The organism is Pseudomonas sp. SMSB3 (assembly GCF_052041965.1).
In the GTDB taxonomy this organism is placed as follows: Bacteria; Pseudomonadota; Gammaproteobacteria; order Pseudomonadales; family Pseudomonadaceae; genus Aquipseudomonas.
In genome coordinates, this window is the sequence record NZ_JBKGGV010000006.1 from 112,490 (window position 1) to 227,832 (window position 115,343).

91 protein-coding genes (2 of these 91 running past the window's edge) are annotated in these 115,343 nt (G+C 60.7%); 49 read left to right on the forward strand and 42 right to left on the reverse strand.

Annotation, left to right across the window (positions count from 1 at the left end; genetic code table 11):
- Positions 1-297: the start of a CheR family methyltransferase gene (locus tag ACLEJW_RS12295; protein WP_440777626.1), read on the reverse strand. It extends 3,474 nt beyond the left edge of the window; only the first 297 of its 3,771 coding nucleotides appear in the window; it begins with the start codon at positions 295-297; its stop codon lies off the left edge, out of view.
- Positions 298-581: 284 nt separating this feature from the next.
- Here ACLEJW_RS12295 and ACLEJW_RS12300 point away from each other — a divergent pair, with 284 nt between their 5' ends.
- Together ACLEJW_RS12300 and ACLEJW_RS12305 are read left to right on the forward strand one after the other, a co-directional pair.
- Positions 582-797, forward strand: a complete 216-nt coding sequence (locus ACLEJW_RS12300) for a general stress protein (RefSeq protein WP_145192820.1) — start codon at positions 582-584, stop codon at positions 795-797.
- Positions 798-956: 159 nt separating this feature from the next.
- Positions 957-1,226: a DUF6555 family protein gene (locus tag ACLEJW_RS12305; protein WP_313294719.1), complete on the forward strand. Its 270-nt coding sequence runs from the start codon at positions 957-959 to the stop codon at positions 1,224-1,226.
- 3 nt (positions 1,227-1,229) lie between these two features.
- On the opposite strand, the gene ACLEJW_RS12310 is transcribed toward ACLEJW_RS12305, so the two are convergent.
- From ACLEJW_RS12310 to ACLEJW_RS12320, 3 genes are all read right to left on the reverse strand, one after another.
- Positions 1,230-1,400 carry a hypothetical protein gene (locus ACLEJW_RS12310; protein WP_178108384.1) on the reverse strand — a complete coding sequence of 57 codons (171 nt, stop codon included), beginning with the start codon at positions 1,398-1,400 and terminating at the stop codon, positions 1,230-1,232.
- Positions 1,401-1,566: 166 nt separating this feature from the next.
- Entirely contained in the window at positions 1,567-1,926 is a 360-nt protein-coding gene (locus ACLEJW_RS12315; RefSeq protein WP_313294720.1) for an XRE family transcriptional regulator, read from the reverse strand.
- 246 nt (positions 1,927-2,172) lie between these two features.
- Positions 2,173-2,664, reverse strand: a complete 492-nt coding sequence (locus ACLEJW_RS12320) for a class I SAM-dependent methyltransferase (protein WP_440777698.1) — start codon at positions 2,662-2,664, stop codon at positions 2,173-2,175.
- A 361-nt stretch (positions 2,665-3,025) separates the two neighbouring features.
- Here ACLEJW_RS12320 and ACLEJW_RS12325 point away from each other — a divergent pair, with 361 nt between their 5' ends.
- Genes ACLEJW_RS12325 through ACLEJW_RS12335 form a run of 3 tightly spaced genes read left to right on the forward strand, consistent with a single transcriptional unit; the run spans position 3,026 to position 6,865 of the window.
- Positions 3,026-4,873, forward strand: coding sequence for a Mu transposase C-terminal domain-containing protein (locus ACLEJW_RS12325; protein WP_440777627.1), 1,848 nt, complete (start codon positions 3,026-3,028; stop codon positions 4,871-4,873).
- Between the two features lie 20 nt (positions 4,874-4,893).
- Entirely contained in the window at positions 4,894-5,787 is an 894-nt protein-coding gene (locus ACLEJW_RS12330) for a TniB family NTP-binding protein (protein WP_440777628.1), read from the forward strand.
- Complete coding sequence (locus tag ACLEJW_RS12335) at positions 5,732-6,865, forward strand: hypothetical protein (protein ID WP_440777629.1); 1,134 nt, start codon at positions 5,732-5,734, stop codon at positions 6,863-6,865. Before ACLEJW_RS12330 ends, ACLEJW_RS12335 begins: the two co-directional genes overlap by 56 nt.
- Positions 6,866-6,952: 87 nt before the next feature.
- Here the strand turns inward: ACLEJW_RS12335 and ACLEJW_RS12340 are convergent, their stop codons facing one another.
- A complete protein-coding gene (locus tag ACLEJW_RS12340) occupies positions 6,953-7,378 on the reverse strand; it encodes a hypothetical protein (protein ID WP_225777836.1) in 426 nt (141 codons plus the stop codon).
- Between the two features lie 90 nt (positions 7,379-7,468).
- Between ACLEJW_RS12340 and ACLEJW_RS12345 the strand changes: the two genes are divergently transcribed.
- On the forward strand, positions 7,469-7,738 hold the full coding sequence (locus tag ACLEJW_RS12345; RefSeq protein WP_225777835.1) for a helix-turn-helix domain-containing protein: 270 nt from the start codon (positions 7,469-7,471) through the stop codon (positions 7,736-7,738).
- A 144-nt stretch (positions 7,739-7,882) separates the two neighbouring features.
- On the opposite strand, the gene ACLEJW_RS12350 is transcribed toward ACLEJW_RS12345, so the two are convergent.
- The 8 genes from ACLEJW_RS12350 to prpR form a co-directional block, all read right to left on the reverse strand.
- Entirely contained in the window at positions 7,883-8,962 is a 1,080-nt protein-coding gene (locus tag ACLEJW_RS12350; protein ID WP_440777630.1) for an HNH endonuclease signature motif containing protein, read from the reverse strand.
- 96 nt (positions 8,963-9,058) lie between these two features.
- Positions 9,059-9,286: a hypothetical protein gene (locus ACLEJW_RS12355; protein ID WP_440777631.1), complete on the reverse strand. Its 228-nt coding sequence runs from the start codon at positions 9,284-9,286 to the stop codon at positions 9,059-9,061.
- Between the two features lie 117 nt (positions 9,287-9,403).
- Positions 9,404-10,534, reverse strand: coding sequence for a site-specific integrase (locus ACLEJW_RS12360; protein ID WP_440777699.1), 1,131 nt, complete (start codon positions 10,532-10,534; stop codon positions 9,404-9,406).
- Between the two features lie 265 nt (positions 10,535-10,799).
- Complete coding sequence (locus tag ACLEJW_RS12365; protein WP_440777632.1) at positions 10,800-11,300, reverse strand: Mov34/MPN/PAD-1 family protein; 501 nt, start codon at positions 11,298-11,300, stop codon at positions 10,800-10,802.
- Positions 11,297-13,090: a HesA/MoeB/ThiF family protein gene (locus ACLEJW_RS12370; RefSeq protein WP_440777633.1), complete on the reverse strand. Its 1,794-nt coding sequence runs from the start codon at positions 13,088-13,090 to the stop codon at positions 11,297-11,299. Before ACLEJW_RS12370 ends, ACLEJW_RS12365 begins: the two co-directional genes overlap by 4 nt.
- Complete coding sequence (locus tag ACLEJW_RS12375; protein ID WP_409287427.1) at positions 13,087-14,229, reverse strand: SMODS domain-containing nucleotidyltransferase; 1,143 nt, start codon at positions 14,227-14,229, stop codon at positions 13,087-13,089. Before ACLEJW_RS12375 ends, ACLEJW_RS12370 begins: the two co-directional genes overlap by 4 nt.
- A 1-nt stretch (position 14,230) precedes the next feature.
- Positions 14,231-15,730 carry an SAVED domain-containing protein gene (locus tag ACLEJW_RS12380; protein WP_440777634.1) on the reverse strand — a complete coding sequence of 500 codons (1,500 nt, stop codon included), beginning with the start codon at positions 15,728-15,730 and terminating at the stop codon, positions 14,231-14,233.
- A 549-nt stretch (positions 15,731-16,279) separates the two neighbouring features.
- Positions 16,280-18,232 (reverse strand): propionate catabolism operon regulatory protein PrpR, encoded by a 1,953-nt coding sequence (prpR, locus tag ACLEJW_RS12385; RefSeq protein ID WP_326431150.1) that lies wholly within the window; start codon positions 18,230-18,232, stop codon positions 16,280-16,282.
- A 202-nt stretch (positions 18,233-18,434) separates the two neighbouring features.
- Here prpR and ACLEJW_RS12390 point away from each other — a divergent pair, with 202 nt between their 5' ends.
- From ACLEJW_RS12390 to ACLEJW_RS12420, 7 genes are all read left to right on the forward strand, one after another.
- Positions 18,435-19,493 (forward strand): phosphotransferase family protein, encoded by a 1,059-nt coding sequence (locus ACLEJW_RS12390; protein WP_440777635.1) that lies wholly within the window; start codon positions 18,435-18,437, stop codon positions 19,491-19,493.
- Positions 19,490-19,846, forward strand: a complete 357-nt coding sequence (gene lvaB / locus ACLEJW_RS12395) for a 4-hydroxypentanoyl-CoA kinase subunit LvaB (RefSeq protein ID WP_010953701.1) — start codon at positions 19,490-19,492, stop codon at positions 19,844-19,846. Before ACLEJW_RS12390 ends, lvaB begins: the two co-directional genes overlap by 4 nt.
- 53 nt (positions 19,847-19,899) lie before the next feature.
- A complete protein-coding gene (locus ACLEJW_RS12400; RefSeq protein ID WP_213660793.1) occupies positions 19,900-21,072 on the forward strand; it encodes an acyl-CoA dehydrogenase family protein in 1,173 nt (390 codons plus the stop codon).
- Positions 21,072-21,839: an SDR family NAD(P)-dependent oxidoreductase gene (locus tag ACLEJW_RS12405; RefSeq protein ID WP_192440023.1), complete on the forward strand. Its 768-nt coding sequence runs from the start codon at positions 21,072-21,074 to the stop codon at positions 21,837-21,839. The genes ACLEJW_RS12400 and ACLEJW_RS12405 overlap by 1 nt, the downstream gene beginning before the upstream one ends.
- Before the next feature lie 83 nt (positions 21,840-21,922).
- Positions 21,923-23,575, forward strand: a complete 1,653-nt coding sequence (locus ACLEJW_RS12410) for an acyl-CoA synthetase (protein ID WP_440777636.1) — start codon at positions 21,923-21,925, stop codon at positions 23,573-23,575.
- Positions 23,576-23,631: 56 nt separating this feature from the next.
- Positions 23,632-23,955, forward strand: a complete 324-nt coding sequence (locus tag ACLEJW_RS12415; protein WP_213660794.1) for a DUF485 domain-containing protein — start codon at positions 23,632-23,634, stop codon at positions 23,953-23,955.
- The gene (locus ACLEJW_RS12420; protein ID WP_440777637.1) at positions 23,952-25,610 is read left to right on the forward strand and encodes a cation acetate symporter; all 1,659 of its coding nucleotides are present in this window, start codon (positions 23,952-23,954) and stop codon (positions 25,608-25,610) included. Before ACLEJW_RS12415 ends, ACLEJW_RS12420 begins: the two co-directional genes overlap by 4 nt.
- Positions 25,611-25,659: 49 nt before the next feature.
- On the opposite strand, the gene ACLEJW_RS12425 is transcribed toward ACLEJW_RS12420, so the two are convergent.
- The 10 genes from ACLEJW_RS12425 to ACLEJW_RS12470 all read right to left on the reverse strand — a co-directional run bounded on the left by ACLEJW_RS12425 (position 25,660) and on the right by ACLEJW_RS12470 (position 37,118).
- Positions 25,660-25,812, reverse strand: a complete 153-nt coding sequence (locus ACLEJW_RS12425) for a hypothetical protein (RefSeq protein WP_326431162.1) — start codon at positions 25,810-25,812, stop codon at positions 25,660-25,662.
- Between the two features lie 66 nt (positions 25,813-25,878).
- Entirely contained in the window at positions 25,879-26,787 is a 909-nt protein-coding gene (locus ACLEJW_RS12430) for an NAD(P)-dependent oxidoreductase (protein ID WP_326431164.1), read from the reverse strand.
- A 54-nt stretch (positions 26,788-26,841) separates the two neighbouring features.
- A complete protein-coding gene (locus ACLEJW_RS12435) occupies positions 26,842-28,221 on the reverse strand; it encodes an aspartate aminotransferase family protein (protein WP_196145913.1) in 1,380 nt (459 codons plus the stop codon).
- Positions 28,222-28,317: 96 nt separating this feature from the next.
- Positions 28,318-29,568 carry a diaminobutyrate--2-oxoglutarate transaminase gene (locus ACLEJW_RS12440; protein ID WP_440777638.1) on the reverse strand — a complete coding sequence of 417 codons (1,251 nt, stop codon included), beginning with the start codon at positions 29,566-29,568 and terminating at the stop codon, positions 28,318-28,320.
- A 45-nt stretch (positions 29,569-29,613) separates the two neighbouring features.
- Positions 29,614-31,038, reverse strand: a complete 1,425-nt coding sequence (locus tag ACLEJW_RS12445) for a gamma-aminobutyraldehyde dehydrogenase (protein ID WP_409292180.1) — start codon at positions 31,036-31,038, stop codon at positions 29,614-29,616.
- Positions 31,039-31,117: 79 nt separating this feature from the next.
- Positions 31,118-32,449 carry an APC family permease gene (locus ACLEJW_RS12450; RefSeq protein ID WP_440777639.1) on the reverse strand — a complete coding sequence of 444 codons (1,332 nt, stop codon included), beginning with the start codon at positions 32,447-32,449 and terminating at the stop codon, positions 31,118-31,120.
- Between the two features lie 12 nt (positions 32,450-32,461).
- Positions 32,462-33,619, reverse strand: coding sequence for an iron-containing alcohol dehydrogenase (locus ACLEJW_RS12455; protein ID WP_440777640.1), 1,158 nt, complete (start codon positions 33,617-33,619; stop codon positions 32,462-32,464).
- A 218-nt stretch (positions 33,620-33,837) separates the two neighbouring features.
- The gene (locus ACLEJW_RS12460; protein ID WP_054905271.1) at positions 33,838-34,713 is read right to left on the reverse strand and encodes an alpha/beta fold hydrolase; all 876 of its coding nucleotides are present in this window, start codon (positions 34,711-34,713) and stop codon (positions 33,838-33,840) included.
- Positions 34,710-36,236 (reverse strand): flavin-containing monooxygenase, encoded by a 1,527-nt coding sequence (locus tag ACLEJW_RS12465; protein ID WP_326431170.1) that lies wholly within the window; start codon positions 36,234-36,236, stop codon positions 34,710-34,712. Before ACLEJW_RS12465 ends, ACLEJW_RS12460 begins: the two co-directional genes overlap by 4 nt.
- A 303-nt stretch (positions 36,237-36,539) precedes the next feature.
- Positions 36,540-37,118 carry a TetR/AcrR family transcriptional regulator gene (locus tag ACLEJW_RS12470; protein ID WP_326431172.1) on the reverse strand — a complete coding sequence of 193 codons (579 nt, stop codon included), beginning with the start codon at positions 37,116-37,118 and terminating at the stop codon, positions 36,540-36,542.
- A gap of 388 nt (positions 37,119-37,506) precedes the next feature.
- On the opposite strand from ACLEJW_RS12470, the gene ACLEJW_RS12475 reads away from it, so the two are divergent.
- The 7 genes from ACLEJW_RS12475 to ACLEJW_RS12505 all read left to right on the forward strand — a co-directional run bounded on the left by ACLEJW_RS12475 (position 37,507) and on the right by ACLEJW_RS12505 (position 46,466).
- On the forward strand, positions 37,507-38,394 hold the full coding sequence (locus ACLEJW_RS12475; RefSeq protein ID WP_326431173.1) for a phytanoyl-CoA dioxygenase family protein: 888 nt from the start codon (positions 37,507-37,509) through the stop codon (positions 38,392-38,394).
- A 71-nt stretch (positions 38,395-38,465) separates the two neighbouring features.
- A complete protein-coding gene (locus tag ACLEJW_RS12480) occupies positions 38,466-38,681 on the forward strand; it encodes a hypothetical protein (protein WP_054905267.1) in 216 nt (71 codons plus the stop codon).
- A gap of 177 nt (positions 38,682-38,858) precedes the next feature.
- Positions 38,859-39,506, forward strand: a complete 648-nt coding sequence (locus ACLEJW_RS12485; RefSeq protein WP_143492640.1) for a hypothetical protein — start codon at positions 38,859-38,861, stop codon at positions 39,504-39,506.
- Positions 39,507-39,977: 471 nt separating this feature from the next.
- Positions 39,978-41,399: a DUF1329 domain-containing protein gene (locus ACLEJW_RS12490; RefSeq protein WP_192440026.1), complete on the forward strand. Its 1,422-nt coding sequence runs from the start codon at positions 39,978-39,980 to the stop codon at positions 41,397-41,399.
- A 24-nt stretch (positions 41,400-41,423) separates the two neighbouring features.
- Complete coding sequence (locus ACLEJW_RS12495; protein ID WP_416765767.1) at positions 41,424-43,070, forward strand: DUF1302 domain-containing protein; 1,647 nt, start codon at positions 41,424-41,426, stop codon at positions 43,068-43,070.
- An 8-nt stretch (positions 43,071-43,078) separates the two neighbouring features.
- On the forward strand, positions 43,079-45,493 hold the full coding sequence (locus ACLEJW_RS12500; protein ID WP_440777641.1) for an efflux RND transporter permease subunit: 2,415 nt from the start codon (positions 43,079-43,081) through the stop codon (positions 45,491-45,493).
- Between the two features lie 10 nt (positions 45,494-45,503).
- Positions 45,504-46,466 carry a WD40/YVTN/BNR-like repeat-containing protein gene (locus ACLEJW_RS12505; RefSeq protein WP_440777642.1) on the forward strand — a complete coding sequence of 321 codons (963 nt, stop codon included), beginning with the start codon at positions 45,504-45,506 and terminating at the stop codon, positions 46,464-46,466.
- A 116-nt stretch (positions 46,467-46,582) separates the two neighbouring features.
- On the opposite strand, the gene ACLEJW_RS12510 is transcribed toward ACLEJW_RS12505, so the two are convergent.
- Positions 46,583-47,452 (reverse strand): phytanoyl-CoA dioxygenase family protein, encoded by an 870-nt coding sequence (locus tag ACLEJW_RS12510; protein ID WP_326431180.1) that lies wholly within the window; start codon positions 47,450-47,452, stop codon positions 46,583-46,585.
- 292 nt (positions 47,453-47,744) lie between these two features.
- Between ACLEJW_RS12510 and ACLEJW_RS12515 the strand changes: the two genes are divergently transcribed.
- Positions 47,745-48,944 carry a PucR family transcriptional regulator gene (locus ACLEJW_RS12515; RefSeq protein WP_409292190.1) on the forward strand — a complete coding sequence of 400 codons (1,200 nt, stop codon included), beginning with the start codon at positions 47,745-47,747 and terminating at the stop codon, positions 48,942-48,944.
- A 46-nt stretch (positions 48,945-48,990) separates the two neighbouring features.
- Here ACLEJW_RS12515 and ACLEJW_RS12520 read toward each other — a convergent pair whose 3' ends face one another.
- Positions 48,991-49,569, reverse strand: coding sequence for a TetR/AcrR family transcriptional regulator (locus ACLEJW_RS12520; RefSeq protein ID WP_440777643.1), 579 nt, complete (start codon positions 49,567-49,569; stop codon positions 48,991-48,993).
- A 94-nt stretch (positions 49,570-49,663) separates the two neighbouring features.
- Between ACLEJW_RS12520 and ACLEJW_RS12525 the strand changes: the two genes are divergently transcribed.
- The 3 genes from ACLEJW_RS12525 to ACLEJW_RS12535 are packed head-to-tail and all read left to right on the forward strand — an operon-like array spanning position 49,664 to position 55,341.
- Positions 49,664-50,797: a MexC family multidrug efflux RND transporter periplasmic adaptor subunit gene (locus tag ACLEJW_RS12525; protein ID WP_440777644.1), complete on the forward strand. Its 1,134-nt coding sequence runs from the start codon at positions 49,664-49,666 to the stop codon at positions 50,795-50,797.
- 15 nt (positions 50,798-50,812) lie between these two features.
- Positions 50,813-53,938: a multidrug efflux RND transporter permease subunit gene (locus ACLEJW_RS12530; protein WP_440777645.1), complete on the forward strand. Its 3,126-nt coding sequence runs from the start codon at positions 50,813-50,815 to the stop codon at positions 53,936-53,938.
- Complete coding sequence (locus tag ACLEJW_RS12535; RefSeq protein WP_440777646.1) at positions 53,938-55,341, forward strand: efflux transporter outer membrane subunit; 1,404 nt, start codon at positions 53,938-53,940, stop codon at positions 55,339-55,341. The genes ACLEJW_RS12530 and ACLEJW_RS12535 overlap by 1 nt, the downstream gene beginning before the upstream one ends.
- A gap of 85 nt (positions 55,342-55,426) precedes the next feature.
- On the opposite strand, the gene ACLEJW_RS12540 is transcribed toward ACLEJW_RS12535, so the two are convergent.
- Entirely contained in the window at positions 55,427-55,984 is a 558-nt protein-coding gene (locus ACLEJW_RS12540) for a TetR/AcrR family transcriptional regulator (protein ID WP_326431187.1), read from the reverse strand.
- A 604-nt stretch (positions 55,985-56,588) separates the two neighbouring features.
- Here ACLEJW_RS12540 and ACLEJW_RS12545 point away from each other — a divergent pair.
- Together ACLEJW_RS12545 and ACLEJW_RS12550 are read left to right on the forward strand one after the other, a co-directional pair.
- Positions 56,589-57,557: a DNA-binding protein gene (locus tag ACLEJW_RS12545; RefSeq protein ID WP_440777647.1), complete on the forward strand. Its 969-nt coding sequence runs from the start codon at positions 56,589-56,591 to the stop codon at positions 57,555-57,557.
- Between the two features lie 93 nt (positions 57,558-57,650).
- Entirely contained in the window at positions 57,651-58,211 is a 561-nt protein-coding gene (locus tag ACLEJW_RS12550) for a hypothetical protein (RefSeq protein ID WP_440777648.1), read from the forward strand.
- Positions 58,212-58,296: 85 nt separating this feature from the next.
- Here ACLEJW_RS12550 and ACLEJW_RS12555 read toward each other — a convergent pair whose 3' ends face one another.
- The 4 genes from ACLEJW_RS12555 to ACLEJW_RS12570 all read right to left on the reverse strand — a co-directional run bounded on the left by ACLEJW_RS12555 (position 58,297) and on the right by ACLEJW_RS12570 (position 70,556).
- Positions 58,297-59,232: an HNH endonuclease gene (locus ACLEJW_RS12555; RefSeq protein WP_440777649.1), complete on the reverse strand. Its 936-nt coding sequence runs from the start codon at positions 59,230-59,232 to the stop codon at positions 58,297-58,299.
- Between the two features lie 2 nt (positions 59,233-59,234).
- On the reverse strand, positions 59,235-61,535 hold the full coding sequence (locus tag ACLEJW_RS12560; protein ID WP_440777650.1) for an AAA family ATPase: 2,301 nt from the start codon (positions 61,533-61,535) through the stop codon (positions 59,235-59,237).
- Positions 61,522-65,349, reverse strand: coding sequence for an NACHT domain-containing protein (locus ACLEJW_RS12565; RefSeq protein WP_440777651.1), 3,828 nt, complete (start codon positions 65,347-65,349; stop codon positions 61,522-61,524). Before ACLEJW_RS12565 ends, ACLEJW_RS12560 begins: the two co-directional genes overlap by 14 nt.
- 476 nt (positions 65,350-65,825) lie before the next feature.
- Complete coding sequence (locus ACLEJW_RS12570; RefSeq protein ID WP_440777652.1) at positions 65,826-70,556, reverse strand: hypothetical protein; 4,731 nt, start codon at positions 70,554-70,556, stop codon at positions 65,826-65,828.
- Positions 70,557-70,914: 358 nt separating this feature from the next.
- Here ACLEJW_RS12570 and ACLEJW_RS12575 point away from each other — a divergent pair, with 358 nt between their 5' ends.
- Positions 70,915-72,036 carry a hypothetical protein gene (locus ACLEJW_RS12575; protein WP_440777653.1) on the forward strand — a complete coding sequence of 374 codons (1,122 nt, stop codon included), beginning with the start codon at positions 70,915-70,917 and terminating at the stop codon, positions 72,034-72,036.
- A 452-nt stretch (positions 72,037-72,488) separates the two neighbouring features.
- Here ACLEJW_RS12575 and ACLEJW_RS12580 read toward each other — a convergent pair whose 3' ends face one another.
- On the reverse strand, positions 72,489-72,800 hold the full coding sequence (locus ACLEJW_RS12580; protein ID WP_440777654.1) for a hypothetical protein: 312 nt from the start codon (positions 72,798-72,800) through the stop codon (positions 72,489-72,491).
- Positions 72,801-74,849: 2,049 nt separating this feature from the next.
- Here ACLEJW_RS12580 and ACLEJW_RS12585 point away from each other — a divergent pair.
- Together ACLEJW_RS12585 and ACLEJW_RS12590 are read left to right on the forward strand one after the other, a co-directional pair.
- Complete coding sequence (locus ACLEJW_RS12585; protein ID WP_313457377.1) at positions 74,850-77,327, forward strand: TonB-dependent receptor plug domain-containing protein; 2,478 nt, start codon at positions 74,850-74,852, stop codon at positions 77,325-77,327.
- 214 nt (positions 77,328-77,541) lie between these two features.
- Positions 77,542-77,997 (forward strand): alpha-hydroxy-acid oxidizing protein, encoded by a 456-nt coding sequence (locus ACLEJW_RS12590; protein ID WP_313294804.1) that lies wholly within the window; start codon positions 77,542-77,544, stop codon positions 77,995-77,997.
- A 77-nt stretch (positions 77,998-78,074) separates the two neighbouring features.
- Here ACLEJW_RS12590 and ACLEJW_RS12595 read toward each other — a convergent pair whose 3' ends face one another.
- Together ACLEJW_RS12595 and ACLEJW_RS12600 are read right to left on the reverse strand one after the other, a co-directional pair.
- On the reverse strand, positions 78,075-79,031 hold the full coding sequence (locus tag ACLEJW_RS12595) for an aliphatic sulfonate ABC transporter substrate-binding protein (protein WP_313294768.1): 957 nt from the start codon (positions 79,029-79,031) through the stop codon (positions 78,075-78,077).
- Between the two features lie 15 nt (positions 79,032-79,046).
- Entirely contained in the window at positions 79,047-80,012 is a 966-nt protein-coding gene (locus ACLEJW_RS12600) for an ABC transporter substrate-binding protein (protein ID WP_145192637.1), read from the reverse strand.
- A 199-nt stretch (positions 80,013-80,211) separates the two neighbouring features.
- Here ACLEJW_RS12600 and ACLEJW_RS12605 point away from each other — a divergent pair, with 199 nt between their 5' ends.
- The 13 genes from ACLEJW_RS12605 (at position 80,212) to ACLEJW_RS12665 (ending at position 97,024) form a co-directional block, all read left to right on the forward strand.
- Positions 80,212-81,102: a LysR family transcriptional regulator gene (locus ACLEJW_RS12605; protein WP_145192641.1), complete on the forward strand. Its 891-nt coding sequence runs from the start codon at positions 80,212-80,214 to the stop codon at positions 81,100-81,102.
- Between the two features lie 170 nt (positions 81,103-81,272).
- Complete coding sequence (locus ACLEJW_RS12610; protein ID WP_313294769.1) at positions 81,273-82,406, forward strand: acyl-CoA dehydrogenase family protein; 1,134 nt, start codon at positions 81,273-81,275, stop codon at positions 82,404-82,406.
- A complete protein-coding gene (locus tag ACLEJW_RS12615; RefSeq protein WP_440777655.1) occupies positions 82,403-83,347 on the forward strand; it encodes a D-isomer specific 2-hydroxyacid dehydrogenase family protein in 945 nt (314 codons plus the stop codon). The genes ACLEJW_RS12610 and ACLEJW_RS12615 overlap by 4 nt, the downstream gene beginning before the upstream one ends.
- Positions 83,348-83,364: 17 nt before the next feature.
- Positions 83,365-84,159, forward strand: coding sequence for a class II aldolase/adducin family protein (locus ACLEJW_RS12620; protein ID WP_440777656.1), 795 nt, complete (start codon positions 83,365-83,367; stop codon positions 84,157-84,159).
- Between the two features lie 68 nt (positions 84,160-84,227).
- Positions 84,228-85,847: an ABC transporter substrate-binding protein gene (locus tag ACLEJW_RS12625; RefSeq protein ID WP_145192653.1), complete on the forward strand. Its 1,620-nt coding sequence runs from the start codon at positions 84,228-84,230 to the stop codon at positions 85,845-85,847.
- Positions 85,844-86,794, forward strand: coding sequence for an ABC transporter permease (locus ACLEJW_RS12630; protein ID WP_145192656.1), 951 nt, complete (start codon positions 85,844-85,846; stop codon positions 86,792-86,794). The genes ACLEJW_RS12625 and ACLEJW_RS12630 overlap by 4 nt, the downstream gene beginning before the upstream one ends.
- 1 nt (position 86,795) lies before the next feature.
- Positions 86,796-87,710 carry an ABC transporter permease gene (locus ACLEJW_RS12635; RefSeq protein ID WP_313643644.1) on the forward strand — a complete coding sequence of 305 codons (915 nt, stop codon included), beginning with the start codon at positions 86,796-86,798 and terminating at the stop codon, positions 87,708-87,710.
- Positions 87,707-89,326, forward strand: coding sequence for a dipeptide ABC transporter ATP-binding protein (locus tag ACLEJW_RS12640; protein ID WP_440777657.1), 1,620 nt, complete (start codon positions 87,707-87,709; stop codon positions 89,324-89,326). Before ACLEJW_RS12635 ends, ACLEJW_RS12640 begins: the two co-directional genes overlap by 4 nt.
- Before the next feature lie 72 nt (positions 89,327-89,398).
- Complete coding sequence (locus ACLEJW_RS12645) at positions 89,399-90,733, forward strand: LLM class flavin-dependent oxidoreductase (RefSeq protein ID WP_440777658.1); 1,335 nt, start codon at positions 89,399-89,401, stop codon at positions 90,731-90,733.
- A gap of 31 nt (positions 90,734-90,764) precedes the next feature.
- A complete protein-coding gene (locus ACLEJW_RS12650) occupies positions 90,765-91,865 on the forward strand; it encodes an LLM class flavin-dependent oxidoreductase (protein WP_313294776.1) in 1,101 nt (366 codons plus the stop codon).
- A gap of 634 nt (positions 91,866-92,499) precedes the next feature.
- Entirely contained in the window at positions 92,500-94,062 is a 1,563-nt protein-coding gene (locus tag ACLEJW_RS12655) for an NAD(P)/FAD-dependent oxidoreductase (protein ID WP_440777659.1), read from the forward strand.
- Positions 94,063-94,081: 19 nt separating this feature from the next.
- Positions 94,082-94,576, forward strand: a complete 495-nt coding sequence (locus ACLEJW_RS12660) for a RidA family protein (protein WP_440777660.1) — start codon at positions 94,082-94,084, stop codon at positions 94,574-94,576.
- A gap of 36 nt (positions 94,577-94,612) precedes the next feature.
- Positions 94,613-97,024 carry a TonB-dependent receptor plug domain-containing protein gene (locus tag ACLEJW_RS12665; protein ID WP_440777661.1) on the forward strand — a complete coding sequence of 804 codons (2,412 nt, stop codon included), beginning with the start codon at positions 94,613-94,615 and terminating at the stop codon, positions 97,022-97,024.
- A 32-nt stretch (positions 97,025-97,056) separates the two neighbouring features.
- Here ACLEJW_RS12665 and ACLEJW_RS12670 read toward each other — a convergent pair whose 3' ends face one another.
- Both ACLEJW_RS12670 and ACLEJW_RS12675 read right to left on the reverse strand, forming a co-directional pair.
- A complete protein-coding gene (locus ACLEJW_RS12670; RefSeq protein ID WP_145192671.1) occupies positions 97,057-98,376 on the reverse strand; it encodes an LLM class flavin-dependent oxidoreductase in 1,320 nt (439 codons plus the stop codon).
- Between the two features lie 11 nt (positions 98,377-98,387).
- A complete protein-coding gene (locus ACLEJW_RS12675; protein ID WP_145192673.1) occupies positions 98,388-99,341 on the reverse strand; it encodes an ABC transporter substrate-binding protein in 954 nt (317 codons plus the stop codon).
- 296 nt (positions 99,342-99,637) lie between these two features.
- Here ACLEJW_RS12675 and ACLEJW_RS12680 point away from each other — a divergent pair, with 296 nt between their 5' ends.
- Together ACLEJW_RS12680 and ACLEJW_RS12685 are read left to right on the forward strand one after the other, a co-directional pair.
- On the forward strand, positions 99,638-100,246 hold the full coding sequence (locus ACLEJW_RS12680; RefSeq protein WP_145192674.1) for a cysteine dioxygenase: 609 nt from the start codon (positions 99,638-99,640) through the stop codon (positions 100,244-100,246).
- Positions 100,243-101,826 (forward strand): rhodanese-related sulfurtransferase, encoded by a 1,584-nt coding sequence (locus ACLEJW_RS12685; protein ID WP_145192676.1) that lies wholly within the window; start codon positions 100,243-100,245, stop codon positions 101,824-101,826. The genes ACLEJW_RS12680 and ACLEJW_RS12685 overlap by 4 nt, the downstream gene beginning before the upstream one ends.
- A 302-nt stretch (positions 101,827-102,128) precedes the next feature.
- On the opposite strand, the gene ACLEJW_RS12690 is transcribed toward ACLEJW_RS12685, so the two are convergent.
- Entirely contained in the window at positions 102,129-103,079 is a 951-nt protein-coding gene (locus ACLEJW_RS12690) for a GlxA family transcriptional regulator (protein ID WP_313294784.1), read from the reverse strand.
- 103 nt (positions 103,080-103,182) lie between these two features.
- Here ACLEJW_RS12690 and ACLEJW_RS12695 point away from each other — a divergent pair, with 103 nt between their 5' ends.
- The 4 genes from ACLEJW_RS12695 (at position 103,183) to ACLEJW_RS12710 (ending at position 108,294) form a co-directional block, all read left to right on the forward strand.
- Positions 103,183-103,980, forward strand: coding sequence for an SDR family NAD(P)-dependent oxidoreductase (locus ACLEJW_RS12695; protein WP_145192680.1), 798 nt, complete (start codon positions 103,183-103,185; stop codon positions 103,978-103,980).
- 21 nt (positions 103,981-104,001) lie between these two features.
- Complete coding sequence (locus ACLEJW_RS12700) at positions 104,002-104,766, forward strand: SDR family oxidoreductase (protein ID WP_145192682.1); 765 nt, start codon at positions 104,002-104,004, stop codon at positions 104,764-104,766.
- Between the two features lie 178 nt (positions 104,767-104,944).
- Entirely contained in the window at positions 104,945-105,952 is a 1,008-nt protein-coding gene (locus tag ACLEJW_RS12705) for a zinc-binding alcohol dehydrogenase family protein (RefSeq protein ID WP_313294787.1), read from the forward strand.
- 254 nt (positions 105,953-106,206) lie between these two features.
- Entirely contained in the window at positions 106,207-108,294 is a 2,088-nt protein-coding gene (locus ACLEJW_RS12710; protein ID WP_313294788.1) for an acyltransferase family protein, read from the forward strand.
- Here ACLEJW_RS12710 and ACLEJW_RS12715 read toward each other — a convergent pair.
- The 3 genes from ACLEJW_RS12715 to ACLEJW_RS12725 form a co-directional block, all read right to left on the reverse strand.
- On the reverse strand, positions 108,291-108,782 hold the full coding sequence (locus ACLEJW_RS12715) for a DUF1543 domain-containing protein (protein WP_313294789.1): 492 nt from the start codon (positions 108,780-108,782) through the stop codon (positions 108,291-108,293). The two genes, ACLEJW_RS12710 and ACLEJW_RS12715, sit on opposite strands and share 4 nt — an antisense overlap.
- Before the next feature lie 96 nt (positions 108,783-108,878).
- Positions 108,879-109,700, reverse strand: coding sequence for an oxygen-insensitive NADPH nitroreductase (gene nfsA, locus ACLEJW_RS12720; RefSeq protein ID WP_145192690.1), 822 nt, complete (start codon positions 109,698-109,700; stop codon positions 108,879-108,881).
- Positions 109,701-109,787: 87 nt separating this feature from the next.
- Positions 109,788-110,762 carry a DNA-binding protein gene (locus ACLEJW_RS12725; protein ID WP_313294791.1) on the reverse strand — a complete coding sequence of 325 codons (975 nt, stop codon included), beginning with the start codon at positions 110,760-110,762 and terminating at the stop codon, positions 109,788-109,790.
- Between the two features lie 202 nt (positions 110,763-110,964).
- Here ACLEJW_RS12725 and ACLEJW_RS12730 point away from each other — a divergent pair, with 202 nt between their 5' ends.
- A complete protein-coding gene (locus ACLEJW_RS12730; RefSeq protein WP_440777662.1) occupies positions 110,965-111,906 on the forward strand; it encodes a tyrosine-type recombinase/integrase in 942 nt (313 codons plus the stop codon).
- Positions 111,907-111,908: 2 nt separating this feature from the next.
- Here the strand turns inward: ACLEJW_RS12730 and ACLEJW_RS12735 are convergent, their stop codons facing one another.
- The 3 genes from ACLEJW_RS12735 to ACLEJW_RS12745 all read right to left on the reverse strand — a co-directional run.
- Entirely contained in the window at positions 111,909-113,468 is a 1,560-nt protein-coding gene (locus ACLEJW_RS12735; protein WP_440777663.1) for a hypothetical protein, read from the reverse strand.
- A gap of 101 nt (positions 113,469-113,569) precedes the next feature.
- Positions 113,570-114,889, reverse strand: coding sequence for a serine hydrolase domain-containing protein (locus tag ACLEJW_RS12740; RefSeq protein WP_440777664.1), 1,320 nt, complete (start codon positions 114,887-114,889; stop codon positions 113,570-113,572).
- 18 nt (positions 114,890-114,907) lie between these two features.
- Positions 114,908-115,343, reverse strand: partial view of a DUF1302 domain-containing protein gene (locus ACLEJW_RS12745; protein WP_440777665.1) — the 3' portion only. Its footprint extends 1,418 nt past the window's final position; the window shows 436 of its 1,854 coding nt (coding positions 1,419-1,854); its start codon lies beyond the right edge, outside the window; it ends in the stop codon at positions 114,908-114,910.

The following is a 115,343-nucleotide window of genomic DNA, read 5'->3' on the forward strand; positions in this document are numbered from 1 at the left end:
GGCCGGGGATATCACGTACACGTGGTTGCGCTCAATCGGCACCGGCTCGGTCACCTGACGTACCGGCATCTGGGTCGATTCCTGAATGATACGATCGGCCACGCTTTGATGGTCTGGCGAGAGATGCAGCACCACGACGAAGGCCATGCCACAGTCGCTGGGCATCTGCTGGAAGAACGTGCGAATAGCTTCGAGGCCACCGGCAGAGGCGCCGATGCCCACCACCGGAAAGTCCAGGTGGCTCGGCGTCAACGCCGGGTCGTGTGGCGAAGCGGGCTGCTTGGAGGATGAAGTCATGGAAATGCCTTTTGCACACCTGATGAACGCCCCTCGAAGCATCGCCGGGCACTGGATCGCGCATTATAGGCCGGCCGCAGGCTCTGCTGCGAGGGCCAGCGCCAGGTGAACCAAAATTCCGTGCAGGCAACTCCCATGGCACAAGTATTTGCATGGCGGGTGTTTGGCGCCACCGGTCGGCGCCAGGCAAATGGATTGAGCATCCGCGTGCGCTGGTGGCTCGGAAACTATGCATGACAATGTTTCATGCGCCCCACCCATCTGCATCGCAATGGAGAAACGACATGGCTGGTGATCAACAACGGACCGGGCAACGTGGCGGCACCAAGGAAACCAATCCAGGCAATTTTGCCAATGACCGTGAACGGGCTTCACGCGCTGGTCATAAAGGTGGCCAGGCGTCGGGCGGCAATTTCGCCAATGACAGGCAACGGGCATCCGAAGCAGGCCGCAAAGGTGGTCAGAACAGCCATGGAGGAGGGCGCCAGCAACAGCAGTAGCGGTTTTTCCACGGCCCGCCAGTGTTCCTGGCGGGCCAGTTGGGTATCGTCAGCGCACATTCAGCCATTCATTCGAATTGTTCGACAATTTTATTGAATCTTTGCGCAGTCGCGTCACTCAATCTTCAAGTCATCCATGGAGAAGAGGAGGGCTGCGTGATGCCTAGTCCCCAGCTGTACATTATCGATTACCTGCTGCATGGCCAGCCGCGTAGTTTCATCATTCGCCTGGAGAAAATCGATAACGCAGAAGCCTGGCACTGGGCGAGTTGTGATGCAGGTATCGGCATCATCCCCAAGTTCGGCCGGGAGAAAATCAGAAAGGTGAGCAGGCCTATGGCTGAGCGCTACGGTATAACCGCGGTAAGTTGGCGATTATCCGGCAGCAAACCCAGCCAGACCGTCACTGATACAACGCTGACAAGCTGACACTCAAGCGCCGGATTCCGGGTCGCTGGCAGGCACCCCAGGGCGATTTTCATCATCATCCGCTACATTCGGGTCGGCGTCCGGGTCGTCGGCCCTGTCATTGCGTTGGTCCCGATCAAGCTCAGGCCAGTCATCCTGCACGCTGCCGCCACCCATTTGCAGTTGTCTATTCATCTCAGCGTCCTCAGCTTCGTGAAAAAAGGCCCACCCTGAGGTGGGCCAGGTACAGGAGTGTGAGTGGCCATGCCGTTGACCTCTCACTGTGTCTGAGTACCGGCACTGTGAGCATGATCCATTGCGAGCACTGCGACACCGACCAGCGGTATCAGGTGAAGGGCAGTTATCCATGAGGCGGGGGCAGCTGCTCGACCTGATCGATTTGACGCCGCTGGGCTAGCAGGGTCACTGGCTCAGATGCGCGTCCATCAGCCTCGAGACATTCTATTTCCCTCAGTAGCTCCTCGATGAGCCGTGCTGCAGTTTTACCTGTCTGCTCCTGGAGGGTGAGGGTCAGCAGCGTCAGGGGACTTAGATCCAGCCTCTGGCTGACCTGTTCAAGCTTGTCCAGCGTGATACTCGCGCGAGCGCCCTCGAGTTTGGAAAGGAACGTGCGACTGGTATCGCCGAAATCGCGCTGGGAAATATTGCGCACGCCGCGCAACGTGCGCAGGACCACGGCAAAAGGGGCTTTCAGCGACATAGTGGGCTCCTGGGGGAACGGAGGTGCTTGACGAGCGCAGGCCGCCTGGCAGAACCAGACAGAGACAAAAATGCTTTTGATACTGTTGATTCATACAGCTTATGCCGCAATTGCGGGCGTGAGAACATTTGTACTCTTTCGGAAGATGGCTTGGCGACGGACGGGGCAGATGCGGGTTAGAGGAAGCATTCTAATAACTCAACTAAATGAATATTTAGCATAGTTATTACTTAACTGCATATAAGGCTAGGGTAGGCGCCGCCCAAGCCAGACGGTATGACCGCCACAGTCCGCGTCTTCAACGACGTGTTCCAGCAGTTCGAATCCATGGTCATGCAGTTGAGCAGCGTATTCTCGGGGATCCAGGCTCGCGTGATACAACGTCTCGCCCTGGAATATGCCCAAGGCCTCGCCATATGAGGGGCCACTTGTGAACATCAGCAACGCATTCGGCGAAGCATGGCAGCGGAAAATCGGGAACATCTGGCGTTGATCATCGGGCTTGAGGTGGAAAAAGCTGTCCCAAGCCAGAATCGCGTCGAACTGGCGATTGAGCGCTAGCGTGCGCATGTCTGCGTGAATCCATTCCTGCGCAGGAAATTGCCCGCTGCACAATGCGATCATCTGCCTAGATGAATCCACACCCACGACAGACGCGCCGGTTTCGATCAGATAACGCGCGACCGGTTGGCCAGAGCCGCAGCCCAGATCAAGCACATTTGCCGACGGCGTGAGCAGCGAAGCAAAGCGCTAGATCCATTTGCTATCGATGAAGTGATTGGCGCGTAGTTTGTTCCAGATGGACGCGTGGCGATCATAGAGATCGACGATCTGGTCGGCGGATGGATGGTGGGACATGACCGGGGACGTCCTTGGTTGGATTGGCAGTGGAACGTATTGGTGAGCTCCAGAGCTTGAAATGTACCCTGTGTCGAGACTTTGGAAACACGCGAAAAATCTAACACACTGATTCCTCTGAATATTTTGTAAATTCGGAGCGTCTAGTCGCTCAGATTTTGCATTTTTCGCATGTTTAACTAACCTTGAGGTATTTTTCGCACATTCAGTTGCGTTTTGCATTTCCGCAGAGGCCGCATAAATGGATCGGTTCACTATCAGGCGTGGAGCTTTGGTTTTTGCAAGCGCCAGAAAATTAGAGATATTGGAGTCCGTATCGGCAAGCAAAATTAAGGCGCGGGATCTTGCTACAGGCGAGATTGTAACTATATCGCCAGGAAATATAGAATTTGAATTCGAGATTAAATACTCTGACTCCGAAGCGTTGCCGCCAAAGAAAAACACCCAAAAACCAACCATCGATTTGTTTAGCGAAGATGAACTGAAAGTTGCGGATTTTCGCTACACCACGCTTTTGCCACTATTATCACGCAAGCCCATTCCAAAAAATGAAATAGACGCCGCGGGCAAAACCTTGAATTTGAGCGTATCCCAAATCTACCGCCTGCTTGCTCTGATGGAACCAGATAAGGGTTTCGTTAGCTTGATACAGAAGAAAAAAGGGCGGTCTGTAGGGATGAAGCAGATTGATGGCGTTGTAGAAGATCTTATCAAGTCTGCAATAGATGATCACTACGAAGGCAGGGCAATTACGACAGAGGCAATATATGAAATAATCAGAAAACAGTGCATAACTCAGAATTTACCCGTGCCAAGCCTAGGAACTGTATCCAGCAGGATCAAAGAACGGCCTCGTCGGGAGCTGTTGACGAAGACTGTGGGAAAAAAAGCCGCTGATCAGGAGCTGTCGGTGCGGGGAGGAAAGATTCTCCCGACTGCTCCGTATGAATTGATACAGATTGATCATGCCCTTGTAGACTGCATTATCGTGGATGGGGAAACTCGCAGGCCATTGGGCCGCCCTTGGGCGACTTTGGCAATCGATGTATACACCCGCGCAGTCGCCGGGGTTCACTTGTCTTTGAGCCCTCCATCTTCAATGTCCGTGGCTTTGTGTATTTCGCATACTATTTTACCAAAAAATCAGTGGCTCAAAGCATATGGGTTAGATGAGTTCGAGTACCCTTTTTATGGCGTGCCCAAACGAATTCATGTAGATAACGCCAAAGAATTTAGATCAAGTAATCTCCAGAATAGTTGTCGCTGGTACCGCATAGACCTTACCTACAGGCCAAGAAGAGTTCCTCACAATGGGGCGCATATTGAGCGGTTGATTGGTACCTTCATGAAGAGGGTTCACTTGTTACCCGGCGCAACGATGTCTTCTGTGAAGGAGCGAGGAGATTATGATAGCGAAAAAACTGCTGCCCTTTCATTTGCGGAATTTCGCGAATGGTTTATCACGGAAATAGAAAAATATCACAAGAAAAAACACTCAGCCATTGGCTGTTCGCCATTGTTTCAGTGGGAGCGTTACTATAAGACTGACGATGGCGTACTGCATTACCCCCAGATCATCGAGGATAGGCGTAGGTTGCTTATTGACTTTATGCCCATTAAAAAAAGACGCATTAGTCGCTCCGGCATCAAACTCAACTGCGTCGAGTACTATTCTGCGGCACTTAAAAGATTCGACATAAACACCCGATGCCAAGTGAGGTATGACCCTGAGGCTATCGGCAAAATCTGGGTACTGCCGGAAGGGGAAAGTAATTATATAGAATTAACATATTCTGATGTCAGGTTTCCAAATGTAACACTGGCGGAATTTAAGCATGCGCGAAAACAGCTCGCTGCTGAGAGTGATCGGCGGGTAACTGCAGCTGAAACATTTGCATTGATAAAGAAAAATGATGATTTGGTCGAACGTGCAGTTTCACTTACTAAGCAAACCCGAAAAATGAATGAACGTAAAAAAATCCGCAGTGAAGACCCTGGGCACCCACTGAATCGGCAGACCAATATACAACCTAAGCCGGCTAATGTGGATTATGCCCGTAAACCCACAGCGTTCGACATTGAAGACTGAGACGCCTAGGAGTGTGCGCCATGAAAACTGGTGAATCATTAGATCACATAATGCCCGCCCGCCGCCAAGCAGTCAGCTGGAGCGATGATAAGCGGGTGGGTCTTATTTATGCTGACTGCTGGATTAACTATCCTGAGGTTAAAGCTATTAGAGGTACGGTACGCGCAGTTTACGGCATGCCAGCTAAAATTCAGGCGCAATGCGTGATGATATCCGGCGACCCAGGAATGGGTAAAACTAGTTTGTTCTCACGCATTGAGTCGGATTTGGAGACTCTTCGCAAACGCTCGGAGGAACCACGCGGATACATCTCTTTTACTGTGCCTCCGGATCCTACGTTATCTGGATTTGAAGAGTCGATCGAGAAAGCTCTAGGGATATCGATTGGTCGGATTCGAGGCGGGATTTTACCGACCTCTCTGACGAGGGCTGTCGAAATGAGAAGAATTAGGATGGTGTTGATCGATGAAGTCCATAATCTCCTCAATGCGAACAGGGTTGATCAACGAAAGAATCTTTCCTTTTTTCGGGCGCTTAGTAGTCCGCCTTTGTCACTGTGCATTACTGCTTTTGGAACGGAGGACGCTCATCACGCGATTAGCAGTGACAGCCAGTTGGCTCGGCGTTTTCAGCGATACCACTTACCACTGTGGAGTGAAAATGAAAATTTTCGCTCTTTTTTAGCAGCTTACGAGAGCTATTTGCCTCTGAAGAGACCGTCTGAGCTCTGGGGGGCAGGCAAAGTTAAATATCTTTTGAAAGAGACGGCCGGGAATACGGATGCCATTGTCAAGCGCATTACTCGGGGTGCAGTCTGGGCTATATTGGACGGGAAGGAGAGCATTGATTTAAAGTGTCTTGAAAAAGCTGAAGGAATTCCCCCTTATTTCGAGTCTTTCGATGATGAGGGTTAATCAGAGCTTCGCGGGGCTACTCAAGCCGCTTGTAGGCGAGTCCATCTCAGGCTGGATTGCAAGGGGGCAACACTCTAAAAATCCTTTTCTTTTTGATCGGGCCGCAGATGCAATTGAAAAGTTTGGGGCGGCGGATGCAGATGAAACCACCTCGGGATTATTGCGCAGAGAGTTAACGGAAATTTTCGATGTGAACTCTTCATTGTTCGACTATCTCTTCGCCGATTACGGCTCATGGTTAAAGCATCCGGCAAATTTGCGAGTGGACATGTGCGAGTTATGCTTGTTCGAGGATTTTTCAACTTATCGACGCCCGACGACTAGGAGTATATGGGCTTACAGTTGGTTTAATATTTGTCACGTACACGGCAATCTAATCCGTGATCTTGGCAGCACTATACCTTCCCAAGCTATTGCCAATGTGTTGAATCACTACATGGGAGCAATCCCCCGACCTTCATCGCTCAGCATGCAGAGTCCGCTGTCTATTCGTAAACTTAGAATGATTGCCTCGCGCACATTCAAAACCCTTAGCCTCATGGCCCTTTCTTTTCAGCAGTGGTACATTTCAGCGTTAAAGGCTGGCAAGGTTCACATACCTGGAGCAGCGTCTACAGTCGCCCTGATTGATTTTGAAATATTCATGTCTGATCTGATCGCGGTTATTGGAAAAAAACGCAGCTACCCTTATCACCAAAAATCTTATATTGCACGGCTACTGGATATAAAAGGTGAATGCTCGTTAAGTGTGCGACTATCGCCATCAGCGGGACCCGAGGCATGCTTGTGTTTTGAGGTCAGAGAGCACCCTCCTGAAGTCCGTATGGCGATGTTTGCACTCCTGGGTCTGTTCATCGGTGTGCCCCACTGCGTTCGAAGTTGGCAGCAAGGAGAAGACTTTCAGGTGCGAAGCGATAATCTTGATAGGCTCTGGTGGGGCATGCACAGTGAGCTTGGGCAGAATTTGGGGTACTTGGAATGGTTAGAGAACCGCTCGCGCAATTGGAATGCTGCCATCAAAGAAAGATATAGCCACTTACTTGTTGACTGGTGGCATAACAGGCGAGCGAGGACTTGATTCAGAAGGGACTGCAATTAGATCGTACCTTCCCGCCGTCGTCCGCTGAGTCGTCATTAAGCAACCAAAGGCGTGTGATCAGCGTGCTCATCCAGAGCGGCCAGCGACGTAGAGGATCGGCGTAGTCGACTTGTGATCGAGGCCTTTCACGCATTCCTCGTAGGAAGCACCATCGATCAGCGCCACTGTAACGGTTTGGCGCGCCCCATCAGGATTGGTTGCGATTGATTGGACAGGCACCATGGACCACTGACCTGCGCCATCGTTTCTGGGCAGAACGCTCATCACGCTCGTGATCGCAGCATCGCTGGGCAAGTCATGCATGAGCTGAAGAAAGTGATCTACACATGACACCAAAAATACTCGCTGGAAATCGAAACCCTCCTCGGTTTGCTTTAGGCAAACGTATAGCCAGGGAGTGACTAATTCTCGCTCGATGATCGCCCATTGCCTGGAGCCGTCCCTGTATTGCAAACCGCTGCGTAGCTCAGCGCCCGGATGAGTCACGAACATGCAGGCTACCTCGCACTGAAAATGAACACTATAGATTGTAGTCCTTTAGTGTTCAATGTCGCTTCATCGTTCCTTTTGCAGGAGTCGCAAATGGAACTGAATGATGCTGTCGGCCTGGCATTACGGAATGCACGCCTTCGCAAGGGCTTCACTCAGGAGGATTTTGGCAGCATCAGCAGTCGAACCTATATCAGTTCCCTGGAACGCGGGATGAAAGCGGTCACCGTCAACAAGCTCACGTCGATCGCCGACCTGATGGGCGTGCACCCACTGAGCATCTTGGCCGAAAGTTTTGTGCTGCAATCGGGGGGCAATTTGGACGAGCTGCTGGCCCGCGTCAAAGCCGAACTGTCTGCTTAGTGTTGACACAGAAATGCGTTGGGTGCAGGTCTGCTGGTGTTCGCTCGTCGCTTCACGTGCGCGCGCTCCTGGTTGATCTTGCGAGAACCTGTCCTGCAATTCATCGCGTGGATTCATTCGGCTCCGGCTCCAATTGCGCCGGCGCTATTCTTCCGATTCGTCGACGGTACCGAAGCCGAGTCCGGACCTCAGTAAGTTACCCTCGTACAGACGCGATTTGAGCTCGCCGTGAGCGCTGCGGATCGCCAGCACGGTGGCATAGATCTGATAGCGGGTGTCAGCTCGCTCAATACGGTTGACCTGCAATACGCTGCATAGGGTTTGGGCGCCGCACAACCACAACGCTCGCGCCGAGCCCGAGGTTCCTTCGTGGCGATTGAAGACGAAATGGATGTCCACTTTGTTCGCGCTGCGGTGCGCGCGTACCAGATCCTCGCGCGGATCGGGCGAGTTTATGTTGCTGAAGAAATGCCGCCCCTGGACATAGATGATGTCACCACTGGTGATCAAGGCGGGTAGGGTGCCGCGGTCGAGGTCATCGGAAATGTTCTGCGGCACGGTGTGCTCCAGCACGCAGGACAACATCTGGACCATGTACTGGTACAAGTGGTGAGCGGATCTGGCGTTATAGGGGGAGCGCCCACGTTCATCCAGTTCAACGACGCCGATGGCGGCACAGAGCCCGTGCTGGCGAGCTTCTGCAAAGCCGGGTAGGCGCTGCAGATCAACCCCGCTGGCCCTCGCCAGCTCGAACAGCCGCAGGTGGTTGAAGTACCACCAGTGGCATGCCTGCACCTGCGTCGATTGATGGATAGCGAGCCGGTCCATATGAGCAACTTGACGCTCCCACGCCAGCTTCGCGGCGAGTAATCGCTCTACCGACAGTGTCACCTCCAAGCCGCGCTGGTTGTGAGCTTCGCCATGATGCAGCGTACACAGCACGGCGAGATTGGCCGGCGCGTGATCGCGACTCTTGGCCCAGGGTTGGATGTGGTGAACCACCACTGGCCGGGTCGCCTCGCGACACACACAGCACAGCCAACGGCTGGCGAACAGCACTTGGAGCAAGGCCTCTGATGGGATCGGCGGCCGATTCCCCTTGTACAGGCGGGCAATGGTCGGCTGATCGATGCTGAGCGCCTCAAGCGCGGCCACATCGCATTGCTGCAGCTTGCTCAGTGTCCAGCCTGCCAGCCGTAGGGCTTGGGCGAGGCGGGTGTCCATGCCCCTGGCCAGCAGTGCCAGTTCGGTTGGGTTCTTGGTCACTCCGGTGCTCTCTGACGCCGACGATGCGGTGGCTTGTCAGTGCGGGCTGCCATGTCAATCCACCAGGATGCTTGGGCTGGCACGACCTCTGGCAATGTCGCTCTTCACGTACTCGTCATCGCTTTCCCGACGGGTAAGTATGCCGAATTCGTACAGCTGCTCAGTGCGACCATTGAGCTCACCCACTACCTCGCCACGGGCGCCCGCGGGAAGGAGTTTCAGCTGGCTTCGCAGCTTCTCGAGTTTCTCCAACTGCACGCGTTTAATGTCCGACTGCTCCATTGATGCCTCCGAGGCTGGTTGAAAGAAGTCTAGATTACGGCACAAACCGGCTGACTAGACGAAAGCGAGCCTGTCCGAATGCGCTTGCGGTTCGGCCAGGTAGAGCGGCCCACGCCCCTACGTCGCCTTTGCAGTCTCCTTTCCATTCGCGTCATCGGGTGGACCGGACTCATCAGAACTGCGTTCATCGAACTGCGCGGCCATGGGCAGCAACTGACTGGCACGGCTCCCCAGGAGTGAACCGGCTTGGAAGTAGCCCATCACGGTGCCGACGCTACGGTGCTCGGTCATCGCCATCACCTCACCCAGCGGTACCCCCTGACGACCAGCTTCGGTAACAAATCCCGAGCGCAGGCTGTGCGCGGCCCAATCGCCTTCAAGTCCTGCCAGCTGTGCACGACGCTTGACGATACGCGCCACCTGATCGCCGGATAAGCCTGCTGTGCCGACCCTACCGCCTTTGTACAAGCGGCGAAACAACGGGCCCTCGCAGCCCGGTGCTACAGCGAGCCAGGCGTTCAGCGCCTGAGCCGCCGGTCCCTGCAGCGGCTTTTCCCGACGCACGCCGCTACTATCTGTTTTGGTTGCCCCAAGTGCATATAGCCAGGTGTCGGCGTCCAGACGGCGAAGGTCTTCGATCTGCAAACCCACGATTTCCGAGCGGCGCCGGCCACCGCCGCTCCAGGCCAGCAATAGCAGGGCGCGATCGCGCGTACCACGCACGCCGTCAGTGCAGGTGGCAAGCATCGCCTGCAGCGGCTCCAACACCACTGCGGTTTTCTTCCGCACGGATACGCCTTGGCGCGACTGGGCCTTGCGTGCCTCTCGAAGAAGCGTCTTCACCGTAGGAGCCTCACTTGGGTTATCCCAGTTTCGCAGGCGATGCCATTTAGCCAAAACTGCCAAGCGGTGGCTAACTGTGCTGAACGAAAGTGGCCCCGGCTTGCCCTTGATCTTGGCTTCCACCAACGCGGCATCGACGGCCGGCGGCAGTAGGTGTGTCCAGTTACCAGCAGTATCGGGCCTGGCCAAGTGGTCGACGATGAATTGCACGGCGACCTCGGGTGGCAACGCGCCGTCGCCGAGCGAGCGGCGATAACGCAACCGTAGCCACGCGGACCAGTAGGTGAGGGCGCTCTGGTAGCTACGCACGGTATTAGCCGCAGTGCCTGCCGCGATGAATGCCTCAGCAGCGGCGCGGGTGCTGTCGGCCAACTCTGTAAGCACCAGCGGCTGGGAGGAGGGCATCTGTACCGGCTCTGTCAATTTCATCTCTCTCAACGCTGCAATAGGTTCGGATAACCTGTGGCTTATCAGGCCTAATATAACGAAGAGGTCGGCATGACGATATCCATGATCGTGAAGGGCCGTTATCGACCCAAAGAGGACAGCCGCGAATAACTTCCCTAATCCATGATCAGCCATCCTTGCATTCACGCTCATGCCTTGTGACGTGAGGGGTTTAGGTGCTGTCATTGACAGGGCGAGTAGGGATTGAGTGATGAGTGACCGTTCAAATATTAATTGATTGTCTTAATTTAACGCTTGGACCATTGGCGGGAAACACTGTAGCGCTCAGCTTTACTACTTCCGGAGGGGTCCCACCTAATATGACTAGAATGGGTTCACGACACGAATATTTCGAGTTTGTGGCGATAGACCGCATTGCTCGTATATCGGGGGTACTTGGCTCCGGTGAGCCACCAGGATGATAGTGCCACTCTCCAATATAGTGAGATCCTTCATTCCAACGCTCGGCAAGCAACTCCTTAAGCCCGATGATTCCACGTTGAAAGGTAACTGAACTACTGATCGAGTCCTTGGGATGCGACGTAATCTCCGAAATTAGGGCGATACTTCCGTCGCTACTGTATTTTCCGATTAGTATGCCACCTGTTTCATGTGTCCCTGCTCGTATGCAGTCACTCACCATTTGGCTTAAAACTTCGGCTTCAATGGTCACTGTGTATGAGTCACTAGAACTCACAAATGACAATGGAGCTGGGTAGTTCATTTCACTAGCTCGATTGTGCCGTCCGGCATCTGTTGGAAATACTCGTAGCGCCGTCCTGGATTCATAACTGCTCTACGGATGAATTTGCTACCAATTGCCCCCCATAGCTGAACATCATCAGCAGTCGCAGGGAAAACTGCATGCCAGCACCCAATGCCTTCAATCTGTGCGTCTAGTTCGTTCATAGTGGGGCTGGGAGAAGATGCAAATTGGGACTTGGCATCTATAGCTGGAAAGCTTGATTCGGAGGCTGAATACGCGAAAAGACCTTCAGCTCGCCATGTCATTGCTAGGCTCACAAATAGCTTTTCACTTTTCCAGTCAAACGAAGCCAAGGCATCCAGTACGTCATCGTCCCCCGTGCAGTCGACAACCATGTCATAGCCTCTGACTGCTTGTTTCACCTGTTCGGTGTTGGGTGGAAACACCGCATCAAAGGCCCGGACCTTTGCGTCGGGCATGCACTCGTTGAGGTGCATGGCAAGGGCCTTGGCCTTCTTGTGTCCGACAGCGTGCATGGAGAGCGAATGGCGACTTAGATTGCCCATCATCACCCAGTCAAAATCCAGAATGCCTAGTTCGCAAACGCCCATTCGAAGGAGGTTCTCCGCGACTGAGCTTCCCAAGGAACCTGCACCTATGAGCAGAACTCGACGTCTGCACATCTCATTCTCGGCAGCCCCCCTTGTTCGAAGCTGGTCTGTGGCCCAGTTGGCTGTTCGCTGCCACTCCAAGGCGTCTTTAGATGTAGCAATCTCAGCATCCCAGTAGCGGTAGTTGTGCTCGCAGGACCGGAAGCCCTTTCTTCGTGATTTCTTATTGGAAAGTGAGGGTGATTTAGTCGCGAACCAGTGCATTCGGGATGGTGCTAGCCCAACCTGCTCTGAGATAGGGAATCCGAGTAGCAGTATCGAGGGAGGGGCTTTGAGGGGATTTCGTCTAACAGCGCGCCCCATTTCAACGAGTAACTCTCCAAGGTTGATGTGGTTTGCGGCTAGCCATTCACTCAACTCCAGCCACGATGCTGGAACCTGCCACGGAGGCATGACTGGAATCTCAGGTAGGACAAGCCATACGGCATCGCAGCTTTTACCGTTGCCCAGCATGGAGGCCGGCCATTCCATGGACCTGATGACTTCGCCGTCGGACCGTTCGAATTTCGTGATGACCCGGGTGCTATTCGCCCCCCGCAATTGGCTTATGCTTGCATACCCCCATCTACCCTGATGTGGTATCCAGTGCAAAATGCCGCCGGAGGCTTCTCGAAATCCCAATAGCGGGAAAAGGGATTGCCCAGGTAGTGCCGGCAGTTCGAGTGGGTCTCCCGCAACGTTAAGAGAGCCGCTAGCAGCCGCGTCAAGCCACTTCAGCAAACGCTGTAGTAACCAGGGCAATCGTTCGGCTAGGTTGCGGGGCTCGTTCGACCAGCTAGTACGGTTGAAAACGGCGATAGGCTTTTCCAAACATGGTTTGCCAAGTTTCCAGGGACGCGGCGGGCATGTTTTGCCATTGTAGTCTTGATGAGGAAATGTAGACGTGATGCCGTGAACAGCATCCGGATAAATGTGAGCTGTCTCTCCATTGGCAGTTGGCATAACCACCATGTGCCAGCTTGATTCGTTTGGTACGAACTCGGTCGCTGGTACAGAGAGTCGCGCGCAAAATTGTAGCGACCATTCTCCTTCTGCGTGCAGCCGCCAGCTGCTGTCTGTATCGAGGCGTGCATCGCAGTTGATGGCATCGACGACAGACAGCAGGACCGGGGGGGTAATCGGTTGGAGGGAGGTCACGCGAACCGCTCAGTAGTGTTTGGCTGGGCAGACTGGGTCGGTGCGGTAAAGCCGCCGTTAGGCTTGTCACCACCCCTTGGGCCCGGTAACGGGAATTTGCTCCCCAACAAGTCTCTCCACAACTGACCGCTCTCTTGGGCATCTGTGCTGTTGAGTGCTTTCCTGGCTAGCTTGGCTGCCTCCCCTACTGCTGCGTAGAAGGCCTTGAAGTCCTCAATCGGCAAGCGCGCTAGGACGTTGTGCTCTGGTACTCCGTGGTCCGCAAGTGTTGGGACAATGTTGAGCTGGTTGTAGCTGGACCAGGTGCTCATGAAGCTCTCCAAGGTCTGAACCAAGCCCGTTGCCATTGAAGTGCTACCGTCGGCCAGAACATGCCCGATCATGTGTTCCAGGGGATAGCCTTTTGGGTATTTAGGAAGACGCTCTGCATTCTCTTGGCGCCACCACTTCATTGCCCGTACAAGGTTTACGTAGTGGCCGTTGCACGCACGATTTTTCGCAGCAGTCCATTGGATCTGCGCGAGTGGGTGAGTACGCCCCCAGTTGCCAGCATCCCGATCAGGAAGAAACAGTGGATGAGGCTTCCACTCCTCCTGAGGTGCATCCTGGAAAAGCATGGCGTTCCCAAGCAGGCCGCTAGGTGGTGTCCAACTGCGGTTCAGTCGCCAGCTGGCCTCTTCTTCGAGCGAGTTGGTGGTCAACACAGATTGAGACCGGTAGAGCTGTTCTAGGAGGCTACGACTTGAGCCGTCGCTTGGTAGAGCTGTGATTACTAGGTCTAGATCCACGTAGGAAAGCTCAATTCCAAATGAGCGGCCCTGTGGCCGCCATTTCCCTTTGTAGTACCGCTCCAGAAAAGGCTCGAACAGATCCATCGCCTCTTTCGGTGTCAGTCGGTTGTAGTCCAGATTCGTTACTACCACGACATCAACGTCGGGGCGTTTTTCTCCTAAGGGGCGGACCGCTGTTGATCTTCGAACGCTGCCTTGCAGGAAGGTAGCTACGACGATGTCTTTGAGTTTTTCATCCGCCTCGAGCCGGTTGCGCAAGGTTTTCGACCCGATTTTCCAATCTTCCTGCTGCCGGATCGTTGGTCGAATTCCGGCAAGGAACTCCGTGAATTGTGGTTTGAGTTCCATGTCATTGAACCTTGAAGGTGGGGTGGTAGCTACCGTCGATACGGCGGTTGAAATCAAACTCGTAGAAAACGCATGGGCCCATGGCTTCGACGTGTTGACCCACGAAGAAGTTAACCGCATTCGGCGCCGCGCTGAACACGTGAATCTTAGCGCCGAATGGAACACGGATCTTGGCTACTGCTCTGGCAACATCATCAGCCAGACGGGCGGCATGGGCTCCACCCGCTACTGCGTTTTGTCCGGGCCCCTCTGCCGGAGTGATGTGCAAAATCTTGCCTATCGTCGGCTGTTTGGCAACGTAATCCCGCACATCGTCCACAGCATCTCGAGATATGCTCAGCACGAGCGCAATGTCTGGGCCAGCATGAAGTTGTTCAGTCGTGATAGAGGCCGCGGGCTTGTCTTTGCCGTCATCTGCTCTCCAAACGGAGGTACCTGAGCGCCCCTTCTGAACGAGTTCTACCTCCATGCCGGATTTCAACCCGAGGCAGCGTCCTGCCAGAAATGCGATCGAGGTATGAACATCCAGAAAAAGCCGAATTCGACGTTCCGCTTGCTTTATTCGCGCGAGGAACGACTCAACAGCTGGTTGGATCGCAGATGCCCAATCCTCGCCTGGTCTGAGATGACGGCCATCAAAGTGCTGCAAGAGTGAAAGAGTGTTTTCCGGTAGCGCGTCTATTCTATCGTTTGGACCATCTGTGAATGAGCGAAGGGCTACGTTGAGGCGATTCTCAGGTGGCTCGGAGCGAACCCAACCTTCCTCTTTGCAAAGAGTTTCGAACTGCTCACGGGTAAACTGATACAGCCCTTTGCTCTTGAGAGACCTTGCAGCAGCGTCGAAGCGAAATTCCGAACTGTCATGGCAACTGATCAGGCCCACTACCCGGAAACGAAGGTTCACGTCATCGCGTAGCTGGGTCAGAGATCGCTGGGCGGTGGCAATATGTAGGCCTTCCAGTACTTTCATCAGTTCATCATCCGATGCGAGTTTAAGGTGTTCGCGCCACAACTTGCGAACCTTGCCCATTTTGCTGCCGTCCGTTTTTCCAACCGAGAGTTTGTCTAGCCGCAGGGAATAGTCCACGGCCGAGATGATTTCAGCCAGTGGATCGTTGTCTTTGACACTGTCGATCGTAACGAGGTGAAAAGCAGCGTTCGGAGGGGCGCTCTCTTTTGCCTGTTTCAATCTTTCCAAAAGAGACACCGTTTCGGCGCCTATGAAGGCAGGGTCGATGAGATCCGCGTAGCCGAATCGTCCCGCGCCGGTGACATGGAATTTGATCTGATGGTAATCCACCGAGATCCGCACGGGGCCAGTGCTCGCCCGCGGAGGGTCATAGCGAATAATTACATCATCGAACGCTTTTGGCCCATCAGCCTCGTAGGAGACCTCAATAACGTGCGACTGGTCTGGATCTCTTAATGCGGAGGCATGAATCCAGAAAAAACGAGCTTGATAGTCATGCCCGTGCCATCCGGCCGAAACAGCGTTTGCCATGCTCAACTCCTTTTGCAGCTTAATGGCGAAACGCTATCCTCTCTTCACGTTGGAATCAAGCTGGAACGATGGTTAGTCGACCGGTGACTAAGCCCGAACCGGCTTAGCCGGCGATCAAGTTATAGCGCCGCGTTTCGCGGAAGGTAACTCATGACCGATTTCTGCCCTTCGTCAAGGGCAGCTTCGGGTCGAAAGCGGTCAGTCGCGTCCAGACCGGCTGAACATGCACATCGCGAAAACGCACCTCCGGGCGCCATACTGTCCTACTCCGACTGCTCCGACTGCATCAGCATGGTCCTCAGGCGACTGAGCAAGAATGCCGGACGATACAGTACACCGCGCATAGTCGCCGGATCTGATATAGGGCGAAGCGCTCGCAGAATGAGTATCTCCAGTTAACTAAACAGGTTGAGCGCCCCCCACAACAAAGTCGCTAGCAACCCGGCGATGTACGTCGAGCCATTCAAGTTGGCGGATGATTAGACGGTGTCGGGCCTTGAGACTGTCCAACCAGACGTCATGGGTTGAACATGGGGTTGGGGCTTTCATTCAGTTGGCAGATCGCAAGCGCCGCCACAAGGTTGTGCGGCTGATGCCGAGACGGCGGGCGGCTTCGTCGAGGTTGCCGTGGCAGCTTTCCAACGTTTCCTTTACATAGCGTAGTTGCGCGACCTTGCCGATGGTGTGCAGGTCCGTTTCGCCTGACGACTTTTTCCGGGCGGGTGAAGGGGGAGGGCCTTCGCAAAGTTCAGGTAGCACGCGTGCCAGGTACTGCTCGTTCACGCGGTGTTCTTCAAGCAGTTCGCGTGCCGAGAGCATCGCGCGCTCGATCACATTCTCCAGTTCCCGGACATTGCCCGGCCAGGCATAGCGTTCAAGGTACGGCAGCAGTGCGGCGGGGATGTCTGCAGCTCCCGGTGGTTGCCCCTGAACGAGCAGGCGCTGGCTGATGCCCCGGCAGATCAGGGCAATGTCCTCAGGGCGCTCTCGCAGCGGGGTGGTCTGCAGACGCAGGATGTTGAGCCGGAAATACAGGTCGGTACGGAAATCGCCATCGTCCATGGCGCTGCGCAGGTCCTGGTGGGTGGCGGCAATGATGCGCACGTCGATGGCAATCGGTTCGGTGCTGCCCAGGCGTAGGACTTCGCGCTCTTGCAGCACGCGCAGCAGGCGTGTTTGCAGCGAAACCGGCATGTCGCCGATCTCGTCGAGGAACAGCGTGCCGCGGTGTGCCGCTTCGAACAGGCCTTGCTTGCCACCTTTGCGCGAGCCGCTGAAGGCGCCTTCCTCATAGCCGAACAATTCACTTTCCAGCAACGACTCGGGAAACGCCGCGCAGTTGATGGCGACAAAGGGGCCTTGCCGGCGCGGGCTTTCGTTATGGATTCCCTGGGCGAGCAGTTCCTTGCCGGTGCCGCTTTCACCGGTAATCAGGATGGTCGAATGGCTGGTGGCAAAACGCTTGGCCAACTGTAGCATCTCGCGGTTGGCCTTGCTGTTGCCGTTGAGCTGGTCGAGCCGGTAACGGGCAGTGAAAGCACCGGGGCGGCGGGTGGATCGGATGCGCTGGTCGGCACGTTGCACAACAGTGATGTCCTGGCAGGTCAGGACCAGGCCGGTACGTTCGCCGTTCTCCAGGATAGGCAGTAAATTGCTCACCACGACGTGCGAGCCGAGCCGCATCACGCGATTTTCTTCACCCGTGCCTTCCTGCAGCGCCTGCTGCATGTCCAGTTCCGGGCACAGCTGCTGCAGCGGCCGGCCCAACGCTGCGCTAACCGGCAGGTCCAGCAGCTGCGCAAGGGCCGGGTTGAGCGACTGCACCACGCCTTGGTTGTCGACCGCTGCAACGCCGTCGGGGATATGCCGCAGCACGGCATTCAGATGCCGCCGTTTGGCGATCTCGACGCGTTGAGTGTCGAGAATGCCCAGGGCTTCCTCCAGCGCTTTGCGCGCGGTTTCTTCGCTCAGCGACAGCACGCCATGCAGCCCTGCCTGCTCCGCCAGCTCCACTACCGTCGACGAGCCGATGATGCTGCGACAGCCTAGCTGGGCCGCCTGTTCGACGGCCTGGCGCGCCTCTTCCAGGGAGGTGTAGGCGGCCTGGTGAACCTGGACGGTGAAGAGCGCGGCCATGGCTTGCAGGTCGTGGTTGATGTGGTTGTAGCTGAGCACGGCCACCTGGGAGGAGCGTTCGCGGGCCTGCCCCAATGCCCGTAGCAGGTCGCCACTGCCCACGCGCATCGCCAATACCGGGCGTGTCAGGTGTTTGCGCAGGTAGGCGGCGGTCGCCCCGGCGCAGACGAACACATCGACCTTGCCTGCCTGCTCCAGTTCTCGGGCGGTTTGCAGTGCTTCAGCCACCGAGGTGTCGAGGACTTCGATACGGGTATCGGGGTAGTCCGTCGTGAGCCCGGCCACCACATGGGCGAGCCGGCTCCGTTGTTGGGGGCGCTGCAAGTGGCTGATCAGCACGACGACCTGGGAGGCAAGAGCATCCATCACGGGGCCTGTTCATATTTGAAATGTTTCGATAATGAATCAATAGCTTGCAAATATGCAACGAGCAGCCTGACTTTCGCTCATCGGTGAGTTGTCAGAACCCAGGCTGCATGCGGCCTGTGGCTGACGCTTGACGAGTTGGCCCAGGCCTTGCTCTTGGGCTTGTGCCAACCCAGAAACCAAAGGCAGGGCCTACAGACCCATGAGCAGTTCACCAACGATTTCCCAGGCCAGCGATACGTTCGCGGCCATGACTGACGATCATCGCCTGGCCGAGTTCATCCGCGAGCAGGCCTCGGCAACGCGGGTAGTCATCCAGGCGCGCAAGCGCCTGAGCGGTGGCGCCATCCAGGAAAACTGGCTGCTGGACCTGCTGATCGAAGGCGGCCCGTGGGCCGGTGCCCGGCGCTGGGTACTGCGCAGCGATGCGCTTTCAGCGCTACCCGCCAGCCTTGACCGTGAACAGGAGTTCGCCGTGCTGCAGGTGGTTCACCAGGCCGGCGTGAAAGTGCCACGACCGCTCTGGCTGTGCCGCGATGTACGCGTGCATGGGCGGGCGTTCTTCCTGATGGAGTATGTGCCGGGTATCGCTGCCGGTCGCGCGCTCAGCGCCGGCGCCGGCCCTCAGGGCCGGGTGCAACTGGCGGCGCAGCTTGGCGCCAACCTGGCGCGTCTGCATCAGGTCCGCCCGCCGTGCGCCACGCTGGGCTTCCTGTCCGTTCCGGACAGCTCGCCGGCCCTGGCGACCATCGATGCCTACCGCCGCTACCTCGACACCCTCGCCGATGCCTATCCGGTGCTGGAATGGGGCCTGCGCTGGTGCGAGCTGCATGCGCCGCGCAGCAGCACCCTGTGCCTGTTGCACCGTGACTACCGCACCGGCAACTACCTGACCAGCGAAGACGGGCTGGAGGCCGTGCTCGACTGGGAGTTCACCGGCTGGGGCGACCCTTGCGAGGACCTCGGCTGGTTCACCGCCCGCTGCTGGCGCTTCACCCGCCCAGACCTCGAAGCCGGTGGCATCGGCCAGCTGGAGGACTTCCTGCGGGGTTATCACGAGGTCTCCTCGCTGTGCATCGAGCGCAGTCAGCTCCACTACTGGCAAGTCATGGCCACCCTGCGCTGGGCGGTGATTGCCTTGCAGCAAGGGCAGCGCCATCTGTCCGGTGAAGAACCGTCGCTCGAGTTGGCACTGACAGCCCGGCTGTTGCCGGAGCTCGAACTCGAAATCCTGCACATGACCGGAGCCGAAGCGCCATGACCCAACCCAACGCCCACGAATTGCTCGAGATTGCCCGCGCGACGCTTCTGGAACAACTGCTGCCAGCGCTGCCTGGCGAGTTGCGTTACCCGGCCCTGATGATCGCGAACGCCATGGCCATTGCGGCCCGCGAAAACCGCTTGGGTGCTCAGGCCGAGGATCAGGAACAAGCGCGTCTGGCCGCCTTGGTCGATGACGCGCCGTCGACATTGCCCGACCTGCGCCGCCAACTGGCTCGCGCCATTCGCCAGGGCAGCCATGACGCCCCGCAAACCCGGCGCACCCTGGTCGAGACATTGCGCCAGATCACCGTTGCCCGATTGGCGATCAGCAACCCCAAGGCCTTGCCCTGAAACCGAATCGACCACCCCATTCCTCCGATAGACAAGAACACACAAGGACAGCCATGAACTTCACTCTCCCGGACGAACTGCTCGCCTTGCAGGCCACGACTCGAGACTTCATTGCCGAACAGGTCATCCCATTCGAGAACGACCCCCGCCAGGACAGCCACGGCCCCAGCGACGCACTGCGCCAGGACCTGGTGGCCCGCGCCCGCGCCGCTGGCTTGCTGACGCCTCACGCCAGCCGCGAAATGGGCGGTCTGGAACTGAGCCATGTGGCCAAGGCGATCGTCTTCGAAGAAGCCGGCTACTCGCCGCTGGGCCCGGTAGCGCTGAATATCCATGCGCCGGACGAAGGCAACATCCACCTGATGGACGTGGTCGCCACCGAGGCGCAGAAAGACCGCTGGTTGCGCCCGCTGGTCCAGGGCCATGCCCGTTCCTGCTTCGCCATGACGGAGCCCGCGCCCGGCTCCGGCTCGGACCCCTCAATGCTGCGCACCACCGCCACCCGCGATGGCGACGACTACCTGATCAATGGCCGCAAGTGGCTGATTACCGGGGCCGAAGGCGCCGACTTCGGCATCATCATGGCGCGCATGGAGGATGGCACGGCGACCATGTTCCTGACCGACATGAAGCGCGACGGCATCATCCATGAACGTCAGCTGGACTCGCTGGACAGCTGTTTTACCGGCGGTCACGGGCAGCTGCGTTTCGACAACCTGCGTATCCCGGCGAGCGATGTCCTCGGCGAGATCGGCAAGGGCTTCCGTTATGCCCAGGTGCGCCTGGCGCCCGCACGCTTGACTCATTGCATGCGCTGGCTCGGTGCCGCGCGCCGCGCCCACGACATCGCCTGCGACTATGCGCGCACCCGTGACGCCTTCGGCAAGCCGCTGGGCGAGCACCAGGGCGTGGGCTTCATGCTCGCCGACAACATGATGGACCTGCACGTGGTGCGACTGGCGGTCTGGCACTGCGCCTGGGTGCTCGACCAGGGCCGGCGCGCCAATGTCGATTCGAGCATGGCCAAGGTGATCAGCGCCGAGGCGCTGTGGCGGGTGGTCGATCGTTGCGTCCAGGTATTGGGTGGCCGCGGGGTGACCGGGGACACCGTGGTGGAGCGGATCTTCCGCGACATTCGCCCGTTCCGCATCTATGACGGTCCGAGCGAAGTGCACCGCATGAGCCTGGCGAAGAAGCTGCTCGACCAGCGCCTGGAGGTCCACTGATGCAGCCGAACCTTGTCCGACTGTTCGCCCTTGACGGGCGTCGCGCCCTGGTGACCGGGGCCTCCAGCGGCCTGGGCCGTCACTTCGCTATGACCCTGGCCGCTGCAGGCGCCGAGGTGGTGGTGACCTCCAGGCGCCAGGCGCCGCTGCGGGCGTTGGTGGAGGCCATCGAGGTGGCTGGAGGGCGGGCGCGGGCCTTTGCCCTCGATGTGACCAGCCGTGAGGACATCTGCCGGGTGCTCGATGCCGCCGGCCCACTGGATGTCCTGGTCAACAATGCGGGGGTGAGCGACAGCCAGCCTTTGCTGGCCTGCGATGATCAAACCTGGGACCACGTGCTCGACACCAACCTCAAGGGCGCCTGGGCCGTGGCCCAGGAAAGCGCCCGGCGCATGGTGGTGGCGGGGAAGGGGGGCAGCTTGATTAATGTCACCTCGATCCTCGCCTGCCGTGTGGCCGGTGCCGTCGGCCCTTACCTGGCGGCCAAGGCCGGCTTGGCCCACCTGACCCGCGCCATGGCGCTGGAGTTGGCGCGCCATGGCATCCGGGTGAATGCCCTAGCGCCCGGCTACGTGATGACTGATTTGAACGAGGCCTTCCTGGCCAGCGAGGCCGGTGACAAGTTGCGTTCGCGTATCCCCAGCCGACGCTTCAGCGTGCCGTCGGACCTGGACGGCGCCTTGCTGCTGCTCGCCAGCGATGCTGGGCGGGCGATGAGCGGCGCTGAGATCGTGGTCGATGGCGGCCATCTGTGCAGCAGCCTGTAACGCGCCCTGGCGCAATAACAACAAGAACAGGAGGTAGGTGTGTGCGTGCAAAATCTGAGCAATGTGTCAATGAGGTGCCTGCCATGATGGTTCCAACCCTCGAACATGAGCTTGCTCCCAACGAAGCCAACCATGTCCCGCTGTCCCCGCTGTCGTTCCTCAAGCGTGCCGCCCAGGTGTACCCGCAGCGCGATGCGGTGGTTTATGGCGCAAGGCGCTACAGCTACCGTCAATTGCATGAGCGCAGCCGCGCCCTGGCCAGTGCCTTGGAGCGGGTCGGTGTTCAGCCGGGCGAGCGGGTGGCGATATTGGCGCCGAATATCCCGGAAATGCTCGAGGCCCACTATGGCGTGCCCGGTGCCGGGGCGGTGCTGGTGTGCATCAACATCCGCCTGGAGGTGCGCAGCATTGCCTTCATTCTGCGTCACTGCGTGGCCAAGGTATTGATCTGCGATCGCGAGTTCGGTGCCGTGGCCAGTCAGGCGCTGGCCATGCTCGATGCGCCGCCTTTGCTGGTGGGCATCGACGATGATCAGGCCGAGCGCGCCGACCTGGCCCTCGACCTGGACTACGAAGCGTTCCTGGCCCAGGGCGACCCCGCGCGACCCTTGAGTGCGCCACAGAACGAATGGCAGTCGATCGCCATCAACTACACCTCCGGCACCACGGGGAACCCCAAGGGCGTGGTGCTGCATCACCGCGGAGCCTACCTAAACGCCTGCGCTGGGGCGCTGATCTTCCAGTTGGGGCCGCGCAGCGTCTACCTGTGGACCTTGCCGATGTTCCACTGCAACGGCTGGAGCCATACCTGGGCGGTGACGTTGTCCGGTGGCACCCACGTGTGTCTGCGCAAGGTCCAGCCTGATGCGATCAACGCCGCCATCGCCGAGCATGCCGTGACTCACCTGAGCGCCGCCCCGGTGGTGATGTCGATGCTGATCCACGCCGAGCATGCCAGTGCCCCTCCGGTGCCGGTATCGGTGATCACTGGCGGTGCTGCCCCGCCCAGTGCGGTCATCGCGGCGATGGAGGCGCGTGGCTTCAACATCACCCATGCCTATGGCATGACCGAAAGCTACGGCCCCAGCACATTGTGCCTGTGGCAGCCGGGGGTCGACGAGTTGCCACTTGAGGCCCGGGCGCAGTTCATGAGCCGCCAGGGTGTCGCCCACCCGATGCTCGAGGAGGCCACGGTGCTGGATACCGATACCGGCCGCCCGGTTCCAGCCGACGGCCTTACCCTTGGCGAGCTGGTGGTGCGCGGCAACACCGTGATGAAAGGCTACCTGCACAACCCAGAGGCCACCCGGGCCGCATTGGCCAACGGCTGGCTGCACACGGGCGACCTGGCCGTGCTGCACCCGGATGGCTACGTGGAAATCAAGGACCGGGCCAAGGACATCATCATTTCCGGCGGCGAGAACATCAGCTCGCTGGAGATCGAAGAAGTGCTCTACCAGCACCCCGATGTGGTCGAGGCCGCAGTGGTGGCGCGCCCGGATTCGCGCTGGGGCGAGACCCCTCATGCGTTCGTCACCCTGCGCCCAGATGCGCTGGCCACGGTCACCGAAGCGGACCTGATCCGCTGGTGCCGTGAGCGCCTGGCGCATTTCAAGGCGCCGCGACATGTGTCGCTCACGGAGCTGCCCAAGACCGCCACCGGCAAGATCCAGAAGTTCGTCCTGCGCGAGTGGGCCCGGCAACAGGAGGCGCAGACCGCCGACGCCGAGCCTTGATCGAGCGGCAACACCTGCACACCCCATAACAACAAGTACATTGATCGAGGTGTCCCATGTCCAGCCTGTTATACGCGCGTGTTCGCGCCAGTGCCCGGTTCCAGCAACTGGTGACGCGCAGAAACCGTTTTACCCTGAGCCTGTTCGTGCTGATCCTGACCACGTTCTATGGCTACATCGCGTTGGTATCGTTTTGGCCCGAGCTGATCGCCAGGCGCCTGGCCGAGGGGTCGAACATGACCTTCGGCGTCGCGGCCGGCGGTTTCCTGTTCGTGTTCTTCTGTGCGCTGTCGGCGTTCTATGTGTACCGGGCCAATGGCGAGTTCGACCGCTTGACGCAGGCGTTGGTTGCCGGGTTGGAAGAGGAGCAGGGCGCATGAAGACACTACTGCCTCTGGCTTTGTTGCTGCACTCCGGCCTGCTGTTGGCATCGCCTGCGCTCGACGCGGGTCAACGTCAGCCGCTGAACCTGCATGCCATCGGCATGTTCATGGTGTTCGTGCTCTTCACTTTGTGCATCACCTGGTGGGCAGCGCGGCGCACCCGCTCGACGGCGGACTTCTACAGCGCCGGTGGCGGCATCCTGGGCTGGCAGAACGGCCTGGCGTTGGCCGGTGACTACATGTCCGCCTCGACGTTGCTGGGGATCACCGCGCTCATCTACACCTCCGGCATGGACGGCTACATCTACCTCATCGCCTTCTTCGCGGGCTGGCCGGTGTTGCTGCTGTTGATGACCGAGCGGTTGCGCAACCTGGGCCGCTTCACTTTCGCCGACATCACCTCGTACCGCCTCGACCAAGGCAAGGTGCGCACCATGGCCGCCATCGGCTCGCTGACCGTGGTGTGCTTCTACCTGGTGGCGCAGATGGTCGGGGCCGGGCAGCTGATCAGGCTGCTGTTCGGCCTGGACTACCACATCGCCCTGGTGATCGTTGGCGCGCTGATGATGCTGTATGTCACCTTTGGCGGCATGGTGGCAACTACCTGGGTGCAGATCATCAAGGCGTTCCTGCTACTGGTAGGCGGTTCGCTGGTGCTGTTCCTGGCGCTGCGCGAGTTCGACTTCAGCTATGACGCGCTGGTCACCCAGGCCATGGACACCCATACCCTGGGCGAGCGCCTGCTGGAGCCCGGCAGCCTGCTGGCCGACCCATTGACCGCGCTGTCGCTGAGCCTGGGGCTGGTGTTCGGCACTGCCGGGCTGCCGCATATCCTGATGCGCTTCTTCACCGTGAGCGATGCCCGTGAGGCGCGCAAGTCGGTGCTCTATGCCACCGGATTCATCGGCTACTTTTTCAATGTCATTTTCCTGCTGGGCCTGGCGTCGATCGTGATCGTCAGCCAGCAGCCGCAGTTTTTCGAAGGCGGGCTGGTGGGTGGCAAGCTGCTGGGCGGGGGCAACATGGTGGTCATGCACCTGGCCAAGGCGGTAGGCGGCAACCTGCTGCTGGGCTTTTTGTCTGCCGTGACCTTCGCCACCATCCTGGCCGTGGTGTCAGGCCTGGCGCTTGCGGGTGCTTCCGCCATCGCCCATGATCTCTATGCGCGGGTGATCATGAAGGGCGCGGCTAGCGAGTCGCAGGAGCTGCGGGTGACCAAGCTGGCCACCCTCGGGCTTGGGTTGGTGGCGATAGCTCTGGGCATCGTGTTCGAAAACATCAACGTGGCCTTCATGGTCGCGCTGGCGTTCGGCATCGCAGCGTCGGCCAACTTCCCGGTGCTGTTCCTGTCGATGTTCTGGTCGGGGTTGACCACGCGCGGCGCGTTGGCCGGTGGCTACGTGGGGTTGATCAGCGCCATGGGCTTCGTGGTGCTTTCCAAGCTCGTGTGGGTGGATGTGTTGCACTTTGCCGAGCCGCTGTTCCCCTATACCCAGCCTGCGCTGTTCTCCATGCCGCTGGCGTTTGCGGTGGCGTATGGCGTTTCCCGGCTAGACCGGACTGCGCGAGCCAAGGCAGAAAGGGCGGCGTTCGCCGACCAGTTCGTAAGGGGCCAGACCGGCCTTGGCGCCAGCGGTGCGGTCGATCATTGATTACCTGCGGCCGCTGGCGGATGCGTGCCAGCGGCCAGGTGATACCTCGTTAATACCCCCTGAAAATCTCGCCGATGTTGGTGATCGGATGCCCCATGTGCTGCGCCGCCGCTCGGTTGACGAGAGAAGGCCTGGGGGCAAGCAGGGCACTCAGGAAAACGGCCAGCGTCAACACGGCCAGTAGAAAACCAAATCGGCGCATATGATCCTCCAGCGATTTTTATTGTTGTTGTCTTCAGGTTCGATCCGAAAGGCCAGTATCACGCGGTTAGTGCCCAGGCGCTTTGTCGTGGGCGAATGACTGGGTGATGACTGCAATGTCCTGGTCGCCATAGCCCATTGATGCCGCGCGCTGCGCGACTTGGCATACCGCGTCGAACACTGGCGTCCAGGCCCCCTGTGCATGCAGGGATTGGGCAATGTGCGCGAAGGCATCTACATGTACATCGAGCCTCGCCTGGTCGCCTGCGAAATCCTGCGCTTCGAGCCGGCGTGCCGCTTCCTCGAGTGCGTCGGCGACGAAAAAGCGTGACGTGTCGAGCAGGAGCCTGGCTGTCCTCGAAACCGACAGGCCAAACCGTTCGCTCGCACCCACGGCCTCGAAGAACGCAACCATCACGGCAAACGCATGGGCGTGGAGCACGCTCGCGAAGGCCAATGCTTCGCCCCAGGGAAGGAACACCGTATGGCCGGCGAGCCCTTCAAGCAGCGACCGGTGCTGCTCGAAGGCCTCACGATCGCCGGTATGAATACTGTGGCTTTCGCGATGGCCGACGTTGCGCGGGTAGGCCACGATCATCCCTTTGACGTAATGGCCGCCCGCCCGATTGACGAGGCCCTGAAGCGCCGGTCCCTCGTCCTGGGCGTTGGTGGTGTAATCGACGATCGTACGGTTGGCCAGTGCATGCATCACACCTGGCATCCCGAGCACCTCGTGGGTCGCGTGGTTGTCCAGGAGCACGAAGATCGTGGCCGGGCTTGCAACCAGCGCGGTTTCAACGCTGTCGCACAGGTGAGCGCCAGCGGCGACGAGCGACGCAGCCTTGCCGGGTGATCGATTCCAGATCGCCACGCGTTTGCCTTGCTTGAGCAACGCGTGTGCCATGAGCGTTCCCATCGCACCGAGCCCGACCACGGACACATCAAACTCGAAACTTTCATCATTTTGTTCGCGCACGTTCAAAGCCTCTTGATTGTTGTTTTATGTGAGGCCCCACGGGAGAGCCTTTGCTCACCGCAGGTTCTGCGATCGGGCCCAGTCTGTTGCGTCAGCCAACGTGCGCTCGAAGGCGCTGAAGATCGCTTCGATGTCGCCCTGCGTGGTAATCAACGGCGGGCAGAACGCGATCGTGTCGTAGAGGGCGCGAATGATCAGCCCATGCTTGTGGGCCTGTTTGAACACGTAGCCACCCAGTGCACCTGGCTGGGCGAACGGTTGGCCGGTGGCCTTGTTCGCAACCAGTTCGATCCCGCCCATCAGCCCGACGCCTCGGACGTTGCCGACCAGCGGGTGGTCTTCGAACGCGCGCAGGTGGCGCTGGAACATGGGGGCTAGGCGCTGGACATGGCCAACCAGGTCGCGCTCTTCGATGATGCGGATGTTTTCCAGCGCAACCGCGGTGGCGACGGGGTGACCCGTGCAGGTCAGGCCATGGGCGAATGCCCCCAGGCGCTGGCTCTGGCTCACCAGTACATCGTTGATGGCATCGGACACCACCACGGCCGCCAGCGGCTGGTAGGAAGAGGTGAGCTGCTTGGAGAGCACCATGATGTCGGGCTGGATGTCGTACAGCTGAGCCCCGAACATCGTGCCCAGCCTGCCAAAACCGGTGACGATCTCGTCGATCACCACAAGAATGTCGTAGCGCCTGCACACTGCCTGGATCGCCGCCCAGTAGCCAGTGGGAGGAGGGATCACGCCGCCCGCTGCGATCACCGGTTCGCCGACGAAGGCGGCAATGCTTTCCGGCCCTTCGGCGAGGATGTAGCGCTCCAGTTCGTTCGCCAGGCGGGCCGAAAAGGCTTCCTGCGTTTCCCCTGGCCGGGCGAACCGGTAGAAGTTCGGGCACGTCAGGTGGTGAACCGGGATGGCCGGCAGGTCGAAGTCGCGATGAATCGAGGGGATGCCGGTAAGGCTCCCGGCAGCGATGGTGGCACCGTGATAGGCCTGCTGGCGAGAGATGAATTTCTTCTTGTGCGGTTTGCCCAGCGCGTTGTTCACGTACCACAGCATCTTCACTACCGAGTCGTTGGCTTCGGAGCCTGAATTGGTGAAGAAAACATGGTTCAGGTCGCCCGGCGCCAGCTCGGCCAGCTTGGCGGCGAGCGCCGCCGCCGGGGCGTTGGTCTTGTGGCTGAAGCTGTGGTAGTAGGGCAGTTGCCTGAACTGCTCGACGGCGGCGTCGACTAGGCGCTTTTCACTGAAGCCCAAGGCAACGCTCCACAGGCCCGACATCGCCTCGATGTAGGCGTTGCCTTGCTCATCGAAGACCCGCACGCCGTCGCCGCCGGCGATCACGAGGGGGCCGATTTCCTGGTGCTGCGCCAGGTTGGTGTTGGGGTGTATGAATGAAGCCAAGTCATTCTGGATGGTTGAAGTGACGTTGCTCATTGGTGTGATTTCCTGCCACGGACGGGTTGTCGACTGCATGCGATGAGCCTGCATGCGGCGCTGTATCGATACAGGCCGCACCGCAGGCCCGTGCAGTTACTGGCTAAACGCTGCCGCGACCGATTCGCCGAAGGCTTTCAGGCCTTCTTCAAGCTGGTTGGTCGGGGTGTTCACCGGTGGCATCAGCTTGATGATTTCGCCGTTCGGGCCGCAGCGGTCGACCAGCACACCCGCCTGCAGCACACGCTGCTGGGCATCCTTGGCGAATGCGACGTTGCCGCGACCGAAGTCGATGCCGGCGATCATGCCGCGACAGCGCGCGGAGGCGACGCCAGGAATTTCAGCGAAACCGGCGACCGCGCGCTCCATGGCCGCGCAGTTGGTGGCCAGCAACTTCAGGAACCACTCATCGCGCCAATAGCCGAGCGCGATCTGGGCCGTCAAGAAGGCCAGTTGGTTGCCGCGGAAGGTGCCGATGTGATCGCCCGGTTGCCACACATCCAGCCCGGCGCGAATCAACACGATCGCCATCGGCAGGCCGAAGCCGCCGATCGATTTGGCGCAGGTGATCAGGTCTGGCACCACCCCGGAGCGCTCGAAGCCGAAGAAGTCGCCGGTGCGCCCGCAGCCGGCCTGGATTTCGTCGCAGATGAGCAACACGCCGTAATCGCTGGTCCACTTGCGCAAGCGTTGCAGCCATTCGTTGGAAGCCGGGTAGACGCCGGCCTGGATCTGCACGGACTCGACGATCACCGCCGCTGGCAGCTCCGAGCCGCTGCCCTGGTCGTTGGCCAGGCGCTCGAGGAAGCCAATGCTGTCGAATTCGCCGTAGGGGCTGTCTTCGTACGGCACGAACACCACGTCGGTGGAAAGCCCAGGGCCACGGCGAGTGCGGTTGCCGGTGACGGCCAGGGCGCCGGCGGTCATGCCGTGGTAAGCCCCATAGAACGAGACGACCTTGGTACGCCCCGTCGCCTTGCGCGCTAGTTTCAACGCCGCCTCGACGGCGTCGGCACCGGTCGGGCCGGTGAACTGCACCTTGTAGTCCCAGCCGCGCGGCTTGAACAGGTCGCGCTCGATCGCTTCGAGAAACTGGCGCTTGGTGGTGGTGTGCAGGTCGAGGGCGTGGGTCACGCCGTTGGACGACAGATACGCGATCAAGGCATCGCGCATGCGCGGGTCGTTGTGGCCATAGTTCAGGGCGCCGGCGCCAGCGAAGAAGTCCAAGTACTCGCGGCCGTCTTCGCCCCGGATCTTGCTGCCTTGGGCGGTATCGAACACCAGCGGCAAGTCACGGCAGTACATCCGCACGTTAGACTCGAGCCTTTCGAATGTCTCGATGTTCATGCAAACCTCTTGAAAAATGATCTGGGCTATCTGGGTCGTGGGCGGTCAGTGTTTGAACATCACGTGGCGAACCACGGTGTAGTCTTCCAACCCGTACATCGACAGGTCCTTGCCGTAGCCGGACAGCTTCACGCCACCATGGGGCATTTCGCTCACCAGCATGAAGTGGGTGTTGACCCAGGTGCAGCCGTATTGCAGGCGAGCGGCCAAGCGATGGGCGCGACCCACATCGGCGGTCCATACCGACGAGGCCAGGCCGTAGTCCGATTCATTGGCCCATGCCAGTGCCTGGGCTTCGTCTTCGAATGGCGAAACCGTCACCACCGGGCCGAAGATTTCACGGCACACCACCTCGTCCTCCTGCGTAGCGCCGGCCAGGACCGTCGGCTCGAAGAAGAAGCCGCCGCCCGCAGCGCGCTTGCCGCCGGTGACCACCTCAATGTGAGGCAGTTCCTTGGCACGGTTCACGAAGCCCTCGACACGCTCCAGGTGCTCTTGGGTGATCAGCGGGCCCATCTCGGTCGCCGGGTCATCCTGAAGCCCGCACTTGATGCTGGACACGGCTTCGCCGAGCTTGCGCACGAACTCCAGGTACACCGCCTTCTGCACATATAGGCGGCATGCGGCGGTGCAGTCCTGGCCGGCGTTGTAGAAGCCGAAGGCGCGGATGCCTTCGACGGCGGCGTCGATGTCGGCATCGTCGAAGATCAACACCGGTGCCTTGCCACCGAGCTCCATGTGCATGCGTTTGACGCTGTCGGCGGTGCCTTCGATGATGCGGCTGCCGGTGCGCACGGAGCCGGTCAGCGACACCATGCGTACCTGGGCGTGGCTGGTCAGCGGCTCACCCACCGAGGCGCCGCGACCGTGCACGATGTTGACCACACCGGCGGGGAAGATGTCGGCGAGCAACTCGCCCAGTTTCAAGGTGCTCATCGGCGTGTGTTCCGACGGCTTCAGCACGACGGTGTTGCCGCCGGCCAAGGCTGGGCCCAGTTTCCAGGCCGCCATCAGCAGGGGGTAGTTCCACGGCGCGATGGAGGCGACCACGCCCACCGGGTCGCGGCGGATCATCGAGGTGTGGCCCGGGATGTACTCGCCCGCCGCCGAGCCCTGCAGGCAGCGCACGGCACCGGCAAAGAAGCGGAACACGTCGGACACGGCTGGCAGTTCGTCCTGCAGCACGGCGGTGAACGGCTTGCCGCAGTTGTCCGCCTCCAGGCGGGCGAACACCGGCGCCTGGGCGTCGATGCGGTCAGCGAGCCTGAGCAGCAGTGCCGCGCGGTCCTTGGGCGGCGTTTGCGACCAGGCGTCGTAGGCTGCATCGGCGCTTTGCACCGCGGCATGGACTTGGGCGCGACTGGCTTCGGTGGTCTGTACCAGGACACTGCCAAGGGACGGGTTGTACACGTCGAGGTTTTCGCCTTCGCCGGCCACCAGGGCACCGTTGATCAGGAGTTTGGTTTGCATGTCGATTCTCGCCATTGAACGGCAAGGCCAGGGCCTTGCCTTGTGGTTGTCGTCAGGGCATTCGATAGGAAGCTGGCCGCTACGCCAGCGCGTCGGGCACCGGGTTGCGGAAGAAACTGGTCCGGCAGGCGAGGTAAACCGCGCCCAGGGCGAGCCAGATACAGCCCATGATCAGTGCGTCTTTATCCAGGCTGGCCAGCATCCAGCCGGCCGTGACCAGGCCGATGAGTGGGAAGAGCACGCCGCGCAGCAGGCCAGCGCTGTCCTTGACCTGTGCGTCGAAGGTGAGCCGCAACGCGCAGAGGTTGACGGCGGTGAAGGCGAGAAACGCGCCGAAGTTGACCAGCGACGTCGCGGTGGCGATCGTCAGGCCAAAGCCCGCGGTGCCGAAAATGCCGCAGAGCAGGATATTGAAGACCGGGGTCTTGTAGCGAGGGTGCAAGGCCCCGAACAGCTTGCGCGGCAGTTGGTTGTCCCGGCCGAGGGCGTACAGCAGCCGGCCCACGCTGGCCTGGAACGACATGCCCGCGGCGAAGTGGGCGATGATGATCCCCGCCAGGACCAGCGCGAAGAACAGGTCGCCGCCGATCATGCGGGCGATCTCGAAGGCGGCCCCGTCCACGAACTCGAAGGCGGGGGAGGGGTGCGCCAGGTACATGAAGTACGAGGAGCCGACGTAGACCGAGCCGCCGATCAAGGCGACCAGCAGGATGGCACGCGGCAGCGTGCGACCCGGGTCGCGGGTTTCCTCGCTGAGCGTGGACAGCGCGTCAAAGCCCAGGAACGAGTACGCGGCAATGGCGGCGCCGGCCATGCTGGTGGCGAAGGGCACATCTTGGTTGAAGAACGGCTTGGCCGAAAGCAGCCCACCAGGGCCATTGGCAGCCACGATGTAATGCACGCACAGGCCGATGAACACCACGATGATCGCCAGTTGCGCGCCCATCAACAGCAGGTTGAAGCGGTTGGCGACCTGGATGCCCAGCACATTCAGCAGCGAGGTAGAGACGATGAAACCGGTAATCCACACCCACTGCGGCACATCTGGAAAGGCCATGTTGAGATAGCTGGCGCCAAGCAGCCAGATCAGCATCGGAATGAAGAAGTAATCGAGCAGTGCGGCCCAGCCCACCATGAAGCCGAGGTTGGCGCTGAGCATCTTGCGGGTATAGGTGTAGGCCGAACCGGCTACCGGGAACACCCTGACCAGCCGGCCATAGCTCAACGCCGTGAACACCACGCCCGTCGCCGCGATAAGGTAGGCCATCGCCGTGGTGTTGCCACTGGCCTGCGAGATCACGCCATAGGTGCCGAAGACGATCAACGGGGCAAGGAACGCCAGGCCGAACAACAGGACCGAAAACGGGCCCAGGGTGCGCTTCAGCGAAGCGCTGGGGGTTGATTCGCTCATGACTGACAGCCCTCACGCTACGAAGTGGTAAGCAGTGGCGACGATTTCACGGTAGGTTTCCACGGTCATCTCCTTCGCATTGCTGCCATCGGAGAAGTTCTTCTTCGACTTTTCAGCGATGGCCAGGAAGTCTTCCTCGCGCACGCCTTTCACCTCGGCGAAGCGGGGGATGCCCAGGTCCTTGCTCATCTGGAACAGGTAGCCGACGGCGGCCTCGGCGGCCTCGACCGGCGAGAGGTTGGGTTCGATGCCCAGTGCGTAGGCGACCTGCGCATGGCGAATGATGTCGGCATCGCGGTTATGGCCGAACACGAAGGGCAGGAAGATCGCGTTGCCCACGCCGTGTGGCGTGTCGTACATGCCACCGATGGCTTCGGAAATGCAGTGCACGCTACCTACGTCCGCATTACCGAAGGCCATGCCGGCGATCAGGCTGGCCGCCAGCATCTGCTCGCGGGCGTGCAGGTTGCCGGGTTCCAGCACGGCGGGCTTCAGGTGTTGGCTGATCAGGCGGATGGCATGCAGCGCCAGGCCGTCGCTGATGGGGTTCGACACGCGGCAGGTGTAGGCTTCGATGGCGTGGGTCAGGGCATCCATGCCGGTTGCGGCGGCAATCGACGCGGGCAGCGTGTCGAGGATATGAGAGTCAAGCAAGGCCAGGACTGGCCCGAGTCGGTAATCATGCACGCTCATCTTGTAATGACGGGCGGTGTCGGTGATCACCGAGAAGCAGGTTACTTCGCTGCCGGTGCCAGCCGTGGTCGGAATGGCAACGATAGGCGGGATGGCATGGGTGAGCGTGAACGACCCTTCGTAGTCCTCGATCCGTCCCTCATGGCTGAGCAGCACGCTGATGGCCTTGGCTGCATCCATGGCACTGCCCCCGCCTACGGCTAACAAGCCATCGATACCTTTGCCGCGATATCGCTGCGCGATCTGATTGACGTCCTCGCTGCGCGGATTGGCCTTGATGTCCGACACTTCCTCGAAGGCGATGCCTGCCTTCTCCAGGCTGGCGTAGACGCTGTCCAGCAGGCCCGCCGCCTTGACCCCAGGATCGGTCACGATGAGCACGCGGGCCAGGCCAAGTGAGTGCAGGTGTTCACCGGTGCGCTCGCGCAGACCAGGTTCCATCACGATTTTGCTGGGGAGTAAAAACTTGAAGTCCATACGTACCTCTTGCTCAATTGTTGTCATTGTTGAAAGGGCAGTAGAGGAGCACCTGCGCCAGGCCGTGGATAACAGCTCAAGCGGGTGATGTGTGGCCTGGCATTTCGCGCAAGCCAGCATTTTGTTGTTCTTGGTTTTGCTTGAACCTGGTCGAAGGCCTCCTTCGGGGGGTAAAAAGAGGGGCGGCCAAGCTGCACGCCCCTGAAAGGGTGATCGTGCTACAGCATGTGTCCTGCCAGCAGGGACAGCAGCGTGCCGGACAGGCAAGGTGGGAAGTCGTGCCCCATCCCTGGCAGCAGCACCAGGCTGGAACCACGGATAGCTGCTGCCGTGGCGTACCCGCCGCTGGTTGCGACCATGAGATCTTCATCGCCATGGATGACCAGGGTGCGGCAATGAACCCGTTGCAGTTCCTGGGTGCGGTCGCCGGAATTGATGATCGCGCCGATCTGCCTGGCCGTGCCGATGTTGCTGGCCTCGCCACCGCCTCGCTCCCAGGCCAACAAGGCATAGTCACGGAAGGCGGGCTCATTCCATTCCAGGGTCGAGCCGATCAGGCGCATGATGTCCAGGTAGTCGCGAACGCTTTCCTGCTCGCTGCGCGGCGGGCGGCGCAGCAACTGCCTAATGGATTTCAACGCCGGCTGGCCGACGCGCAGCGATCCGGTGGTCGAGAAGATCGAGGTGAGCGTCCTGATACGCTCGGGGTAACGGGCAGCGAGGATCTGGGCGATCATGCCGCCCATCGACATGCCCACCACGTGCGCCGTTGCCAGGTTCAGGCCGTTCATGAGCCCGATCACGTCATTGGCCATGTCACCCAGGTCATAGCCGGGGGTGCGCTTGCGCAAGAACTGCTGCATGGCCGTGGGAGGCACTACGTCGGTGAAGAACGACCGGCCCGAGTCGCGGTTGTCCAGCGTGATGACGCGAAACCCCCGCTCGACCAGGCCGGCGATGATCGGTTGCGGCCAGTAGGTCAATTGCAGCCCCAGGCCGACGATGAGAATGACCGCAGGCGCCGTTTCGAGCCCGTGGCTGCGATAGCAAATAGGGCGCTTGCCAGGCAGTTCGCAGAAGCGGTCGGGGCTCATCCGCGGCTACCCTGTTGTTGCAGCTCGACGTTCGCGCACCGGGGCGTGCTGGGTACGGAGGAGAACGCTAGGCACTTGTCAGCCACAGCGCCGCGGCGCAGGAGTTTGGTATCGCGGAAGTAATCCATCGACATCACCCAGGGCTCGCTTGGCCCTTGGCGCGGAATGCTGTCCAAGGCGCGTTGCACATAACCGGCACCGAAATCCAGCAGAGGGCGGGTCTCGATCCCGTCTGGCGCCCGGGGTTCGCAAACGTTGTAGCCGTGGTTGTCCATGAAACCCAGCAAGCGACAGAAGTGATCGCACAGCAGGCACACTTTCAAGGTCCAGGAGGAGTTGGTGTAGCCCACCGCGAACGCGAAGTTGGGTACACCGGATAGCATGGTTCCTTTGTAGGCAAGAGTGTCGCTCAGCACCACTGGCTTATCGTCCTTGTACAGACTGATCCCCCCGAACATCTGCACATTCAGCCCCGTGGCGGTAATTACGATGTCAGCTTCCAACGCCTTGCCGGATTTCAGCAACAGACCGGATTCGGTGAACCGCTCGATATGGTCGGTGACGATGTCGGCCTTACCCGCGCTGATCGCCTTGAACAGATCGCCTTCAGGTACCGTGCACAAGCGCTGGTCCCAAGGGTTGTAGGGCGGATTGAAATGGACGTCGACCGGGTAGCCTTTCGGCAGCTCCTTGCGCGTCAGCCACAGCAGCAGTTTGCGGGAAAGCTTGGGGAAGCGCTGGCAGAAGGCCCAGAAGGCCAGGGTGATCCTGGCGTTCTTGTAGCGTGTCAGAGAGTAAGCGGTTTGCTCGGGCAGGATCTTGCGCAGAAACGCCGCAACCGCATCATTGGCTGGTTGGTTGATGATGTAGGAGGGCGTACGCTGCAGCATGGTGATGCTGGCGACTTTGTCCGCCATCGCCGGAATCAGGGTCACTGCCGTCGCGCCGCTGCCAATCACTACGACACGTTTGCCCGTGTAATCCAGGTTCTCTGGCCAGTGTTGCGGATGAACGATCTGCCCCTTGAACTGTTCGGCTCCCTCGAAGCGGGGGCTGAATCCTTGGTCGTACCTATAGTAGCCGCCCGCGCTGAACAGCCAGCGACATTCGATTGTGCGGGCCTGCCCCAGGTGACCGTCCTCCACCCGCACCGCCCACAAGCCCTTGTCCGTTTGCCAGTTCGCCGAGATGACTTTCTGCTTGTACTGGATCAAGGACTCCAGCTCATGCTCGTCGATCGCTTCACGCAGGTACTCGAGAATGTCTGCGGCGTCCGCCAATGATTTCGCCTTGGTCCAGGGCTTGAAGTCGAAGCCGAAGGTGTACAGGTCGGAGTCAGAGCGGATGCCGGGATAGCGGAACAGGTCCCAGGTGCCGCCCATTCGCTCACGAGACTCGAGAATCGTGAAGGTCTTGTGAGGCTGATGGCGTCGCAGATAGGCGGCCGCGCCGATGCCAGACACACCGGCTCCCATGATCAATATATCGAGTGGCTCAACCGGAAGAGCAGTGTGCGAGGACATAGGGCTTCCCATTATTGTGTTATAGGGGGTGATCTTTTGACTTGATCATTTGACCATGATGAGACGGCAGATTACCCGGGGCAAGGTGCAAAATGCACCGACAAGCAATTTTTTTGGGATGATTTGAACCTGGTGGGATTGGGGTAGGGGGTATTGCGCGTCGGGCGACTCCAGGTTTTGGCGTCGTTATGACAGGGCGGTATGTGGGTTTGGGTGGCAAGAGGCGACAGTCCGTTTGTCTGTCAGACCCTATGGATACCGGATTGCCGTGTCACACCGGACCACGGCAATCTGAATGACGTCTCAGTAGCTGGCCACCAGCAGCTTAACCGCCTGGCAAGCCGTTTCTGTCTCAGCCTCCAGGCGTTCGAGGTTGCCGTGGGCGGTCCAGGAGAGAAGCAAACCATCGAAAAGGTTGATGAGCAGCCGACTGACTGTGGTGCGTGCGGCCTGATCCAGCGCATCGCCGGTCGCCTTCTGGATGGCCTGTTGGGTGGCTTCGATGGAAACGGTATAGATCTTCGCTGCCATTTCCGGGTCATTGCGCAGGTTCCAGAAGAACAGCTCGAACTGGGTTATGGCCCGTTCGGGGTGTGCGATGAACCACTTGACCAACTGGCGCAGCATTTCCCCTACCGATTCGGCGGGGAGAGCGTTTGCCGGAGCCTGCAGCGATTGCTGCGGCATGTTGATCAAGGACTCGTAGACCGCATAGAACAAGTCTTCCTTGGTGTGAAAAACGTAATGCAGCGAGGCCAGCGGCGAATCTGCCGCTGCCGCAATGCGCCGCGTCGTGGCGTTGGCTATGCCGTGTTCTGCGATCACCCTGATGGTCGCTTCAATGAAATCCTGTCTGCGTTCTTCCGCGCCTATCCGAGCCATTCAGCGTTCTCCCCTTTTGGCCTTGCGCCAACCGCCGGGTCCGGCGTCGGCGGTGACGAATGCTATCGCAAAGTCCTGGCCCAATCCATGAGATGAGTCGATGCAACCCTTTCCGTCTGCGGTCTTGCCGTCGGTATGTGGCCATTGCCCAGAGGCAGATGCTGACTGCCGTACCTCACCGAGGCCGGGGCAGTGGTGAGGTGGTAAAAAAATCAGATCAAATGACTTGATCAAATGACTATATTCAATAATCATGGCAATGCCGAGCAGATCATTACGGGCTTCGGCAGCGGCATAAGAGGTTGCTGTGGTGGTTGCGCCGGTGGGACGAGGCGGTTGCCCGGGCTCGCTGGATAGAACAATGAAAAACCGGACAGGTAGAAGGCAGATGGATACACAAAAACTCTCGACGGTCAGCAGTGATGCGTCGGTGGAACAAGTGGTGGAAATCATTCGGCGTGACGGCGGGGTCATCATTGCTGATTTCGTCTCGCCAGAGACGCTCAAGTGCCTCACCGAAGAGCTGGACACCTACTTGAATGTCACGCCCTGCGGAGAAGACCCCTATTTCGCAGGCATGCAGACCCGTCGTATCGGTCGCATCATCGGGCGAAGCGATACGGCGGTGGAGGTGGCACTAAACCCGTTGTTCATCGGCGCGGCCAGGCAGATCCTGCAGACACCAACCCATGTCTGGGTGGGCAGCGACCGCATCGAGATGGCACCTGACATTCAACTCAGCATTACCCAGGCCATTCAGATCGGCCCGGGCCAAGGCCTTCAGCCCCTGCACCGCGACGATGCCACCTCGCTGTGGCGACATCCCCATTTCGGGCGCGAGGCCCGTCTGCAGATCATGCTGGCCATCTCGGACTTCACCGAAGAGAACGGTGCCACGCGCGTTATTCCGGGCAGTCATCAATGGGATGACGAGCGCGGGCCGACCCAGGAAGAAACCATCGCCGCCGAGATGAAAGCAGGCTCTGCGCTGTTGTGGCTGGGGTCGGTCTATCACGGCGGTGGCGCCAATACCACAGCGTTTCCTCGTACTGGTCTGACCATGGCCTACGACTTGGCCATCCTGCGCCTCGAAGAAAATCACTTCCTTTCCATTCCCATTGAACGGGTTCGCCAGCTCCCCGCAGAAATGCAACGCCTGCTGGGCTGGAGTGTGAGCTCCACGCTGCTGGGCTGGGTGGAAATTGATGGCCAGATGCGTGACCCACAAGAGCTCTTGGGCATGCCTGCTTTTTCCGAACCGGGAAAAGGCTTCTGAGATCCTGAGTTTACACAGCCTGCTGCGTATTGAATTTCTGCCCTTTTGGGCGCAACCAAGGAGATGACACCATGGCGTTCTCAATCGACTCGAAAGTTGGCGAGCTGCTGGATAACAGCACTACGAGCCAGATCCTTGAAAAGCACCTGCCCGGTATCGGTAAACACCCACAAATTGGCATGGCCCGTGGCTTTGCCTTAGTGACGGCGGCAAAATATTCTGGCGGGTTTATTTCTCAGGAAACGCTGAATAAAATCGACAGCGACCTGAGGTCTCTGGTCGACTAATCGCGGCCATGCTGACCTGCTCGTATAACTTAAGTTACCGGTGCAGGTCAAATAATTCAGCCCGTATTTCCCCGCTGATTGGGTTTGCAATAGTCGTCCGATTGGTTGCCGATTTCGACATGCAGTGTGATGTCGATCCTCAGATTGAGAGAGGCTGTTCTCGTGGAACTGATAGAAGTGAGTATCCTGGGCTCATGTATATTGCTAATCATCTGTGGCTTGTATTATGGGGCGGCATTCATCGGGCGAAGAAATTATCTGCTCGGCGGAGAGTTTTTGATTGTCGGGATATCCGCAACGAATTTCGCGATCTTCCTCGTTACGGGCTGGCTGGCAAATTATAACGTTGCCATATTCCTCGATGCTTTTTCCCGGGGCGTTGGTATTCCTGTTATTGCAACGCTTGGCTTGATGGCGGTAACGCACGATTACAAGCCGTCCCCGGTGAATGACATTGTGTTTTTCCTGGCGGGCTTTACGGTTGCAGCCATTTACTTCATGTCGAGTTCATTCAAGCAGTTCCTGCCTTATTTTTATATGGTGATGTGGCTGGCTTACACAGCGTACCTGGCCTATTTCATTTGGCGACTGGTTTGTGCCAGAGAGCTTCTGCATGCGCTGGCTACCACCTTGGGCGGAGTGGCGGGGCTAACGATAGCATTCCGGTATGACTTCTTTCCGATTCCGGGTGACGATTCAAAGGTGGTATTCATGACCTTTGCTTTCTTGACTTGGTCGTACTCGATTGTGCAATCGTTCTACGCCTATGGTGCACTTCAGCGTTCTAGAAGTGCCTCAGTTGAGGCGTTACTCAATGTTCGTTGAATTGAGGGCGCAGGTGCGTCGTTGTGCCGCCAATCCCTTGATTCGAAGTAACTCCATGTCGGGCCATAGGCCCGCTTCTTTACCGCCTCCAGGGGCGGTTTTTTTATGGGTAATTGATTCATTTCCATGGCTGGGTTTCCAATGGAAATATTTAAGGCTTGCTCAATGTAAACGGCAGCTTGCAATGGGTAAGTATAATTAGCAATGCATCATGGTTGGGCATGCGCTGGTAACACATGTTTCTTTACTTCCCATTAAGGTGCAGGCATCTGAGGAACATAGATCGCCACTATCGACTAAACACCTGATTTATCTAACTTAATCATTCCACGAAACTTCTGGCATGTGGATTGCTTTCTGATCACCCGACATGGTCATGTGACCATGTCAAATGATCAGCTTGCGATAGGTGCCCATTTCCGTGTGGATGGTCGGGTTGCCGGTCCAGGCCCTTTGTTCGAGGAGCCTCCAATGAAAGAAGTATCTACAGGGCAGAAAGACGACATGTCCGCCGGCTGTATTTTCAGGCAGCTGCTGGTTACCCTCGCGGTATCGACCGCGATGTGCTCGGTACAGGCCGCACCCCAGGGGGCCGGGGAGCTGGGTTCGAAGCTGACGCCATTGGGCGGTGAGGTGGCTGCTAGTTCAAGCGGGGATATTCCGGCCTGGACTGCTCCGGGGCCGCAAGGGGGGGGCTGGAGCTATGGCCAGGTGCGGGGGGACCACTGGAAGTTCAAGGATGACAAACCCCTCTACAGCATCGACTCGAATAGCGTGGCGCAGTATGCGAGCAAGCTGTCCCCCGGCCAGCTCGAACTGTTCAAGAAGATTCCGGGCTATCGCATGGAGGTCTACCCGACCCGCCGCACCTGTGGCGTACCGGACTTCGTGGCGGATAACACGCGGCAGAACATTGGCTTCGCCAAGCTCGACTCCACAGGGGTTGCCCTCGAGGACGCCCATGTGCCGGGCATCCCGTTCCCTCTGCCCAGTACAGGCGCAGAGGTGATGTGGAATATGAAGATGCGCTATCGCGGCCTTGGTGTCGAGATTCCCAAAAGCATTTCAGGCATTTCGCCGCGCAAGGGTGGGGAGTGGTTACGCCAGTCGTCAGACACCTTTTTCTTCACGCCCTGGGGAAAGAAAGGCAGTGCACTTTTTTCGTCCATTGGCCGCTTGGAAAACGCCACGTTCTCCAGTTACCGGGAGCCAGCGGCGCTGGCCGGCCAGGCTGGTGTGCAGACGACTGTAGCCGGCGAGCAGGCCACCACCTTCTACTATTTCCCCGGCCAGCGTCGGGTCAGGCGCATGCCATCGTATTCCTACGACGCTCCGCAGATCGGGCTGGACAACCAATACACCGTCGATGAGGCGAACGTGTTCTTCGGAGCCATGGACCGCTTCGATTGGAAACTGATCGGCAAGCAGGAGCTGCTGGTGCCGTACAACGCCTTTGGCGCCTATGACACCGCAGCCAAGGTGGAAAGCTTCGCCGGCGACGATTCCATCGCGCCACAGTCGCGCCGCTACGAATTGCATCGTGTCTGGGTCGTCGAGGCCAATGTTCGCCAGGGCATGCGCCACCAAGCACCCAAGCGCCTGTTCTACATCGACGAGGACAGCTGGAACCCGTTGCTGGCCGTTGACTATGACAAGCAAGGGCAGATCTGGAAGGTGCGTGAAGGGTTCTCGATCCCCGTCTACGAGACCGGCGCGTGCGATGTGCAGGCCCAGGTCCAGTACAACCTCGCCGATCATCGTTACCTGTTCGACATGACCTCGATCGGCGCGGGCAAGAACGATATTCGCTGGCTCACCGAAGACAGTGGCAACCCTCGCCTGAAACGCGACTTCTTCACCTCCGACAACCTGCGAGCCATCAGCGAGCGCTAAACCGACGCCAGATCGAGAGCCCACATGAAAAAAATAATTACGAAAGCGTCAGGCCTTGTCATCGTGTGCGCAACCCCACTGGCAATGGGGTTCACCTTTGAAACCGAAACCCTCAATGGCTCCTTCGACTCCACGATCACCGCAGGCATGGGCCTGCGTACCGAGTCGCGGGGCTGCAACCTGATCAACCAGGGGCCGACCGGGCACAACGTGCCCTCCGGCTGCCTGGCGCAGAGTTCCGGCGTGGCGGACCAGGGCGACCTGAACTACGACCGCGGCGACATGTTCACCAACTACCTCAAGGGTACCCATGAGCTGTTGCTGAAGATGCCCGAAGACTTCACCTTCATGGCGCGCGGGACCTGGATCCGCGACTTCGCTGCCACCGATACCACCGGCACGCTGTCGTTCAACACCCCAGAGAGCGTCGGCAGCAACGGGCTGAGTGACGACGCCCGCGACGACCTCGCCTTCAAGGCTCGCCTGCTGGACCTGTGGGTGAGCAAAGGCTTCGACATGGGCGGGCAGCGGGTCCGCGCGCGCCTGGGCAACCAGGTGATCAACTGGGGTGAAAGCCTGTTCGTGGCCGGTGGCATCAACAACACCAACGCCTACGACTACCAGGCCCTGGCACGTCCCGGCGTGCAGCTCAAGGAGGCCGTGCTGCCCGCGCCGATGCTCAGTGTCGCTTCGGGCCTTGGCTCGGGTGTCAACGTCGAGGCCTACTATCAGTTCCGCTGGAACAAGAGCGAGTTGCCGCCGGTGGGCAGCTACTGGTCCACCAACAACGCGCTGGGTGAGGGCAGGGGGGACTACGGGTTCTCCGAGAAGGACGCCCGCGACAGCGGCCAGTGGGGCCTTTCGCTGCGCTGGCAACCAGAGGACAGCGACATAAACTACGGCTTCTACGTGATGCGTTATCACGACAAGTTGCCGTCATTGCGCGTCGCCATTCTTGACCCGGACACCTTCGCCGCTGCCCCCACCTGGGAGTACCAGGAAGACCGGATGATGTATGGCATCAGTGCCAACATGCCGATCGGTGACTGGGCCGTCGGTACGGAGCTTTCGTACCGGCCCAAGGATTCAGTCATGCTCAACCCGGTCATCGACCTATGCTCCAGCAATGGCGGCAAATGCTGGAAGGACGAAAAGAAGTTCCAGTGGCACCTCACCGGCCTGTACAGCTTCACGCCTTCGAACTCCCCGACGCTGCTCGACTTCACCGGAGCCAGTACGGGCACCTTGCTGTCCGAGCTTGTGGTCATCAAATACCCAGGGCTGCATAACGAGGTCAATGGCGAGCCACTCGCTGCAGGGCTCAATACCTGGCAGCTGGACCCTGCGACAGCGCCCAAGCCTCGTGGCGACAAGACGTCCTCTGGCATCAACCTGGACTTCAGCCTGACCTATGACGGCACGTTGCTGCCGGGTTGGCAGGTCACGCCAGGTGTCTTCTACTCGCGCTCGCTGGGGGGCAGGACGCCGAACCTGAGTGCGACCTTCACCGAAGACGCGAGCAGCATGAACCTGTATCTGAACTTCGTGCGAAACCCGGCCAGTTGGCAGATCTCCCTCAACTACGCGAAGTTCATGGGCGGCGACACGCCCTACGACCAGCTTTATCGTGACCGCGACTATGTCGGCATCGCGATTTCCCGCACCTTGTGAGGCCCGCCGTGAACGGTTCTGTAAAGTTATCCGAAGCTCCGGCACCTGGCCTGCTGTCACGTGTCGAGGGTGTGTTCTTCGGGCATCGTCGTCTGGTGCTAGCGAGCCTGGCGGTGTTCACGCTGATCATGGGCTGGTTCGCCGTGCAACTGCGCATGGATGCAGGCTTCGAAAAGCAATTGCCGGTAGGCCACGAATACATCAAGACATTCGAGGCCTATCGCAACGACCTGCTGGGAGCGAACCGGCTGACCATCGTGGTCAAGGCCCGACAGGGCGATATCTGGAGCGCCCCGGGCCTGAAACGGCTGTATGACGTCACCCAGGCGGTGACCTTCCTCCCGGGGGTTTCCCGCAGCAGCGTGCGTTCGTTGTGGACGCCCAATGCCTTCGTCAACGAAATCACCGAAGAAGGTTTTCGCGCTGACCCACTGGTACCAGGAACGGTTTCGCCCGAGCACCTGGATGACCAGGTCATCGCGACGATCGCCAGCTCCACCGCCCAGGGTGGTTTCATCGGCACGCTGGTTTCCCGGGATCAGAGCAGTGCGATGATCACGGTGGAACTCAACGAATACGACACCAATGGCGCGCACCTTGACTATGTGGCGTTCAACCACAGGCTGGAGAAAGAGATCCGCCAGCAATTCGAGGATGGCGATTTCGAAATCCAGATCATCGGTTTTGCCAAGCAGATCGGTGATATTGCTGACGGGGCTTCAGCCGTGCTGGAGTTCTGTCTGCTGGCGTTGCTGCTGACGGCGGGGGCGGTGTACTGGTATTGCCACTCGCTGCGCTTCACGCTGCTGGCCCTGGTCTGTTCGCTGGCCTCGCTGGTGTGGCAGTTCGGTAGCCTGCGCCTGTTGGGGTACGGGCTCGACCCGTTGGCGGTGCTGGTGCCCTTCCTGGTATTCGCCATCGGGGTGTCCCATGGCGTGCAACAAATCAACTTCATCGTCCGCGAGATCGCCACCGGCAAGAGCGCCGAAGCGGCGGCGCGTTCGAGCTTCACGGGGTTGCTGATTCCCGGGACGCTGGCGCTGGTGACCGCGCTGGTTTCCTTCGTGACGCTGTTGTTGATCCCGATCCCTATGGTGCGGGAACTGGCGATCACGGCCTCGCTTGGCGTGGCCTACAAGATCATCACCAACCTGGTGATGTTGCCGTTGATGGCGTCGCTGCTGAGTGTCGATGACAAGTACGCAGCCGCCCAGGAAGTGTCCCGGCAGCGCCGCACCCGCTGGCTGCGTGGCCTGGCCCGGCTCGCCGAGCCACGCAGGGCACAATGGGTGCTTGGCTTTGCCTTGGTGGTATTCCTGGTGGCGATCTGGCAAAGCCATGACCGTGTCGTGGGCACGCTGCAGGCGGGCGCGCCGGAGTTGCGCGAGGACGCCCGCTTCAATCGCGATGCGGTTTCCATCGCCGGCAACTACGACATTGGCCTGGACTGGCTCAGCGTGGTGTTCGAAGTCAACAAGGAGCCCTCTGGCGAAGACAGCCAGGTGGCCTGCGAGGATGTTGCCCTGGGCCAGTACCAGGATCGCTTCGTGTGGGCTATGCAGGGGGTGCCCGGTGTCCTGTCGGTAACGTCGTTTTCCAGCAACATGCGCCAGTTCAATGAGGGCTACAACGAAGGCAACCCGAAGATGGCAGCGGTGCCCATCGACCCGATGAACTACGCCGCCCTGGCTACCGAGGTTGCGCGCACGCCCGGGCTGATGCGCACCGACTGCAGCATGACCGCAGTGCACCTGTACCTGGCCGATCACAAAGCCACCACGATCAACCGGGTAGTGGATGCCGCCAAGGCATTCCGCAGCGAATACCCCCTGCCAGGCATCTCGGTGCGCCTCGCTTCGGGCAACGCCGGGGTGCTGGCAGCCATCAACGAAGAAGTGGAAAAAAGCGAAACACCCATGCTGCTTTATGTCTATGCCGCCATCGCATTGCTGGTGTTCGTGGTGTATCGCGACTTGCGGGCAGTCCTGGTGTGTTGCCTGCCGCTGACCATCGGCACCTTCATTGGCTACTGGTTCATGAAGGAGCTGCAGATCGGACTGACCATCGCCACCTTGCCGGTGATGGTGCTGGCGGTGGGCATCGGCGTCGATTACGCCTTCTACATCTACAACCGTCTGCAACTGCACCTGGCTCATGGGCAGTCGATTACCAAGGCCGTGGAATACGCGCTGCTCGAAGTGGGTGTCGCCACTATTTTCACTGCCATCACCCTGGCTGTGGGCGTGGCCACCTGGGCCTTCTCGGAACTCAAGTTCCAGGCCGACATGGGCAAGCTGCTGGCCTTCATGTTCATCGTCAACATGGTCATGGCCATGACCGTGCTGCCGGCCTTCGCCGTGTGGCTGGAGCGGGTATTCCCACGTAAGCGCCCCGTGCGCATGATTGGCGCGCTGGTGCACTGAGGAGAGAAGCATGAAGTTCAGGGTTTCATTCACCGCAGCCTTGCTCGCAGCAGCAATGCCGCTGATGTCTCTTCAGGCCGCGCCGTTGCAGGCCGTACCGGCCGTACAGGCGAGCAATGCCACGCAGGCCACCATGCTGGCCGCCGGTTGGGCGGGGGCGCGCATGGTGGCCGTGGGCGACCACGGTGTCGTGCTGTTGTCCGACGATCAGGGCATGCAGTGGCGCCAGGCGAGGTCGGTACCGCTGTCCACGCCATTGACGGGCGTGTCTTTCGTGGATGCCAAACGCGGCTGGGCGGTTGGCCACTGGGGCGCGATCCTGGCCACCACCGATGGCGGGGAGTCCTGGCAGGCCCAGCGACTGGCCACCGAAGAAGACCGGCCACTGTTCGCGGTGCACTTCTTCAATGCCCGGCAGGGTGTTGCAGTAGGCCTCTGGTCGTTGGTGCTGACGACCGAAGATGGGGGCCAGACGTGGGCTGAGCAGCCGCTGCAGGCTCCGCCGGGGGCCAAGCGGGCCGACCTCAACCTGATGGGGTTGTTTGCCGACAGCCGCGGCAGGCTGTACGCCACGGCCGAGCATGGGCAGGTGCTGCATTCCGAAGACCAGGGGAAGAACTGGCGTTACCTGGATACCGGCTACGAAGGCACCCTGTGGTCTGGCGCAGTACTGGCCGATGGGCGTCTGCTGCTGGGTGGCCAGCGCGGCACCCTGTTGCAGGGTTCAGCGGACGGCAAGGGCTTTCGCCGAGTGCCAACGCAAAGCAAAGGCTCTGTCACGAGCGTAGCGGTAGCGGGCTCTCGTGTGTTGGCGGTCGGGCTGGATGGGCTGAGCGTGCAGAGCAGCGATGGCGGGCACAGTTTTCAGGAAACGCAGACCGCTGATGGCCTTTCACTGACGGCGGCGTTGTTCAACGCCGAGGGCGTACCTGTCTTGTTTTCACGCCGAGGGGTTATGCCCTGCCAGGAGTGAAGGGCCGGCCACTCGTTCAGAGGCCAGGCATCGCAAAGCGATGCCTGGCGTGTTTCCTTGCCTGGGCGTCTGGGTGGTCGTGGCACCATCAGGCCCAGGCAAGTCAACGCTGGACGCTAGAGCTGAAGGTAATCCGCCAGGTCTGCGTAGTTATGTTGCCAAAGGCCAGGGCTGCCATTGGGGTATTGGGAGCGGAAACCGAGAATCTTCTGGACCCGTGGAGAAAGCGTGCGTACCAGCTCGAGCGGCACGATCAACGGGTAGGCTTCTTCAGGCGTGATGATCGAAGCCTGCATAGGGATGGTCAGCCCGCGACGGTAATGGTCGGCGGTCACGTTGGCACCGCCGCCATGAACGACTTTCCCGCCGAACAGCATGGCATCGCCGGCTTTCAACAGGGCGGGGATCGTCATCTCTGGGGTGCCTGTGTCGTAAAAGTCATCCCAGTCCTGGCTCCCGGGGATCAAGCGCGTGGCGCCGTTTTCCTCGGTGAAATCGGTCAGCGCCAGCATCAGGTTGGTGATGGCGCGTGGTGCATGCCTGTTCATGGCCACGAACGGTTGGTACTGCATCATGTCACGGTGCAGCATTTGCGCTTTGTTGCCTGGGCCGATCTCGATCAACTGGGCCGTGGTCAGCCACCAGTCACCGCACTCCGGGGCGTAAAGCACGTTCCCCAGTTCGTGAAAGAGGTCGTCATCGAGAATTTCCTCACGAAAGGTCTTGCTGTGAGTGACGAGGTTGGTAAGCCGTTTGGTCTGGTGGCCATGGAACTCGGCGATCAGCGCGTGCTCGTGCCTGGAGCCGGCATCGAGCGCGGCCAGGGGGGCGTCGAGTTCGCTGTTGATTCGTGCGACTTGTTCAGGGGTCATGAAGTTGCGGATGATCACGGCACCTGCCTGGTCGCTCAGCAGCGCAATTTCTTGCGCGCAAGTCGAGCGGCTTACAACTGGCAGGCTTGGCGTGGAGTCGCGAGAGGCTGACATTGAGAACACTCCGGATTGAAAGGAACGGTTGCGCAGGCGGGTTGACGTTTGGTCAACGGGCATCAGGAAACAGGCCTGCTTGCTACTGCGCTAAACCCAGGAAAGGGACATGGAGCGCCACGGTGCCTCCTTGTTCTTTTTGTTCAGGCAGTGCGTTCATGCTAGGTTTGCACTGGCCCTGCGCCAAGGTACGAACTGCACCATTTTCCAGCCGATTTTTGAGTGATTCGCACCGCCCATGACCAGCACGCCATCGCCCTGGCCACGCCCCTCGGAAGCCGTTCGCGAGCTTATGCGCAAAGGCGCCGAACTCGCTCAGGCGCTGCCACCTGAGTGGGTCGAGCGGCTGAACCAGTCACTGTTCTCTTCACCCGAAGATGCCAGGTTGCTGGAGGACCCGGTTATCCTCGCGTCGTGCCGGCGCGCCAACCGGGCAGAGTTGCTGCATTGGGCCAATGCCAACCTGCAGCGCCCTGGTGAGCCGGTGGAGCCCTACGTGTCTGCTGACATGGTGGACACGGCCAGGGAGCTCGCCCGCAGGGGGCTGTCCGAGCTGCTGATGAATGTTGCAAGGTCGACACAGAACGCAGCCTGGGACCTCTGGATGAAGATGGCCTTCAGCCTGACGCAAGATCCCGTGGTGCTCGAGGAATTCCTGAAGGTCTCGTCGCGTTCGATCTCGGAATTCATCGACAGCAACATGCGTGTGGTGACGCAGATCATCCTCGAAGAAAAGAGCGCCCACGCCCATGATGATCCTGTCGATAAACGCAGCCTGGTCAGCCGGCTGCTCGATGGCAGGGATGTGGACGCGGAGCAGTTCGGCAGGCGACTGGGCTACAGCCTTGCGCAGAGACACCATGCCTGCCTCGTCTGGAGCGAAACCCCGGACGCCGAGATTCGCCCCCTGGAAGATATGGCGCGTGCGCTGGCGCAGCTCACGGGCACGGTAGCGCCCCTGATCGTATTTGCGGGCACTGCGACCCTGTGGGCCTGGAGCAGTGCGGCAAAGCCGCTGGACCTGAACCTGCTGCAAGGCGTCACTCGACAATTTCCCAAGATTCGCGCGGCAATCGGTTCGGCGGGCGCGGGGATGAATGGGTTCCGGCGCTCGCACCTGGAAGCCTTGACCACCCAGCGGTTGATGGGCCGTTTGGCGGGTTCCCCCGCCGTTGCCACGATCGATCAGGTGAGGATGGTGTCGTTGATGACCCAGGATGCCCGCGCGGCCAGGCAGTTCGTCTTGAGCACCCTGGGGCGCCTGGCGACCGAACCCACGGTGCTTCAGCATTCGTTGCACGCCTTCCTGGCCAACGGCTGCAACATCACCCAGACCGCCGAGGTGCTGGGCACCCATCGCAATACCTTGCTGCGCCGACTGGAGCGCGCCCAGGACCTGCTGCCTGTCCCGCTTGCCGATCATCGCATCCAGATCGCCGCCGCTCTTGAGCTGGTGATCTGGAGTACGCCGCTCGATGGCGACGAGCAATAGCAGTTATCCCCTTCCTTTGGCGCAATAGCGCTTAACGGCGGTTGCCCTACGCGGGCGCCCAACAGGGCGCCCGCGTTGCAATGCCCTGCAGAAACGCGTTCTCCAGCATCTTTGCACGCTCTATTGGCGCATGCCCTCGCTGGCGGGCATCGACCATGCCGTGCAACAGCGATACGAACATCTCGGTCAGCAGCGCCGCGGTGACATCCGCTCGAAATACACCCTGTCGCTGGCCGCTGAAGAACAACGCATCGAGCGTTTCCAGATAGAGCCGCAGGTCGTGTTGCACGCTCATGTGCACAGGGTAACGGGAAGCCAGGAAGGCGATCAGTTCGCCTTGGGCCAGGTGTTCGCGAATCAGCTGACGCAACGCGGCCAGGGGCTCTGTGGAAGCCAGCGCGCCGCTGTTGTCGAGGATCTGCATGAGCGTGTTTTTGGCGTGCTGTTCGAGCTGGCTATCGAGGTTTTCTCTCGTCCCGCAGTAACGGTGCAAGGTAGCCCGGCTGATGCCAGCCAACGCCGCCAGTTCACCCATGGACGCTCTGGGTCGCAAGGCGGCAGCGGCATAGAGGGCCTTCACCAGCTTGGTGGAAAGCGATGAAGGAGGGAAGCCTGAATTGGTCATGAGGAGTCTTTTTTGATTTTTGTGAGACATAATTGACTCATATGGGTTTGAAAAGTAGCATTCGCCCCGTTTTCAATCAAGGCTCGGGTGAGTGATGGGCAAGACAGGTTCGATAAGAGTGGGCGTACTGGCCGTGGCGATTACCTTGGCCGGGTGCGAGCCCGCAGCAGAGCAGGACGGCGCAGCCAACGCGAGCTACCCGGTGGAAATCGTGACGTTGGCCTCCGAGCAGGTGACCCTGGCCGCTGAGTTGCCGGGCCGGGTCGAGCCGATGCGGGTCGCAGAGGTAAGGGCGCGGGTGCCGGGTATCGTGTTGCACAAGCGCTTCGAGGAAGGGGCTGACGTCAAGGCGGGGGATATGCTGTTCCAGATAGACCCGGCGCCGTTCAGGGCTGCCCTGGCCCGCGCCGAGGCGGACCTCGCCCGTGCCCAGGCCGTGCAGCAGGAAGCCCTGGCACGTGTGAAACGCTATGAGCCGCTGGTCAAGATCGAGGCGGTCAGCCAGCAGGACTTCGACAGCGCCACTGCCGAGTTGCGCAGTGCCCGTGCGGCAGTACGTTCCGCGCAGGCCGATGTGCAGGCCGCACGCCTTAACCTGGGTTACGCCACTGTCACTGCGCCGATCTCCGGACGCATTGGCCGTGCGCTGGCCACCGAAGGCGCTTTGGTGGGGCAGGGGGAGGCGACGCTGATGGCACGGATACAGCAACTGGACCCGATCTACATCGACTTCACGCAATCTGCTGCTGACGCGCTGCGCCTGCGGCAGGCGGTCATGGACGGCGCACTCTCGGCCGACAGCCAGGGTCTGACCGCGCAAGTGGAAGGCACCGATTTCCAGCGCTCAGGCGAGCTGATGTTCACCGATGTGAGTGTGGACCGCGGTACCGGCCAGGTCGTCCTGCGTGGGCGTTTCGATAATGCCGACGGCATCCTCTTGCCGGGCATGTATGTGCGCGTGCGCACACCTCAAGGTACCGACAACCACGCCATCCTGGTTCCTCAGCGTGCGGTCCAGCGAGGCAGCGATGGCCAGGCACGGGTCATGGTCGCCGCCAATGGCATCGCCGAGGCACGCGTCGTGCGAACCGGTGTGATGCAAGGCTCGCGTTGGCAAATCAACGAAGGGCTCAAGCCAGGTGATCAGGTGATCGTCGGTAGCCCGGCAGGGTTGGCTCCCGGTATGCCGGTGGCGCCGGCACAGCAACAAACGGCTGCCGCCCAGTGACGCGAGGAACGTGAGATGTCCAGGTTTTTCATCCGTCGCCCGAACTTTGCCTGGGTCGTGGCGTTGTTCATTTCACTGGCAGGATTGCTGGTGATTCCATCCTTGCCCGTGGCCCAGTACCCCAATGTGGCGCCACCGCAGATTTCCATCACTGCCTCCTACCCCGGCGCTTCGGCCAAGGTCATGGTGGAGTCGGTGACCAGCATCATCGAACAGTCGCTCAACGGCGCCAAGGGCCTGCTGTACTACGAGTCCACCAACAACTCCAACGGCGTGGCCGAAGTGATGGTGACCTTCGAGCCTGGCACCGATCCGGACATGGCGCAGGTCGATGTGCAGAACCGCTTGAAACAGGCCGAGGCGCGTATGCCTCAGGCGGTGCTGACCCAAGGGCTGAAAGTCGAGCAGGCCAGCTCCGGTTTCCTGCTGATCTACGCCCTGACCAGCACGGTCGGCAACCGTGGCGATACCACGGCCCTGGCCGACTATGCCGCGCGCAACATCAACAACGAACTGCTGCGCGTGCCCGGCGTGGGCAAGCTGCAGTTCTTCGCGTCCGAAGCGGCCATGCGCGTCTGGGTGGATCCGCAGAAGCTGGTGGGTTATGGCCTGTCCATCGACGACATCAACGCGGCGATTCGCGGCCAGAACGTCCAGGTGCCGGCCGGCAGCTTCGGCAGCACGCCGGGCGCCAGCGAGCAGGAGCTGACCGCGACCCTGGCCGTGCAGGGCACCCTCGACACGCCAGAGGCGTTCGCCGGCATCGTCCTGCGCGCCAACCCGGATGGCTCCAGCGTGCGTCTGGGTGATGTTGCGCGCATGGCCATCGGTAGCGAGAACTACAACCTATCGGCACGTCTGAATGGCCACCCGGCGGTGGCCGGCGCGGTGCAGCTGGCGCCGGGCGCCAACGCCATCCAGACAGCGACGCAGGTCAAGGAGCGCCTGGCCGAGCTGTCGCAGTTCTTCCCCGAAGGGGTCGAGTATTCGGTGCCGTACGACACCTCGCGCTTCGTCGACGTGGCCATCGAGAAGGTGATCCACACCTTGATCGAAGCCATGGTGCTGGTGTTCCTGGTGATGTTCCTGTTCCTGCAGAACGTGCGCTACACCCTGGTGCCCTCGATAGTGGTACCGGCGTGCCTGCTCGGGACGCTGATGATCATGAAACTGCTCGGCTTTTCGGTGAACATGATGACCATGTTCGGCATGGTGCTGGCCATCGGCATCCTGGTGGACGACGCCATCGTGGTGGTGGAGAACGTCGAGCGCTTGATGGCCGAGGAAGGCCTGTCGCCGGTGGAGGCGACCATCAAGGCCATGGGGCAGGTTTCCGGGGCCATTATTGGTATTACCCTGGTGCTGGCGGCGGTATTCCTGCCTTTGGCGTTCATGTCCGGTTCGGTGGGGGTGATCTATCAGCAGTTCTCTGTGTCTCTGGCTGTCTCGATCCTGTTCTCCGGCTTCCTGGCCCTTACCTTCACCCCTGCACTGTGCGCCACGCTGCTCAAGCCAGTGCCCCATGGCCATCATGAAAAGGGCGGTTTCTTCGGCGCCTTCAACCGTGGCTTCGCCCGTATCACCGAGCGCTATTCGCTGCTCAACAGCGAGCTGGTGGCGCGTGCCGGGCGCTGGATGCTGGCGTATGTCGGCATCCTGGTGGTGCTGGGCTATTCCTACCTGCGCTTGCCGGAGGCCTTCGTGCCGGCTGAAGACCTGGGCTACAGCGTCGTCGACGTACAGCTGCCGCCGGGCGCCAGCCGGGTACGTACAGACTACACCGCCGAGGCGTTGGAGAAATTCCTGATGTCTCGTGAGGCGGTGGCCAACTCGTTCATCGTCAGCGGCTTCAGCTTCTCGGGCCAGGGCGACAACGCAGCACTGGCGTTCCCCACCTTCAAGGACTGGTCGCAGCGTGACAAGACACAATCGGCGGAGGCGGAAACGGCAGCGATCAACGCACAATTCGCCGCCAACGGTGACGGCACCATCACCGCGGTCATGCCACCGCCCATCGACGGCCTGGGCAACTCCGGCGGTTTCGCCCTGCGCCTGATGGACCGTGGCGGCCTTGGCCGTGAAGCACTGCTCGCCGCCCGCGACCAACTGCTGGCCCGTGCCAACGGCAATCCGGTGATTCTCTACGCGATGATGGAAGGCCTGGCCGAGGCGCCGCAGCTGCGCGTGCACATCGACCGGGAAAAGGCCCGAACGCTGGGGGTGAGCTTCGAGGCCATCAACAGCACCTTGGCCACTGCTTTCGGTTCGGCGGTGATCAACGACTTCACCAATGCCGGGCGCCAGCAGCGCGTGGTGGTGCAGGCTGAGCAAGGCGAACGCATGACCCCCGAAAGCGTGCTGCGCCTCTATGCCCCGAATGCCAACGGCGAGCAGGTGCCGTTCAGCGCCTTCGTCACCATCCAGTGGGAAGAGGGGCCGGTGCAACTGGTGCGCTACAATGGCTACCCGTCCATCCGCATCGCCGGCGACGCTTCGCCGGGGCACAGTACTGGCCAGGCGATGGCCGAGATGGAGCGTCTGGTCAGCGAGCTGCCGCCGGGTATCGGCTACGCCTGGACGGGCCTTTCCTACCAGGAGAAGGTGTCCAGCGGCCAGGCGGCCAGCCTGTTCGCCCTGGCCATCCTGGTGGTGTTCCTGCTGCTGGTGGCGCTGTACGAAAGCTGGGCGATTCCGCTGACGGTCATGTTGATCGTGCCGATTGGTGCCTTGGGTGCGGTGTGGGCGGTGACGCTCACCGGCATGCCCAACGATGTGTATTTCAAGGTCGGGCTGATCACCATCATTGGCCTTGCGGCGAAGAACGCCATCCTGATCGTCGAGTTCGCCAAGGAACTGTGGGAGAAGGGCTACAGCCTGGGCGACGCCGCCATCGAGGCCGCGCGCCTGCGTTTCCGTCCGATCGTGATGACCTCCATGGCGTTCATCCTCGGCGTGGTGCCATTGGCCATCGCCTCCGGCGCGGGGGCGGCAAGCCAGCGCGCCATCGGCACCGGCGTAATCGGCGGCATGCTCAGTGCCACCTTGTTGGGCGTGGTCTTCGTGCCGATCTGTTTCGTCTGGGTGTTGACGCTGCTCAAGCGCAAGCCCGCACCTGAGCAACCGGTCGAGGTCGCCAAGTGATGATCAAATTCAATCGTGTGCTTCCCTTGGTCCTGTCCTTGACCTTGACCGGTTGCTCCCTGGCGCCCACCTATCAGCGCCCAGAAGCACCGGTGGCGGCCGGATGGGGCGATGCTGCCGGTCATGCCGGCCGTTCGGTGGAGCAGATGCAGTGGCAGGCTTTCATTGTCCACCCGGTGCTGCGTCAGCTGATCGCCAGTGCGCTGGACAACAACCGCTCCTTGCGCCAGACCCTGCTCGACATCGAGCAGGCCCGCGCCCAATACCGGATCGAGCGGGCCGACCGGGTGCCTGGGCTGAACGCCAGCGCCGCGGGCAATCGCCAGCACCTGCCTTCGGCACTTTCGAACGATGGCCGCGAAGGCGTCACCAGCACTTATCAGGTGGGCTTGTCATTGCCGGAATATGAAGTGGACCTGTTCGGACGGGTCAAAAACCTGAGCGATGCGGCCCTGGAGCAGTACCTGGCCACCGAGGAAGCCGGGCGTGCCGCACGCATCGCCCTGATCGCCGAGGTGAGCCAGGCCTACCTGACCTTGGACGGTGCCGAGCGGCGCCAGGCGCTGACCCGCCAGACCCTGGCCAGCCGCGAGGACTCTCTGGCGTTGGTCGGTGAGCGTCGCGCTGCCGGCACGGCCACGGCGCTGGACCATCAGGAGGCGTTGGGGCTGGTCGAGCAGTCTCGTGCCGAGCTTGAAGTCACCGTGCGCCAGCAGCGCCAGGCCTACAACGCGCTGGTGCTGTTACTGGGCAGCGCCGAGGCGGCCAAGGCGATGCCCGTTGAGCGCCCAGATGAGCCAATGGTGCTCAATGACATTGCGCCGGGCGCGCCGTCGGCATTGATCGAGCGCCGTCCCGATATCCTCGCTGCCGAACACCGGCTGCGTGCGCGCAATGCCGATATCGGCGCGGCGCGGGCAGCCTTTTTCCCGCGTATCAGCCTGACCGGCAGCTTTGGGACCGCCAGTGCGCAGATGTCCGGGCTGTTCGACGGTGGCTCGCGTAGCTGGAGCTTCATGCCGCAGTTGTCACTGCCGTTGTTCGACGCCGGGCGCAACCGTGCCGGGCTCAGCCTGGCCGAGGCACATAAGGACTCGGCCGTGGCCGCCTATGAAGGCGTGATCCAGGTCGCCTTCCGCGAAGTGTCCGACGCACTGGCTGCCACCGACACCCTGCGCCGCGAACAAACCGCGCGCCGGGCCCTGGTCGACACCAGCCGTGCGACGCTGGCATTGGCCAAGGCGCGGTACGAGGGTGGGGTGGACAGCCATTTGCGTTATCTGGACGCGCAGCGCAACAGCTACGTGAACGAAGCAGCCTTCATCGAAGCCAGTACCCAGCGCCAGCTTGCGTTGGTCGACCTGTTCCGCGCACTCGGTGGCGGCTGGCCGGGCAAGGGCTGAAACAGCCTCCTTTGGTTGGCATGTCCAGCCACTTGGCCCCAGAGACCGATGTCCTGGGGCCTTTTTTTGGGCTGGCGAAGGCAGGTCAGCGAGCAGGTGCCGCAGCGCCGTCGAGGAATAGCAGCTCCAGCGTCTGCACGGATGTCGCGCTGGCTGCTCGCCCGCGTCGTTCGGCATCGACGATGCCGTACACCATGCTCAGGAACATTTCAGTGAAGATCGCCGCGCTGATATCGATACGGAAAGCGCCCGCTTGCTGGCCACGCAGGAAGAAGGCATCCAGTGCGTCGGCATAGGCCCGCCACGGGCGGTTCGCCTCGCTGTCGTCGAACGAGTCCGGGCGGTACTGAAAGAGCAGGAAGATCATCATCTCGCGATGCTTGAGGTGCTCGACGATGAGGCGATGCAGGGCTGCGCTGGGGTCGCTGCCGTGCAGGTCAGCGTTGCCGATGACCTGAGAGAGGACCTGGTCGCCATAGCGCTCCAGCATATTCACCAGGTTGTCACGGGTTCCACAGAAACGGTGCAGGGTCGCCTTGCTCACGCCCGCCGCCTCGGCCAGCTCCTTCAATGTGGCTCGGGGGTGGACGACGATCGCGTCGGCCAGCGCTTTGAGCAGGCGCTCATCGGTAGGGAGGTGCATCAGAAGATTCCACACTGCATATCGTGCAAGCATTGTGAAGGAAAACGACTCATAGGACACCCATTTGAGTAAATAATGGCTCAAACAGGGCTTGCAGGTCGTAGACGTACGGGTGCTTGCTTGCACGTGTACCGGCACCGCCTCTTTCGGTGTGCCAGAACGAGGGAGGCGGCGAAGTTCAGGGGCAGAGTGAAGCACTCTTGGGATGGCGCCGGGATTAGGGAAGGCGACTGAGGACTTGGCGATTTTGGATGAGGAAATCATGACAATAAAGGCGTCAATCAAGGCCTTCCCGCGCTCTGCGCTAACGGACTCGGATTCGAAAGGCAGCGCCGCCATAGCCTTCTTGCGCGATCACCGCGATCGCCGCCGCCAACAACTCGGACCTTTTGGCGTCGCGATCTCAAACCGGGCGCCCACGACGGGCAAGCGGTGATTAACGCCTCGGCCGCGGCGCCACTGCTTCTACCGCCAGGGGAACTGAGACGGCAATTCCTAGTAATTATGTATTATTTCATACGTTGAACGTATTATAAATTAGTTTTTGTCGCGATTAGATCGGATAAGATTTAATTATCAGACCTAAAAGGATGGAGGGCAGGGCATGGCAGTAGGCGTACCGGAAAACGACGTGTTTGCCGCCGCGGACGCAGTTCTCGCCCGCGGCGAGCGGCCCACCGTGGAGCGCGTGCGCCTGGAACTGGGGCGGGGCAGTCCGGCGCGGGTTGGCGCCTTGCTGGATCAATGGTGGGAACAACTGGCCGGCCGCCTGCGCGGCGAAGCCCGCCTGCCGGGATTGCCGGCGGAAGTGGCGCAGGCCTTTGTGGCCATTTGGCAGCAGGCAACCACCTTGGCTCAGGGGCTGGCCGAGCAGGGGTTGGCCGGCCAGCGCCAGGTCCTGGCCGATGAGCGCGAAGCGCTGAGTGCTCTGGAGGCTCGTGCCCGCCTGGAGGTGGTCCAGGCGCGGCAGCAGACAGCCGAGGCCGTTACCGCACGGCAAGGCGTCGAAACCCGCCTGTCTGACCTGGATCAGTTGCTGGTTCAGCGTCAGGCGCAGATCGACGACCTATGCCGCCAGCGGGACGAACTCCAGGCGCAGCGCGATGATGGTCGCCACCAGTTGCTCGAGCTTCAGCAACAGCTACTGGACAGTCGCGAGCAGGCGGAGCGAGCGCGAGACGAACAGCAGCGTTACACCCGTGACGTCGAAGACCGGGCCTATCGCGAAATTGATCGGGCCCGCGAGGAAGGCAAGGCGCTGGGCACACAACTCAAGGACGCTCAGGGCCGGCTCAGTGCGGCCCAGCAGAGCGCGGAAGCGCATCAACTGGCCTTGGCCGATGCCCGGGAACAGGCACAACTGGTGCGTAGCCAAGCTCAGTTAGCGACCACGCAGCTAGAACAGGCTCAGCAACAAGCAAGGACCACGGGTGAACAGGTTCATTCCCTGCAAGCTGCATTGCAGGCTGTGCGCGAAGAATTGGTCGCAGCCCGTGAGCGGGCAATCGCAGCCGAAGCCCGCGCTGAGGCGCTGGCCAGCCGCCCCCGGCGCTCAGTGAAAAGTCGCGGATGATTCAGAAAATGCGCAATTCATCCGGTTCAGTATGTTTGAACCTCTCGCCAATCACGCGGGTAGCTCTCGCCGCCAACAGCCGGAGTAAAGTAGTTGTCGTCTGCAAAAAAGAACCTGTGGCACTGGCTGTCTACAAAGCCGGGCTTGCTCCTGGCCCTGTTGCTCAATGTCATTCAGAGCTGGATCACATACCGCTTCTTCGGGATAGATGCATCCGCGATGGCATACCTGATGGGCGCTTTTACCGTCTTCATCTTTTTAGTCGACAACCGCGACGACCGCTTTCTCAAAGGTTTCTTTCTGATTGCGTATGGCGTGATGATCCAGTTTTCCTACGACTTGGTATTCAAACAAGCATTGGAAGGCTCGCACTGGGCAGATAACGTCAAGATGCTGCTCATGATGATTACGATCGGTTCTACTGGGGCAGGCGGAAGCTTAATCGCCACGCACAGTGATCGCAGCTCAACCGACCAGGAATCCAATACCAATCAGGCCAATGGTGAGGCGGCTTTCAGTCGACTCGATACACTCGAACGTCAGGTGCAGGGGCTGGATCGCAAATTGGACCGATTGATCAAACAAGCGGGGCTGGCGAGCGCTTGCCTGTTGTTCGCCGGGCTGATGCTAATCATCTTGCTGTTAGCACGCTGAGTCAGTGCGCAAATGTCGCTGCAATCGGAGACACAGTCGCGCCGGGGCTGTGAGTCAGTCCGCCTCAGCACGCCCACGGCGAGACTCAGATGGCTAGACGGCGTTTGAAATTCTCTAGCCAAGTCTTGGCCATTGCCGAATAGGGCGCTTCTGGCGCAGCTGCGGCCTTGAGTTCCTCCAGCATGCGGTCACGTAGCAGCCGCAGCCGTGTGGCAACACCGGCTGCTGGCGTTCCTCGTAGCTGAAGCGCGGCATCTGGCGCCTCCAATGCGTCGATCGAGGTGGCCAGGTCAATGATGAGGTCGCCAAGAAACTCCATGCTACGCAGGACACGATTGCGGTCTTGCAGCAGCTTGAGACGGTTTAATCCGTACACCTGGATTGAAACTGCACCGCGCTGTTGCTGCTCTGGGGAACCGGTTGGCACGATCAATCCCGTGGGGTGCGCGGGATCAACGCTGTACAGCAGATGAGCGGTTGGATCGTCATTGCAGGGATTGAGGAGCAATGGCTGCTCCCTGGAGAAGTCCGTACCTTCCGCGGTAGTTCTTACCCCGCCAGCGGCCAAGGGAAAGCTGTTTTTCTTTCCTGCTTGGGTCAACGTCGGAGAGGTGCTGGCGGCCAAAACGGCCAAGCTTGAGGACGCCTCCACAATCACCTGACCGCGCTTGCGATTGCAGTCGATGCATGATGGCAGCAGGTTTTCCCACTGCATGGCGATCCACCAGTAACCGCCATGGGTGGCAGCCTCGGTGACACCCCCCTTCGGCCGATAATGCTCGATATCGACCGGCGCCGAGGCGGCATAATAGGTCTCACAGTAAGCACACTTGCCGTGAAACATTTTCTCCAAAGCCCGGCGGACATCATCCCCCTTGTAGGCCGTGTACTCGAAACTCTTCTTTTTTTTGCCAGCCGGCGCGGGGGTGGCGCGGTGCACGCGTACTCGCGCAAGTTCATCGCTACCGGCGGCCCCAAGTTGAAGGGAGGCGGGAGTAGGAGCACGCTGGACCTGACGCATGATCACAAGCCCTCCAATGCGGCGAGGATTTCGTCTTTGGCCTTACGCCGTAACGCATGCAATGCCTCACTACTCGCGGCGCGTCGCCGGGCCAGGTACTCGGCGACAGCCTGCTGCACGAGCCGATGTGCCTCGCTTGAGCCGATGGGCAGGGCACCGTTTATGTCGCGTTGGAAGCCGCTCAACATCTGCTGATCATCGATACTCAAAAGTTCGCCACGGCTACGCTTGGCCATCAAGTCGGCAACATTGGCCAGATGGCGATCGGTGTATGCGTCGTCGGTGGAGAGCATCTGGAAAAAATCCGAAGTGAGTAGCTGCTCGAGCCGAAGTTCCGCCACCGGCGGAAGGCCGGAGATGCTTTCGATGGCGATCGGGAATTGACTGTCCAGCCGAGCCTCCGAAGTGGCGATGCGTTGCACCACCGCGACTTCACCGTCTGCCATGCCGCGCAAACACAACGGGTCATGCGTGGTCACAATAAAGGTCATGTTCGGCAGGGCCGCGCGCAGGCGAGACATCACCAGTACTTTCCAACGCGGATGCAAGTGGGCCTCGATTTCATCAATCAGGATTACCCCACGTGCTGCCTGAAAATTCTCGAATCCAGGATAAACTCTCGGATTCATCAGCCCTTTGAAAATGTCGCAAATCATTGCCAACATTGACCGATAGCCAGAGGAGACGGCGTGAAGCGGTGTGTGGTTGAAGCGTGTTGAACCGTCCAAATCGGTCACGGTGGTGACCATGCACAATGCGCCGGTTGCCGGCATGCGTTGAATGACTTCGAATTCACCATCGATTGCCAATACATCGCGCAGTGTGCGAATCACCATGTCGAAGCGATCTTGTTGGAGCCTGCTTAGCCAGGGCTCGGGATTGGAGAGCGGATGACCGTCAAACAGACTGCGCACATGGGTATGTGCAGTCGCACGATGGCTGGTCCGACCGTATCGACGAAAAGCACCGTAGGCAAAGACAGGGACCTGCTGGTTGCCCAGATCGCTGTCGTGGGTGGGCTGTTGCCGGTCGATGCCCAATTGAACCCAGCGTTGGTTGGTCAGTTCGATTCGAATGTGGGTCTTCGCCCTCTCCCCTGACTGTTCAACGCCGAGCTGAGTAGGGTCAATTACCATGTCAGCCCAGGGTACATTGAGTGCGCTGCGTACCGCCGAAGGGACGAGGGTCAAGGCGATGGCTTCCAGAATAGAACTTTTTCCAGTGGCGTTTTCACCCAGAATGACCAACGAGGGAGCCAGTGCTCCATGGTGCTCCACAGGGTTCGCCGATGGCTCGTTAAGCCTGAGGTCCAGACGTTCAATAGCTTTAAAGTTACGAATTTGAATAGCAATCACGGCATCCTTTGCCGGGGGCAGGCGCCGGACCTGCGTGCCATGGGCGCGAAGATACGAATCCTCACGCTGCAGCAGGTGGCGCGCCTGATCCAATAGCGCTGCGGCATTGGGGATCGCAGCCCATTTGTAAAGGGCAGGGCGCACACGCTCGACAGCCAAGTGCCGCCCGATGCCTTTGATCGATAGATGTTCGAGCAGGCGCCTCAGCAGTAAATACCACGTACCCCCGAACTCCAGGCTCTTGAAATCAACCAGCGGGTCAATGTTCTTGAGCTCTCCTGAAACCACGCACGTGTAAAGAGCTTCCAAGCGCCTTTGATAAACCTGATAGCGTTGATCGCGGCGCTCCCCGCGGTTGAGGTCGAAGATGGCAATGGTTTGCTCGCCGCGCGGTGTGCCTGCCAACAATTCACCGTCGAGTGTGGGGATCAAGTGCTTGGCAAACTGTCGCTCCTGGGTGGGATCCAGCAGCAAGGGCTCCTCTTCGGGCGAACCAAAAGGCCAAAGCCCTTTGCCACTGGTGACATACGCCTGAACTTGGTCCAGCGCTGGTGGCCGGCAGCGCGCTCTGCGAACTGGAAACTGCGGCTCAATCGGCATGCAGCCGTGACAGATGGGCAGCAGGTTCTGCCACGCGTCGGCAAGCCACAGGTAATAAAGATGCGCGTCACTGGAGCGCGCAACTGGCAGCGCGTTACCTGGCGGACGGAAGCGATGAATGACCAGCGTAGCGCTGGCTTCACAGAAAACGCAGCGCTGCCCGCTCATGTCGGCCAGCGCTTCCAACAGGTGCGGCTCTTCCGGGCTAAATCCGATGGCCGGCACGCTGGTTTGCGCCCGTCGCTGAGGCTCCAGCTGCCAAAACTCCAGCATCGCTTTTCGCGACGCCTGGGCTTGGGGGGAGCTGAGAGCGGCTGGAGGAGTCATGGGGCGGTCAACGTACTGCATTGTCGACCTCCAATACCGGGGAGAGGAGGGTGCTGGTCCGAATGAGACGACGCGCAGCGTGAGCGACCTCCTCGATGCGCCATGGTTGCATATCTCCGTCAGTGGTTGCCCGGCTGACAGCACACGCACGCATGTAGGTGCAAAAATGCTGAACCGGGTGTTTTTCGGCAAGTTCGAGAATCGCACGGTAGGTGATCTCAGAAGATTGCTCTTGGAGCATGCCGAAAAGGCGTTCGCGCGCGTCCTGAGCATCATCACGTACCGTTGGGGAATACACCCCGCCTCCGGCCCGATTAAGGTCGTTCTTCACTCGGATGACGCTGTGCATCAGGAGGTACAGCTCTTTCAGGTAAGTTGGACTGTTGAAGCCGCCAATGCTCAGGACTGCATCACGTCGACCTCCCAATAGCTCTACGCTGAAGGTTTCGCCGAAGCGCTCGGCAGCAGCTCGGGATAACTTTCTCAGGGCTGTTTTCAATGCCGGAAGCGACAATGTCGGGTCGGCGTCGGTACGGACCGCGTACCAAACGGGCAATTGCTCGCCCGGCGTCGCAGGGTTGCTGATCTTGTCAAACGCCAGCCCGGCGATCTCGGCCGCTGGTAAGTTGTCATTACCGATGATGCGCCGGCTGTAGCGCAGGCATTCAAGGTTCAGTACCTGATGGTTCATCAGCCATTGCTTAAGCAACGGTGCCAGCGTTGAATGCAGTACGGGCGCGTGATAGACCACATCGTGCAAGACATAGAAAGAACGCTGCTCCGGCTGGCTGGTGGACAATTCCCAGTCAATTTCGCGGTAGAAGAATGCGGTCGCCTCAGGCAGATGCTGTCGACAGAAGCTATCAAACCAGAAAGGAAAACCATTGAGCTCGAAGAGCGCGTAGCGCAAGGCCGACTCCGCTTCCCGTGCGTCTAATTTGGCAATGTGTTCATGGTTCTGCAGTTCAATGGCGAGGCCAGTCAACCCGAACATGACCGCAGCGGGAATACTGTTCGGCTCTGCGCCTTCTGAGCGTAAAGTGGGTTGGTAGGCTCGCCAGAAAGCGATGGCTGCATCCCGATAGGCTTCGGCAACCGCCAGGCCAAACTCCGGGATCAGTGCGCTCCAGTCACTGCCATCAAGCTGCGTGGACGATCCGGAGGCGTCACGAATATGCTCCATCAGATGAAACTGAAAGTTACTCACCTCGCTCGGTTGCAAGCCAGGCGGGTGACGCACTAGATCGGGCTTGGCCTTGAGGCGCTCGACAAAATGTGTCCACTGGTTACTTTCTCGTTTTTGCTGTCGCGCATGCTGGCGACGGTACTTTCTTTCCTGTTCCTGAAAGCGCACGAGTGTGGGATCCGGTTTCGGGTTGAGCAGTGCAAGCAGAGTTTCCTGCAAAGCAGCATGGCCATGCGTAGTGGCCAGCAATTGCTCACGCCAGAGTGTAGGCTTGCCATGGTCATTGAAGGTGCGATAGGCCCTTGCGAGCGCGACAAACTGGTCGTCTTCTAAAGGTCGCTGCCTAACCCAGTCCAGAATTCTGGGGAAGCTGTCCGCAGCAAATGCCCAGAAGTGCCATGAATAGCTAACCAGCCAATCGTCCTTGAGGCTTTGATTCCTGCGTGCCTGCCGCGTGCGGCAGTCCTCGATGCACCTCCAAAACAGCGCGTCGTTCAGCTCTGGCCACGCGGGAACCAAGGTCGTCAATGCGCCTTTGATATCGCCCAGTTCGCTACCGTGCCACTGCATAAGCTCAGGGGCCGCCGCAAGAACTCTCAGGGTCGTGGAGGACATGGCGGCTGGAGCCCGCTTAGCGATTAAGTGCTCTACGCATCGCAAGGCGATTGGCATTAACCAGTAGTACGCTTTCGAAAGCTCGCACTCCCCACGCTCCAGATGCGGCTTTTTCTGGAGGTAAGTCAGCAAACCGCTGGCAAAAGCGTGCAAGTCATCGGCTGACGTGGATTCTGAACAGCCCGCCAAGCGGTTGACGAAATCCGTCAGGTTGCCAGCGAGCCCACTGGAGTCGTAACGTTTGTAGTCCACCGATCGGGCAAGTGTTTCCAGAATAAGGTCAATCGAGGCTTTCTGTGGCGGTGCATACGCGACCAACTCGGCAAAGACCGTGCGGGGTATCTCCCCCCCGCTGTCCAGAATGGCTCGCCAAAGCTCGTTGAGGCGCTCGTTGTCCGCCAAGCACCCAACTGCGCGTACTGCTACCAGTCGAGCATAGTGACCGCGTTGAGGGTCCGCAGCAATACGGCTAAGTGGCGCAAGACTCTGAGTCATCTTTCCTTGCCATACCAGGCGTCCCAGAATAAACATCACCCGGTCATCTTCGAAATGCTTTTCGATGAGCTGAAGTGTGAAGGGTTCCAGCTCGGGGGTGGCAATTCGCACGATTGCACTGTTATCCAGCCCTCTGAGCGACGCACGCGGGTCTGTGATCTGTTCAATTACCCGTTTTAGAGTTGTCTCGCGCTCAATGAGGGGCAACGCTGCGGCGTCTCCGCCCTCAACAACGACTTCTGGGTAGTGCGCAATGACTCGCTCACGGATGCGTTCGTCGAACAAAACCAGCCAAGGCAGGAGAGGGCGCAGGCGTGCACTCAAAACCGTCAGCCCATAGCGTGAGCGAAACATCCAGTTCTCGATTTCATTGCGATTAGTGTCGGTACCCAACTGCTGGTGGATCCAGCGCGCGGCGAGTAATTCCCGCACCTCGCGATGACGGAAACGCACTTCTCCGTAGACCGGCTCACCGAAAAGCCCGCTGGTGAGCAGAGCATGGAGCTCGGCCGCAGACCATTCGGGCAGCAACACCATCGGGTCGATGCCTTCACCGGTTGTTGTAGCTTGCAATCGCACGTTAGCGACGCCAGTCAGGACTACCGCGATGGCAAGCAATTGGGCGCCGTCCTGCAGACGTGTGAGCGTTAGCGAAGGTGTACTCAATTCTGCCTGGCTTAACTGCCGGGTAACACTTTGCTCCAGGATGTTCAGCCGGCTCCCCAACACCTGATCGGTTTTCCAGGCGTGAATCAGGTCGCGTAAGTCGAACGGTAGTTGTGCCAACGTGAACAGATTACTGCGTTCTAGTTCGTGCAAAAACGTCGAGCTATTCGGCACTTCGCTGCACTCAGCGAAAGTCCGGATGTCTTCGGCCGATAACGCGGTCATTTGGTAAACGTTGAGTGTGGGAAGAGGCTCTTCGTTGGTGTGCGCGGTAAACCGTTGTGCAGTGACTTGGTCTGCGATCAGACTGACACTGGGCTCTTCTTGTTCACCCTCAAGCGTGATCATGTCAGCGTGAAACGGCAGAATTGCTTCAAGCAGTGTACGGTCTCGCTGCGGGCGCCAGGCATACGGGCGGCTCGACACATAAATGTGCGCGCGATTGCAAGCCAATCCCACTCGACCGGCAAAATTGCGCAGTGCTTGTTCGAATACCCGCGCCGCTGTGAGGCGAATTTCATCTACAGAATCGAGGAAAAACCAACCTTCATCGGAACTTGCTTGCCAGCTGAGGAATGCCTCTGCCGACCCTACTTCGAAAGCCTGCTCAAATTGCTCCGAGAGGTCTTCGATACGGATAAAAAACGCAGCTTTACCCTGGTCTTTCAGTCGCCGTGCGGCCCCTTCCAACTCGTAGGTTTTCCCGGCGCCAGCTTCGGCGAGAATGACCACACGGTATTCGTCGAACAACTGTGCCCATGTCTTGACGTCAGACGAAGCGCTTGGGAGCAAAAGTTCTCCAAGTGGAATATCGTCCTTCTGATAGGTTTCCGGGACAAGGCGGAAACCCCGATTGAGTGGTACCTGGGGCATATGGCATCCCTGCAATGAAGGTTCAAAGTTTTCTTAGCGGTGTGCCTTATCAGTTGGCTGGCATTTCGCCGTGCGCCCGTGTGGTTTTGAGGTATGAGCGCAAATGGGGCCTAGCCGCCGACTCTGCATCAAGACCGCGAAGCTCGGTCCGACGGATTTCACCGTTTGGTAAATAAACCAGGAGGGTGTCGTCGCACACCTCGTACTCCGCGTAGTGGGTAACGCCTTCATGGATCAAAGAGAACTGCTGCACCATCCGACTCCTGATGAAAATAGAAGAGCGCTAGCGTACGCTCGCTGCAACTCAACACGATTGGACCGGGCGACGCCAACAAATCAGGTCAGCCCTCGTCGCAAAGCAAATGGCCACTATAGAGGGTGGTATCGCGCCCGAGAAGCTTCGCTCTGCTGCAAATCTGATCAGCGCACGTGAGGGTGGAACGAGGCGTAACCGACCGAACTGTTGCCAGGGAGGACTATGGATGGTTGGCCAACGCCCAAGGTCCGACGTGCGGGCTCACTTTTTTCCCCAAGAAGCGATTGCCGAAGTCTTTCTCACGCTTCTTCATTGCAGAGCGAAGATGAGAGCGATTTATCTCGTAGTTGATCAATCGTAGCGTTCGCTCCGTCGGTGGCAGATCAGCGCCCATTTGGTCAACGGCCATCCAGGTCCATGCACGACGGTCTGCCGAAGCGCAAAACAGTAACCATGCTCCATACGCTGATTCAGCATCAGCGGCGCTCCAGTAGACCTCCCACCAGTGACGAGCGCAGGCTTCGGTATGGCGCAGCAACGCATTGTCGCTAGAGCGTGTAGTTGGTTGATCAACAAACCCTTCTGGCCAGTTGAGATCGGTAGGCAGACGGTTGCCGCAACTGAACCCTTGCAGGCGAGCCCCACGCTGCTGCCGCCAGGCCAACGGCGAGCTCAGATCGGCTTGAATAACACTGGACAGCCATGCGTGTCCCTGATTGGTGTAGGCGCAGATGCTGAGGTCCAATAGCCCAGCGTCGGTGTTGGTTGCCTTGATATCGAGCACCGCATCCAGCAGGGCTTGCGCGGCCGGCGACGCAGGCACGCGAAACAGCAGGTGCAACAAGTCGGGGACTTCGGCTTTGCCGAGGAAGCGGGTGCTCATGTTCTGGTGTAACTGCAACCAAAGCGACGCTGCACGATTTGCATCCCGATGGAATAAGGCCTCGCAAAGGGCCAGATAGAAACCCTCATTTAACCGAACGCGGCGGAGGAAGTCAGTGGAGCTGTCGGCCGTGCCACTCAACCACCGTTTGATCACTGCGGGACAGTGGTCGATGATCACAAGAAAATCGGCAGCGTCGAAGTCCTGCAGGTAGAACTGCGCACCGCGTCGGCGGGCGTCTCTGACTCGCTCGATGGTACTGTCGATTGCGGCTTGTCGCGCCGCTACCTGGGCTTCGGAGTTCGCCGCCATCATCTGCTCAAGTGACAGATTGGCAGAGTCTAAGGATTCAGTGACCGAGAAGCAGGTGGGCGACTGCTCTCGATCTTCCAGACGCACGGACAGCGTGCAGGGGGAGGGCGCACTGTCATGGGCCGTCAACTCCAGCACCGTCGAAAGTAACTCGCTAACCATGTGCGAGTCTGCGGCAGTCGCTTCTCGCTGGTTCAGCGCTTGCAGCAGCAGCCATGGAGCAGCTTGCTGGCAGACCTGATCAAACGGCCAAGCAGTGGAAGCTGCCAGCACGGCCAATGAGCCCCAGTGCGAGGCTTCAACTGCGTCTTCGTGGTGCCATTGCCACTTCGATTTTCCTAAGTATTGCCCGAGGCGTGCTGCGTTCGACCGAAAGGCTACCTGGAGAAGAGGGGTGCGCGCATCGCCTTCGGTAGCTGCCAGCTGATGCTCCAACCAATTCCAGTCAAGCGAACGAAGGTTGGGCTGCAGACTGAGCACGGCCAGAAAGTCGCTGATGTGTTTTTCCGAGCCGAACCGGTAACGCAGCAACAGCTTACTGATTTCTCCAGGCGAGAGCGGCATGACCGCTTTCAACATGTCGGTGTAGAGCACCGGCAATGCTGCATCAACGACCATCTCCGCTTGCCGGTAAGCAGAAAGCCCTGACATTTCCATGGTCAGTAAAAGGCTGTCGATTGCCACCTCGTCATTGTCTGTGTAAGGTCTCTGGCCGCGAGCTTGAGACCGGGCCCGGCGGACGGCAGCTGCAGCGTAAGCGCTGTTGTCGGTGAACAGCAGTCGCTCTCGTTGAAAGGCGGCCAGGGCCAGGTACAGTTGATCAGCCGGTCTCGCTGGCAAGGACGCGAGCTTTTCCCGCTGCTTGGCCACCAGTGCATGCGGGGCGACGCGCGTCATCGCAGCCAGTGACCGCTCGAAAAAATGGTCGGTAGGGGTCGGCGCACGCTGGTTATCAAGCTCCAAGACCTCAATCGCTGCAAGACTGTCTGCTGCCTCGTCTTCAAATGCGGCTGGCACAGTGAAGGCGGGATCTGTCCAAAACAGCTGTGCGCGGTCGACACGCGTGCGCATGGGCAAGCTGTGATCCAACAGCACCTGGGTACTGTGTTGCCGCTGCAGCGGGTAAAAGCTTCGGCCCGGATCACGGAGGTAATCCTGTTCGTAATCGGCCTTGTCCAGTGATGGATTGCGCTGCGTGGCCAGGCGCTCATGCTGCTCAACACCCGACAACCAGAGTAATAGCGCCGAACAGCGTGCGCCTAGTTGAGGGTTAATGCCTGGTTCGTAGCGCCAGTAGCAGATCCGGTCCGCCGCTGTCTTAAGCTCAATGGCTGTACTGAGAAAGTCGACGCCGTTGAGCAAACACAGCCACTTGAGCTCGTCCCAGACCTCACTGCGACCGCGGATCGCCAAGTTCAAGGCCGCGAGCTCAAATAGCGGGCGGGCATCAGTGAGCGGATAGCCTTCCAGCAACAGGGGAATCATGCTGAGGTGGTGAGTGGCGACCTGCGAAACCAGGGTAATAGATAAACCCAGAACCTTCAGCGGACCATCGATATCGACGCCGACCCTGTCCATGACACGTTTAGCTCGCGCGTCATCAGACTGTAGGTGGCGTCGCTGTTCAGATTCAACGTCCCGCGATACTTGGCTAAGCCACGACTGGACGCGACCCAGAATGGCAGCGCGAAGGGTCATGTCAGATCTTGACGTTGACCGCAGTGCTTCGACAGCCCACAAGCGTGCGGTCCGCTGTCCTGCCTCGCCTGGCCGTTCTATTGTACCCAGTAACGAATCCACCAAAGGCCCGGCGATGCGACGCAACTCGCTCGCATGCTGACTGGGGAGGTTTTGAGAGGACAACCATTCTGAAACTAACGCGGTAGATACCTTGAGCGCCGTCGGCTGATCACGTTCGACCATAATGGAAACTGCGGCACGTAGAATCTCTGAGCGCTGATCCAACCCTGCGATGGGGTCGAGCCAAGTATAAGCTTCGTGCAAAATCCCTTCTTGACCAATCTCACCACATTCGTCGAGATGGTGTAGAAGCGCCATACCCAACGCGTGCTGTATCAGCGGACCTGTGAGCTTCACCGCTGTCAGGGAAGATTCGACAAAGCGTGAGTCGAGGATATCACTCATGCGCTGGGCCACCTCAGACGGGCTAAGATCGGCGCGTCCCGTGCTGCTGGCCAAATCATTCAGGGTGTAAAGGCGAGGTGCTGTACGTTGCTGTTCGGCAACCGTTTGCAGCCACTGACGCCACTCCATCTCATTGAAGGACCGTCCCGCGCGATGACCAAAGCTGTCGCGCCCATACTCCCAGAGCAGCCGATGCACAGTCACCTGCCCAACATCGATCAAGCGTTCACCGAAACGAACCACCAGGCTAAATAACCGCGGCGTTTGCGCAAGTGGAACCAAATCCTCATGAAGAGCATCTCGATTTAGCCCCTCAGCAGCCAGGCGTTGATCCAATTCGCCGCCAGCTACGCCATCGTAGACGCCAACCTCGATGCGTTGTGGGGCAGACACCAGCGCACGCAGGCGATTAAGGGTCTGCTCATAATGATGCTGACGGGTTGTCAGCACTACCCGGACTCGCCCAGCGAACGTGGGAGTCTGCAGCAACGCGAGGAGGGCAGCCCATTTCACTGCTGGCTCCTGGTTGATGCCATCGAAGAAAACCAGCAGCGCCGGTTCATGCTCGGTCGGAAGTTCCAGCAGCCGGTCTATCCGCCGGTGCCAATGCTCGCGGTCGCGGGTCTGTGTGACCTCGAACATCCGTTCTGCTAGAAGACGTTTGATTGCCGTTTCAGAAACATCATTAAACCCGGACATGGCGTTCGAAGGAATTACCACGACCATTGGCAACGCTTCTGACTCACTGACGAGCCAGTCCAGCACCGCCCAGGTTTTACCATTGCCCTCGAGTCCCAATACAACACCAGGTGCGTTGGCGGCGTTAGGATTTCGCCACCATCGATTCAGGGCGCCATAGCTTGCATGCCGGCGAATGGTGGTGATACTGGCGCCGCCCGCCGCATTCTGGCCCAAGGCCGCGGTGGACACGGATGGAGAGTTCCAAAGCGCGCGTAACTTTTCAATGGCGAGGTGGCGCAATCGCTCATAGCCCGCACCCCATTGCGAGAGGTCACGTTTGAGTCGTGATAGCGTGACTGCGGCATCTCCTTGAAGCGTGGCCGCCAATACTGCCGCCTTATCGCCGGCGTATCTGCGCACCACTTCAGGTGCGGCACTGCACAATGCGGCCAGGGCAGGGAAGCCATCGGCCTTCCAGTCGATAACAACGATTGGCACCCCGAGCTCGTCCGCTAAGCCTGCAAGCTTCAGCTCTAGTTGTTCAGACGCTTCGCGCGTGGCCGCGAGGATCCAGCTTTCTAGCGCAGCGTCCGTAGCCAACGCCTCCAGCACCTCACCGAGCAGTTCGCGCTCACTAAGCGGGGTGTTATCACCGTAACGCTTGCACTCGATACGCAAACGACGGTTCTGCCGACCCGAGGTTCCGGCGTCACCGCCATGTTGAAAGCCGGTTCTTGCTACGGCAATACCGATATCTAGAAGCTCACTCAGCAGTGACGCGACCATGCGCTCAAATTGCCCAGGTGTCAGTTCACGTTGCAGAATCGTGCGCAGCTCGGCGAGATGACCTTGCGGGGTAGCGGGGCGCACAGACATTATGGGGATAGCCTTGTTAAGGGGACTGAAAGCCTTGAGGGCATCGCTACTCATGGCATTTCCTCAGCTTATTATCAGTGGCCACCACTTGGCCAGCAACGTATCGACTCTCTGGCACTCGCCGCGCTCGTAGGAAGGTGGTGGCACACGCTGGTAGCAACCATTTCCACTTCCGCTATGAGCGAACAAGAACTGGCTGCGAGCGCCTCGACAAGCAGGATCTGCAGGTTGCAGCTTGCTAATGGGCCAACCGGGGTACTGCTGGTTATCATGGCGAATGCCTTCAACGACAACTAGAACATCCACACACATGTCAGCATCGATATCATACGCCGCGCCACATCCAGCACTCTCATACCTCTCGATCGATCAGATTTGCGAGATGCACGCCCTTTTCATGAAGGGTGCCACCGTGAAGAGCCTGCTGGCCGAGTACGGAATTGAAACCACGCAAAAGCAGCTTCAACCGCTGCTACCTCTGCGGATCTTGAATGACCAACCATGCCCGGGTTGTGGTGCTCCGTTACAGCAGAAATGGGCAACAAAGACATACGGTTTACCTCCGGCATTCTGCAAGCCCTGTGGCCATCAACAGCTCAGTGTTTGCACCTGTCGGTACTGTCTGCGCAAGCGACTCAAGCGTGCAAACCGAGAGTGGTCTGATAAGCGAGTGACGTTCTCACAGCTTTGCCTCAAACACAAAATACTACTTATGGCACTGCTCTTGACCCAACAGGACGACATTGCGGGCGTGCGTGAAGCCAATTCGATCGGCCCTTTTGCCCCAGGCTTCAGCAGCACCGAGGGCTTCATCAGTGAGTTGTGGAGCGCGGGAGCCATTGTGCTGACCCGCGCCCCCGAATGGGTAACCTCGAACTATCGCTCGGAATGGATGTATGTGCCAGAAGCGTACGGTTGGTCGAGCAATGTCAGCGCGAACACCGAAGAAGAAAAAGCGCTGACCGCATGGGAGGTCATTGAGCGCCTGCGTAGAGACTTCGATACCCATCTGCAGCTTTCTGATGAACCGGAGCTGATTGCCCTGATCAAGGAATTGGCAGAACACGCTGGCTTTGCCTACCTGGAACAGCAGATGGGTAAAGAGAAGCTCGATATCAGCGCTGGGGCGGCCACGCGTAAGGTGTTGCGTTGCATGATTGAAACATTACCTTTGGCAGATATTTGCGCTATAGGGTGGCAGGCTGCCAAAAACTGCGGCAGAGCCTACACTAATAAGGTTGCTACTAGCCGAAAACATGCAGCCAACATGCTGCCCGGGCAAATGGCGCGCGTTGCCGAGTCCCGAGCATTGAAACCCGACACCTGGAAAGTCGACCGAGCATTCAACCGTGTTTCTCGTATCGAGCGTGTGCTCCATGATGAGCTCTTCGGCGGCCAGGACACATTTTTCAATTGGCCGCTGGATCGCTACTGCGAAGAAGTCGTCTTGCCTCGTCTACATAGTGGGCGGAGAGTCACACACAATAGAGCTCCATTAAAGACTTGCCCGCCTGCTACCGTACTGAAGGGTTGATAGTTTCTCGCGGCAATACGCTATGGCTGGTGAAGTTGCTCAAATAGCACAATGCCGGCCGAACTCAGTGTCAGACCACGCGTCGCTAAGCTCAGCATTGCGTCTTTAACCAGATCAGGTAGATTGCAAACGAGACGACCAGCGTTTAAAAGGCGAGGTTTGCCAGAACTCTGCTGGTTATCGCTGATGTGGAGTCTTTTCTGGAGTGTGGTTATGGGGTCGAGGTGAGCAAGTGGGGTAGGGTAGAACAGGCGATGCGCTAGCTGAGTTATATACCTGCTAAGCCGGCGCGCATTCCTGCCCCTGCTTTCGTGCCCAAACTGAATGGCTGTCAATTGTGACTGAGTTCCGATCTGATATCGCTGTGAAATCACGCCGAGCAGAGAAGATCACTCATGCGATAATAACTAGGTCGAGAAGCAATACGACCATTTGCGATTTGTAGAGAGTATCTACCGGCTCCCGGCGCCACCGAAATATTCATCCTTTGCGACCAGACCGAGATTGTCGGTGAGATCCTCGCCACCCTCGCTGAACAGATGTTGAGTTCGCCGTTCCTGCTTGAGATAAGCTAATGTTTGGAAGAAGCAATCCTCACACATGTGCAGTTCATACCGCTCCCCATCATGGGCAGCGCCATAGCCCCAGTGTGCTTGTAGGGTCCCGAACTGATGCCCGCCAGTATCCAAGCGGGTGGAGCAACGGCATACATCGCACACAACGTCTGTAACGGTCTCTACTTCGACTCTTCCGGTTATTTTCATCGCTGACTCCTAAAAACACCTCGGACTGTAGTGAAGAGGTAGACGATCACAGTCAAACGCCATCCATTCAGGGACCACGATCAGCAACCCTGAGATCTTTGATTGCACAGAGGCAGTCGCTCTGTTCTATTCATGAATTGATGGCTTTACCTTATAACTACACTAAATGACTATTTAGTTTAGTTATAACCCCATCAGGAGAATTTACGTCTGGAGGAGCACAGCTAATCCCTTGAGCAATCAGTAATGTTTCAGAAGGATCGCATAACTAACTCTTGGTGCTCGGCACAGTCAGAATCTGCCGCGGGGTGGGCGCTGAACTTCAGGAGGTACGTTAGCATGCATGACCCCAGCGTACAAATTGGAGCCCCATGTGCATGGCGGCCCCGGCATCGTGAAAAACACCCTGTAAACTACTTTTTTGACGTGTTAACTACAGTGGTTTACAAGTCAAAAAAGTAGTTTACAACCCCCGTAAATAGGCCTCCCAACCGACATTTCGCTGCTAGTCGCACTCACGTGAAAAAGCAGCACAACCTTAAGCCGGCCCGCAGACCTATAGAGCATCATAATCGATCACTCATGGGGATCCCGCCGCCGGTGAGCATGCTTACAAGCCTCACGGTGGAATGCGCGTTAAAACGTTCCGAAGGGCCCTTGGTGTTCTCCATGCCGACTGGGACTTCAAAAGGACTGCACAACGTCATGAACTCTGATGCTAGGAGCGTCGTGGCCACTGCGATGTCGCATATGACGGTTCATGTCAGTCTGGTGCTGGCTCGGACCCGACAGATGAAACTGCGGCGGCGGCTAGTATTTGTTAAAATCGGAGGAAGCCTGAGCGTTGTCCGCCAGGGGATTACTGGCGCAAAGCCCCGGCGTTGGGCGAGGCGTATTCGCAGATTTGTTTGAAACAATGGCTTGATCTGTAGCGCAAGAAAAACCGCTCAAGGCCCATGTGACTGGGGCTTTCGCATAATTGTCTGTGATTTCGCATTTTTACCTGACGTCGACACCCTGGGTGGGAATCGTATGGGAAATACGAATGTGCGCATAATGCATATTATGTTAAATAGCGTATTACCTTACCTACCTCTTCGGTTTCATCAGCCCCCGATGATCAGACTGTGCCTGAATTGACCATACCCCCTTCGAATAAATGGCAATTGGCGTCCGATAGTCAGAAAGCGGCTGGCGGATGGTTCCACGTCGACTGTCGCACTCGGAACTGATCAGCTTCAGCACCCAACGCTTAAAGATTCCAAGGGTCGGCGACAGACAGGATGACTTTCACACCGCCACAGCTGGCTGATCTAATGTCAACAGCCACTTAATTGGCCCAAAACGATACCAGTGGCAGCCATGGCTCCTCGTCGCAGCCGTGGCTATCTACTCAGACGTTCCACCGCGTGCGTTAGAAGCAACATCGGCCCTTAAGGTGAGGTTTTCAAGCTTCAACGCCGACGTGGCTGGCTCCCCAAGGGCAAAGCACAGGGCAACCCTCATCGGTCTGGTTTGAGAGCCTTCTCTACCCTCGCCTGCGCCATCCGCTGGCTGAAGCAACAGTGCTTAGACCTTGGCGACCTTTTCACTCTACTGGCGATCGTTTTTCTCAACGGCGACTACGTTGGACTCGGTATAAAAGATCTCACCAGCACGCGTAAAACCTAGTGCACATCACCAGCTTGGCTGATAGCGCGCCGCCCGATGTAAAATACGTTCAATGCATACCTTAGGATCTGATAGATCAGCAAATATCATAATTAGCTTAGATCCAAAAAGCCTTTTACACGAAAAAAATATAAGAATACGGTCTTACCCGGCCACCTCATCACGCTGGGGCGCCAAGGCGATCGGCACCGATCGCCCACCCATGCCAGTGATGAGAGACCGACGCTCCATGCCAACGCCCTCACGTTCCCACCCACCCGTGCGCTTCACCCTGCCCCCGACGGCGGGGAACGGATCCTGTACCCGTACAACGGGCCAGTGCTGGCTTAACAAGACGCGGCTCCTGATTGCCGCTTGCCAACACAAGGAAAGTTGACCATGAACCAACGCCCGCCCTTTCCATTGCGATCAGGGCTGATAGCACTCGTCGCCTGCCTGACGCTGCCGCAACTCTCAGCGCAGGCAGCCGATCAGGAAGAGACTCGACTCGATACCGTCTCCGTAATTTCCACCGGCCTGCGTGGACAGCAACGCACTATCGCCGACAGCCCGACACCCATTGACATCATCAACAGTGAACAACTGCTCAAAACCGGCCGGGCTGAACTGTCGGAGGCCATATCCAAACTGCTGCCATCGTTCAACTTCGGCACCAACATCGCCGGAGTCAACTCACAAGTGCGGCCGCTCAGCAATCGCGGCCTTGGGCCGGCCTACACGCTGGTACTGGTCAACGGCAAACGCCGTCATAACGGCGCTGCCCCTGCCAATGGCAGTACCGACACCAGTGGTGCCAACGCTGTCGACATCGACATGATCCCGCTCAGTGCCGTGGACCATATCGAGGTGCTCAAGGACAGCGCCGCTGCCCAATACGGCTCGGACGCGGTAGCGGGGGTAATCAACATCATCCTCAAGAGCAGTGCTTCGGGCGGTCATGCCGAGGCCAGCTACGGTCAATTGTTCTCGGGCCAGGGCGAAACCATCAAGAGCGCTGCTGACCATGGCTTCGCGCTGGGCGACGGGGGCTTCCTGCACCTGTCTGCGGATGCCCGCAAACGCGGTACCGCCACCTGGGTCGGGAAGTCGCCGGACAGCGTCCGTGCTTTTTTCGAGGATGATCGCCAGGCCGCCTGGGATCACGTGAGCACCAAGAACGGCGACCCTGATCTGAAGGCTTTCAACCTGGCCTACAATGCCGAGTTGCCGTTATCCGACGATCTCAAGCTTTACTCCTATGCCACCTATGGCGAGCGCAAGACCGAAGCGAACAATCAGCTGCGAGCGGCCAACGGCGCTGCGTCGATTCCGGCCCTGTTCCCGGATGGCTACTACCCTTTGAACAACCTCAAGGATACCGACTACCAGTTTCTGTTCGGCGGTAAAGGCAGCGCGGCCAGTTGGGACTGGGATCTGTCCACCACCTATGGCCGCGACAAGATCGAGCATGCCAGCGACCTGACGGCCAACCCGACCTATGGCCCCGAGTCACCCACCAAGTGGGATGACCTGGCCACATTGCAGTTCGAGCAGTGGGTCAACAACCTGGATATCACACGCCACTTCGATGGGCTTTTCGGTGTTTCCGTACCCACCCAGGTGTCCGTGGGCCTGGAACACCGCTGGGAGCGTTTTCGCACATTTGCCGGCAATGACTCACGTGCCTACAGTGTCGGGCCGTACACCTTCCCGGTCGGCAGTCCGCTGTATGTCGCTAACGGCGCGCAACCGTCGACAGGCGCTCAAGGCGTACTTGCAATCCGCCCTCAAGACGAAGCGGATCTGAAGCGCAACAACTACGCCGCCTATCTGGACCTGGGCTTTGACCTCACGCCGAAATGGTATGTCGGCATCGCCGGGCGTGCCGAACACTATGACGACATCAAGGAAAACACCTACAGCTTCAAGCTCAATTCCCGCTACGAACTCACAGACCAGGTTGCCGTCCGGGGTACCTTGGGCTCGGGCTTCCGGGCGCCTTCCCTGACCCAGCTCGGCTACACCGTCACCGATAACCGCACGGCAGCGGATGCCAATGGGAACGCAGTGCCTGCACTGCGCTATACCGCGACGCCCGACAGCCCCGCGGCCCAGGCGCTGGGCGCCACGGACCTGAAACCGGAGAAGTCACGCAACGCGGGCCTGGGTATCACCTGGCAGCCAGCGCCGCGGACTAGCTTCACTGCTGATGCCTATGTCATCGACATCGACGACCGCATCCTGCTCAGCGAGAACCTGTATGACCGCAGCAATGGCAACGGCGCCGTTGGCGACATCCTCGGATCCGTCGGCGTGGCACGCAATACCTGGGTCAGCTACTACACCAACGCCTTCGATACCCGAACTCGCGGCATCGACCTGGTGGCCGATCACAGCAGCCAATTCGGCGCCTGGGGCGATGTGCGCTGGAGTGCGGCCTTCAACTACAACAAGACGACCGTCGAAAGTAGCCGCAGCACGCCGGCCGCGCTGCAGAATGCGGGCGTCAGCGTCGTGGGTCACGCCGCGGAGGGTTTGCTGGTAGCGGCCTCCCCGCGCAGCAAATGGATACTGGGCGCCAACTGGACGCTTGGCAACTTCGCCGCCAACTTGCAGACCACCCGCTACAGCAAGGTCGAGACCTGGCAGCAGAACCCTGCACAAGACCGCAGCTTCGGTGCCAAATGGATCACCGACCTCGACCTGTCCTACCTGCTGTTCGACAGCCTGACCCTCAGCATCGGCGGCACCAACATCTTCAACGTGCGCCCTGACAACAATGGCATCACCCAAGCGGCCTACAAGTACAACTATGGATCCCCGCCTTTCCATCCGGGCGGCGGGTTCTGGTACAGCAAGATCGCCTACGACTTCTGACCCCATGCCCAGGTTGCCAAACGTATCGTGCGCGCCTGGCTTGCAAGCCTTGCGCGACGACCACGCTCTTCGCCGGAGGCCAGATGCGACAGCCGTCTGCGAAATTCTTCAACCTGATGGAACTGGAAGACCTTGCCACGGGCCTCATCGCGTGCCCAGCATTCGACTCCATCGCCCGAGGTGCGGGTGATGGAGTGACATTGGCCTCGACAGCCTGGAATTCGTCCGCACGCACAGTGCCGGCTTGCCTTTGATAGTCAAAAGCGTGACCACCACGGCTGATGCTCGCGCAGTACTCCAGCACGGCGTCGATGCCACACACGTCTCCAACCATAGCGGCCGCCAACTCGATGGCTCGCCAGCAGCGTTCGACTCGTTGCAACGGGTCGCGGATGAAGTCCGGGGCCAGGTGCCCCTCCTTTTCGACAGTGGCATCCGACGTGGCCTGGACGTGTTCAAAGCCATTGCGGCTGGCGCCGACCTGGTTGCCATAGGGCGCCCGGTCCTCTACGGCCTGGCGCTCAACGGCTGGCAAGGCGTGCAAGCGGTACTCGGACAACTCGAACAGGAACTGCGCATCGTCATGCAGCTCTGCGGCGCTGCCACGCTTGCGGATATTCGCAACACCCCGTTACTGCACAGCACGTCTGGCTCACAGTCACCCCGCTGACGGCAAGCCAGACGCTCGAAAATGGGGCGCCTTCTTACCAGTAGAATCTCAGTCAGCAGGCTGCCCGTTTGCAACGGTTAGTTCTGCACCGGCTCATAAAGGCTTGCCGACTTGGCATCCACTGCCTTTGGCAGCAGCCCCTCGCGATAGAACGCGTCGGCGATGCGTTGCTGTTCGGCCAGGTTCTCCAGCTTCACCGGCTGCACGTCATAACTGCGCCGTGCGTTGGCCTGCTGCACCGTAGCGCTGTCCAGGTTGCCCCACAACGGGCCCAGGATACGCGCGGCCTCACCCGGGTTTGCCTTGATCCAGGCCCCGGCCTCGCGCAAGGCAAGGTACACCTGCTGCAGCACCTCGGGATGGGCCTTGGCATAGTCACTACCGGCCAGATAATAGCGCTGGTAGCTGGCCAGTTCGGTGCCATCGGCCAGGATGCGCGCGTTCTGCTGGCGCTGGGCGCTGGCCACGTAAGGGTCCCAGGTTACCCAGGCATCGACCTTGTGGTTCTCGAAGGCGGCTCTGCCGTCGGCGGGAATCAGGTAGGCCGGGGTGATGTCCTTGAAAGTAAGCCCGGCCTTGGCCAGGGCCTGGATCAGCAGGTAGTGGCTGCCGGCCGCTTTGGTTACTGCCACGCGCTTGCCTTTGAGGTCGGCCAGGGTCTTGAGCGGCGAGTCCGCCGGCACCAGAATTGCCTGGGCCGTTGGCGAGGGTGTTTCGCGGGCGAAATAGGTCAGCTTCGCACCCGCCGCCTGGGTAAACACTGGCACGGTGTCGGCGACATCCGCCGACAGGTCGACATTGCCCAGGTTCAGTGCCTCCAGCAGTGGCAGCCCGCTGGGGAACTCATGCCAGCTGACGCGGATGCCTTCGGCCTGCAGGCGCTGTTCAAGGCTGCCACGAGCCTTGAGCAAGGTGAGCAGGGTCGAGGACTTCTGGTAACCGATGCGCAGGGTTTGCTCGGCGCTGGCCAGGTTTGGCAGCAAGGCGCTGGCCAGCAGGGCCAGACCAAGCTGGCGCAAGGCTTTCAATTGCATGAAGGTATCTCCAGATCAGGGTTGCGCGGCGAGTTTGGCGGTATCGGGAAGGGTGAAGCCGCTGGCGAAGGTCGGTGCCACATCGAAACGTTGGTTCATCAGGCCGTGGGCATGATAAAAATCGGCGGTGTCCTGCTGTGCCGCCACGGTCTGGGGGTCGATCACTTGCCAGCGCAGATGGCGTCGCTCGAACTGCAGACGGGCGGCGTCCTCTGGGAAGCCAATGATTGCGGCCAAGGTTTTCGAGTAAGTGTCCAGATGCTGGTTGGCCCACACCTGCGCCTGGGCAAGGCGGTTCAGGTAGTCTTGCAGTGCCGCACGCCGCGCAGGCTCGTCCAGCGCCTTGTCGGTGGCTGCAAGGAAGCTGTTACCACTGGACAGACCGCGACCGTTGACCAGCACACGGCCTTGCCCACTCAGTTCAGCCAACGCGGTGTAAGGCTCCCAAGTCGCCCAGGCGTCCACCGAGCCGTTGGCCAGGGCGATCTTGGCGTCTACCGGCCCCAGAAAACGGAACTCCACGTCCTTCTCGCCAAGCCCGACCTGCTCCAGTGCCTTTAGCGCCAAATGATGCCCAATCGAACCTCGGCCGGTAGCAATGCGCTTGCCCTTGAGCTCTGCTGCACCTTGCAGCGGCGCATCAGGCCGAACCAGCAGCGCTGTCCCGTAAGGGTCTGACTTATCCACGGCGACGGCTTTGACCGGCGCCCCCGAAGCCAGCACGAACAACAGCGGCGCATCACCAATGATACCGGCATCGATCGCCCCGGCATTGAGCGCCTCGGCCAGCGGCGCGGCAGCCGGGAATTCGGCCCAATGGATGTCATAGGGCAAATCGCGCAAGGCGTCGGCAGCCTCCAGCTGAGCCCGCATGTTGCCCTTCTGGTCACCGATGCGCAGGGTCAGGCGTTCTGCGGCGCCTGCCTGGCCAATCAGTACCAGGGCCGCGGCAAGGGTCAGTAGTTTCGTTCGAATGGACATGGCGCTCCTCGCTGCCTGGACGGGCAGCGTCATGCGGCCCGGTCAGGCGACTCTAGCGACAACCATCAAATAAGCTAAATTCATTTTAGGAATAAACTAATATGCGCTTTAATCAAATAAAGCCATGCAGATGGCATTACCCGCCATTGCGATTATGCTAATGCCTTATTTCTCCCGTTCGATCTTGTGAGCGCCGATTATGAAAATCGATGATATGGACGCCTTCGTCGCGGTCATCCGTTGCCAGTCGACCAACCTTGCCGCCGAGGCCTTGCAACTGACGCAACCGGCTATTACCCGCCGGGTGCAGAACTTCGAGGAAGACCTCGGCGCCACCCTGCTCGACCGCAACACCAAGCCCCTCAAGCCCACGCCCATGGGGCTGCGGGTATACGAGCAGTGCAAGGCGATCCTGCGCGAGATCGACTCACTGCGCGAACTGGTGGCCAACGATGGCGCCCCGTCGGGCACACTGCGCCTGGGCGTGCCTCAGACCTTGGGTGATGTGGTGCTGCTTGACGCCCTGGCGCAGATCCGCGAAGCCTACCCACAGCTGCGTACCCAGGTCAGCAGCGGTTGGGGCAGCAGCTTGATCGCGCGCATGGAGAACGGCGAACTGGACGCTGCTGCCGCATTGTTCCCGCCAGGCAAAATCTTCCCCGAGGGTATCGCCAGCCAGTCCATCGCGCGCATGCCGCTGAAGGTGGTGGCGGCCAAGGGCAGCGCGGGCAAGCGTAGCTACAAACTCAAGGACTGCTATACCCGTGGCTGGGTGCTCAACCCAGACGGCTGCGGTTTCCGCGCAGGACTGCAGCGTGCACTGAGCGAACAAGGGTTAAGCCTGTCAATCAACCTGGAGACCTTCGGCACCGAGCTGCAACTGGGGCTGGTCGCCAACGGCCAGGGCCTGGGGTTGGTTCCGCAACCCCTGCTGCTAGCCAGCCGGCATCGCGATGCACTGGACGTGCTCAACGTCAGCGATTTCAAGCCGCAGGTGGATCTGTGGCTGTTCCATCCGCGCTACCTGGGCAATTTGCAGGAGCCCGTGGAACTCTTTGGTGAAGTCGCCGGGCGTAGGTTGCTGAGCTGAGGTCGCCGGGACTTGCGTTGGTCGGCGTTACTAAATGCAATTTACGCATAACATGGTAAAGGCTAAATTCTTAAAACAAATAATTAGCATAGAACTAAAAAGACTTTTACAGCGTTCATCCATACGAATACGGTCTTAAGCAATTCACCGTCATTCAGGGATGAAACCCCATGAGTCACCCCTCCGACAACGCCCTCGCCGAGCTGACGCATGCGCTCGCAGCCAATGCCGAGCGCTATGATCGCAGCGGCCAGTTCCCCCGGGACAACTTCGACCTGCTGCAACGTCACGGCCTGCTAGCCCTCACCGTACCCCGCAGTCTCGGCGGCAGCGGCGCTGACCTTGCCAGCGCTCGCCGAGTGATCGGCGCGGTCGGTAAAGGCGACCCGGCCACCGCGTTGATCCTGGTGATGCAGTACTTGCAGCATTTCCGCCTGCAGGACGAAGCGCGCTGGCCGGAGCACCTGCGCCATCGCATAGCCCGCGATGCCGTGCAAGATGGCGCGCTGATCAACGCACTGCGCGTCGAACCCGAACTTGGCACCCCTGCCCGCGGCGGCTTGCCCGCCACCGTCGCCCGGCGCACCGCCGAAGGCTGGCGCCTGAACGGGCGCAAGATCTATTCCACCGGTAGCCACGGCCTGACCTGGTACCTGGTCTGGGGGCGCAGCGACGATGCCGACCCCCTGGTGGGCGGCTTTTTGGTGCACCGCGACACGCCAGGGATCACCATCGTCGACGACTGGGACCACCTGGGCATGCGTGCCACCTGCAGCCATGAGGTGCAGTTCGATGAGGTGCTGATCCCGCTCGACCACGCCGTCAGCGTCAGCCCCGCCAGTGCCCCGCAAGCGGAATTCGATGGCCAGGGCCTGCTGTGGATGGCCGTGTTGCTGCCGGCCGTGTATGACGGCGTGGCTCGCGCCGCCCGAGACTGGCTGGCGGGCTTCCTCAAGCATCGCACGCCCTCCAACCTGGGGGCCCCGCTGGCCAGCCTGCCGCGCTTCCAGGATGTGCTGGGTCGCATCGACACGCTGCTGTTCGCCAACCAGAGCCTGCTCGATGCCGCCGTCACCGGGCAAACCGCTGCGCGGCATGCTGGCCAGCTCAAGCACTTGGTCAGCGCCAATGCCATCCAGGCCGTGGCACTGGCCGTCGAGGCCGCCGGCAACCCCGGGCTTTCGAGGCGCAATCCGCTGGAGCGGCACTACCGCGACGTTCTCTGCAGCCGCATTCACACCCCACAGGACGATGTGGTATTCGGCCAGGTCGGCCGCGCCGCACTGACGGAGGTTCGGCCATGAGCCATTCGATCATCGCCAGCCAGCTCGACGCCCAGGCCAACCAGCATCCGCGCGAACAATTGCCAGATCATGAAGTGATCGATATCGCCCCAGGCCAGTTGGCCCTCGAAGTGCCCGCCGATGTGTTCATCCTGCGCCCTGTGAATGTGCGTGGGCAGCGCGTCGACAACCCGCCGCCAGGTTGGCCCTGGGGTTTGAAATGGGTGCAGTTGGTATCGTCGGGCATCGACTTCTACCCCGACTGGGTCTTCAAGGGCGCGCCGGTGACCAGCGGCAAGGGCGCCAACGCCGAGCAAGTGGCCGAGTTCGCGCTGGCCTTGGTGTTCGCCGCTGCAAAGCAACTACCAGCGCTTTGGGTCAAGGACGCCGACTGGCGCCTGACCCCCCTGGCGCCGCTGCGCAGCCGCACCCTGGGCATTCTTGGCTTCGGCAACATTGGCCAGAGCCTGGCGCGCAAGGCCGTGGCACTCGGCATGCGGGTGCTGGCGCTGAGTCGCCCGGGCCAGCCAATCGTCGAAGTGCCTGGCGTGGAACGTGCCGACGACCTGCGTCAACTGTTCGCTGGCAGCGACCACCTGGTGCTGGCCGCCCCGCTCACCCCCGCCACTCGCGGCCTGATCGACCGCCAGGTGCTGAGCGACGCCCGCCCTGGCTTGCATCTGATCAATATCGCCCGGGGTGGTCTGCTCGACCAGCAGGCCCTGCTGGAGGCCCTGGACAGCGGCTTGATCGGCCGTGCCAGCCTGGATGTCACCGACCCTGAGCCGCTTCCCGTCGGCCATCCGCTGTATCACCACCCACGGGTGTTCCTGTCGCCACATACCTCGGCCATTTCAGAGGAGGGTTACCCCGCCTTCCTCGAAGCTTTCATCGCCAACTTCCACCGCTACCGCGAGCAGGCGGCCCTGGCCAACCTGGTCGACACCGCACGCGGCTACTGATTACCGGAGAGCACACCATGAGTTCACTGTCTGCCATCACCCCCCGTTCCGATAATGTGCGCGACCGGGTCAGCGCCGAAGAGTGGGAGGTGCGCGTCAAGCTGGCTGCAGCCTACCGCCTGGCGGCCTTGTTCCGCTGGACCGACCATATCTACACGCATTTTTCCGCCCGCGTGCCGGGGCCGGACGAGCACTTCCTGATCAACGCCTTCGGCCTGCTGTTCGATGAAATAAGCGCTTCGAACCTGGTCAAGGTGGACGTCGACGGCACGATCATCGACGACCCACTGGGCCTGGGTATCAACCAGGCCGGCTATGTGATCCACAGCGCCATTCACCGCGCCAGGCCCGACCTCAAGGCCGTGCTGCACACCCACACCCGCGACGGTGCGGCGGTGTCGGCCCAGCGCGACGGCCTGCTGCCGATTTCCCAGCATGCCCTGGCCTACTACAGCCGGGTGGTTTACCACGATTACGAGGGCGTGGCCCTGGACCTGGACGAGCAGCAGCGGCTGGTGGCCAACCTGGGTAACAGCAACATCCTCATCCTGCGCAACCACGGGCTGCTCACCGGGGGCATCAGCGTGGAACACGCGTTCCGCGAACTGCATGGGCTGGAGCGGGCCTGCAACATCCAGGTGGCGGCACAGGCCGGGGGTAATGACCAGCTGTTGCATGCGCCGCTAACGGCGATTGCCAAGGTGCATCAGCAATCGAAGCGGTTTGCCGATGGCAAGGGAGAAGGCATCCAGCGGCATTGGGATGCCTTGATCCGGCAGTTGGACCGTGAGGGCCGTGATTATCAGGACTGACAGCTGTTCGTTGGCTGTGCCGGCCTCTTCGCGGTGCAGCATAACCCACTCTCATGAAGGACCACCCCATGCCCCCACTGCACCGCCTGTTCGCCATCGGCTCCCTGGCCCTGGCCCTCACCGCATGCTCGCCCGCCGACAACAGCACCACCGGCAAAACCCTCAGCGTTGCGTTCTGGGGCGACAACACCACCCTGGTCAGCGTCGACCCCTTCCAGGTCTACTGGCTGGAACACCGCGTGCTGCTGCGCAACGTCGCTGAATCCCTCACCGACCAGGACCCGGACAGCGGGCGTATCATTCCGTGGCTGGCGAAAAGCTGGGAGATCAGTGCCGACGCCCTGAACTACACCTTCCACCTGCGCCAGGACGTCACGTTCAGCAATGGCGAGCGCTTCGATGCACACGCCGTGAAAGCTGCATTTGACAGCAACAAAGCCTTCGCCACCCAGTTGCCCGCCACTTTTGGTGCCACTTACCTCGCCGGCTACGACCACGCCGAGGTTATCGACGATTTCACCGTGCGGCTGGTGCTGTCACGCCCCAATGCAGGCTTCCTGCAGGCTACTTCCACCACCAACCTGGCGATCCTCGCCCCGGCCTCCTACCAGTTGACCGCGCAAGAGCGTTCGCTGGGCAACATCATCGGGACCGGCCCGTTCATCCTCGACCACTACACCCCCGAGGTCGGCGCGCGCCTGGTCAAGCGTTCCGACTACGCCTGGCCGTCGGCCAACATGCGCAACCAGGGCCCTGCACACGTGGAGGCCGTGGACATCAGCTACATACCAGAAGAAAGCGTGCGCAATGGCCTGTTTCTGCAGGGCAAGGCCGACATCCTGTGGCCACGCAACCCTTTCTCGGAAGTCGACCTCAAACTGTTCCAGTCCAAGGGCGCGACCATCCAGAGCCGCTCGCTGCCAGGCCCGGCGCTGAATCTCTACCCCAACACCCGCAACGACCGCCTGCTGGCCGACCGCCAGGTCCGCCTTGCGCTGCAGAAAGCCATCGATCGCACCAGCTACGCGCACACGGTGTACAACGCAGCGTTCCCGGTGGTGAGCGGCGTGTATGACGTTACCACACCGTATTTCAAACCCCAGGCCAGCAAGCTGGCCTATGACCCCAAAGCCGCCGAGCAACTGCTTGACGCCGCCGGCTGGCGCAAGGGCGAGGATGGCTACCGGCACAAGAACGGCCAGCGCCTGACCCTGCGCTACAACATTACGCCGGCCGAAAGCGCCGGAGACGTGCTCGTCCAGGACCAACTGCGCAAGGTCGGTATCGATCTCAAGCTGAATGTGCTTACCCGTGCCGAATGGGTGGCGGGCAACGCAGCCGGCACTTATGACCTGACGTCCACCTACATGACCCGCGCCGACCCGATCATCCTGCAGACCATCCTCGACCCCCGCTCGGCCAACAGCGCCACGGTGGCCACCAACACCTACGAGCCACACACACTGGCCAAGGCTCAGGTACTGTTCGACAACGGCATCACCGCCACCGCCGATCCGCAACGGGCTCAAGCCTATGGCCAGCTGCAGGACCTGCTGATCGACGAAGCCTCAGCGTTCCCGCTGTACGAGCGCGTCTGGCAAGCCGCCACTGCGCCGCGCGTCAAGGACTTCCGCTGGACCGCAGAAGGCATCGCCCTGTTCAGCGACATCCAGGTCGGCCAGCCATGAAGCGCTACCTGACCGGCCGCATCGGCCAAGCGCTGCTGGTGCTGTGGGGCGCCTACACGATCACCTATTTCATTCTCTACCTGCTGCCCGGCGATACCCTGGCGATCATGCTCAGCGCCTCCGGCATGGAGGCCGACGGCCTGTCGTCCGAGGACCTGGCCAAGGCGCGCGCTTACTACGGGTTGGACAAAGGGCTGTTCGAGCAGTACTTCAACCTGCTGTGGCGCGCGTTGCACGGCGATCTGGGGCAGTCGCTGTCATTGGGACGGCCGGTCACCGCGCTGCTGGCCGAGCGCTTGCCGCAAACCTTGGCGCTGGCGGGCTCTGCCATCGTGCTGTCGTTACTGGCCGGGGTCGGTTTGGCCTACCTGACCGCCTACCTGCAATGGCGCCCGCTGAAAACGGCACTTGCCCGCCTGCCCTCGCTGGGCTTTTCGGTGCCGGTGTTCTGGATGGGCCTGCTGCTGATCCAGGTGTTCGCCTTCGCCCTGGGCTGGTTTCCGGCTACCGGTAGCCAGGGCCTTGCCAGCCTGGTACTGCCAGCAATCACCCTGGCGATACCCAGCGCCGCCGTTTACGCCCAGGTGTTGCAACGCGGCTTCCAGGGGGTGTGGCAGGAACCGTACATCGCCACCGCCTTCGCCAAAGGCCTGAGCAGGGCCCAGGTACAGGCCCGTCACGGCCTGCGCAACGCCGCCCTGCCGCTGCTGACCCTGGTCGGCCTGCAGGTCGGCAACACGGTGTCCGGCGCAGTGCTGGTGGAGACCATCTTCTCGCGTAACGGTGTCGGCCGCCTGGCACAGGAGGCCGTGCTGCGCCAGGACATCCCGGTAGTGCTGGCGATCGTCGCGGTATCGGCCACTGCGTTCGTGGTGGTCAACCTGATCGTCGACTTGCTCTACCCCTACCTCGACCCGCGTATCACCCATACGGCCAAGGTGAATTGAGATGACCATCGATATCCCCCTGACCCCGAGCGACACCGCGACTGCCGGGGGCGAGGCACGCCCTGCGCTCACCTGGAAGCGTCGCACACGCTTGCAGCGCGCCCAGCAAAGCTTGATCCCGTTGCTGCGCCGGCCCGGCTTCAGCCTGGCGCTGCTGATCGTGCTGTTTGCTTTGCTCGCCGCGCTTGCACCCCAACTGCTGACCAGTTTCGACCCGTATGCCACGTCGCCCGCCGACAAGCTCAGCGCCCCCGGCATGGTGCACTGGTTCGGCACCGACGAGCTGGGCCGCGACCTTTATACCCGGGTGGTATACGGCGCACGCCTGTCGGTGATGGCCGCGCTGCTGGCGGTGGCCATCGCCCTGTTCGGTGGCCTTGGTCTTGGTGTACTGGCGGGTTTTGCCGGTGGGCGCGTCGACGCTGCCCTGATGCGCCTGATTGACGTGTTGCTGGCCCTGCCCGGCCTGCTGCTGGCGCTGGCCATTGTCACTGCCATCGGCTTCGGCACAGTGCCTGTGGCCGTTGCCGTGGGCGTCGGGATCATCCCGGGCTTCGCTCGCACCACCCGTGCCGAAGTGCTGCGGATCAAGACCCTGCCCTACGTCGAAGCTGCACGCCTGGGAGGCGCCAGTTGGGCGCGCGCACTGCTGCGCCACGTGCTGCCCAACGCCTGGGGCCCGGTGGCAGTGCTCGCCACCCTGGACTTCGGCGCCGCCATCCTGGCCACCGCCGGGCTCAGCTTTCTAGGCTTCGGCGCGGCTCCGCCAGCAGCGGAATGGGGCACGTTGATCGCCAACGGCCGCCACTTCCTCATCACCGCGCCTTGGGTATCCCTGCTGCCGGGGCTGTTCGTGGTGGCCGTGGTGTTCAGCCTCAACCACCTGGCGCGCAGCGCCGAGGAGCATGCCCGATGAGCCAGTCGCCCTTGATCGAGGTACGCGACCTGAGTGTCAGCTACGCCTTCGCCGGGCAACGCACCCAGGCGGTAAGGAGGCTGTCGTTCAACCTGGCCCAAGGCGAAACCTTGGCCATCGTCGGCGAGTCCGGTTCGGGCAAGTCGACCCTGGCCAACGCCCTGCTCGGCCTGCTGCCGGGCAATGCCCGCATCGATCAGGGCCAACTGCGGGTCGACGGCGTCGATATGGCCCAGGCCGACGAGCGTATCAGGCGCCAGTTGCGCGGGCGTTTCGTCGGTCTGGTGCCGCAGGACCCGATGGTCAGCCTCAACCCCACCCTGCGCATTGGCCGCCAGATCGCCGAGGCCCTGGTGCTGGCCCGCGGCCGACGCTACCCCGAGGTGGACAGCGAAGTCCTCGCAGTGCTGGCCCAGGTTGGCCTGGATGAGCCGGCGCTGCGGGCTCGCCAGTACCCCCACGAATTGTCTGGCGGCATGCGCCAACGGGTGCTGATCGCCATCGCCCTGGCGGGCGAGCCGCGGCTGATCATTGCCGACGAGCCCACCAGTGCGCTGGATGTCACGGTGCAGCGGCGCATTCTCGATCACCTGCAACAACTGGTGGCCGAGCGTGGCATCTCGTTGCTAATCATCACCCATGACCTGGGCATGGCATGCGACCGCGCCGACCGCCTGCTGGTGATGAAGCAGGGCGAGCTGATCGAGCATGCATCCCCCAGGCAAATACTCTGGGGGGCACAGCACCCCTATACCCGTGATCTGCTCAATGCGGCGCCGGCCTTCGTGCCGCGGCGCAGGCCCGGCGAGGTGACGAGCCAGGTGCCGCTGCTGCGCCTGCGCAACGTCGGCAAACGCTTTGCACTGCCAGGGCAGCAGGCTGACTTCACTGCCCTGCATGACCTGAACCTTGACGTGCACGCCGGTCAGACCCTGGCCATCGTAGGCGAGTCTGGCTCAGGCAAAAGCACAGCGCTGCGTATTGCCCTGGGGCTGGACAAACCCAGCCAAGGGCACGTCGAGTTCGCTGGCGAAGATGTCAGCGGGTTCAGCTGGCGGCAGTTCCGGCCCCTGCGTCGGCGCATCCAGCTGGTGCAACAGAACCCGTTTGCCGCACTCGACCCGCGTTTCACTGTGTTCGACAGCATCGTCGAGCCGCTGGTGTCATTCGGCCTGCTCAAGGGCCGGGCGCTGGAGAGCAAGGCCCGCGAGCTGATCGCCAGGGTGCACCTGCCGGTGCACTTCCTCGACCGCCTGCCGCGGGAGTTGTCCGGAGGCCAGCGCCAACGGGTGGCCATTGCCCGGGCTCTGGCCCTGGAGCCAGAGGTTTTGCTGCTCGACGAACCGGTCAGCGCACTGGACGTATCGGTGCAGGCACAGATCCTCGCCCTGCTGGATGAACTGCAGCGCGACTTGGGCATGGCGTACGTACTGGTCTCCCACGACCTGGCGGTGGTGGCAAGCATGGCCGACCAGGTGCTGGTGCTTCGGCGCGGGCAGGTGGTCGAGCAAGGCACGGCGATGCAGGTGTTCGGCCAACCGGCCAGCACCTACACCCGAGCGCTGATCGAGGCAATACCAGGGCATTCGCGCAGCGTGCTGCCCGTGGCGGTTTGACCGTTGTGCCACGCGGCACGGGCGTGCCGCGCGGATCAGACATTGAGGCCTATCTGGCCAGAGGTAATGAACATGAGCAAACGACAGATCCATCTCGGTGCAATGATCCATGGTGTCGGCCACGGCTGGGGCGAATGGCGTCACCCCAGGGCACTGGCCGACGCCAGCGTCAATTTCGGCTACTACAAGCAACAGGCGCAACTGGCGGAGGCTGCGAAGTTCGACTTCGCCTTCATTGCCGACAGCCTGCACATCCACGCCCGCTCCAGCCCCCATTACCTCAATCGCTTCGAGCCGCTGACCATCCTCTCGGCGCTGGCAGCTGTCACATCCCACATCGGCCTGGTCGCCACGGTCACGGTCAGCTACACCGAGCCCTTCCAGGTCGCCCGCCAGTTCGCCTCGCTGGACCTGATCAGCGGCGGTCGCGCCGGCTGGAACGTGGTCACATCGTGGCTGTCGGGTACCGCCGACAACTTTGGCAAGGAGGAACACCCACCCCATGCCGTGCGCTACCGCATCGCCCGGGAACATGTCCAGGTAGTCCAGGGCTTGTGGGATTCGTGGGAAGACGACGCCTTCACCCGCAACAAACAGACCGGCGAGTTCTTCGACCCGGCCAAGCTGCACACCCTGGGCCACCAGGGAGAGTTCTTCAAGGTCAAGGGCCCACTGAACATTCAGCGCTCTCCCCAAGGACAACCGCTGATCTTCCAGGCCGGGGTGTCGGAGGACGGCCGCAATTTCGCCGCGCAGAACGCCGATGCAATCTTCGTCAACCCCGAGTCGTTCGATGATGCCCGCGCTTACTACCAGGATCTCAAACAGCGCGCCGCCGGCCATGGCCGCGACCCGGAGCAACTGTTCATCCTGCCGGGCATCCGCCCGATCGTGGGCCGCGATGAAGCCGAGGTCGAGCGTCGCTACCAGCAGGCCGTAGACCTGGTCAGCATCGAAGACGCCCTGGTAGCCCTGGGCCGACCGTTCAACGACTACGACTTCAGCCAGCATGACCTGGATGCGCCCTTCCCCGATCTGGGCACGCTCGGCGACAACAGCCATAAAGGCACTGCCGACCAGTTGAAACGACTGGCCCGCGACGAGGGCCTGAGCCTGCGCGAAACAGCCTTGCGCTTCTCGCGCCCGCGGCGGGACTTCACAGGTACCCCAAAGCAAGTTGCCGATGCCTTGCAGGCCTGGTTCGAGTGCGCCGCCGCCGATGGTTTCATCATCAACGCGTTGCTGCCCGATGGCCTGCAGTACTTCACCGAACTGGTAGTACCCCTGCTGCAGGCGCGCGGTCTGGTGCGCAGCGAGTACACCGGCAGCACGTTGCGTGACAGCTTTGGCCTGAGCGTACCGACCAACCGCAATAGCCAACGTCGCAGCCAGACCGCCGTCGCCTGACGGCTGCCCCCTTGAAAAGGAGTTCCACTACATGACCCTCGAATTCATTGGCCTCATCGGCCCCCAGGAAAGCAGTGAATCCCAGGCGCCCCGGGGCCCGCTGGTTGATCTGGACTTCATCAAGGCCTTCGCCCAGGCCCAGGAATACGCCGGCTTCGACAAAGCCCTGCTTGCGGTCAACACCAGTGCACCGGACTCGATGATCCTGGCCAGTTACGTCGCTGCGGTGACCGAGCGCATCGGCCTGCTGGTGGCGCACCGCCCCGGCTTCCAGGCCCCGACCTTCGCCGCTCGCCAGTTCGCCACGCTCGACCAGCTTAGCCGTGGGCGGGCCTCGATCAACGTGATCACCGGCGGCGACAGCGGCGACCTGCAGCGCGACGGCGACTTCCTCGACAAGGGTGCCCGCTATGCTCGCACCGACGAATACCTGGAGGTGCTGCACAATACCTGGACGCAGACCACGCCGTTCGACCACCACGGGGCGCATTACCGGGTGGAAGACAACCTGACCCTGGTCAAACCCGTGGGCAAGCTGCCCGTCTACTTCTCTGGTGCATCGGACGCGGCAGTGGAAGTCGCGGCCCGACACGCCGACGTATACATGATGTGGGGTGAGCCGCTGGAGCAAGTGCGCGAGCGCATTGCCCAGGTACGCAAGGTGGCTGCCCGATACGGGCGGGAGAATCATATCCGCTTCAGCCTCTCGTTACGGCCGATCCTCGGTGCAACGGAAGATGAAGCCTGGGCGCGGGCCGAGCGCATCCTGGCCGACGCTCAGCAGCGCATTGGCATCCGCCAAGGCAACCGCCGCGAGAAGAACTTCGGCAAGAGCAACGCCGGTTCCGAGCGCCTGGTGCAGCTGGCAGGCCAGCGCAAGGTGCATGACACCCGGCTGTGGACCGAGATCGCGGCTTTGGGCGGAGGCGCCGGCAACTCCACTTCGCTGGTGGGTACCGCTGAGCAGGTGGCCGAGGCCGCGCTGGCCTACTACGAACTGGGCGTGAGCACTTTCCTATTTCGCGGGTTCGAGCAGTTGCGCGATGCCGTAGAGTACGGGCAGGAGCTGATCCCGCGGATTCGTGCGCTGGTTGCCCGTCAAGAAGCTGGTCGCAGCACCCGCTCTGCCTAGCAGGCCAATCCTTCCTGACAGATCATGGTGGAGCGGCATCAGCGCCCACCGAAATAGACCGCCATACCAACAAGGCGGTCCCCGTAGGCTTCACAGGAGGGACTGACCCGAAACCAACTGTAGGAGCGGATTTGTCCGCGATGCGCCGCGCGGGCGGCGCTCGAGCTCATGCGCGCTGCAAAAACACCGGCGCACACTGGCAGCCTTCATCTTGTCTGACGGCAGGCACCTATGGGCCATGACCGAATCCTGATCGGACAGGGTTGGCAATGATAAATCCGCTCCTACATCTGTTTCGGGCCAGCCCCTCCTGTGAAGCCATCAGGAACCGCCTTGGTGCATGACCGGAGACAGGTGGAGCAGCATCAGTGCCCACCGGGATGCATCGCCATGCGGGCAAGCGGGCTGTAATAACATCAGTTTTTAGCATTTAGAAAATAAGAATTATCAATAATAAACATAATTAACTTAGAACCAAAAAGCCTTTCACACTCCAGTGAAAGTCCATTAGGTTCTGTAAACCGACCCCCAACATGGCGGAGGCAAATGGATTTGTGCCAGCCGCCGTCGGGTCCTTCCCTCGATCCGCCCGCCCGTTGCGCACATCCGAACCCAACCTTTCGGAGCATGCGACATGGGTTTGTCCCGTAGAGACCTGATTACCCGACTCGCCGCCATCGGCGGCTATTCGGCAGCCCTAGGCGCGCTGGGGCACAATGCCCTTGCCACCACCTTCGAACCCCTGCAACTGGCAGCAAACGGCGGCAACGGCAAGCGCGTGGTGATTATCGGCGCTGGCATTTCCGGCCTGGTATCGGCCTATGAGCTGCGCAAGGCCGGCTTTTCGGTCACCGTACTGGAAGCCCGCGAGCGCGTCGGCGGCCGGGTCTGGACCTTGCGCCAGGGCGACCGCATCGAGCACAACGACGGCAGGTCGCAAACCGTCGAGTTTGACCCAGGCCATTTCTTCAACGCCGGCGCCGCACGCCTACCCAGCCATCACCTGACTATCCTTGGCTATTGCCGCGAGCTGGGCGTGGAGCTGCAGGTGCTGGTCAACAGCAGCCGCAACGCCCTGGCCCAGCCAGACCTGGCACGCCCACCGCTGCTGCTGCGCCAGGCGGTCAACGACACCCGCGGGCATTTCAGCGAATTGCTGGCGCGCAGCGTCAGCCGCAACAGCCTCGATGCCGAGCTCAGCAGCAGCCAGCGCAAGGCCTTGCTCGAATTCCTCAAGGTCTACGGCGACCTCGACAGCCAACAGCAATACCGCGGCTCGGTGCGCGCCGGCTACACCCGCTTCGCCGGCGCCGGCAACCAAACCCCGGTGCAGCGCCAGCCGGTGCCCCTGGACCAGCTGCTCGACAGCAACCTGCTGCTGCCGCTGGTGTTCGACGAGATCCCCGAGTTCTCCTCGACCATGTTCCAGCCGGTTGGCGGCATGGATCAGATCCCCAAGGCGTTTTACCGCCACGTCCATGACAGCGTTCGCCTGGGCGCCGAAGTGCTGGCGGTGGAGACCGGTGACGCTGGTGCCAAGGTGAAGTGGCGCGACCGCAAGACAGGTCAGCAGCATGTCCATCACGCCGACTACGCCATCGTCACCCTGCCCCTGCCGCTGCTGGCCAAGCTGCCGAACAACTTCGACAACGCCTTCAAGCAAGCCATCGCCAGTGCCGAAGGCGACAAGGCCAACAAGGTCGCCTGGCAATCACCGCGCTTCTGGGAAACCGACTTCCAGATCTACGGCGGGCTCAGCTACATCAACCACGAAGCCCGCACCCTGTGGTACCCCAGCGACCACCTCAACAGTGCCCAGGGCGTACTGGTCGCCACCTACAACACGGGTGCGGTGGCCCAGGAGTTCGCCGGCAAGTCGCAGCAGGCGCAGATCGCCTCCTCGCGCCAGGCGGTGGAATCACTGCACCCCGGCCACAGCGCCAAGCTGGGCCGGCCGGTAGTGGTGAACTGGTCGAAGATCCCGTTCAGCGAAGCGCCGTGGATCGTCCACGACGAAGTCGCCCAACCCGGCTACGACCTGCTCAACCAGCCCCAGGGCCGCACCTGGCTGGCCAGCGACGCCCTGGCCCATGGCGGCGTCGGCATCTGGCAGAACAGCGCCGCCGAATCCGCGCGCCGGGTGGTCGGCCTGATCGCCCGCCATGCCAGCCAGACCACCCGCGGCGCCGCCGCCTGACCCCCAAGGAACCCTCGCCATGCCTCGTCTTCTACTGCTTGCCGGAGCCCTCATGTCGCTGACCCTCAACGCCCACGCCGATAGCATCAAGCGTGTCGCCGCGCCCGGCTCCAACTTCCCCATCTCGCAACTGGTCACCGTGCCGGCCGGCAGTCAGCTGACATTCGTCAGCGGCACACTGCCGGACATTGCCGACCCCAAAGCGGCCAAGGGCAGCATCGCCGCGCTGGGCAATACCGAAACCCAGACCCGCTCGGTGCTGAACAAACTGCGCACGGCGCTGCAAGGCCAAGGCCTAGACCTGGGCGACATCGTCCAGCTTCGGGTGTTCCTGGTGGGCGACCCAGCCAATGACGGCGCCCTCGACTTCGCAGGGTTGCAAGCGGCCTACACCGAGTTCTTCGCCACCTCCCAGCAACCGCGCACACCGACTCGCACGGCGATCCAGGCCGTGGCCCTGCCGCTGCCGGGCGCGCTGGTGGAGATCGACGCCATCGCCGCCAAGGCGCCGTAAGTGCGCACCGCCAATGCCAGACAAGGAACTGCGTGCATGAAGCAAGCTTTCAATACTGCCCCCTTTCTCAGCGTGGCCCTGGCCGCCGGCCTGCACACCGCCCCCGGCCTGGCCGAAGAACCCGCCGCCCAGGCCCTTGGCACGGTGATCGTCACCGGCAACCGTGGCAGTGAGAAACGTACCGTCACCAGCAGCCCGGTACCCATCGACGTAATCAGTGCCAAACAATTGCAGGAAACCGGCAAGCCCGGCCTGATGGAGGCGCTCAGCGCCAGCGTGCCGTCGCTGACCCTGCCGGAGAAAACCGGCTGGGACGCCAGCGGCATGGCCCGTGCATCGAGCCTGCGTGGCCTCAACGCCGCCCAGGTGCTGGTGCTGGTGAACGGCAAGCGCCGCCACACCAGCGCCCCCCTGAACATCAGCGGCATCAACGCCGGCGCCGCGCCCAGCGACCTCGACCTGATCCCCATCAGTGCCATCGACCACGTCGAGGTGCTGCGTGACGGCGCCGCGGCCCAGTATGGCTCCGACGCCATCGCCGGGGTGATCAACGTGATCCTCAAGGCCGACACCAGCGGCACCGCCGTGAGCACTGCGGGCCAGGGCTACGATGGCAAGAAACAGACCGTGCAGCAAAGCCTGAACAAGGGCTTTGAAATCGGCCACGAAGGCATTCTCCAACTGGCACTCGACGCCCGCAGCCAGAACGACGACAACAAGGCCAGCGCCAACGGCTACAGCCAGGCCGAAGCCCTCGACCGCGCCGGCAAGGTCACCTATGGCGGCTACGGCACGCCGAAGATCAACCTGCTGACCCTGGGCTACAACGCCGAGCTGCCCCTGCAGGACGGCCTGACCCTGTACTCGTTCAGCACAGGGTCGTACCGCAAGGCCGAACAGGGCCAGAACTTCCGACTGCCGACCATCGTCAACACCATCACCACCGGGCCGAACGGGCGCCCGTCCGGCTATACACCCACCTGGTACATCGAGGAATACGACTACCAGGCGGCCGTCGGCGCCAAGGGCCTTGTCGGCGAATGGGACTGGGACCTGTCCAGCACCTACGGGCGCAACCAGGCCGAGCAAGGCACCTGGAACAACCAGAACCCTTCGCTGGGCGAAGCCACGCCCGACCATTTCGAGTCCGGCACCTGGGTCAGCTCGCAACTGACCAGTAACCTCGACCTGCGCCGCAGCTTCGAGGTGGGCCTGGCCAAGCCGCTGGACTTCTCCTGGGGCCTGGAGCAGCGCCGCGACACCTACCAGGTGCAAGCTGGCGATTGGGCCAGCTGGGCCGATGGCGGCTACTGCGCGGCGCCGGGCAACTGCGCGGCCTCCGGCGCCCAGGTCACCAACGGTATCTCCCCGGCCGAAGCCAGCAGCGCCAGCCGCAACAGCTACGCCGGCTACCTGGACGTGGGCTTCAACCCGCTGCCGCAGTGGTACTGGGGCGCGGCCCTGCGCTACGAGCACTACGACCGCGGCATCGGCGCCACCCGCAGCGGCAAGCTGACCACGCGCTACGAGCTGACACCGGAACTTGCACTGCGGGCCACGGTGAGCAACGGCTTCCGCGCCCCGTCGCTGGCCAACAGCCTGTTCAGCGCCCGCTCCACCACCTACGGGGTGGTCGATGGGGTGTACCAGTCGATCAACTATGGCGTGCTGCCGGTGGACTCGGCGGCCGCCAAGGCCTTGGGCGCCGAAGCGCTGAAGCCGGAAAAGTCCACCAACTACAGCCTCGGGATGGCCTGGCAGCCCAGCGAGCGCCTGGCCTTCACCGCCGACGCCTACCTGATCAACGTTCGCGACCGCGTCACCCTGACCGGCACGCTGCTCGGACCGGAAGTGACCCAGACCCTGCTGGCCAACGGCATCGACTCGACGTCGGGCGGCCAGTACTTCACCAACGGCGCCAACACCCGCACCAAGGGCCTGGACTTGGTGAGCAGCTACGACCAGGACCTGGGCGGCGCCGGCAGCGTGAAGTGGACCGCGGCGTTCAACTGGAACGACACCGAGATCCTCGACTGCAAGGAAAGCGTGAACATCCTCGGCACCTCCTACGAGTTGATGAACCGTCAGGCGCGCAACTTCCTCACCGATGTGCAGCCGCACACCAAGCTGATTCTCGGGGGCAACTGGCGCCTGGACCGCTACCGGGTCAACCTGGGGCTGACCCGCTACGGCTCCTGGCGCGAGGTGAACGCGGCCAATGACCGCTCACTGGACCGCGAGTACAAGGCACGCTGGATCACCGACCTGGACGTGGGCTATCAGCTGACCAAGGACCTGGAAGTGGCGATCGGGGCACGCAACCTGTTCGATGTCTACCCTGAGCGCCAGGCGCCGAGCAGCAAGACCATGGTCAAGGGGTACGGGGCGTATTCGCCGTATGGGTTCACCGGGGGGTATTACTTCGGGCGGGTGACCTACGACTTCTGATGGTGTCGGGGCCGCCAGGCGGCCCCGGCGATCTAGCGGCTGAAACGCGGAATCGGCAACCCCAGACTCTCGCGCAGGGTGCTGCCCTCATAGGCCGTGCGGTAAACCCCTCGTTCCTGCAGCAACGGCACCACCTCTTCGGTAAACCGGCGGAACTGCCCGGGGTGGCCGATGTAGATATTGAACCCGTCCAGCGCCCGCGCCTCGAACCACTCGGCCATCTTCGCCGCCACGGTTTGAGCAGACCCGACGAAGGCTCCCGGGCGCAACTGGCGGCCGAACTCGACGGCCTGGCGCAGGCTGAAACCCTTGTCCCGGGCTTGGTCGGCGATGCGCTTGGCGTTGGTGAAGAAACTGCTGCGGGCGAACTCCAGACTCTCTTGGGGGAACGGCGCATCGAGGTCGTACTGGCTGAAATCATGCCAGCCGAAATTGCGCCCGAACTCCTTCAGCGCCAGTTCGAAGCTATGATCGAGCTGGTGGTAGCGGCGTTCGATCTCGCGGGCATGCTCGTCGCTGTCGCCCACGTAGATTTCCGCCCCTGGCAACACCAGCAATTGCTCCGGATCACGCCCCAGGCGCACGGCGCGGGCCTTGATGTCGCGGTAGAACGCTTGGCCCTGCTCAAGGCTGGCGGCATGGGTGAACACCACATCGGCGGTGGCGGCCCCGAGGTCGCGGCCCTGTTCGGAATCGCCCGCCTGGAAGATCACCGGCTGGCCCTGGGGAGAGCGCTGGATGTTCAGCGGCCCGACCACCGAAAAGTGCTCGCCCTTGTGGTCGAGGGCGTGCAGCTTGGCCGGGTCGAGGAAGCGGCGACTGGCGCGGTCGCGCGGGAAGGCATCGTCCTCGTACGAATGCCACAGGCCCTGCACCACCTGCACATGTTCCTGGGCCCGGGCATAGCGGGTGTCGTAGTCGTAGTGCTCGTCCAGCCCGTAGTTGCCGGCAGTGCCGGCATCGCCGCTGGTGACCACGTTCCAGCCGGCGCGGCCTTTGCTGATCAGGTCCAGCGAGGCCAGGCGGCGGGCAACGTTGAACGGCGCATTGTAGGAGGTGGTCAGGGTACCGACCAGGCCCAGATGACGCGTGCTGACCGCCAGCGCAGACAGCAGGGTCAGCGGTTCCAGGCGGTTGAGGTAGTGCGACGGCGAGCCAGGCGTTATGAACTGGCTGTCGACGATGAACATCAGGTCGAACAGCGCCGCCTCGGCTTGGCGGGCGATGTCGATGTACCAGTCGATGTTGACGCTGGCGTCGGCCGGCAGCTCGGAATCGAGCCACAGGTTGTGCCGACCGGGGCCGCCGCAGCCCATGGTCAGGGCGCCGAGTTTGATCTGTCGTTTGCTCATGGGCAATCCTTTCAATGGCTGCTGGCAACGGGCGCCTGGAAGGCCGCGCCAAACGAGGTGTCGAACAGGTTCTGCGCCGGATAGGCCTTGATCAGGCCAAGCCCGGCGAAGAAGTCCACGGTCTTCTGCGCATCGACCATCACCTGCGGGTTCAGCGGCGCCAGGTCGGTGCGTGCACGGGCGAACCAGGCGCGGGCAATATCACGGTCGGCACGGGTGCGCTGTGCCCATGCATCGGCGTAGGCCTCGGTGTTGGCTGCATCGCTCAAGGTCCAGTCACGGGCCTTCTTCAGGCGCTGCAGGAAGTCGGCGATCTGCGCGCGCTTCTGCTCCACGGACTTGCTGTTGGCCACCACGAAGCTTTGCGCTGGGATCACACCTTCGGCGGTGGCCAGCACACGGGCGCCCTGGCGCTCCTGCTGGGTGACGTAAGGCTCCCAGGTTGCGATCACGTCCACCGAGCCGCCATCCAGAGCGTGGGAGGCATCCAGGGCGCTGAGGTAGCGCAGCTCCAGGGCATCGCGGGGCACGCCAGCCTTGTCCAGGGCGCTGAACAGCAGTTGCTGGCTCCACGAGCCCTTCCAGATTGCCGCACGCTTGCCACGCAGGTCCTGCAGGCTGTGGATCGACGAATCTTTGCGCGCCAGGATGGCCACGCCCTCGAGGTTCTGCCGACTGACCGCGATTACCTTGATCGGGGCGCCCAGGGCACCGAGGAACAGCGGTGGCGCATCGCCGAGCAAACCAATGTCAAGGCTGCCGACATTGAGCGCCTCGGCCACCGGCGAGCCGGCGGTGAACTGCTTCCATTCCAGGGTGTAAGGCAGGTCGTCAAGCACGCCAGCCGCTTCCATCACCGCGCGGGCGTTGTAGCTCTGGTCCCCGACCACCAGGGTCTGGGCAGCGGCGGCAAGGCTCAAGGTAGTGGCCAGCAGCGTGGCGGCCAGGTGTTTGATGTAGCGCACGTTCGTCTCCAATTACCCGCCTGGGGTAGATGAGGCGATCCGCGCGTGCGGTCTCGTCCGGGTCTTTTATAGCCGCGAGGCATTAATTAAGTATTTTTTATAATCTAAATCTTATTTTCCGGTCTGTGAAATGCACATTAGGCATAACCTCATGCCTTTGGGTGATGCCAATTTCAAAACGGAACGCTCTGGCTGTAAATGCGTTGTTTGCATATTAGCTTATTATAATTTTGCATTTTGAGAATAGAAAAGAGGTTTGCTAGGGTTAACTCAAACCCGAAAGCCGAGCCTGATCCATGACCCAGAACCTGCGCCCGGAGCGCTTGCGCCATTTTATCGACCGCCTTGCCGCGGTGCTCGACCAGCAGCCTGACGAAGCCACCCTGCTCGACCGCGGCCAGCAACTGCTGGCCGAGCTGGTTGCCCACGACGACTGGCTGCCCGACGACCTCGCCCAGCCCGATCCGCAGCGCTATCAGCAGTATCTGTTGCATTGCGACTCGCGCCAGCGCTTTTCCGTGGTGAGCTTTGTCTGGGGGCCGGGCCAGCAGACGCCGATCCATGACCACCGGGTCTGGGGCCTGATCGGCATGCTGCGTGGCGCCGAGCTTGCACAAGGCTTCCTGCGCGACGCCAAGGGTGCACTGTCGCCGCACGGGCCGTCGGTCCGCCTGGGGCCCGGCCAGGTGGAAGCGGTGTCGCCGCGTATCGGCGACATTCATCAAGTCAGCAATGCCTTCGCCGACCAGGTATCGATCAGCATCCACGTCTATGGCGGCAACATCGGCGCGGTCGAGCGCGCTGTATACGGCGTGGACGGCAGCGAGAAACCGTTCATTTCCGGCTATTCCAACACCCATCTGCCCAACATCTGGGACCTGTCCAAAGAGAACCTTGCCCGATGAGCACCGTCACCACCCGCCACTACCGCGACATCCGCCACGCCCTGCTGGCCCGGGAGGAACTGGCCCTGATCGACGTGCGCGAAGAAGACCCGTTCGCCCAGGACCACCCACTCTTCGCCGCCAACATTCCCCTGTCGAAACTGGAGCTGGAGGTGCTCGCCCGGGTGCCGCGGGCAGACACCGCCATCACCGTCTACGACAACGGCGAAGGCCTCGCCGCCGTGGCCGCACAGCGCCTGCTGGCGCTGGGCTACAGCGACGTGGCCGTTCTCGAAGGCGGCCTCGCCGGCTGGCGCGCTGCCGGTGGCGAGCTGTTCCGCGACGTCAACGTGCCAAGCAAGGCCTTCGGCGAACTGGTGGAGAGCGTGCGCCACACGCCGTCGCTGACCGCCGAGCAAGTGCAAGCGCTGCTGGATGAAAAGGCCGACGTGGTGGTGCTGGATGCCCGCCGTTTCGACGAATACCAGACGATGAGCATCCCAGGCGGCATCAGCGTGCCCGGTGCCGAACTGGTGCTGCGCGTGGCCGAACTGGCGCCGGACCCAAGCACCCAGGTGATCGTCAATTGCGCCGGGCGTACTCGCAGCATCATCGGTACCCAGTCACTGGTCAACGCAGGCATTCCCAATCCGGTAGCGGCCCTGCGCAATGGCACTATCGGCTGGACCCTGGCCGGCCAGCAACTGGCCCACGGTCAGCAGCGACACTTCACCGACGTGAGCGCCGCCACCCGTGCCAATGCCGGGCACCAGGCCCGAGCAGTGGCCGACCGTGTCGGGGTCCTGCGACTGGACCGCGCCGGGCTGGCGCAATGGCAGGCCGAAGCCAGCCGCACCACCTACCTGTTCGATGTGCGCACGCCCGAGGAATACAGCGCCGGGCACCTCCCTGGTAGCCGCTCGGTACCGGGTGGTCAGCTGGTGCAGGAAACCGACCATGTGGCAAGCGTGCGCGGGGCGCGCATCGTGCTGGTGGATGACGACGGTGTACGCGCCAACATGAGCGCCTCGTGGCTGGCACAGATGGGTTGGCAAGTAGCCGTGCTCGATGGTTTGTCCCAGGCGGACTTCAACAGTACGGGTGAATGGCAGCCGCCATTGCCCGCATTGCCCTCGGCTGATGAGATCAGTGTCAAGCAACTGTCCAGTTGGCTCCAGCAAGAAGGCACGGTGCTTCTGGACTTCACCACCAGCGCCAACTACGTCAAGCGCCATATCCCAGGCGCCCACTGGGCAATCCGCGCACAACTGGCGCAAGCACTGGAACATCTTCCCCAGGCCAGCCGTTTCGTGCTGACTTGCGGCAGCAGCCTGCTGGCCCGCTTCGCTGCCCGCGACCTGCAGGCCCTGACGCGCACCCCGGTGTACTTGCTCGAAGGCGGTACGGCACGCTGGATCGCTGCCGGGCAACCGCTGGAAACCGGCGAAACACACCTTGCCGTACCCCGCAGCGACCGCTACCGGCGCCCGTACGAGGGTACGGACAATCCCCGCGAGGCGATGCAGGGGTATCTGGACTGGGAATTTGGCCTGATCGCCCAACTCGAGCGCGATGGCACCCATGGGTTCAACGTGCTCTGACCTGAACAGATGACAGTCCGTTCTGGATCGATAGCAGCCGATTGTGAACGGCTGCTAACGACCCAGGCTGCGTGAAAACGCTGGTAAGTACGTCGATTAGCGAAAGAAGCTGGGTGAAACGTATTTTCTAAGCTTGGAGAGTGTCTAGGAACCCAGGGGCGATTCAAGCCGTGTCTTTCAAGTGCGGCAAAGCCAGCTGTGTTGGGCCTGCGAATGGCTATGAACATCCGACATCGCCCCTCGTTGAATCACGTTTTGCGTTACCTACCCGTCGTTGTTTGATCTACCGCTAATGGCACACGTCACTCCACCCCCAACCGCCGAGCATCCCTGCGCACTGCTTGCGGCGGCACGCCAAACCCGCGCACAAATACCTCACGCAGATGCCGCCGATCCCTGAAACCTGTCTCCTTGGCCACCACATCCAGGCTATGGCGGCTCTGCTCGATCATCACCCGTGCCGCTTCCAAACGCAGGCGCTCCACAGCCTTGGCCGGTGACTGTCCTGTCTCGGCAGTAAACACACGCGTGAATTGCCGTGGACTCAGGTGCACCGCATGCGCCAGTTCCTCGACGCTAAGCGGATGCGCCAGATGCTGACGCGCATAATCCAAGGCATGCTGGATACGATCAGATTTGGGCGACAGCGTCAGCAACTCGGAATGTTGCGACTGGCCACCAGAGCGGCGCTGATGCATCACCAGTTTTTGTGCCACCGACCTGGCCATGTCGCTGCCCAAGTCCTTTTCCACCATGCCCAACGCCATGTCCAAGGCGGCCGTCATGCCCGCTGAAGTCCAGATTTGCCCGTCGACGATGAATATCCGGTCTTCTTCGACTGCGATCCTTGGATGCAACTCGCGCAATTTCTTCGCGTAGGCCCAATGCGTTGTAGCGCGGCGATCATCCAGCACGCCCGCTTGGGCGAGAATGAAGCAGCCGGTACACAAGCCCGCAGTGCGCCTGGCGCCGTCGACGAACCCGCGCACGCTGGCAAGCACCTGCTCACTGGGTGGCGTCAGCGGCGTCAAGGTGCCGGTGATCATCCACGTGTCTGCCAGGCCTGGCGCGCCCAGTGGCAATGTGTCCATGTACATCCCTAGCGACGAGCGCACCGTGCCGCCAGCAATGGAAAAGTTCTGGATCTTGTACACCGCTTCGCCGGCCACGATGTTGGCGAACTCGAACACAGCCTGGGTCGCCAGCGACATGATCTGGAAGCCTTCAGTAATCAGATAGCCAACGCGGTGCATGGGGAAGCTCCAAGGGTGAATGTCCTAAATACGTAGCATATGCGTCGTTTGCGTCAAAAGCGATGTTCTGCATGATGGCTGCACACCACAACGGAGCATCACCATGACCCAGCTTCCTAAAGGCACTGCACTCATTACCGGCGCTTCAACCGGCATCGGCGCCATCTACGCAGAACGGTTGGCTCACCGGGGTTACGACCTGGTGCTGGTAGCTCGCAATCGTGAGCGGCTCAACAGCTTGGCCAGCCGTCTGACCACGCAAACCCGGCAGAACGTGGAGGTCGTGGCGGCCGATCTGGCCGATGCGGCTGACCTGGCCAAGGTCGAGCGCAAGTTGCGGGAAGACGCCAGTATCAGCGTGCTGGTGAACAACGCAGGTGTAGGCACCCATACCAGCCTCCTGCAAAGCGATATCGAGCGCATGGCCGAGATGATCACGCTCAACATCACCGCCCTCACCCGCCTTACTTATGCAGCCATTCCAGGATTCGTGGCCCGCCAGCGCGGCGCGGTGATCAACATTTCCTCGATCGTGAGCCTGGCTCCTGAGTTGCTCAACGGTGTTTACGGTGGCAGCAAAGCCTATGTCACTGCTTTTTCCCAATCGCTGCACAAGGAGCTGGCGGACACGGGCATCCAGGTGCAGGCGGTGCTGCCTGGGGCCACCGCAACCGACTTCTGGGAGAAAGGTGGACTGCCGGTCGAACACCTTGATCCGGGCATCGTGATGTCAGCCCAGGATCTGGTCGACGGCGCGCTGCAAGACTTCGATGACCGGGTGCTGATCTCAATCCCCTCGATGCATGATCTGCAGCCCTTCGAACGCTACGAAACCAGCCGCCAAGCGCTCTCTAGCCAGCTGTCCAGCAATCGTCTGGCCCCGCGTTACCACGCCAACTGACCCCAGCACAGGAAACCGATCATGAAACTCAGCGCAAACACCCTCTTCATCACCGGCGGCACTTCAGGCATTGGCCGCGCGCTTGCAGAAGCCTTTCATCGACGGGGCAACCAGGTGATCGTTGCAGGGCGCCGCCAGGCGCTGCTGGACGAGATCGCACAGGCCAATCCGGGTATCGATACCGTACGCCTGGACATCAACGACCCGCAGCAAATCAAGACAGTCGCTCAGGAAGTGATCCGCCGCTACCCTGCCTTGAACGTGATCATCAACAATGCCGGGGTCATGCCGTTCGACAATCCGGCTTCTGGCGACTATGACGACGAACAAGCGGTAAGCCTGTTGCAGACCAACCTGCTTGGGCCTGTGCGGGTGAGTGCTGCATTCGTCGAACACCTCAAGAAACAGCCGCAGGCGTACATCATCAACAACAGTTCGGTACTGGCCTACCTGCCGCTGGCAGCCACGGCGCTGTATTCCGCGAGCAAAGCCGCCATCCATTCTTATTCGTTGTCGCAGCGTTTCAGTCTGCGCGACACCCCTGTCAAGGTGCTGGAAATCGCGCCGCCTTGGGTCGACACCGACCTGGTGCACAAGAGTGGTGACGAACGGGCCATGCCGTTGGATGCCTTCATCGAGGAGACCCTGGCCAAGCTCGAGTCGGCCACCACCGAAGTGCTGGTTGATCGCGCTTTGCCACTGCGTGCCAACCAAGGCGCGAACGAGCACCAACTGATTCACCAGTTCAACCTGTCGCTGGTCGATAACCCGATTCCCGTCGGTTGAAACCCTCTGGAGCAACACGCTTCAGCACCCTGCAGCGAGCTGTCGGCTTGTTCAACCAGGGCGGCAGCGGGCCCATTTTCACAGAAATGCAGAAAGTCTTACCCCAATTACCTAGTTTTTCATGAACCTCGCCGCAGGTAATCTCTGCACAACGTCTCATTCCACAGGTAATAACCGAATGAAAGCCATCGTCTACGACACGCCAGGCCTGCCTATCCAGGATGCCCAGTCCCTGTTCGAGCACGACCTCCCCAAGCCAGCGCCTGGCGCCCGGGATCTGCTGGTTGAGGTCAAAGCCATCGCAGTGAACCCGGTCGATACCAAGATCAGAGCCAGCCGTAGCGGCGATGGCCCGCAAGTACTGGGTTGGGATGCAGTAGGCATCGTGCGCGAGGTCGGCGCCCAGGTGTCGCTGTTTCAACCAGGCGATGAAGTGTTCTACGCGGGTGCGATTGACCGGCCAGGCACCTACAGCGAATTTCACCTGGTCGACGAGCGCATCGTGGGCCACAAGCCGCACACGCTGGATGACGCCAGTGCCGCTGCCCTCCCCCTGACCTCGATCACCGCCTGGGAGCTGCTGTTCGACCGTCTCGGGGTGCAGGAAAATGGCGGCGATGGTCAGCGCTTATTGATCATCGGCGCCGGCGGCGGCGTTGGCTCGATTCTGCTGCAACTGGCACGCAAGCTCACTCACCTCACGGTGATCGGCACCGCTTCGCGCCCCGAAACCCAAGCCTGGGTCGCCGAGCTGGGGGCGCATCATGTCATCGACCATTCAGCTTCGATCGCGCTGCAGCTGGAGCAACTCAAGCTCAATCCGGTGGACTACGTCATCAGCCTGACCCACACCGACGCCTACCTTGCGCAAATCGTCGACGTGCTGCGCCCGCAAGGCAAGCTGGCCCTGATCGATGACCCGGCGCACCTGGACATCGTGCCGTTCAAGCGCAAATCGCTGTCGGTGCACTGGGAGCTCATGTTCACCCGCTCGTTGTACCAGACCGAGGACATGATCAAGCAGCACCAGTTGTTGGAAAGGGTGTCTGCGTTGGTCGATGAAGGGGTGATCAAAACCACCGTTGGCGAGCATTACGGCAGCATCACTGCCGACAACCTCAAGCGCGCTCATGCCGTCATCGAGGGTGGCAAGGCCAAAGGCAAGATCGTGCTGGAAGGGTTCTGATCACTTGCCCGACTGATTAGCCGCCAGGACCTGCCCGCGTCGCTCGGTCGTGAATGCCCGGCGCATGCGCGCGGCAGGTCAAGCCATCAGGGGCGCCGGTTGGCCCTGTTGCTCTGCAAGCAACGCGATCAACCGGCCCGCACGACTCATCGAACATCCTGTCAGCGTTGCGACCACAGCTTTGCTAAACTCGCGGCCTTTTGTTCGCGCGCGCTGCCGCGTCAAGAGCCCTCAACGCGATAGGATGTGGCACCGTGTCAACCGATCAAAACCTGATATTCAACGCTCCTGCAAAGCCCCGCGAAGCGCCGGGTACTGCCCACACCGACACCCACACGGTCACGTCGGCGATGCAGCCGAGGGGCTACCGCGCCGATATTGACGGACTGCGGGCCGTGGCTGTGCTGCTGGTGTTGATTTTCCACGGCGGCTTGGCGCTGTTTCCTTCCGGGTTCATCGGTGTCGATATTTTCTTCGTCATCTCTGGATACCTCACCACTTCGATCATCCTGAGTGCCGTGAGCCGCGGCGACTTCAGCCTCAAGCAGTTCTACGTCAGGCGCTTGTGGCGGCTGCAACCCGCGATCCTGGCGTTGCTGGTAGCCACCCTCGGTGCCGCCAGTCTCTTGTACCTGCCCAAGGATTTCATCGATTTTCTGAAAAGCGAGAAGTACACCAGCCTGCTGCTGTCCAACCAGTTCTTCTCCAAGGCTACCGATGGCTATGCCACCGCCGAAGCAGCCACCCTGCCCTTGCTGCACACCTGGTCGTTGGCGATCGAATGGCAGTGGTACATCGTGCTGCCGCTCGGGTTGATGGCACTGACGCGCTACCTGGCGCCGCACCGCTTGAAAATGGCCGTGGTGCTACTGACCCTGAGCTCGATCGTCGTCGCCCTGGGTGTGGCCAAGATGACTCCGGATAAAAGCTACTACGCGTTCCTCGGGCGCATTTTCGAGCTGTTGATCGGCTCGTGCGCCGCGGTGTTCGCCAACGACCGGCAGCGTCTGAGCCGCGCTGGCGCCTCTGCGCTGGGCTTGGCTGCCCTGGCTGTGCTGATCTATGCAGCCACCCGATCCATACCCACTACCGCCTACCCTGGCCTGCCCGCCATCGCGATCTGCCTGGCGACAGCGCTGCTGGTCTCGGGCCAGGTTGGCCAACAAGGCATCACCTCCAAAGGGCTGGCATGGTCACCGCTGGTGTTCATCGGGACCATTTCCTACTCGCTCTACCTCTGGCATTGGCCAGTCATCGCCATCATCACCTATCTTGGTATCGAAAAGACGCCGGCTGTTGTCGCCGGCTACTTCGGCGCTTCTTTCGCCCTGGGCACTGCCTCGTATTACCTGATCGAAAAGCCGCTGCGTCGCCTACGGCTGGGGTTTGGCAAAACCCTGGTGCTGCTGTTGGTCGTACCCGCCGTCGCGTTTTCGGTGCTGTACTCGGCTGGCAACCGCGCCGATGGCTGGATGCAGCGTTTTGGCAGTGCGCCGTCGGACATCCTGCCGCGGCTCAAGGCAAGCGAAATTCCCCAGCGCGAACCTTGCCTGGGCGGGGCCACCGATGGCTCGGACTCTAGTTGCGTACTGGGGCAAGCCGGCGCCAGTAAGCGTGCCTTGCTGATGGGCGACTCCTACTCCAACCACTTCTGGGGCTTGATCGACACCCTGGCCAAGGACGCCGGCATCTCTGTCACCGCTCAGGGCTTCCCGGGTTGCCTGGCGCTGCCGGATGTCTACCTGTACGACTGGTGGAAGTACAAGAACGCGCTGTACAAGAAATGCCACGACGCTGCCACCGCTTATCACCAGCAGGTAGCGCGTAACCATTACGACTACGTGATACTCGGCCTGACCTGGGACACTTACGCCGACAGCAGCGCTGTGGTGCTGTCGATCGACGACCCACGTTCCCAAGCCCTCTCGCGCGAGCGGATGAAGGCCGCCCTGCTCTCGAGCCTTGAGATCGTCGAACAGTCCGGCGCCACACCAGTGCTGCTCAAAAGCAACATCGTCATGCCCGAAGGCGCCAATGACTGCCTGTACCGCACGATCAAGCTCCGGAGCACGATCGAAGATCAGCAGTGCGCGACCAGCGTCGCGCAACCTGAAGAAAACCCTTGGCTCGTTCAGCTATTCAAGGATGCCAAGCTGGCTCACCCCAACTTGCTGATCATTGATCCCAAGGACGTGCAGTGCAGCGGTGGCCAGTGCAAGCTGCTGATCGATGGCTTGCCGATCTATCGAGACATCGGCCACATCACCGACTTCGCTTCAAAAGCGATGGGCAGTCTGTACTTGCAAGCCAAGGGCAACCCCTTCAAGCCTAAAGAAGATTAGAGAACGATGTAGTCGTTGCGCTGCGTGATGCCGTCATGCGGCCCTTCGACCAAGTGAACATAGCGACCGCCGACGTGATCGATCGGTAGACAATCATCGACGTCCAGCACGGCGTCGAGGTGGGTCTGTTTCATGTGCGCAAGCGCCTGGCGTCTACCCTTCGCCATGGCCTCTCGTTTGTTGCGCGCGACCACGAGCACATAATGATGCGCTTCACCGAAACAGCGCGCGTCATAGCCGCCCAGGTTGATGAAATACAGCCGGGGCGCATCAGCGCACGGCGCCAATGGGCTGAACGCCAGGCGCCAGCCCTCCACGCCGTCAACGGCCATCCAGGCATCGATATGCACGCCCTTGGCGATACCGAACCAGCGCTCACGCAGCTGCGGGTAGGCCTGTTCCAGCGAATCGGCGACGGCAAAGACTATGTCGTGGACTTCGATTTTCGCTTGGGCGTGTTTACCGCCCAAGAGCACAACGAAAAGCATGGTGGGATGGACCTTTGGTTGAGCGGCGGGCACGACGGCGCCTGCCAGGCGCAGATGGTCCCACACCGCCCTGGCGTGGGCCAAATGCTTCGAAGATCAGCGCAGCCCGAAGCCCATGCGCTTGAGTTCGCCCAGCAATGCCTCGCGCCCGTGCAGGCTGGAAACTTCGCGCAGGCGGCTGACCACCTGCTCGGACCAGCCGCCCGCTTTCATGCCTTCGCGGTGATAGAAGGCACCGAGGCGCTCATCGTATTCGGCAATGACGTCCTGCTCGGCCGCGGCCGAATAGGTTTCATGGTGCAGCACCGCCGCTTGCGGCAGGCGCGGTTTGACGTGGGCGGGTCGATCTGGTGACGGGTGGCCAACGCACAGGCCAAACACGGGGTACACCTGGGCTGGCAGATCCAGCTCCTTGGCAACGCCCTCGATGTCGTTGCGAATACCGCCGATATAGACGCTGCCAAGCCCCATGGACTCCAAAGCCACCACCGCATTCTGCGCCGCCAGCGCGGCGTCGATGGTGCCCAGCAACAGGCTTTCAAGGTAAGGCAACGCTTCAAGCTCGACGCCGTGCTGCTCACCCAGGCGCGAGGCTCTGGACAGGTCCGCCAGCCATACCAGGAACAGCGGCGCCTGGCGAATGTAAGCCTGATTGCCTGCCAGCACTGACAGGCGCCCTTTGCGCTCGTCGTCCTGCACCGCGACCACGCTCCACACCTGCAGATTGGATGAGGTGGAGGCCGACTGAGCGGCAGCGATCAAGGTTTCGAGGGTGCCGTCAGCCAGCGGCTGGTCGGTAAATGCGCGAACGCTGCGGTGCTCGAGCAGTTGGTCGATGGTGGCGTTGCACTGCTTGAGCGCCGCGATCTGCGGCGCGCCATAGCGTGCCGCAAGTCTTGCTTGTGAATCGTTACCCATGGAATCCTCCTAAATGTTAGGAGGCTATCAAATAACACGATGCACGGCACGGGTATCAGGCAAGTTTCATAAAACGTGCGTCAAGGACTACGCCGTCGCGGCACGCAGTGTCTTCAGCTCGGCCTCGGCAGCCAAGAGCTTTTCAGCCAGTTGTTGCTCACGCGATATGGCGGCGGCGACATCGGTCCGGGCTGTCGCAGCTTCTTCAGCCTTGGCTTGCAGCTGCTGCACCAACAACTCCTTGGCGCCCTCGGCGCGTGCCGTCGCGGCATGCGCGACACCCAAATCGCCCTGCATGCGTTGCAACGCTTCGCGCTGATGCGACACCTCCTTGGCCTGCTGGCGGTTTTCCGAGAGAAAGCGCTCGTTGTCCCTGATCAGCCGCGTGATTTCTTCCTGTTTGACCATGAGCGTCTGCTGCAGCATCGTGACTTCCTGCTGCATCTGGTACAGCTGCGCTTCATGTCGGCTCAGGTCTTGCTCGCGCTGCTCCTTGACCGAGGCTCGGTAGTGCTCCAGTGCTTCTCGGGCATGGGCGTGCTTTTGCTCAAGAGAGTGGATCTGACCGTCCTTTTCCTGCACACGAACTTCCAGATCGCTGCAGCTCTGACTGATGCGTGCGTTGCGGGTGATTTCGCTCTGCAAAGTAGACTGGGCAGTTTTAAGGGCTTCATCCTGGGTTTGCAGCGCCGACTCCAGCTTGCTGCGTTCCTTCGCCGCCCCATCCAGCTGCTCGTGAAGCGTACCAAGCTCGTGTGCAAGCGCTTCACGCTCTCGGCTGAAGGCCTCGCGTTCAGACAGCAAAGCCTGGTTCCCCTCCTCCATAAGACGCTGCAAAAGCTTGCCAACCAGCTCCGTCAACTCATCGCTCAAACGCGACGGTGAAGCGATCGGCCGAGGATCATGATCAGCGATCTCCTTCAAATAACGCTGAATAGTCGTCTTTGAGCCGGTATTGCCTAACTCGATACGGACTGCATCAATGCTCGGGTTCTGTCCCCTGGCGAGCAGCGCTTGTTGCGCCTTGCGCACCAAAGCCAGGTTTACACCACCTCTAGCCATCTTGACTCCTACGATTTCGTACTGTGCTACGTTGTATGTAATTACGTGAAATGATAGCACGAAATTTTCAGTTATATGTCGCATTTTCTGGAAAGACATAATCGAGGTTTATAGCTTGCCAGAAGGTAATTCGCTCTTAAAATGCGCGTACGCGGTACAACCGGCGTAGGCAGACCACCAACAGGGCGAATGAGGATTTTCGGTGAGCGAGCGCATCAACAAAGCTGATCGGTACCTGGAGGCAAGCGTTCGGCAGAACACCTCCAAAAGCTACGCCGCCGCGCTCGCGCACTTCGAGGTCACTTGGGGCGGGTTCCTGCCGACCACCACCGAATCGGTAGTGCGCTACCTGGCCGAGTACGCTGACCAACTGGCGCTCAGCACCTTGAAGCAGCGCCTGGCTGCGCTCGCCAACTGGCACCAAAGCAACGGCTTTCCGGACCCGACCAAGGCGCCGAAGGTCAGGCAGTTGCTCAAGGGCATCCGCGCGGTGCACCCCGTCCAGCAGAAGCAAGCCGCCCCGCTGCCGCTGCTGCAGCTCGAGAAAGCCGTGGCGCATCTGGAACTGGAAGTCGCTCAAGCGCGCGGCGAAGGCAACATGGCAGCCGTACTCAAGGCCACCCGCGATATCGCCCTGCTGACCATCGGCTTCTGGCGAGGCTTTCGCGGCGATGAGCTGTCGCGGCTGACGGTGGAGAACACCCATGCCGAACGTTATGTCGGTATTCGTTTCTACCTCGGTTCGAGCAAAGGCGACCGGCAGAACGTCGGCCGCGAGTACCGCACCCCATCATTGAGCACACTGTGCCCGGTCGAGGCCTATTTGAACTGGATCGAAGTGGCGGGCCTCACGCGCGGCAGTGTGTTCAGAGGCATCGATCGCTGGGGCAATATCAGCGATCGGCCCCTGGCCGCCCACAGCCTGATACCGCTGCTGCGGGACACCTTGGCCCGTTGCGGGCTACCCGCGCATCTTTACAGCGCCCACTCCATCCGACGCGGCTTTGCTACCTGGGCCGCCAGCTCCGGTTGGGACATCAAGACCCTCATGGATTACGTCGGTTGGAGCGACATGAAGTCAGCCCTGCGTTATGTAGAGCCGGCGCAGCAGTTCGGTGGCTTGATTCGCAAGCTCGAGGGTTGAGATCAGAAAATCCAATCCTTCAAGGATGCGTCGCGGTAGGACAGGTAATCCTTGTCGACCTGCACCTGGACAGTGATGTGCTCCAGGCTCTCGAGCTTGCTGGCTTGCTCATCACCCAGCGCGTCGCGCCAGATCAGCTGGAAGTGGTCGCCGTCGGTGCGTTCGATGCGGCCAATCACCGTCTCAGGCCCACCGACGGTCTGCTCAGCGAAATTCGCCGCTGGCACGCTGAACTTGGGCGCTGTCACTACCTGGCTCCGGTCGAAGGTGGTAAAGAAGCGAATGAAAGGCTCAAGTCCCGCTACCGCCTGCGTGGCGAAAATCGTTTGAACGAGCGCCGGATCTTCCAACAGGCTGTAGAGCGGGAACGGGCTCCAATGCCTTGCACCTGAAACCGTGGCATAGCTCACGCCCAGACGAGCGCTCCCTGCAAACCCATCGTCGACATCCATGGCGAGCCCGTCCGCGAGCAGGAACGAGAACAGCGTTGCAATCTGCTGGCGCACTCGCCGCTGATCGGGTAGATCATCTGCCTTGTGCTCCAACAGGGGCATCGCCTGAGGGTGCGGCAGCAACCGCAGCAATCCTTTGACGCGCGCCAAGCGGTAATCTAGCCGCTGTTCGCGCGCCATGGTGGATATCTTTGCGTCGAAGCTCGCCAAGCTGTCATTGGAAGGATCGACGTAGGAGAGGTGTTCCAAGGCATCGCTGACTTTATAACCAGCACTCGGGGTACGCAGAAGCTCAACTGCATAGTCCAATGCCGCCTTGCCCGCCTTGTTTTCCTTCGAGTAACCCTTGAGGTTCAAATACGACTGATAGCGGTACTCCTCGGGCGCTGATTCGTTACCCAGGATTGATAATTCGATGCCCATCAAGCTGCGGTCGCGTTGCAGAACCTGAAGAATATCGAGCTTGCGGTTGGCGTCGAAGTCAGGGTCGTTGAATGCGCTCAGCAATTCCCGGCCCAGGCCTTCGCCATCGCCGATCAGCCCCCACTCGCCATCCGCGGCTGCCAACAGGCGCAGGGCATCGAAGAAGTCTTCACGCGTTGACGTCTTGGACTGCACGATGGCCAACAGCCGCTTGCGATCAGCGGGTTTGAAGTTAATGACCGTCATGCGTTGGTTCTGCGACCGCTCCTTCACCAGCTGGATCATGTAGGCGTTGAGCAGCGCACGGGTGCGATAGGCATCCAGTGTCTGGCTGGCCACCGAGCCTTCGTCGCTCAAGGACAAGTAACTCTCGATCCGATCCGCCATCATCGATTTGAGCGTGGACTGCAGATTACTCAGGGTGATCCAGGCCAAGGCCGCGCCAAACAGGGCGACGATGGTCAGGACGATGGTGAAGGCACTGGTCGCCCGATTGATCGGCGCATTGGCCTCGGCAATGACCTCCTTGCTCAGCTCATACTTGAGTGCAGCGACATCCTGTCGGTACTGGGCTTCGATCGCTTCCATCTTTTTCAAGGTCGTCGACGCCTGGCGCTGGATCTTTCTCGCTTCCTTGCGCAGTTCATTGAGATCCGTCGGCCCTTGCTGTCCTGTCACGCTGTTCATTGCAACTCCCTGTTCCTGCGCGTCTTGCGCATTTGCAAGGGAAGTTTAGCTTTTCGAGGGCATCGACTTGACTACGAATACGGTGCCCGCCGCCGGCACGCTCAAATTGGCAATGCCGCCAACACTGCACTGACCACGCCATTGAACGCTGCCGGCGAATCAATCATGCGCGCCGTGGTTTTCGCCTCACCGTCCGCTCGGGTCGCCCGGCGCGTCTGGTCGGCGCTGGCCGAAAGCTTGACGATCACCACTTCACGCCGCGGGTTGATGTAGATCTTCTGGCCAAAGCGGCCGCTGGCTTCGATCGAGCCGTCGCCATCGTTTTTCTGGTACCAGTAATTACGGTAGGCATAGCCTGGCCGGCCAGGCCCCAAATTACCGTTGGCAAACACGGTGGCATCGCCAGGTTCGAAGGTGCTGTGCACGGCCTGGTTGAAGCTGTCGCCTGGCACCTGGCGCGACAGCTCGCGGCGTATCAGCTCGGCAAAGCGCGCCGTGTCGCGCAGGTTGCAACTGATGCCGCCGCTGGCCATCTCGGTGCCCAGCGGATCGACCTGCACGTAGGCATCGTGCTCGGCGAAGCGCGACCACAACCGTTGCTCGACCAAGCTGGCCCAGTTCTGCCCGGTGATGCGCCGTAGCGCCCAGGCCAGCGCTTCGGCCGAGCCGTTCTGATAGAAAAACGGCGCCGGTTCGCTCGGATCGCCCGCTGGTTGGGTATGCAGCAAGAAGCTGTAGATATCGCCGGGCATGCCCTCGCCGCGCGGGATCAGCCCGGTGGCTGCGAATAGCCCCAGGTCTGGTGGCATCTGTGGCGGATACTGCACCGCCACCTGCATGTCCAGGTTCGCTTGCACGCTGGCCTCGCCAAACGGCGTGGCGCTCAGTTCCGGTACATACTTCGCCAGCTTGCTGGCCGGATTCAGGGCGCCTTCGGCGATCAACTGCGCGGCAATCAGGCCGGTCACCGACTTGGTCATCGAGGCCCAGATGTGCGGCTGGCCGGGTTGAAAACCATCGAAGTAACGCTCGTAGACCACCTGCCCACGGTGCAGCACGATCAGGCCGTCGGTACTGGTCTGCTCCAGGTAATCGGCCACGCTCAGGGTCTGATCGGCCACCTTCACGGTCAGACGATCAAGCGCGCGGGGTTGCCCATCGAGCATCGCCAATGGCGCCGCCGCCCTGCCAATGCCCCGGGTCGGCGATACCTCGCGGGCGTGGCGCATCGACCAGCGCAGGTACGGTGGCTGAAACGCGTTCAACGGGGTGACCCGCAGCTCGGGGGCTGGCGGAAACCCCTGCATCACCGCCGCCTGGGGGACGGCGCCGATTACCAAACCCGGCGCCAGGGCGCTGGCCACTGCCAGTTCGAGGCCTGGCAGGTGGGCAGAGGATGCGGGACAGTTGGGCTTACGCATGATGTGCTCCTGGTTGTTCTAGAAATTGGCGCCGACGCTCACCGCGATGTAGTCACGATCGCCCCGCGTGCCGTAGTCGCCGTCGAGAAAATCCGTGTAGGCCAGGCTCGCCCAGTACTTGCTGGCCAGGCTCAGGTCGACACCGATGCTGATCGAGCGCGACCCTTCGTTGAATGCCGAACCATCGGCCGGTGAGTAGCCTTTGACGTCATGCGACCAAGCCAGGTTGGGACGAATGTCCACACCCTGGATCAAACTTGGGTAGCTCAACGTCGCGCGCAGGCGGTAACCCCAGGAGAACGGCGTGACAAAGCCCTCGCCGTTGCAGTCCTCTGGGCTCTTGGAGATGCTCAGGCACAGGCTGTTATCGGCCAGCTCGCCATTGCCATAAGCACCCGAGCGCCCATAGCGCGGCCCGAAGCGGCCCTCCAGGCCGCCCACATAGGTGGCCCCA

What these genes read in the sequence shown, in the direction of transcription:
- ACLEJW_RS12515 (WP_409292190.1), top strand. Translation starts at nt 47,745, where the DNA reads ATGCGCAAAGGCGCCGAACTCGCTCAGGCGCTGCCACCTGAGTGGGTC.
- ACLEJW_RS12570 (WP_440777652.1), bottom strand. Translation starts at nt 70,556, where the DNA reads ATGAGTAGCGATGCCCTCAAGGCTTTCAGTCCCCTTAACAAGGCTATC.
- ACLEJW_RS12300 (WP_145192820.1), top strand. Translation starts at nt 582, where the DNA reads ATGGCTGGTGATCAACAACGGACCGGGCAACGTGGCGGCACCAAGGAA.
- ACLEJW_RS12700 (WP_145192682.1), top strand. Translation starts at nt 104,002, where the DNA reads ATGAAACTCAGCGCAAACACCCTCTTCATCACCGGCGGCACTTCAGGC.
- ACLEJW_RS12520 (WP_440777643.1), bottom strand. Translation starts at nt 49,569, where the DNA reads ATGACCAATTCAGGCTTCCCTCCTTCATCGCTTTCCACCAAGCTGGTG.
- ACLEJW_RS12420 (WP_440777637.1), top strand. Translation starts at nt 23,952, where the DNA reads ATGAAGACACTACTGCCTCTGGCTTTGTTGCTGCACTCCGGCCTGCTG.
- ACLEJW_RS12470 (WP_326431172.1), bottom strand. Translation starts at nt 37,118, where the DNA reads ATGGCTCGGATAGGCGCGGAAGAACGCAGACAGGATTTCATTGAAGCG.
- ACLEJW_RS12360 (WP_440777699.1), bottom strand. Translation starts at nt 10,534, where the DNA reads ATGCCCTCCTCCCAGCCGCTGGTGCTTACAGAGTTGGCCGACAGCACC.
- ACLEJW_RS12425 (WP_326431162.1), bottom strand. Translation starts at nt 25,812, where the DNA reads ATGCGCCGATTTGGTTTTCTACTGGCCGTGTTGACGCTGGCCGTTTTC.
- prpR (WP_326431150.1), bottom strand. Translation starts at nt 18,232, where the DNA reads ATGGATGCTCTTGCCTCCCAGGTCGTCGTGCTGATCAGCCACTTGCAG.
- ACLEJW_RS12635 (WP_313643644.1), top strand. Translation starts at nt 86,796, where the DNA reads ATGACCATCGATATCCCCCTGACCCCGAGCGACACCGCGACTGCCGGG.
- ACLEJW_RS12305 (WP_313294719.1), top strand. Translation starts at nt 957, where the DNA reads ATGCCTAGTCCCCAGCTGTACATTATCGATTACCTGCTGCATGGCCAG.
- ACLEJW_RS12685 (WP_145192676.1), top strand. Translation starts at nt 100,243, where the DNA reads ATGAGCACCGTCACCACCCGCCACTACCGCGACATCCGCCACGCCCTG.
- ACLEJW_RS12680 (WP_145192674.1), top strand. Translation starts at nt 99,638, where the DNA reads ATGACCCAGAACCTGCGCCCGGAGCGCTTGCGCCATTTTATCGACCGC.
- ACLEJW_RS12645 (WP_440777658.1), top strand. Translation starts at nt 89,399, where the DNA reads ATGAGCAAACGACAGATCCATCTCGGTGCAATGATCCATGGTGTCGGC.
- ACLEJW_RS12665 (WP_440777661.1), top strand. Translation starts at nt 94,613, where the DNA reads ATGAAGCAAGCTTTCAATACTGCCCCCTTTCTCAGCGTGGCCCTGGCC.
- ACLEJW_RS12495 (WP_416765767.1), top strand. Translation starts at nt 41,424, where the DNA reads ATGAAAAAAATAATTACGAAAGCGTCAGGCCTTGTCATCGTGTGCGCA.
- ACLEJW_RS12525 (WP_440777644.1), top strand. Translation starts at nt 49,664, where the DNA reads ATGGGCAAGACAGGTTCGATAAGAGTGGGCGTACTGGCCGTGGCGATT.
- ACLEJW_RS12460 (WP_054905271.1), bottom strand. Translation starts at nt 34,713, where the DNA reads ATGAGCCCCGACCGCTTCTGCGAACTGCCTGGCAAGCGCCCTATTTGC.
- ACLEJW_RS12465 (WP_326431170.1), bottom strand. Translation starts at nt 36,236, where the DNA reads ATGTCCTCGCACACTGCTCTTCCGGTTGAGCCACTCGATATATTGATC.
- ACLEJW_RS12725 (WP_313294791.1), bottom strand. Translation starts at nt 110,762, where the DNA reads ATGGCTAGAGGTGGTGTAAACCTGGCTTTGGTGCGCAAGGCGCAACAA.
- nfsA (WP_145192690.1), bottom strand. Translation starts at nt 109,700, where the DNA reads ATGGGTAACGATTCACAAGCAAGACTTGCGGCACGCTATGGCGCGCCG.
- ACLEJW_RS12315 (WP_313294720.1), bottom strand. Translation starts at nt 1,926, where the DNA reads ATGTCGCTGAAAGCCCCTTTTGCCGTGGTCCTGCGCACGTTGCGCGGC.
- ACLEJW_RS12390 (WP_440777635.1), top strand. Translation starts at nt 18,435, where the DNA reads ATGAGCAGTTCACCAACGATTTCCCAGGCCAGCGATACGTTCGCGGCC.
- ACLEJW_RS12510 (WP_326431180.1), bottom strand. Translation starts at nt 47,452, where the DNA reads ATGTCAGCCTCTCGCGACTCCACGCCAAGCCTGCCAGTTGTAAGCCGC.
- ACLEJW_RS12605 (WP_145192641.1), top strand. Translation starts at nt 80,212, where the DNA reads ATGAAAATCGATGATATGGACGCCTTCGTCGCGGTCATCCGTTGCCAG.
- ACLEJW_RS12415 (WP_213660794.1), top strand. Translation starts at nt 23,632, where the DNA reads ATGTCCAGCCTGTTATACGCGCGTGTTCGCGCCAGTGCCCGGTTCCAG.
- ACLEJW_RS12595 (WP_313294768.1), bottom strand. Translation starts at nt 79,031, where the DNA reads ATGCAATTGAAAGCCTTGCGCCAGCTTGGTCTGGCCCTGCTGGCCAGC.
- ACLEJW_RS12345 (WP_225777835.1), top strand. Translation starts at nt 7,469, where the DNA reads ATGGAACTGAATGATGCTGTCGGCCTGGCATTACGGAATGCACGCCTT.
- ACLEJW_RS12310 (WP_178108384.1), bottom strand. Translation starts at nt 1,400, where the DNA reads ATGAATAGACAACTGCAAATGGGTGGCGGCAGCGTGCAGGATGACTGG.
- ACLEJW_RS12610 (WP_313294769.1), top strand. Translation starts at nt 81,273, where the DNA reads ATGAGTCACCCCTCCGACAACGCCCTCGCCGAGCTGACGCATGCGCTC.
- ACLEJW_RS12475 (WP_326431173.1), top strand. Translation starts at nt 37,507, where the DNA reads ATGGATACACAAAAACTCTCGACGGTCAGCAGTGATGCGTCGGTGGAA.
- ACLEJW_RS12650 (WP_313294776.1), top strand. Translation starts at nt 90,765, where the DNA reads ATGACCCTCGAATTCATTGGCCTCATCGGCCCCCAGGAAAGCAGTGAA.
- ACLEJW_RS12410 (WP_440777636.1), top strand. Translation starts at nt 21,923, where the DNA reads ATGATGGTTCCAACCCTCGAACATGAGCTTGCTCCCAACGAAGCCAAC.
- ACLEJW_RS12380 (WP_440777634.1), bottom strand. Translation starts at nt 15,730, where the DNA reads ATGGCAAACGCTGTTTCGGCCGGATGGCACGGGCATGACTATCAAGCT.
- ACLEJW_RS12375 (WP_409287427.1), bottom strand. Translation starts at nt 14,229, where the DNA reads ATGGAACTCAAACCACAATTCACGGAGTTCCTTGCCGGAATTCGACCA.
- ACLEJW_RS12435 (WP_196145913.1), bottom strand. Translation starts at nt 28,221, where the DNA reads ATGAGCAACGTCACTTCAACCATCCAGAATGACTTGGCTTCATTCATA.
- ACLEJW_RS12670 (WP_145192671.1), bottom strand. Translation starts at nt 98,376, where the DNA reads ATGAGCAAACGACAGATCAAACTCGGCGCCCTGACCATGGGCTGCGGC.
- ACLEJW_RS12695 (WP_145192680.1), top strand. Translation starts at nt 103,183, where the DNA reads ATGACCCAGCTTCCTAAAGGCACTGCACTCATTACCGGCGCTTCAACC.
- ACLEJW_RS12620 (WP_440777656.1), top strand. Translation starts at nt 83,365, where the DNA reads ATGAGTTCACTGTCTGCCATCACCCCCCGTTCCGATAATGTGCGCGAC.
- ACLEJW_RS12735 (WP_440777663.1), bottom strand. Translation starts at nt 113,468, where the DNA reads ATGAACAGCGTGACAGGACAGCAAGGGCCGACGGATCTCAATGAACTG.
- ACLEJW_RS12740 (WP_440777664.1), bottom strand. Translation starts at nt 114,889, where the DNA reads ATGCGTAAGCCCAACTGTCCCGCATCCTCTGCCCACCTGCCAGGCCTC.
- ACLEJW_RS12450 (WP_440777639.1), bottom strand. Translation starts at nt 32,449, where the DNA reads ATGAGCGAATCAACCCCCAGCGCTTCGCTGAAGCGCACCCTGGGCCCG.
- ACLEJW_RS12455 (WP_440777640.1), bottom strand. Translation starts at nt 33,619, where the DNA reads ATGGACTTCAAGTTTTTACTCCCCAGCAAAATCGTGATGGAACCTGGT.
- ACLEJW_RS12655 (WP_440777659.1), top strand. Translation starts at nt 92,500, where the DNA reads ATGGGTTTGTCCCGTAGAGACCTGATTACCCGACTCGCCGCCATCGGC.
- ACLEJW_RS12615 (WP_440777655.1), top strand. Translation starts at nt 82,403, where the DNA reads ATGAGCCATTCGATCATCGCCAGCCAGCTCGACGCCCAGGCCAACCAG.
- ACLEJW_RS12580 (WP_440777654.1), bottom strand. Translation starts at nt 72,800, where the DNA reads ATGAAAATAACCGGAAGAGTCGAAGTAGAGACCGTTACAGACGTTGTG.
- ACLEJW_RS12340 (WP_225777836.1), bottom strand. Translation starts at nt 7,378, where the DNA reads ATGTTCGTGACTCATCCGGGCGCTGAGCTACGCAGCGGTTTGCAATAC.
- ACLEJW_RS12365 (WP_440777632.1), bottom strand. Translation starts at nt 11,300, where the DNA reads ATGAACTACCCAGCTCCATTGTCATTTGTGAGTTCTAGTGACTCATAC.
- ACLEJW_RS12630 (WP_145192656.1), top strand. Translation starts at nt 85,844, where the DNA reads ATGAAGCGCTACCTGACCGGCCGCATCGGCCAAGCGCTGCTGGTGCTG.
- ACLEJW_RS12625 (WP_145192653.1), top strand. Translation starts at nt 84,228, where the DNA reads ATGCCCCCACTGCACCGCCTGTTCGCCATCGGCTCCCTGGCCCTGGCC.
- ACLEJW_RS12705 (WP_313294787.1), top strand. Translation starts at nt 104,945, where the DNA reads ATGAAAGCCATCGTCTACGACACGCCAGGCCTGCCTATCCAGGATGCC.
- ACLEJW_RS12490 (WP_192440026.1), top strand. Translation starts at nt 39,978, where the DNA reads ATGAAAGAAGTATCTACAGGGCAGAAAGACGACATGTCCGCCGGCTGT.
- ACLEJW_RS12330 (WP_440777628.1), top strand. Translation starts at nt 4,894, where the DNA reads ATGAAAACTGGTGAATCATTAGATCACATAATGCCCGCCCGCCGCCAA.
- ACLEJW_RS12480 (WP_054905267.1), top strand. Translation starts at nt 38,466, where the DNA reads ATGGCGTTCTCAATCGACTCGAAAGTTGGCGAGCTGCTGGATAACAGC.
- ACLEJW_RS12535 (WP_440777646.1), top strand. Translation starts at nt 53,938, where the DNA reads ATGATCAAATTCAATCGTGTGCTTCCCTTGGTCCTGTCCTTGACCTTG.
- ACLEJW_RS12585 (WP_313457377.1), top strand. Translation starts at nt 74,850, where the DNA reads ATGAACCAACGCCCGCCCTTTCCATTGCGATCAGGGCTGATAGCACTC.
- ACLEJW_RS12350 (WP_440777630.1), bottom strand. Translation starts at nt 8,962, where the DNA reads ATGGACACCCGCCTCGCCCAAGCCCTACGGCTGGCAGGCTGGACACTG.
- ACLEJW_RS12545 (WP_440777647.1), top strand. Translation starts at nt 56,589, where the DNA reads ATGGCAGTAGGCGTACCGGAAAACGACGTGTTTGCCGCCGCGGACGCA.
- ACLEJW_RS12560 (WP_440777650.1), bottom strand. Translation starts at nt 61,535, where the DNA reads ATGCAGTACGTTGACCGCCCCATGACTCCTCCAGCCGCTCTCAGCTCC.
- ACLEJW_RS12530 (WP_440777645.1), top strand. Translation starts at nt 50,813, where the DNA reads ATGTCCAGGTTTTTCATCCGTCGCCCGAACTTTGCCTGGGTCGTGGCG.
- ACLEJW_RS12505 (WP_440777642.1), top strand. Translation starts at nt 45,504, where the DNA reads ATGAAGTTCAGGGTTTCATTCACCGCAGCCTTGCTCGCAGCAGCAATG.
- ACLEJW_RS12325 (WP_440777627.1), top strand. Translation starts at nt 3,026, where the DNA reads ATGGATCGGTTCACTATCAGGCGTGGAGCTTTGGTTTTTGCAAGCGCC.
- ACLEJW_RS12555 (WP_440777649.1), bottom strand. Translation starts at nt 59,232, where the DNA reads ATGCGTCAGGTCCAGCGTGCTCCTACTCCCGCCTCCCTTCAACTTGGG.
- ACLEJW_RS12445 (WP_409292180.1), bottom strand. Translation starts at nt 31,038, where the DNA reads ATGCAAACCAAACTCCTGATCAACGGTGCCCTGGTGGCCGGCGAAGGC.
- lvaB (WP_010953701.1), top strand. Translation starts at nt 19,490, where the DNA reads ATGACCCAACCCAACGCCCACGAATTGCTCGAGATTGCCCGCGCGACG.
- ACLEJW_RS12690 (WP_313294784.1), bottom strand. Translation starts at nt 103,079, where the DNA reads ATGCACCGCGTTGGCTATCTGATTACTGAAGGCTTCCAGATCATGTCG.
- ACLEJW_RS12640 (WP_440777657.1), top strand. Translation starts at nt 87,707, where the DNA reads ATGAGCCAGTCGCCCTTGATCGAGGTACGCGACCTGAGTGTCAGCTAC.
- ACLEJW_RS12565 (WP_440777651.1), bottom strand. Translation starts at nt 65,349, where the DNA reads ATGCCCCAGGTACCACTCAATCGGGGTTTCCGCCTTGTCCCGGAAACC.
- ACLEJW_RS12405 (WP_192440023.1), top strand. Translation starts at nt 21,072, where the DNA reads ATGCAGCCGAACCTTGTCCGACTGTTCGCCCTTGACGGGCGTCGCGCC.
- ACLEJW_RS12600 (WP_145192637.1), bottom strand. Translation starts at nt 80,012, where the DNA reads ATGTCCATTCGAACGAAACTACTGACCCTTGCCGCGGCCCTGGTACTG.
- ACLEJW_RS12400 (WP_213660793.1), top strand. Translation starts at nt 19,900, where the DNA reads ATGAACTTCACTCTCCCGGACGAACTGCTCGCCTTGCAGGCCACGACT.
- ACLEJW_RS12440 (WP_440777638.1), bottom strand. Translation starts at nt 29,568, where the DNA reads ATGAACATCGAGACATTCGAAAGGCTCGAGTCTAACGTGCGGATGTAC.
- ACLEJW_RS12715 (WP_313294789.1), bottom strand. Translation starts at nt 108,782, where the DNA reads ATGCTTTTCGTTGTGCTCTTGGGCGGTAAACACGCCCAAGCGAAAATC.
- ACLEJW_RS12540 (WP_326431187.1), bottom strand. Translation starts at nt 55,984, where the DNA reads ATGCACCTCCCTACCGATGAGCGCCTGCTCAAAGCGCTGGCCGACGCG.
- ACLEJW_RS12660 (WP_440777660.1), top strand. Translation starts at nt 94,082, where the DNA reads ATGCCTCGTCTTCTACTGCTTGCCGGAGCCCTCATGTCGCTGACCCTC.
- ACLEJW_RS12355 (WP_440777631.1), bottom strand. Translation starts at nt 9,286, where the DNA reads ATGGAGCAGTCGGACATTAAACGCGTGCAGTTGGAGAAACTCGAGAAG.